The 115343-nt window shown below is 50.5% G+C and carries 110 protein-coding genes, 4 tRNA genes, 3 rRNA genes and 22 pseudogenes (1 of these 139 cut by a window edge); 57 read left to right on the plus strand and 82 right to left on the minus strand.

Annotation, left to right across the window (positions count from 1 at the left end):
• The first annotated feature begins 85 nt into the window (after positions 1 to 85).
• The 4 genes and pseudogenes from hflK to ACD630_RS19870 all read left to right on the plus strand — a co-directional run.
• A complete protein-coding gene (gene hflK / locus ACD630_RS19855) occupies positions 86 to 1336 on the plus strand; it encodes an FtsH protease activity modulator HflK (RefSeq protein ID WP_430360391.1) in 1251 nt (416 codons plus the stop codon).
• Positions 1337 to 1338: 2 nt separating this feature from the next.
• Entirely contained in the window at positions 1339 to 2328 is a 990-nt protein-coding gene (gene hflC / locus ACD630_RS19860; RefSeq protein ID WP_430360392.1) for a protease modulator HflC, read from the plus strand.
• A gap of 222 nt (positions 2329 to 2550) precedes the next feature.
• The gene (locus tag ACD630_RS19865) at positions 2551 to 3591 is read left to right on the plus strand and encodes an IS481 family transposase (protein ID WP_430360393.1); all 1041 of its coding nucleotides are present in this window, start codon (positions 2551 to 2553) and stop codon (positions 3589 to 3591) included.
• 62 nt (positions 3592 to 3653) lie between these two features.
• Positions 3654 to 4010: pseudogene (locus tag ACD630_RS19870) on the plus strand (IS110 family transposase); the annotation flags it as partial.
• 147 nt (positions 4011 to 4157) lie between these two features.
• On the opposite strand, the pseudogene ACD630_RS19875 reads toward ACD630_RS19870, so the two are convergent.
• From ACD630_RS19875 to ACD630_RS19945, 15 genes and pseudogenes are all read right to left on the minus strand, one after another.
• Positions 4158 to 4367 (minus strand): annotated as a pseudogene (locus tag ACD630_RS19875) (IS256 family transposase); the annotation flags it as partial.
• A 90-nt stretch (positions 4368 to 4457) separates the two neighbouring features.
• Positions 4458 to 4534 (minus strand) — tRNA-Asp (locus ACD630_RS19880).
• Positions 4535 to 4581: 47 nt separating this feature from the next.
• Positions 4582 to 4697: ribosomal RNA gene (gene rrf, locus ACD630_RS19885) — 5S ribosomal RNA — on the minus strand.
• Positions 4698 to 4811: 114 nt separating this feature from the next.
• Positions 4812 to 7718: ribosomal RNA gene (locus ACD630_RS19890) — 23S ribosomal RNA — on the minus strand.
• 172 nt (positions 7719 to 7890) lie between these two features.
• Positions 7891 to 7966: transfer RNA gene (locus ACD630_RS19895), tRNA-Ala, on the minus strand.
• Positions 7967 to 8071: 105 nt separating this feature from the next.
• Positions 8072 to 8148 (minus strand) — tRNA-Ile (locus ACD630_RS19900).
• A 75-nt stretch (positions 8149 to 8223) separates the two neighbouring features.
• Positions 8224 to 9765: ribosomal RNA gene (locus tag ACD630_RS19905) — 16S ribosomal RNA — on the minus strand.
• Together the 16S, 23S and 5S rRNA genes with 3 tRNA genes alongside form the textbook arrangement of a ribosomal RNA operon.
• A 470-nt stretch (positions 9766 to 10235) precedes the next feature.
• A complete protein-coding gene (rbsR, locus tag ACD630_RS19910) occupies positions 10236 to 11237 on the minus strand; it encodes a ribose operon transcriptional repressor RbsR (RefSeq protein ID WP_430360394.1) in 1002 nt (333 codons plus the stop codon).
• A gap of 10 nt (positions 11238 to 11247) precedes the next feature.
• Positions 11248 to 12168: pseudogene (gene rbsK / locus ACD630_RS19915) on the minus strand (ribokinase); the annotation flags it as partial.
• 67 nt (positions 12169 to 12235) lie between these two features.
• Positions 12236 to 13126 carry a ribose ABC transporter substrate-binding protein RbsB gene (gene rbsB, locus ACD630_RS19920; RefSeq protein WP_430360395.1) on the minus strand — a complete coding sequence of 297 codons (891 nt, stop codon included), beginning with the start codon at positions 13124 to 13126 and terminating at the stop codon, positions 12236 to 12238.
• A gap of 29 nt (positions 13127 to 13155) precedes the next feature.
• Positions 13156 to 14124 (minus strand): ribose ABC transporter permease, encoded by a 969-nt coding sequence (gene rbsC / locus ACD630_RS19925; RefSeq protein WP_430360396.1) that lies wholly within the window; start codon positions 14122 to 14124, stop codon positions 13156 to 13158.
• 98 nt (positions 14125 to 14222) lie between these two features.
• Positions 14223 to 15743 (minus strand): ribose ABC transporter ATP-binding protein RbsA, encoded by a 1521-nt coding sequence (rbsA, locus tag ACD630_RS19930; RefSeq protein WP_430360397.1) that lies wholly within the window; start codon positions 15741 to 15743, stop codon positions 14223 to 14225.
• Between the two features lie 7 nt (positions 15744 to 15750).
• Complete coding sequence (rbsD, locus tag ACD630_RS19935) at positions 15751 to 16170, minus strand: D-ribose pyranase (RefSeq protein ID WP_430360398.1); 420 nt, start codon at positions 16168 to 16170, stop codon at positions 15751 to 15753.
• 393 nt (positions 16171 to 16563) lie between these two features.
• Entirely contained in the window at positions 16564 to 16749 is a 186-nt protein-coding gene (locus ACD630_RS19940; protein WP_430361315.1) for a hypothetical protein, read from the minus strand.
• Positions 16661 to 17473 carry an IS630 family transposase gene (locus ACD630_RS19945; RefSeq protein WP_430360399.1) on the minus strand — a complete coding sequence of 271 codons (813 nt, stop codon included), beginning with the start codon at positions 17471 to 17473 and terminating at the stop codon, positions 16661 to 16663. Before ACD630_RS19945 ends, ACD630_RS19940 begins: the two co-directional genes overlap by 89 nt.
• 168 nt (positions 17474 to 17641) lie before the next feature.
• Here ACD630_RS19945 and ACD630_RS19950 point away from each other — a divergent pair, with 168 nt between their 5' ends.
• Positions 17642 to 18025, plus strand: coding sequence for an IS630 transposase-related protein (locus ACD630_RS19950; protein WP_430360400.1), 384 nt, complete (start codon positions 17642 to 17644; stop codon positions 18023 to 18025).
• A 21-nt stretch (positions 18026 to 18046) separates the two neighbouring features.
• On the opposite strand, the pseudogene ACD630_RS19955 reads toward ACD630_RS19950, so the two are convergent.
• Positions 18047 to 19294: pseudogene (locus ACD630_RS19955) on the minus strand (IS256 family transposase); the annotation flags it as partial.
• A gap of 316 nt (positions 19295 to 19610) precedes the next feature.
• On the opposite strand from ACD630_RS19955, the pseudogene ACD630_RS19960 reads away from it, so the two are divergent.
• The 5 genes and pseudogenes from ACD630_RS19960 (at position 19611) to ACD630_RS19980 (ending at position 26939) form a co-directional block, all read left to right on the plus strand.
• Positions 19611 to 20534: pseudogene (locus ACD630_RS19960) on the plus strand (IS5 family transposase).
• A gap of 640 nt (positions 20535 to 21174) precedes the next feature.
• Complete coding sequence (locus ACD630_RS19965; RefSeq protein ID WP_430360401.1) at positions 21175 to 23079, plus strand: collagenase; 1905 nt, start codon at positions 21175 to 21177, stop codon at positions 23077 to 23079.
• A 326-nt stretch (positions 23080 to 23405) separates the two neighbouring features.
• Positions 23406 to 24338: an IS5 family transposase gene (locus tag ACD630_RS19970; RefSeq protein WP_430360402.1), complete on the plus strand. Its 933-nt coding sequence runs from the start codon at positions 23406 to 23408 to the stop codon at positions 24336 to 24338.
• Positions 24339 to 24486: 148 nt separating this feature from the next.
• Entirely contained in the window at positions 24487 to 25554 is a 1068-nt protein-coding gene (locus ACD630_RS19975; RefSeq protein ID WP_430360403.1) for a hypothetical protein, read from the plus strand.
• 82 nt (positions 25555 to 25636) lie between these two features.
• Positions 25637 to 26939 (plus strand): annotated as a pseudogene (locus ACD630_RS19980) (IS256 family transposase).
• A gap of 22 nt (positions 26940 to 26961) precedes the next feature.
• Here the strand turns inward: ACD630_RS19980 and ACD630_RS19985 are convergent.
• The 5 genes from ACD630_RS19985 to dnaA form a co-directional block, all read right to left on the minus strand.
• Positions 26962 to 27489 (minus strand): IS630 transposase-related protein, encoded by a 528-nt coding sequence (locus ACD630_RS19985; RefSeq protein WP_430360404.1) that lies wholly within the window; start codon positions 27487 to 27489, stop codon positions 26962 to 26964.
• A 199-nt stretch (positions 27490 to 27688) separates the two neighbouring features.
• The gene (gene gyrB, locus ACD630_RS19990; protein ID WP_430361207.1) at positions 27689 to 30100 is read right to left on the minus strand and encodes a DNA topoisomerase (ATP-hydrolyzing) subunit B; all 2412 of its coding nucleotides are present in this window, start codon (positions 30098 to 30100) and stop codon (positions 27689 to 27691) included.
• An 18-nt stretch (positions 30101 to 30118) separates the two neighbouring features.
• Positions 30119 to 31204 carry a DNA replication/repair protein RecF gene (gene recF, locus ACD630_RS19995; protein ID WP_430361208.1) on the minus strand — a complete coding sequence of 362 codons (1086 nt, stop codon included), beginning with the start codon at positions 31202 to 31204 and terminating at the stop codon, positions 30119 to 30121.
• A gap of 93 nt (positions 31205 to 31297) precedes the next feature.
• Positions 31298 to 32398, minus strand: coding sequence for a DNA polymerase III subunit beta (dnaN, locus tag ACD630_RS20000; RefSeq protein WP_430360405.1), 1101 nt, complete (start codon positions 32396 to 32398; stop codon positions 31298 to 31300).
• Between the two features lie 4 nt (positions 32399 to 32402).
• Entirely contained in the window at positions 32403 to 33785 is a 1383-nt protein-coding gene (gene dnaA / locus ACD630_RS20005; protein WP_430360406.1) for a chromosomal replication initiator protein DnaA, read from the minus strand.
• A gap of 663 nt (positions 33786 to 34448) precedes the next feature.
• Here dnaA and rpmH point away from each other — a divergent pair.
• The 7 genes and pseudogenes from rpmH to ACD630_RS20040 form a co-directional block, all read left to right on the plus strand.
• Positions 34449 to 34589: a 50S ribosomal protein L34 gene (gene rpmH, locus ACD630_RS20010; RefSeq protein WP_004093983.1), complete on the plus strand. Its 141-nt coding sequence runs from the start codon at positions 34449 to 34451 to the stop codon at positions 34587 to 34589.
• An 18-nt stretch (positions 34590 to 34607) separates the two neighbouring features.
• Positions 34608 to 34967, plus strand: coding sequence for a ribonuclease P protein component (gene rnpA / locus ACD630_RS20015; protein ID WP_264624433.1), 360 nt, complete (start codon positions 34608 to 34610; stop codon positions 34965 to 34967).
• Positions 34931 to 35188, plus strand: a complete 258-nt coding sequence (yidD, locus tag ACD630_RS20020; RefSeq protein ID WP_430360407.1) for a membrane protein insertion efficiency factor YidD — start codon at positions 34931 to 34933, stop codon at positions 35186 to 35188. Before rnpA ends, yidD begins: the two co-directional genes overlap by 37 nt.
• A gap of 2 nt (positions 35189 to 35190) precedes the next feature.
• Positions 35191 to 36837, plus strand: a complete 1647-nt coding sequence (yidC, locus tag ACD630_RS20025; RefSeq protein WP_430360408.1) for a membrane protein insertase YidC — start codon at positions 35191 to 35193, stop codon at positions 36835 to 36837.
• A 77-nt stretch (positions 36838 to 36914) separates the two neighbouring features.
• Positions 36915 to 38279 (plus strand): tRNA uridine-5-carboxymethylaminomethyl(34) synthesis GTPase MnmE, encoded by a 1365-nt coding sequence (mnmE, locus tag ACD630_RS20030; protein ID WP_430361209.1) that lies wholly within the window; start codon positions 36915 to 36917, stop codon positions 38277 to 38279.
• 166 nt (positions 38280 to 38445) lie between these two features.
• Positions 38446 to 38799, plus strand: coding sequence for an IS630 transposase-related protein (locus ACD630_RS20035; RefSeq protein ID WP_430361210.1), 354 nt, complete (start codon positions 38446 to 38448; stop codon positions 38797 to 38799).
• A pseudogene (locus tag ACD630_RS20040) lies at positions 38723 to 39148 on the plus strand (transposase); the annotation flags it as partial. The gene ACD630_RS20035 and the pseudogene ACD630_RS20040, both read left to right, overlap by 77 nt.
• Before the next feature lie 303 nt (positions 39149 to 39451).
• Here the strand turns inward: ACD630_RS20040 and ACD630_RS20045 are convergent.
• The 26 genes from ACD630_RS20045 to ACD630_RS20170 form a co-directional block, all read right to left on the minus strand.
• Positions 39452 to 40525, minus strand: a complete 1074-nt coding sequence (locus ACD630_RS20045; protein ID WP_430360409.1) for an EscU/YscU/HrcU family type III secretion system export apparatus switch protein — start codon at positions 40523 to 40525, stop codon at positions 39452 to 39454.
• Positions 40518 to 41291 (minus strand): EscT/YscT/HrcT family type III secretion system export apparatus protein, encoded by a 774-nt coding sequence (locus tag ACD630_RS20050; protein WP_430360410.1) that lies wholly within the window; start codon positions 41289 to 41291, stop codon positions 40518 to 40520. Before ACD630_RS20050 ends, ACD630_RS20045 begins: the two co-directional genes overlap by 8 nt.
• The gene (locus ACD630_RS20055) at positions 41288 to 41554 is read right to left on the minus strand and encodes an EscS/YscS/HrcS family type III secretion system export apparatus protein (protein WP_222158458.1); all 267 of its coding nucleotides are present in this window, start codon (positions 41552 to 41554) and stop codon (positions 41288 to 41290) included. Before ACD630_RS20055 ends, ACD630_RS20050 begins: the two co-directional genes overlap by 4 nt.
• A complete protein-coding gene (gene sctR, locus ACD630_RS20060; protein WP_430360411.1) occupies positions 41551 to 42198 on the minus strand; it encodes a type III secretion system export apparatus subunit SctR in 648 nt (215 codons plus the stop codon). Before sctR ends, ACD630_RS20055 begins: the two co-directional genes overlap by 4 nt.
• A 94-nt stretch (positions 42199 to 42292) precedes the next feature.
• Complete coding sequence (locus ACD630_RS20065) at positions 42293 to 43294, minus strand: YscQ/HrcQ family type III secretion apparatus protein (RefSeq protein WP_430360412.1); 1002 nt, start codon at positions 43292 to 43294, stop codon at positions 42293 to 42295.
• On the minus strand, positions 43218 to 43649 hold the full coding sequence (locus ACD630_RS20070; RefSeq protein WP_430361316.1) for a hypothetical protein: 432 nt from the start codon (positions 43647 to 43649) through the stop codon (positions 43218 to 43220). Before ACD630_RS20070 ends, ACD630_RS20065 begins: the two co-directional genes overlap by 77 nt.
• A complete protein-coding gene (locus tag ACD630_RS20075) occupies positions 43630 to 44010 on the minus strand; it encodes a hypothetical protein (RefSeq protein ID WP_430360413.1) in 381 nt (126 codons plus the stop codon). Before ACD630_RS20075 ends, ACD630_RS20070 begins: the two co-directional genes overlap by 20 nt.
• Positions 44010 to 45332, minus strand: a complete 1323-nt coding sequence (locus ACD630_RS20080; protein ID WP_430361211.1) for a FliI/YscN family ATPase — start codon at positions 45330 to 45332, stop codon at positions 44010 to 44012. The genes ACD630_RS20075 and ACD630_RS20080 overlap by 1 nt, the downstream gene beginning before the upstream one ends.
• A complete protein-coding gene (locus ACD630_RS20085) occupies positions 45322 to 47382 on the minus strand; it encodes an EscV/YscV/HrcV family type III secretion system export apparatus protein (RefSeq protein WP_430360414.1) in 2061 nt (686 codons plus the stop codon). Before ACD630_RS20085 ends, ACD630_RS20080 begins: the two co-directional genes overlap by 11 nt.
• A complete protein-coding gene (locus ACD630_RS20090; protein ID WP_430360415.1) occupies positions 47367 to 47735 on the minus strand; it encodes a type III secretion system protein SsaM in 369 nt (122 codons plus the stop codon). Before ACD630_RS20090 ends, ACD630_RS20085 begins: the two co-directional genes overlap by 16 nt.
• 56 nt (positions 47736 to 47791) lie before the next feature.
• Entirely contained in the window at positions 47792 to 48808 is a 1017-nt protein-coding gene (locus tag ACD630_RS20095) for a SepL/TyeA/HrpJ family type III secretion system gatekeeper (RefSeq protein WP_430360416.1), read from the minus strand.
• Complete coding sequence (locus tag ACD630_RS20100) at positions 48792 to 49469, minus strand: type III secretion system stator protein SctL (protein ID WP_430360417.1); 678 nt, start codon at positions 49467 to 49469, stop codon at positions 48792 to 48794. Before ACD630_RS20100 ends, ACD630_RS20095 begins: the two co-directional genes overlap by 17 nt.
• Positions 49466 to 50032, minus strand: a complete 567-nt coding sequence (locus ACD630_RS20105) for a type III secretion system domain-containing protein (RefSeq protein WP_430360418.1) — start codon at positions 50030 to 50032, stop codon at positions 49466 to 49468. Before ACD630_RS20105 ends, ACD630_RS20100 begins: the two co-directional genes overlap by 4 nt.
• Positions 50033 to 50034: 2 nt before the next feature.
• Entirely contained in the window at positions 50035 to 50787 is a 753-nt protein-coding gene (gene ssaJ, locus ACD630_RS20110; RefSeq protein ID WP_430360419.1) for an EscJ/YscJ/HrcJ family type III secretion inner membrane ring protein SsaJ, read from the minus strand.
• The gene (sctI, locus tag ACD630_RS20115; protein ID WP_430360420.1) at positions 50784 to 51056 is read right to left on the minus strand and encodes a type III secretion system inner rod subunit SctI; all 273 of its coding nucleotides are present in this window, start codon (positions 51054 to 51056) and stop codon (positions 50784 to 50786) included. The genes ssaJ and sctI overlap by 4 nt, the downstream gene beginning before the upstream one ends.
• A gap of 28 nt (positions 51057 to 51084) precedes the next feature.
• A complete protein-coding gene (locus ACD630_RS20120; RefSeq protein WP_430360421.1) occupies positions 51085 to 51336 on the minus strand; it encodes an EscG/YscG/SsaH family type III secretion system needle protein co-chaperone in 252 nt (83 codons plus the stop codon).
• Positions 51333 to 51548: a type III secretion system needle filament subunit SctF gene (gene sctF / locus ACD630_RS20125; RefSeq protein ID WP_430360422.1), complete on the minus strand. Its 216-nt coding sequence runs from the start codon at positions 51546 to 51548 to the stop codon at positions 51333 to 51335. The genes ACD630_RS20120 and sctF overlap by 4 nt, the downstream gene beginning before the upstream one ends.
• Positions 51549 to 52096: 548 nt before the next feature.
• Complete coding sequence (locus ACD630_RS20130; protein ID WP_430360423.1) at positions 52097 to 52774, minus strand: type III secretion system effector protein; 678 nt, start codon at positions 52772 to 52774, stop codon at positions 52097 to 52099.
• A gap of 9 nt (positions 52775 to 52783) precedes the next feature.
• The gene (sctE, locus tag ACD630_RS20135; RefSeq protein ID WP_430360424.1) at positions 52784 to 54223 is read right to left on the minus strand and encodes a type III secretion system translocon subunit SctE; all 1440 of its coding nucleotides are present in this window, start codon (positions 54221 to 54223) and stop codon (positions 52784 to 52786) included.
• Positions 54216 to 54680 (minus strand): CesD/SycD/LcrH family type III secretion system chaperone SscA, encoded by a 465-nt coding sequence (sscA, locus tag ACD630_RS20140; RefSeq protein WP_430360425.1) that lies wholly within the window; start codon positions 54678 to 54680, stop codon positions 54216 to 54218. The genes sctE and sscA overlap by 8 nt, the downstream gene beginning before the upstream one ends.
• A complete protein-coding gene (locus ACD630_RS20145; protein WP_430360426.1) occupies positions 54677 to 55282 on the minus strand; it encodes a hypothetical protein in 606 nt (201 codons plus the stop codon). The genes sscA and ACD630_RS20145 overlap by 4 nt, the downstream gene beginning before the upstream one ends.
• A 36-nt stretch (positions 55283 to 55318) precedes the next feature.
• Positions 55319 to 55582: a hypothetical protein gene (locus ACD630_RS20150; RefSeq protein WP_430360427.1), complete on the minus strand. Its 264-nt coding sequence runs from the start codon at positions 55580 to 55582 to the stop codon at positions 55319 to 55321.
• A gap of 57 nt (positions 55583 to 55639) precedes the next feature.
• Positions 55640 to 55882: an EscE/YscE/SsaE family type III secretion system needle protein co-chaperone gene (locus ACD630_RS20155; RefSeq protein ID WP_430360428.1), complete on the minus strand. Its 243-nt coding sequence runs from the start codon at positions 55880 to 55882 to the stop codon at positions 55640 to 55642.
• An 11-nt stretch (positions 55883 to 55893) separates the two neighbouring features.
• The gene (sctD, locus tag ACD630_RS20160) at positions 55894 to 57081 is read right to left on the minus strand and encodes a type III secretion system inner membrane ring subunit SctD (RefSeq protein WP_430360429.1); all 1188 of its coding nucleotides are present in this window, start codon (positions 57079 to 57081) and stop codon (positions 55894 to 55896) included.
• A 7-nt stretch (positions 57082 to 57088) separates the two neighbouring features.
• Positions 57089 to 58564 carry an EscC/YscC/HrcC family type III secretion system outer membrane ring protein gene (locus ACD630_RS20165; RefSeq protein WP_430360430.1) on the minus strand — a complete coding sequence of 492 codons (1476 nt, stop codon included), beginning with the start codon at positions 58562 to 58564 and terminating at the stop codon, positions 57089 to 57091.
• Positions 58551 to 58946: a pathogenicity island protein gene (locus tag ACD630_RS20170; RefSeq protein ID WP_430360431.1), complete on the minus strand. Its 396-nt coding sequence runs from the start codon at positions 58944 to 58946 to the stop codon at positions 58551 to 58553. The genes ACD630_RS20165 and ACD630_RS20170 overlap by 14 nt, the downstream gene beginning before the upstream one ends.
• A 237-nt stretch (positions 58947 to 59183) precedes the next feature.
• On the opposite strand from ACD630_RS20170, the gene ACD630_RS20175 reads away from it, so the two are divergent.
• Positions 59184 to 61955 (plus strand): two component system sensor kinase, encoded by a 2772-nt coding sequence (locus ACD630_RS20175; protein WP_430360432.1) that lies wholly within the window; start codon positions 59184 to 59186, stop codon positions 61953 to 61955.
• Between the two features lie 30 nt (positions 61956 to 61985).
• Positions 61986 to 62621, plus strand: coding sequence for a two component system response regulator (locus ACD630_RS20180; protein ID WP_291969969.1), 636 nt, complete (start codon positions 61986 to 61988; stop codon positions 62619 to 62621).
• Between the two features lie 34 nt (positions 62622 to 62655).
• Here the strand turns inward: ACD630_RS20180 and ACD630_RS20185 are convergent.
• Together ACD630_RS20185 and ACD630_RS20190 are read right to left on the minus strand one after the other, a co-directional pair.
• Positions 62656 to 63064, minus strand: a pseudogene (locus tag ACD630_RS20185) (oxidoreductase); the annotation flags it as partial.
• An 81-nt stretch (positions 63065 to 63145) separates the two neighbouring features.
• On the minus strand, positions 63146 to 63355 hold the full coding sequence (locus ACD630_RS20190; protein WP_430360433.1) for a hypothetical protein: 210 nt from the start codon (positions 63353 to 63355) through the stop codon (positions 63146 to 63148).
• A gap of 213 nt (positions 63356 to 63568) precedes the next feature.
• Here ACD630_RS20190 and ACD630_RS20195 point away from each other — a divergent pair, with 213 nt between their 5' ends.
• From ACD630_RS20195 to ACD630_RS20265, 15 genes and pseudogenes are all read left to right on the plus strand, one after another.
• Positions 63569 to 63922: an IS630 transposase-related protein gene (locus ACD630_RS20195; protein ID WP_430360434.1), complete on the plus strand. Its 354-nt coding sequence runs from the start codon at positions 63569 to 63571 to the stop codon at positions 63920 to 63922.
• A gap of 143 nt (positions 63923 to 64065) precedes the next feature.
• Entirely contained in the window at positions 64066 to 65358 is a 1293-nt protein-coding gene (locus ACD630_RS20200) for an IS256 family transposase (RefSeq protein ID WP_430360435.1), read from the plus strand.
• 267 nt (positions 65359 to 65625) lie between these two features.
• Complete coding sequence (locus tag ACD630_RS20205) at positions 65626 to 66405, plus strand: hypothetical protein (protein ID WP_430360436.1); 780 nt, start codon at positions 65626 to 65628, stop codon at positions 66403 to 66405.
• 138 nt (positions 66406 to 66543) lie between these two features.
• Positions 66544 to 66834, plus strand: a complete 291-nt coding sequence (locus ACD630_RS20210) for a hypothetical protein (RefSeq protein WP_430360437.1) — start codon at positions 66544 to 66546, stop codon at positions 66832 to 66834.
• 313 nt (positions 66835 to 67147) lie between these two features.
• Positions 67148 to 67282, plus strand: a pseudogene (gene hofQ, locus ACD630_RS20215) (DNA uptake porin HofQ); the annotation flags it as partial.
• Positions 67283 to 67309: 27 nt separating this feature from the next.
• On the plus strand, positions 67310 to 68131 hold the full coding sequence (locus tag ACD630_RS20220; RefSeq protein ID WP_430360438.1) for an IS630 family transposase: 822 nt from the start codon (positions 67310 to 67312) through the stop codon (positions 68129 to 68131).
• Between the two features lie 26 nt (positions 68132 to 68157).
• Positions 68158 to 68433, plus strand: a pseudogene (locus tag ACD630_RS20225) (DNA uptake porin HofQ); the annotation flags it as partial.
• A 337-nt stretch (positions 68434 to 68770) separates the two neighbouring features.
• Positions 68771 to 69292 (plus strand): shikimate kinase AroK, encoded by a 522-nt coding sequence (gene aroK, locus ACD630_RS20230; protein WP_430360439.1) that lies wholly within the window; start codon positions 68771 to 68773, stop codon positions 69290 to 69292.
• Positions 69293 to 69340: 48 nt separating this feature from the next.
• A complete protein-coding gene (gene aroB / locus ACD630_RS20235; protein ID WP_430360440.1) occupies positions 69341 to 70423 on the plus strand; it encodes a 3-dehydroquinate synthase in 1083 nt (360 codons plus the stop codon).
• Positions 70424 to 70554: 131 nt separating this feature from the next.
• On the plus strand, positions 70555 to 71556 hold the full coding sequence (locus ACD630_RS20240) for an SPOR domain-containing protein (RefSeq protein ID WP_430360441.1): 1002 nt from the start codon (positions 70555 to 70557) through the stop codon (positions 71554 to 71556).
• Between the two features lie 80 nt (positions 71557 to 71636).
• Entirely contained in the window at positions 71637 to 72461 is an 825-nt protein-coding gene (gene dam, locus ACD630_RS20245; RefSeq protein WP_430360442.1) for an adenine-specific DNA-methyltransferase, read from the plus strand.
• 54 nt (positions 72462 to 72515) lie between these two features.
• Positions 72516 to 73193 carry a ribulose-phosphate 3-epimerase gene (gene rpe, locus ACD630_RS20250; protein ID WP_430361212.1) on the plus strand — a complete coding sequence of 226 codons (678 nt, stop codon included), beginning with the start codon at positions 72516 to 72518 and terminating at the stop codon, positions 73191 to 73193.
• Entirely contained in the window at positions 73186 to 73890 is a 705-nt protein-coding gene (locus ACD630_RS20255) for a phosphoglycolate phosphatase (protein WP_430360443.1), read from the plus strand. The genes rpe and ACD630_RS20255 overlap by 8 nt, the downstream gene beginning before the upstream one ends.
• Entirely contained in the window at positions 73887 to 74891 is a 1005-nt protein-coding gene (gene trpS, locus ACD630_RS20260) for a tryptophan--tRNA ligase (RefSeq protein ID WP_430360444.1), read from the plus strand. Before ACD630_RS20255 ends, trpS begins: the two co-directional genes overlap by 4 nt.
• An 83-nt stretch (positions 74892 to 74974) precedes the next feature.
• A pseudogene (locus ACD630_RS20265) lies at positions 74975 to 75331 on the plus strand (transposase); the annotation flags it as partial.
• Positions 75332 to 75385: 54 nt separating this feature from the next.
• Here the strand turns inward: ACD630_RS20265 and ACD630_RS20270 are convergent.
• Positions 75386 to 75859, minus strand: a pseudogene (locus tag ACD630_RS20270) (transposase); the annotation flags it as partial.
• A 90-nt stretch (positions 75860 to 75949) separates the two neighbouring features.
• On the opposite strand from ACD630_RS20270, the pseudogene ACD630_RS20275 reads away from it, so the two are divergent.
• Positions 75950 to 76345, plus strand: a pseudogene (locus ACD630_RS20275) (transposase); the annotation flags it as partial.
• A 22-nt stretch (positions 76346 to 76367) separates the two neighbouring features.
• Here the strand turns inward: ACD630_RS20275 and ACD630_RS20280 are convergent.
• The gene (locus ACD630_RS20280; RefSeq protein WP_430360445.1) at positions 76368 to 76895 is read right to left on the minus strand and encodes an IS630 transposase-related protein; all 528 of its coding nucleotides are present in this window, start codon (positions 76893 to 76895) and stop codon (positions 76368 to 76370) included.
• Positions 76896 to 77191: 296 nt separating this feature from the next.
• On the opposite strand from ACD630_RS20280, the pseudogene ACD630_RS20285 reads away from it, so the two are divergent.
• The 4 genes and pseudogenes from ACD630_RS20285 to ACD630_RS20300 form a co-directional block, all read left to right on the plus strand.
• A pseudogene (locus ACD630_RS20285) lies at positions 77192 to 77875 on the plus strand (IS110 family transposase); the annotation flags it as partial.
• A 210-nt stretch (positions 77876 to 78085) separates the two neighbouring features.
• Positions 78086 to 78402 (plus strand): annotated as a pseudogene (locus ACD630_RS20290) (transposase); the annotation flags it as partial.
• A 300-nt stretch (positions 78403 to 78702) separates the two neighbouring features.
• Positions 78703 to 78903, plus strand: a pseudogene (locus tag ACD630_RS20295) (DUF2065 domain-containing protein).
• A gap of 98 nt (positions 78904 to 79001) precedes the next feature.
• Positions 79002 to 80300 carry an adenylosuccinate synthase gene (locus ACD630_RS20300; protein WP_430361213.1) on the plus strand — a complete coding sequence of 433 codons (1299 nt, stop codon included), beginning with the start codon at positions 79002 to 79004 and terminating at the stop codon, positions 80298 to 80300.
• 102 nt (positions 80301 to 80402) lie between these two features.
• Here the strand turns inward: ACD630_RS20300 and ACD630_RS20305 are convergent, their stop codons facing one another.
• From ACD630_RS20305 to ACD630_RS20315, 3 genes are read right to left on the minus strand one after another with little or no spacing between them, the layout of a single operon-like run.
• A complete protein-coding gene (locus ACD630_RS20305; protein WP_430360446.1) occupies positions 80403 to 80888 on the minus strand; it encodes a hypothetical protein in 486 nt (161 codons plus the stop codon).
• Positions 80813 to 81283 carry an IS630 family transposase gene (locus tag ACD630_RS20310; RefSeq protein ID WP_430361214.1) on the minus strand — a complete coding sequence of 157 codons (471 nt, stop codon included), beginning with the start codon at positions 81281 to 81283 and terminating at the stop codon, positions 80813 to 80815. The genes ACD630_RS20305 and ACD630_RS20310 overlap by 76 nt, the downstream gene beginning before the upstream one ends.
• Complete coding sequence (locus tag ACD630_RS20315) at positions 81166 to 81636, minus strand: IS630 transposase-related protein (RefSeq protein WP_430360447.1); 471 nt, start codon at positions 81634 to 81636, stop codon at positions 81166 to 81168. Before ACD630_RS20315 ends, ACD630_RS20310 begins: the two co-directional genes overlap by 118 nt.
• Positions 81637 to 82049: 413 nt before the next feature.
• Between ACD630_RS20315 and ACD630_RS20320 the strand changes: the two genes are divergently transcribed.
• From ACD630_RS20320 to ACD630_RS20335, 4 genes are all read left to right on the plus strand, one after another.
• On the plus strand, positions 82050 to 82235 hold the full coding sequence (locus ACD630_RS20320) for a hypothetical protein (RefSeq protein WP_430360448.1): 186 nt from the start codon (positions 82050 to 82052) through the stop codon (positions 82233 to 82235).
• A gap of 48 nt (positions 82236 to 82283) precedes the next feature.
• Entirely contained in the window at positions 82284 to 82763 is a 480-nt protein-coding gene (locus tag ACD630_RS20325) for a CSS-motif domain-containing protein (RefSeq protein WP_430361215.1), read from the plus strand.
• A 198-nt stretch (positions 82764 to 82961) separates the two neighbouring features.
• Positions 82962 to 83411, plus strand: a complete 450-nt coding sequence (locus ACD630_RS20330; protein ID WP_430360449.1) for an EAL domain-containing protein — start codon at positions 82962 to 82964, stop codon at positions 83409 to 83411.
• A 59-nt stretch (positions 83412 to 83470) separates the two neighbouring features.
• A complete protein-coding gene (locus ACD630_RS20335) occupies positions 83471 to 83599 on the plus strand; it encodes a hypothetical protein (RefSeq protein WP_430360450.1) in 129 nt (42 codons plus the stop codon).
• A gap of 48 nt (positions 83600 to 83647) precedes the next feature.
• On the opposite strand, the gene ACD630_RS20340 is transcribed toward ACD630_RS20335, so the two are convergent.
• The 4 genes and pseudogenes from ACD630_RS20340 to ACD630_RS20355 form a co-directional block, all read right to left on the minus strand.
• Entirely contained in the window at positions 83648 to 84184 is a 537-nt protein-coding gene (locus ACD630_RS20340; protein WP_430360451.1) for an Ail/Lom family outer membrane beta-barrel protein, read from the minus strand.
• A 50-nt stretch (positions 84185 to 84234) separates the two neighbouring features.
• A tRNA-Pro gene (locus ACD630_RS20345) sits at positions 84235 to 84307 on the minus strand.
• 126 nt (positions 84308 to 84433) lie between these two features.
• Positions 84434 to 84683, minus strand: a pseudogene (locus tag ACD630_RS20350) (sulfatase-like hydrolase/transferase); the annotation flags it as partial.
• Between the two features lie 153 nt (positions 84684 to 84836).
• Positions 84837 to 84974, minus strand: coding sequence for a hypothetical protein (locus ACD630_RS20355; RefSeq protein WP_430361317.1), 138 nt, complete (start codon positions 84972 to 84974; stop codon positions 84837 to 84839).
• Positions 84975 to 85010: 36 nt separating this feature from the next.
• Here ACD630_RS20355 and ACD630_RS20360 point away from each other — a divergent pair, with 36 nt between their 5' ends.
• From ACD630_RS20360 to ACD630_RS20375, 4 genes and pseudogenes are all read left to right on the plus strand, one after another.
• On the plus strand, positions 85011 to 85376 hold the full coding sequence (locus ACD630_RS20360) for an IS630 transposase-related protein (RefSeq protein WP_430360452.1): 366 nt from the start codon (positions 85011 to 85013) through the stop codon (positions 85374 to 85376).
• 25 nt (positions 85377 to 85401) lie between these two features.
• Positions 85402 to 85728 carry a transposase gene (locus ACD630_RS20365; protein ID WP_430361216.1) on the plus strand — a complete coding sequence of 109 codons (327 nt, stop codon included), beginning with the start codon at positions 85402 to 85404 and terminating at the stop codon, positions 85726 to 85728.
• Entirely contained in the window at positions 85694 to 85885 is a 192-nt protein-coding gene (locus ACD630_RS20370) for a hypothetical protein (RefSeq protein ID WP_430360453.1), read from the plus strand. The genes ACD630_RS20365 and ACD630_RS20370 overlap by 35 nt, the downstream gene beginning before the upstream one ends.
• A 155-nt stretch (positions 85886 to 86040) precedes the next feature.
• Positions 86041 to 86454: pseudogene (locus ACD630_RS20375) on the plus strand (integrase core domain-containing protein); the annotation flags it as partial.
• A 59-nt stretch (positions 86455 to 86513) separates the two neighbouring features.
• Here the strand turns inward: ACD630_RS20375 and eptB are convergent.
• The 3 genes and pseudogenes from eptB to ACD630_RS20390 form a co-directional block, all read right to left on the minus strand.
• A pseudogene (gene eptB, locus ACD630_RS20380) lies at positions 86514 to 87393 on the minus strand (kdo(2)-lipid A phosphoethanolamine 7''-transferase); the annotation flags it as partial.
• A gap of 448 nt (positions 87394 to 87841) precedes the next feature.
• Entirely contained in the window at positions 87842 to 88000 is a 159-nt protein-coding gene (locus ACD630_RS20385; RefSeq protein ID WP_430360454.1) for a hypothetical protein, read from the minus strand.
• 115 nt (positions 88001 to 88115) lie between these two features.
• On the minus strand, positions 88116 to 88259 hold the full coding sequence (locus ACD630_RS20390) for a hypothetical protein (RefSeq protein ID WP_430360455.1): 144 nt from the start codon (positions 88257 to 88259) through the stop codon (positions 88116 to 88118).
• 216 nt (positions 88260 to 88475) lie between these two features.
• On the opposite strand from ACD630_RS20390, the gene gmk reads away from it, so the two are divergent.
• From gmk to recG, 5 genes are all read left to right on the plus strand, one after another.
• Entirely contained in the window at positions 88476 to 89099 is a 624-nt protein-coding gene (gene gmk / locus ACD630_RS20395) for a guanylate kinase (protein WP_430360456.1), read from the plus strand.
• A gap of 53 nt (positions 89100 to 89152) precedes the next feature.
• Positions 89153 to 89428, plus strand: coding sequence for a DNA-directed RNA polymerase subunit omega (rpoZ, locus tag ACD630_RS20400; protein ID WP_430360457.1), 276 nt, complete (start codon positions 89153 to 89155; stop codon positions 89426 to 89428).
• Positions 89429 to 89446: 18 nt separating this feature from the next.
• A complete protein-coding gene (gene spoT / locus ACD630_RS20405) occupies positions 89447 to 91549 on the plus strand; it encodes a bifunctional GTP diphosphokinase/guanosine-3',5'-bis pyrophosphate 3'-pyrophosphohydrolase (protein ID WP_430360458.1) in 2103 nt (700 codons plus the stop codon).
• A gap of 75 nt (positions 91550 to 91624) precedes the next feature.
• Positions 91625 to 92311, plus strand: coding sequence for a tRNA (guanosine(18)-2'-O)-methyltransferase TrmH (gene trmH / locus ACD630_RS20410; RefSeq protein WP_430360459.1), 687 nt, complete (start codon positions 91625 to 91627; stop codon positions 92309 to 92311).
• A gap of 11 nt (positions 92312 to 92322) precedes the next feature.
• Positions 92323 to 94407 carry an ATP-dependent DNA helicase RecG gene (gene recG, locus ACD630_RS20415; protein WP_430360460.1) on the plus strand — a complete coding sequence of 695 codons (2085 nt, stop codon included), beginning with the start codon at positions 92323 to 92325 and terminating at the stop codon, positions 94405 to 94407.
• A 25-nt stretch (positions 94408 to 94432) separates the two neighbouring features.
• Here recG and ACD630_RS20420 read toward each other — a convergent pair whose 3' ends face one another.
• Both ACD630_RS20420 and ACD630_RS20425 read right to left on the minus strand, forming a co-directional pair.
• Positions 94433 to 94663, minus strand: coding sequence for a hypothetical protein (locus ACD630_RS20420; RefSeq protein ID WP_430358522.1), 231 nt, complete (start codon positions 94661 to 94663; stop codon positions 94433 to 94435).
• An 8-nt stretch (positions 94664 to 94671) separates the two neighbouring features.
• Positions 94672 to 95217, minus strand: coding sequence for a transposase (locus tag ACD630_RS20425; RefSeq protein WP_430361217.1), 546 nt, complete (start codon positions 95215 to 95217; stop codon positions 94672 to 94674).
• A gap of 34 nt (positions 95218 to 95251) precedes the next feature.
• Here ACD630_RS20425 and ACD630_RS20430 point away from each other — a divergent pair, with 34 nt between their 5' ends.
• Positions 95252 to 96073 carry an IS630 family transposase gene (locus tag ACD630_RS20430; protein ID WP_430360461.1) on the plus strand — a complete coding sequence of 274 codons (822 nt, stop codon included), beginning with the start codon at positions 95252 to 95254 and terminating at the stop codon, positions 96071 to 96073.
• A 121-nt stretch (positions 96074 to 96194) separates the two neighbouring features.
• Here the strand turns inward: ACD630_RS20430 and ACD630_RS20435 are convergent, their stop codons facing one another.
• Positions 96195 to 96737 carry a hypothetical protein gene (locus ACD630_RS20435; RefSeq protein WP_430360462.1) on the minus strand — a complete coding sequence of 181 codons (543 nt, stop codon included), beginning with the start codon at positions 96735 to 96737 and terminating at the stop codon, positions 96195 to 96197.
• A 35-nt stretch (positions 96738 to 96772) separates the two neighbouring features.
• Complete coding sequence (gene mpl / locus ACD630_RS20440) at positions 96773 to 98152, minus strand: UDP-N-acetylmuramate:L-alanyl-gamma-D-glutamyl-meso-diaminopimelate ligase (protein ID WP_430360463.1); 1380 nt, start codon at positions 98150 to 98152, stop codon at positions 96773 to 96775.
• A gap of 166 nt (positions 98153 to 98318) precedes the next feature.
• Here mpl and fbp point away from each other — a divergent pair, with 166 nt between their 5' ends.
• Entirely contained in the window at positions 98319 to 99323 is a 1005-nt protein-coding gene (fbp, locus tag ACD630_RS20445; RefSeq protein ID WP_430360464.1) for a class 1 fructose-bisphosphatase, read from the plus strand.
• A 95-nt stretch (positions 99324 to 99418) separates the two neighbouring features.
• On the opposite strand, the gene ruvX is transcribed toward fbp, so the two are convergent.
• The 17 genes and pseudogenes from ruvX to ACD630_RS20530 all read right to left on the minus strand — a co-directional run bounded on the left by ruvX (position 99419) and on the right by ACD630_RS20530 (position 112558).
• Positions 99419 to 99847 carry a Holliday junction resolvase RuvX gene (gene ruvX / locus ACD630_RS20450; protein WP_430360465.1) on the minus strand — a complete coding sequence of 143 codons (429 nt, stop codon included), beginning with the start codon at positions 99845 to 99847 and terminating at the stop codon, positions 99419 to 99421.
• Positions 99847 to 100410: a YqgE/AlgH family protein gene (locus ACD630_RS20455; RefSeq protein WP_430360466.1), complete on the minus strand. Its 564-nt coding sequence runs from the start codon at positions 100408 to 100410 to the stop codon at positions 99847 to 99849. Before ACD630_RS20455 ends, ruvX begins: the two co-directional genes overlap by 1 nt.
• 9 nt (positions 100411 to 100419) lie before the next feature.
• On the minus strand, positions 100420 to 100542 hold the full coding sequence (locus tag ACD630_RS20460; protein WP_430360467.1) for a hypothetical protein: 123 nt from the start codon (positions 100540 to 100542) through the stop codon (positions 100420 to 100422).
• 109 nt (positions 100543 to 100651) lie between these two features.
• Positions 100652 to 101611 (minus strand): glutathione synthase, encoded by a 960-nt coding sequence (gene gshB / locus ACD630_RS20465; protein WP_430360468.1) that lies wholly within the window; start codon positions 101609 to 101611, stop codon positions 100652 to 100654.
• Positions 101612 to 101623: 12 nt separating this feature from the next.
• Positions 101624 to 102358: a 16S rRNA (uracil(1498)-N(3))-methyltransferase gene (rsmE, locus tag ACD630_RS20470; protein ID WP_430360469.1), complete on the minus strand. Its 735-nt coding sequence runs from the start codon at positions 102356 to 102358 to the stop codon at positions 101624 to 101626.
• Between the two features lie 121 nt (positions 102359 to 102479).
• Positions 102480 to 102599, minus strand: a pseudogene (locus tag ACD630_RS20475) (endonuclease); the annotation flags it as partial.
• 21 nt (positions 102600 to 102620) lie between these two features.
• Positions 102621 to 103049, minus strand: a complete 429-nt coding sequence (locus tag ACD630_RS20480; RefSeq protein ID WP_430360470.1) for a transposase — start codon at positions 103047 to 103049, stop codon at positions 102621 to 102623.
• Complete coding sequence (locus ACD630_RS20485) at positions 103033 to 104241, minus strand: IS256 family transposase (protein WP_430361218.1); 1209 nt, start codon at positions 104239 to 104241, stop codon at positions 103033 to 103035. The genes ACD630_RS20480 and ACD630_RS20485 overlap by 17 nt, the downstream gene beginning before the upstream one ends.
• Positions 104242 to 104336: 95 nt before the next feature.
• The gene (gene adk, locus ACD630_RS20490) at positions 104337 to 104981 is read right to left on the minus strand and encodes an adenylate kinase (protein ID WP_430360471.1); all 645 of its coding nucleotides are present in this window, start codon (positions 104979 to 104981) and stop codon (positions 104337 to 104339) included.
• 159 nt (positions 104982 to 105140) lie between these two features.
• Positions 105141 to 107036, minus strand: a complete 1896-nt coding sequence (htpG, locus tag ACD630_RS20495) for a molecular chaperone HtpG (RefSeq protein ID WP_430360472.1) — start codon at positions 107034 to 107036, stop codon at positions 105141 to 105143.
• A gap of 201 nt (positions 107037 to 107237) precedes the next feature.
• Entirely contained in the window at positions 107238 to 107843 is a 606-nt protein-coding gene (gene recR, locus ACD630_RS20500) for a recombination mediator RecR (RefSeq protein ID WP_430360473.1), read from the minus strand.
• Positions 107843 to 108172 (minus strand): YbaB/EbfC family nucleoid-associated protein, encoded by a 330-nt coding sequence (locus ACD630_RS20505; protein WP_430361219.1) that lies wholly within the window; start codon positions 108170 to 108172, stop codon positions 107843 to 107845. Before ACD630_RS20505 ends, recR begins: the two co-directional genes overlap by 1 nt.
• 39 nt (positions 108173 to 108211) lie before the next feature.
• Complete coding sequence (dnaX, locus tag ACD630_RS20510; protein WP_430360474.1) at positions 108212 to 110200, minus strand: DNA polymerase III subunit gamma/tau; 1989 nt, start codon at positions 110198 to 110200, stop codon at positions 108212 to 108214.
• 112 nt (positions 110201 to 110312) lie between these two features.
• Entirely contained in the window at positions 110313 to 110864 is a 552-nt protein-coding gene (gene apt / locus ACD630_RS20515) for an adenine phosphoribosyltransferase (RefSeq protein WP_430361220.1), read from the minus strand.
• Positions 110865 to 111021: 157 nt separating this feature from the next.
• A pseudogene (locus ACD630_RS20520) lies at positions 111022 to 111390 on the minus strand (DUF454 family protein).
• Positions 111391 to 111439: 49 nt separating this feature from the next.
• The gene (locus ACD630_RS20525) at positions 111440 to 111613 is read right to left on the minus strand and encodes a hypothetical protein (protein WP_430360475.1); all 174 of its coding nucleotides are present in this window, start codon (positions 111611 to 111613) and stop codon (positions 111440 to 111442) included.
• A 27-nt stretch (positions 111614 to 111640) separates the two neighbouring features.
• Positions 111641 to 112558 carry a hypothetical protein gene (locus ACD630_RS20530; RefSeq protein WP_430360476.1) on the minus strand — a complete coding sequence of 306 codons (918 nt, stop codon included), beginning with the start codon at positions 112556 to 112558 and terminating at the stop codon, positions 111641 to 111643.
• A 91-nt stretch (positions 112559 to 112649) separates the two neighbouring features.
• Here ACD630_RS20530 and ACD630_RS20535 point away from each other — a divergent pair.
• The 3 genes and pseudogenes from ACD630_RS20535 to pyrI all read left to right on the plus strand — a co-directional run.
• Positions 112650 to 113748 (plus strand): annotated as a pseudogene (locus ACD630_RS20535) (IS110 family transposase).
• Between the two features lie 362 nt (positions 113749 to 114110).
• Positions 114111 to 115046, plus strand: a complete 936-nt coding sequence (gene pyrB, locus ACD630_RS20540; RefSeq protein WP_430360477.1) for an aspartate carbamoyltransferase — start codon at positions 114111 to 114113, stop codon at positions 115044 to 115046.
• A gap of 14 nt (positions 115047 to 115060) precedes the next feature.
• Positions 115061 to 115343 carry the 5' portion of an aspartate carbamoyltransferase regulatory subunit gene (pyrI, locus tag ACD630_RS20545; RefSeq protein ID WP_195314358.1) on the plus strand. Its footprint extends 182 nt past the window's final position, so the window shows 283 of its 465 coding nt (coding positions 1–283); its start codon is at positions 115061 to 115063; its stop codon lies off the right edge, out of view.

Consider the following 115343-nt stretch of genomic DNA (forward strand, 5'->3'; position numbering starts at 1 on the left):
GATGTTGGTCGATCTCGGCATTGTTCTGCGGACTCTGGGATATTGAACCTGAAGAACACCAATCATAAAAGAATGGAGCTAAAACATGGCGTGGAATCAGCCCGGTAATAACGGACAGGACCGCGACCCGTGGGGGAGCAGCAATAATCAAGGCGGCAACTCTGGCGGAAACAATAATAATAGAGGCGGTCGGGATCAAGGTCCTCCCGATCTGGATGATATCTTCCGCAAGCTGAGCAAAAAGCTGGGCGAACTGTGCGGAAGCAGAAATTCAGGTAATGGCGGCGGCACCTCTGCCAGCGGTCTGGGTGGTCGGGTCGTGGGTATTGTCGCAGTAGCGGCCGTGGTGATTTGGGCCGCGAGCGGCTTTTACACCATCCGAGAAGCCGAGCGCGGCGTAGTAACACGCTTTGGCAAGTTCAGCCACCTGGTAGGTCCAGGTCTGAACTGGAAACCGACATTTATCGACTCGGTTCGTGCGGTAAACGTGGAATCTGTGCGTGAATTGGCCACCTCTGGCGTGATGTTGACGTCGGATGAAAACGTGGTGCGCGTGGAGATGAACGTTCAGTATCGTGTGACGGAGCCTGAGCGCTATCTGTTTAGCGTTACCAATGCCGACGACAGTTTGCGTCAGGCGACTGACAGCGCCCTGCGCGGCGTTATCGGTAAATACACCATGGACAAAATCCTCACTGAGGGGCGTTCCATCGTGCGTACTGACACGCAACGCGTATTGGAAGAAACCATTCGTCCGTACAACATGGGGTTAACTCTGTTGGACGTTAACTTCCAGGCGGCGCGTCCGCCAGAGGAAGTGAAAGCCGCGTTTGATGACGCTATCGCGGCACGCGAGAACGAACAGCAATACATTCGTGAAGCAGAAGCCTATGCGAACGAAGTGCAGCCGCGTGCGAACGGTCAGGCACAGCGTGTGCTGGAAGAGGCACGTGCTTATCGCGCTCGTATCACGCTTGAAGCGCAGGGTGAAGTGGCGCGTTTCGCCAAGATTCTGCCGGAATACAAAGCCGCGCCAGAAATTACCCGTGAACGTCTCTATATCGAAAGCATGGAGCGTGTACTGGGACATACCCGGAAAGTGTTGATTAATGACAAAGGCAATAGCCTGATGGTGCTGCCCTTGGATCAACTGATGCGCGGTCAGACAGGCAATGCCAGCGGTAACGCGACCAGTAGCACCATGGCTGCGCCGATGCGTCTGCCCTCTGCGCCGAACAACAACGGAGCAACCACCGGACAAACCCGTACCAGCACGGGTGGAACCGTCATGGACCAGCGCCGTGCAAACGCGCAGCGTGATTTTGGGAGAGAATAATAATGCGTAAGTCTATCGTTTTTATCCTCGTCCTGGTGCTGATGGCGCTGTATGCCTCAGTGTTTGTGGTGCAGGAAGGCCAGCGTGGCATTGTGATGCGCTTCGGCAAAGTATTGCGCAATGATGAGAACAAGCCTGTTATCTATGTGCCAGGTTTGCAGTTTAAAGTACCGTTTATTGATACCGTGAAGATGCTGGATGCGCGCATTCAGACCATGGAAAACCAAGCCGATCGCTTCATCACCTCGGAGCAGAAAGACCTGATCGTGGATTCTTATATCAAATGGCGTATCAGTGATTTCAGTCGCTACTACCTAGCGACGGGCGGTGGTGACATTTCTCAGGCAGAAGTGCTGCTCAAACGTAAGTTTAGCGACCGCTTGCGTTCTGAAATCGGTCGTTTGGACGTGCGCGGTATTGTTACCGATTCCCGTGGTCGACTGATGTTGGATGTGCGTGATGCGCTGAATACCGGTACCGGTGAAACCACCGAAGCGGATAGCGCCATTGCCTCTGCTGCCGCACGCGTGGAGCAAGAGACCAAGGGTGCGCAGCCGCATATCAACCCGAACAGTATGGCGGCTCTCGGTATTGAAGTGATCGATGTGCGTATCAAGCAGATCAACTTGCCGACGGAAGTGTCGGATGCGATCTTCGCCCGTATGCGTGCAGAACGTGAAGCGGTTGCCCGTCGTCACCGTTCTCAAGGTCAGGAACAGGCGGAGAAACTGAAAGCGGCGGCAGATTATTTGGTGACACGTACTCTGGCTGAAGCGGAACGTGAAGCACTGATCATGCGCGGTGAAGGGGATGCGGAAGCAACCCGGCTGTTTGCTAATGCGTTTAGCGAAGACCCGAACTTCTATGCCTTTATCCGCAGCATGCATGCCTATGAAGCCAGCTTCAACGACAATCAGGACGTGATGGTATTGAGCCCGGATAGCGACTTCTTCCGCTATATGCGTTCGCCAACGACGTCGCTTGCACGCTGATTAGCTTTACCGTTTTTCACCAAAAGCCCGTATGGTTATATGGGCTTAATGAGATGGTCACCCCCACCCTGTGAGCGGTACGCTAACAGGGTGTTTTTCTTTCTGAAGGGGATCATCATGTGTATTAGTCGCGACTAGATCTGACACTGGACCTTGAAAGGTTGAGAGTTACCGGTTTTGATATGGGTGTCTAATCCTTAAACAAAACGCGAGGTAACTCTCATGCTTCATACTAACAATCCCATTATCAAACACAAAGCCGGCCTGCTCAATCTCGCCGAAGAACTCGGTAACGTATCAAAAGCCTGCAAGAGCATGGGCGTGTCACGCGATACATTTTACCGTTATCAGGAACTGGCTGCTGAAGGCGCCATTGATGCGCTGGTTAACCAGAACCGCCGGGTTCCGAACCTGAAGAACCGCGCCGACGAAGCCACTGAACGCGCGCTTGTTGATTATGCTATTGAGTTCCCGCCCCATGGGCAGCACCGGACCAGTAATGAGCTGCGTAAAAAAGGCGTGTTTATCTCCGGCAGCGGCGTGCGCTCCATCTGGCAACGACACGACCTGGAGAACTTCCGTAAACGCCTGAAGGCGCTTGAGGAAAAGGTCGCCAGAGAAGGCATTGTCCTTACCGACGCTCAAATCGCAGCCCTGGAGAAGAAGGCGCACGATGATGAGGCCTGCGGTGAAATCGAGACGGCACATCCCGGGTATCTGGGCTCGCAGGACACCTTCTACGTGGGCAATCTGAAGGGGGTGGGCCGTATCTACCAGCAGATGTTCGTGGATACGTACTCGAAAGTGGCGCACTGCAAGCTGTATACGAATAAAACACCGCTCACCGCCGCCGACCTGCTCAATGATCGCGTACTCCCGTTCTACGAGGCTCAGGGACTGCCGGTGCTGAGAATACTGACCGACAGGGGTACGGAGTACTGTGGTAAAGTGGAGCAGCATGATTATCAGCTTTATCTGGCTATCAACGATATCGAGCATACGAAAACGAAGGCGATGTCTCCGCAGACGAACGGCATCTGCGAACGCTTCCATAAAACCATTTTGCAGGATTTTTATCAGGTTACGTTCGGCAAGAAGTTATATGGAGACCTGGAAAGCCTGCAGGTAGATCTGGACAACTGGTTGTGGCATTACAATAATGAGAGAACTCATCAGGGAAAAATGTGCTGCGGGCGTACGCCGATGGCCACTTTACTCGATGGAAAACGGATCTGGGCAGAAAAGAATCTGAACCAGATGTAATCTGACAGACACCTGTATAAATAATCGGTAACTGTCAGATCTGGTCTGAGCTAGTACACATCATGCAAAACGTTACGCTTATTGGTATCAATCTCGGTAAACATTCCTTCCACGTTCACTGTCAGAACGAAAAAGGTCATGCGCTGCTGCGTAAAAAGTTTTCCCGCACTCAGCTGATTCATTTTCTTGCATCCTGCAAGTCGGCGACCGTGGTGATGGAGTCCTGCGACGGTGCACACTTCATGGCTCGCCGAGTCGCTGATTTAGGCCATGAGGCAAAGTTGATTTCCCCACAGTTCGTTAGCCCTTTTGTTAAGAGTAACAAGAACGATTTTGTTGATGCAGAAGCTATCTGCGAAGCAGCTTCCCGGCCCTCCATGCGCTTTGTAAAACCCCGCACGGAAGACCAGCAGGCAATGGCGCCTGCGTGATTTAAGCGATACGCGCTACGTTTATTTCTGGGCCGATGGCATATATAGCCAAGCGACATTATTTTGATAACAATTAGCTGTATTTTTTTGCCACATATCAGGGCATTGGCTGTAATCATTTTTAAGTCGGTTGGCTATAACAGTCTTTGTGGAGTAGCCATTGCGCGTGTTAGTTCCAGATTTGGACTGGGGCTTCTCATGCCCGAGGTGATGGGTCATTTCAGCATTAAGGGCAGTCTCAACGCTGATCTTTTTCAGCAGGCGATCAAACTGGTTGAGAGCATCAGGGGTTTTGAGATTTTTGGCCAGCTCGTTAGCCAGAGCCTGTAACTGTTTTTCGTCCATAAAGTAACCTGCTTTTGATGTTGGATTGAACATATCAAAACCAAGCAATTACACAATCTCGTGTACAGGCTCAAAATCTTAAACAGGCCCTGGCGGAACGGACGGGACTCGAACCCGCGACCCCCTGCGTGACAGGCAGGTATTCTAACCGACTGAACTACCGCTCCACCGATACTTTTTCATTACCAGACACCGTCTGATAATCGATATAAAAACCTAGCAGTTCCCTACTCTCACATGGGGAAGCCCCACACTACCATCGGCGCTACGGCGTTTCACTTCTGAGTTCGGCATGGGGTCAGGTGGGACCACCGCGCTATCGCCGCCAGGCATATTCTGTTTTATCTTACCCGTCCTCACGGACCAGCAAGACCAATCTGTCTACAAGCTGAACTTCACGAGTTCTGATTCTCTACACCAACACCAAAACACCTTCGGCGTTGTAAGGTTAAGCCTCACAGGTCATTAGTACTGGTTAGCTCAATGCATCGCTGCACTTACACACCCAGCCTATCTACGTCGTCGTCTTCAACGGCCTTTCAGCGTCCTCTAGGGACAAGGGAGAACTCATCTCGGGGCAAGTTTCGTGCTTAGATGCTTTCAGCACTTATCTCTTCCGCACGTAGCTACCGGGCAATGCCATTGGCATGACAACCCGAACACCAGTGGTGCGTTCACTCCGGTCCTCTCGTACTAGGAGCAACCCCCCCCAATTCTCCAACGCCCACGGCAGATAGGGACCGAACTGTCTCACGACGTTCTAAACCCAGCTCGCGTACCACTTTAAATGGCGAACAGCCATACCCTTGGGACCTACTTCAGCCCCAGGATGTGATGAGCCGACATCGAGGTGCCAAACACCGCCGTCGATATGAACTCTTGGGCGGTATCAGCCTGTTATCCCCGGAGTACCTTTTATCCGTTGAGCGATGGCCCTTCCATTCAGAACCACCGGATCACTAAGACCTACTTTCGTACCTGCTCGAGCCGTCACTCTCGCAGTCAAGCTAGCTTATGCCTTTGCACTAACCTCCTGATGTCCGACCAGGATTAGCTAACCTTCGTGCTCCTCCGTTACTCTTTGGGAGGAGACCGCCCCAGTCAAACTACCCACCAGACACTGTCCCCAGTCCGGATTACGGACCCAGGTTAGAACATCAAACATTAAAGGGTGGTATTTCAAGGTTGGCTCCATGCAGACTGGCGTCCACACTTCAAAGCCTCCCACCTATCCTACACATCAAGGCTCAAGGTTCAGTGTCAAGCTATAGTAAAGGTTCACGGGGTCTTTCCGTCTTGCCGCGGGTACACTGCATCTTCACAGCGAGTTCAATTTCACTGAGTCTCGGGTGGAGACAGCCTGGCCATCATTACGCCATTCGTGCAGGTCGGAACTTACCCGACAAGGAATTTCGCTACCTTAGGACCGTTATAGTTACGGCCGCCGTTTACTGGGGCTTCGATCAAGAGCTTCTCCTTGCGGATAACCCCATCAATTAACCTTCCAGCACCGGGCAGGCGTCACACCGTATACGTCCACTTTCGTGTTTGCACAGTGCTGTGTTTTTATTAAACAGTTGCAGCCAGCTGGTATCTGCGACTGCGCAAAGCTTCAGGAGCAAGTCCCTACACCTCGCACAGCGTGCCTTCTCCCGAAGTTACGGCACCATTTTGCCTAGTTCCTTCACCCGAGTTCTCTCAAGCGCCTTGGTATTCTCTACCTGACCACCTGTGTCGGTTTGGGGTACGATCCAATGTTACCTGATGCTTAGAGGCTTTTCCTGGAAGCTGGGCATCTGTCACTTCAGTACCGTAGTACCTCGTCATCACGCCTCAGTGTTTAATAGCAACCCGGATTTACCAAAGTCACCCACCTACACGCTTAAACCGGGACAACCGTCGCCCGGATGACATAGCCTTCTCCGTCCCCCCTTCGCAGTAACACCAAGTACAGGAATATTAACCTGTTTCCCATCGACTACGCCTTTCGGCCTCGCCTTAGGGGTCGACTCACCCTGCCCCGATTAACGTTGGACAGGAACCCTTGGTCTTCCGGCGAGCGGGCTTTTCACCCGCTTTATCGTTACTTATGTCAGCATTCGCACTTCTGATACCTTCAGCAAACCTCACAGTTCACCTTCAACGGCTTACAGAACGCTCCCCTACCCAACAACACTAAGTGTCGCTGCCGCAGCTTCGGTGCATGGTTTAGCCCCGTTACATCTTCCGCGCAGGCCGACTCGACCAGTGAGCTATTACGCTTTCTTTAAATGATGGCTGCTTCTAAGCCAACATCCTGGCTGTCTATGCCTTCCCACATCGTTTCCCACTTAACCATGACTTTGGGACCTTAGCTGGCGGTCTGGGTTGTTTCCCTCTTCACGACGAACGTTAGCACCCGCCGTGTGTCTCCCGTGATAACATTCTTCGGTATTCGTAGTTTGCATCGGGTTGGTAAGTCGGGATGACCCCCTAGCCGAAACAGTGCTCTACCCCCGAAGATGAATTCACGAGGCGCTACCTAAATAGCTTTCGGGGAGAACCAGCTATCTCCCGGTTTGATTGGCCTTTCACCCCCAGCCACAAGTCATCCGCTAATTTTTCAACATTAGTCGGTTCGGTCCTCCAGTTAGTGTTACCCAACCTTCAACCTGCCCATGGCTAGATCACCGGGTTTCGGGTCTATACCCTGCAACTTAACGCCCAGTTAAGACTCGGTTTCCCTGCGGCTCCCCTATGCGGTTAACCTTGCTACAGAATATAAGTCGCTGACCCATTATACAAAAGGTACGCAGTCACACCCCGAAGGATGCTCCCACTGCTTGTACGTACACAGTTTCAGGTTCTGTTTCACTCCCCTCGCCGGGGTTCTTTTCGCCTTTCCCTCACGGTACTGGTTCACTATCGGTCAGTCAGGAGTATTTAGCCTTGGAGGATGGTCCCCCCATATTCAGACAGGATAACACGTGTCCCGCCCTACTCATCGAGCTCACAACCTGTGCGTCTTCGTGTACGGGACTATCACCCTTTACTGTGCGACTTTCCAGACGCTTCCACTGACACACAAGCTGATTCAGACTCTGGGCTCTTCCCCGTTCGCTCGCCGCTACTGGGGGAATCTCGGTTGATTTCTTTTCCTCGGGGTACTGAGATGTTTCAGTTCCCCCGGTTCGCCTCATGCCACTATGTATTCATGACATGATAGTGCAACGAATTGCACTGGGTTTCCCCATTCGGGTATCGTCGGTTATAACGCTTCATATCAGCTTGCCGACGCTTTTCGCAGATTAGCACGCCCTTCATCGCCTCTGACTGCCTAGGCATCCACCGTGTACGCTTATTCACTTAACCTCACAACCCGAAAATGTCTCGGGTGTGAAAGCTTGAGAGAATCACAATATTGGTAGTGAGCCAATATTGCTCGTTTCAATTTTCAGCTTGTTCCAGATTGTTAAAGAGCAAAATACTTCGCAGCATACTGTCAAACAGTACACTCTGAAGTATTGGGTATCAAGACGGTAAATGGTGGAGCTATGCGGGATCGAACCGCAGACCTCCTGCGTGCAAAGCAGGCGCTCTCCCAGCTGAGCTATAGCCCCATCGAATAGTAAACCTTTGCCAAATCGCTCTCAGGCAAGGCGCGAGTTCGCGAAGCATACATCAGTATGCGAGTGGGCGAGCATACGCAGCATTGAGAACGATTTTGGTAGGCCTGAGTGGACTTGAACCACCGACCTCACCCTTATCAGGGGTGCGCTCTAACCACCTGAGCTACAAGCCTATAAGGTCTTCTAACCGCTCGATTTCTTTCATCAGACAATCTGTGTGAACACTTCACAGAATCAGTACCATCAGGTAAGGAGGTGATCCAACCGCAGGTTCCCCTACGGTTACCTTGTTACGACTTCACCCCAGTCATGAATCACAAAGTGGTAAGCGCCCTCCCGAAGGTTAAGCTACCTACTTCTTTTGCAACCCACTCCCATGGTGTGACGGGCGGTGTGTACAAGGCCCGGGAACGTATTCACCGTAGCATTCTGATCTACGATTACTAGCGATTCCGACTTCATGGAGTCGAGTTGCAGACTCCAATCCGGACTACGACGTACTTTATGAGGTCCGCTTACTCTCGCGAGGTCGCTTCTCTTTGTATACGCCATTGTAGCACGTGTGTAGCCCTACTCGTAAGGGCCATGATGACTTGACGTCATCCCCACCTTCCTCCAGTTTATCACTGGCAGTCTCCTTTGAGTTCCCGACCGAATCGCTGGCAACAAAGGATAAGGGTTGCGCTCGTTGCGGGACTTAACCCAACATTTCACAACACGAGCTGACGACAGCCATGCAGCACCTGTCTCAGAGTTCCCGAAGGCACCTTCGTATCTCTACAAAGTTCTCTGGATGTCAAGAGTAGGTAAGGTTCTTCGCGTTGCATCGAATTAAACCACATGCTCCACCGCTTGTGCGGGCCCCCGTCAATTCATTTGAGTTTTAACCTTGCGGCCGTACTCCCCAGGCGGTCGATTTAACGCGTTAGCTCCGGAAGCCACGCCTCAAGGGCACAACCTCCAAATCGACATCGTTTACAGCGTGGACTACCAGGGTATCTAATCCTGTTTGCTCCCCACGCTTTCGCACCTGAGCGTCAGTCTTCGTCCAGGGGGCCGCCTTCGCCACCGGTATTCCTCCAGATCTCTACGCATTTCACCGCTACACCTGGAATTCTACCCCCCTCTACGAGACTCTAGCTTGCCAGTTTTGAATGCAGTTCCCAGGTTAAGCCCGGGGATTTCACATCCAACTTAACAAACCGCCTGCGTGCGCTTTACGCCCAGTCATTCCGATTAACGCTTGCACCCTCCGTATTACCGCGGCTGCTGGCACGGAGTTAGCCGGTGCTTCTTCTGCGAGTCACGTCAATCAGCAAGGTTATTAACCTTGCTGCCTTCCTCCTCGCTGAAAGTGCTTTACAACCCGAAGGCCTTCTTCACACACGCGGCATGGCTGCATCAGGCTTGCGCCCATTGTGCAATATTCCCCACTGCTGCCTCCCGTAGGAGTCTGGACCGTGTCTCAGTTCCAGTGTGGCTGGTCATCCTCTCAGACCAGCTAGGGATCGTCGCCTAGGTGAGCCATTACCTCACCTACTAGCTAATCCCATCTGGGCACATCTGATGGCGTGAGGCCCGAAAGTCCCCCACTTTGGTCTTGCGACGTTATGCGGTATTAGCTACCGTTTCCAGTAGTTATCCCCCTCCATCAGGCAGTTTCCCAGACATTACTCACCCGTCCGCCGCTCGTCACCCAGAGAGCAAGCTCTCTTGTGCTACCGCTCGACTTGCATGTGTTAGGCCTGCCGCCAGCGTTCAATCTGAGCCATGATCAAACTCTTCAATTTAAAGTTTGATTTGCTTCTACTCGAGAAGCGATGCTCAAAGAATTATTACTGTCAGTTCGTAATGAATTAACTGTTGTTCACTCTTCAAGACTTTTATTTTTTTAAGCCCGAAGGCTTTACGATAAAGTCCTGTGAGTGCCCACACAGATTGTCTGATCAATTGTTAAAGAGCGTTGCCACATCTACCGTGGCGCGGGAGGGGCATACTACGCTGCACCGCTGAAAAGTCAACGTTAATTTTTTTTCAATTTCGCGTTCGGCTTTTCTGTTTTACTTCTTACCGTTACCACAACCGCGTGTCGCTGTTGCCGTGTCAGTAGAGGCGCAGTATAGACACTTCTCGCGCCCTGACAAGGGCTAATTTCAATTTTATTTTCGAGTGGGTGTTTTTTCGGCGAATCGCATAGCAAACCAGCATAGATGACGCTATTTCATCCCAATCACCCCATTTACTGCGTCGTAAATCCCATTTACCGATGAGTCACCGACTCGCGCATTACCAACTCTGGCGTTAATACCAGTACCGTTGGCTCGGTTTCAGGATGTTCCAAACGGTATAACAACGTATCCACCGCCAGTTCCCCCAATTCATCTTTAGGTTGATGAATCGTCGTTAACGGTGGAGACATATAATGCGCCAGTTCGATATCGTCATAACCCACCAGTGCCATATCCCTTGGAATAGACAATCCCGCCTGATAGAGCGCGTGATAAACCCCAACCGCCATCGCATCGTTACTACAGAACACAGCATCCGGCCTTTGCGCCAGCGACAGCAGTTTACGCATCGCTTGGTATCCGGTTTCAAACTCGAAATCCCCTAACACCACGTAGTCATCAGGAACGGGCAAACCTGCACGCTGCATCGCCTGCCGATAGCCTAACAGTCGGTTATAGGCCGTTGTTTTATCTTGTGGGCCAGCGATACAGGCGATATTGCGGTAACCGCTGTCGATCAGATGGCGGGTTGCAATATCACCGCCAAGCAGAGAATTGTCCTTGATAACGTCACTCACGCCTTCAAACGGCGACCAGTCCATCATCACCAGTGGAATTGACGGGTAACGGCTAATGGTTTCCGATGAAGGGCGGTGGTTCTCGGTACACATCAGTAACAAGCCATCAACCCGCTTTTGCATCAAGGTTTCCAGGCTACGGTCCAGGCGGTTGTGGTCGCCTTCTGTATTACACAGGATCAGGCTATACCCACGCTCATAGCAGCTGCGCTCAACGCCACGCACCACTTCAGCATAAAACGGGTTACTACTGGCCGTTAGCAACATACCGATAGTTTGCGTCTGATTGATCTTCAAACTGCGCGCCAGCGCAGACGGTGCGTAGTTAAGAGAATCAACTGCCGCCAATACCCGCTCGCGCACCGTGTCACTAACAAAGCGATTATTATTGATTACATGTGAAACGGTTGACGTCGACACGCCCGCCAAGCGAGCAACATCCTTCATTGTGGCCACATATCACCCCCTGAGAGTGTAAAAATGCGTCTATCTCATTGCGCCACGGCACAGAGGACTGAGCACCAGCACGAGTTACCGCAATGGCAGCGGCAGCATGAGCAAATTTCACGGCGGTTTGCATTGGTTGATTTTCCAAAAGTGCAGTGACCAGCGCACCATTAAAGGTATCGCCCGCCGCAATCGTATCTACGGCCTGAACCCGGAAACCGCGAATACGCTGACCTTCCCCGTTTTCACTCAGCCATACACCGCGACCACCCAATGTAATCAGCACGGTAGTAATGCCTTTATTATGCAACAGTTTTGCAGCCTGTGCGGCATCTTGCTCGTTCTGCACGGTGACACCGGTCAGACGCTGCGCTTCCGTTTCATTCGGCGTAATCATATCCACCAGCGCCAGCAGTTCATCTGGCAAGTCACAGGCGGGAGCTGGGTTTAAAATTACACGCGTTTGGTGCTGATGCGCCAGCTGAGCAGCGGCAATAACGGTCTGCAACGGAGACTCGAGCTGCATTAATAAAGCAGAAGCATCAATGATTTTTTGACGGTGACGCGTCAGCACATCGGGAGTGATAGCCGCATTGGCACCCGTGTTAATGCCAATCATATTCTCAGCGTCTCCATTCACAAAAATCAGCGCAACGCCCGTGGTTTCATTGGCAACGGTTTCAACAGCAGAAACGTCTATCTGATCACGAGACAACTGCTCGCGAATACGAGCACCAATATCATCCTCACCCACGCCAGCGATAAATGCGATATCGGCACCACTGCGCCCGGCAGCGACCGCTTGATTGGCACCTTTACCACCAAAAGCGACCTGATATTGCTTACCGCTCACCGTTTCGCCCGGTTGAGGGAAGTGTGCCAGATTGAGGATATGGTCGGCATTAATACTGCCCAACACCACGAGTTTGCCCGTTTTCATAAAATCGCCCCAAAAGTGATTAAAAGCGCCGCCTTGTTCCGGCGGCGCTGCTTGTCGTTGTTATGCGTTATTCTTTAGCAACCAGTTTTAGATCAACCGGGATAATCGCCTGAACCTTTTCACCTTTGATGACCTTGTCAGCGGTTTGCACGCCAATTTCACCGATTTTTTCAGGACGTTGTGCAACAGTGGCAGCAAGTTTCCCGCCCTCTACGGCTTTTACGCCATCCTGCGTGCCATCAAAACCGACCACAATGACGTCTGTTTTACCCGCAGTTTGCAGAGCACGCAGCGCACCCAGCGCCATTTCATCGTTTTGTGCGAACACTGCTTTTACATCAGGGTGTGCGGTGAGCAGGTTCTGCATCACGTTCAGCCCTTTGGTACGATCAAAATCAGCGGGCTGGCTGGCCAGCATGACAAATTTGTTTTTCTCAGCGGATTCCATAAAACCGGCTCCGCGTTCACGGGCAGCAGAGGTTCCGGCGATACCTTCCAACTGAATCACCTTGGCACCTTCACCCAATTTTTTCGCGATGAAATCACCGGCTACTTTACCGCCAAAGGCGTTATCAGACGCCACGTGGCTCACGACCGTGCCGCTGCCCGCTACGCGATCTAGGGTAATCACCGGAATATTGGCTTGATTCGCCAGTTTCACCGCATTACCCACGGCATCAGAGTCTGTCGGGTTGATGAGCAGCAGTTTGGTACCGCGCACGGTCAGATCCTGAACATTGGAGAGCTCTTTTGCCGGGTTGTTTTGCGAATCCAACACCACCAGGTTGTAGCCCAATTTATCAGCTTCTTTTTGCGCGCCGTCTTTCAATGACACGAAGAACGGGTTATTCAGGGTAGAAACCACCAATGCTATCGACTCTTTCGCCAGCGCATTGGCGCTAACCGTGGCACTTAATGCAACAGCAGAAACCAGCGTAGCCAGTTTTTTCATATTCATAATCCAATTCCTATGCGTGAGAATGAAGGTTATTTACTGCTTTTGTTATCCACCAAAACCGCCAGCAAAATAACGGCTGCCTTAACGATCATTTGGTAGTAAGAAGAAACACCTAACAGGTTCAGTCCATTGTTGAGAAACCCAAGAATCAGCGCGCCGATGAGCGTGCCGACAATGCGCCCTTTACCACCCGCCAAACTGGTTCCGCCCAGCACCACTGCCGCAATCGCATCCAGTTCATACCCCGTGCCCGCCGTCGGTTGTGCCGATGACAAGCGCGCGACTTCGATAATCCCAGCCGATGCGGATAACAGCCCACATAAGGCGTAGACGATAATCTTGACGTTATCGACGCTGATGCCCGACAAGCGGGTCGCCGCTTCATTGCCGCCCAGCGCATAGATATAGCGTCCGAGCCGCGTGTGGTGCAGCATGTACCAGGCTGCGATAAAAACGATAACCATCAACCAGATCGGTGTAGGAATTCCCAGAGGGCGACCAATGCCAAACCAGCCGAAGGTATCCGCAACGTCAGAAAAACCGGTGTTTATTGGGCTGCCGTTGGTGTACACCATGGTGACGCCGCGCAGCAGTAACATCATCACCAGCGTGGCGATAAACGCCTGCACCTTTCCTTTCGCCACAATCACGCCAGTGCCCGCCCCGATTGCTGCACCGAACGCTAATGCACCAAACACCGCCAACAGCGCATTCACTTCCAGGCCAACAATCGATGCCGCCACTGCACCGGTCAGCGCCAGCAATGATCCGACTGACAAATCGATACCCGAGGTCAGAATAACCAGTGTCATCCCTACCGCCATGATGGCGTTCACCGATGTCTGTTGCAGGATATTGAACAGGTTATTGACCGTGAAAAAGTTAGGGCTCATGGACGAGACCACTGCGATCAGGATCAGCAGGGCAATCAGCGACTTTTGCTCCAACAGCCACTCTTTACTGAACCAGCGCTTTGCCGTGATAGATTCGGAACTCATGTTTGACTTACTCCTGCTTTACGCTATATAGCCAACCGACTTAAAAATGATTACAGCCAATGCCCTGATATGTGGCAAAAAAATACAGCTAATTGTTATCAAAATAATGTCGCTTGGCTATATTGCTTGCCAAATTGCTTGCCAACCGCTGCCGCCATCAGCACTTCCTGAGTGGCCTGCTCAATGGAGAATTCACCGCTCAAGCGGCCTTCATGCATCACCAAAATGCGATCACTCATACCGAGTACTTCCGGCATTTCCGATGACACCAAAATGATGCTGAGGCCTTCTTCCTTGAACTGGTTGATTAACTGATAGATCTCTTTCTTGGCTCCCACATCGACGCCGCGCGTAGGTTCATCGAGGATCAGCACTTTCGGCCGCGTCATCAGCCCGCGAGCAATCGCTACCTTCTGTTGATTTCCGCCGGACAACAGGCCAATTGGCTGTGCCATTGAGGGAGTTTTAATATTGAATAAACGGATAAAATCACTAACCGCGGTGCGTTCGTCTTCATGTTTGAGTGCACCAAAGCCACGGCTGAAATAACGCAATGCCGTCAGCGACATGTTCTCTTTGACAGACATCCCCAACACCAAGCCATCACGTTTGCGATCTTCAGATATATAAACGATGCCGTTTGCCAGCCCATCCTGCGGACTGCGCGTCACCACCTCACGGCCATCCAGCACCACGTCACCGCGCGTACGAGGAAGTGTGCCATACAGGATCTTCATCAGTTTGGTACGTCCTGCGCCCATCAGGCCAGAAACACCGAGAATTTCCCCCTGCCGCAGCGTAAAACTGACACCGTCAACACCCGGCCCCGTCAGGTCTTTAACACTCAAGCGAATATCGCCCGGCACGGTATTCATCCGAGGGTACTGCTCTTCCAGTTTGCGCCCCACCATCATTTCAATGAGTTGCTCTTCATGCAGCTGGTTGACCGGTCGCTCACCGATAAACTGACCGTCGCGCAGCACAGTCACGTCATCGCAAATCTCGAAAATTTCTTTCAGGCGGTGGGAGATATAGACGATACCGCAACCCTGTGCGGTCAGTTCCTTAATCACAGTAAATAAGGACGCGGTTTCGGTATCCGTCAGTGCATCCGTGGGTTCATCCATGATGATCACTTTGGATTCAAAGCTCAGCACCTTGGCAATCTCGACCACTTGCTGATCACCAATGGACAACTCGCCCACCAGTCGGCGGCTGTTGTAGCGCAGATTTAGCTTTTTCAGCAGCTTATCGGCTTCTGCGTACATCTTTTGCCAATCAATGCGCCCCAAGGCTCCGGTAAACTCGCGGCCAAGGAAAATATTTTCAGCAATCGTCAGCTGGGGAATCAGGTTAAGTTCCTGGTGAATAATACCGATACCCGCATGCTGTGATGATTTTGGCCCGTTAAAGGCAACGTCCTGCCCGAGAAAGCGAACATGACCGGCATCTTTGCGGTAAATACCGGTGAGCACCTTCATCAGGGTAGATTTCCCGGCGCCGTTTTCCCCCACCAGCGCCATCACCTTGCCGGGATAGACATTCAGGGCAGCACCGGACAGCGCTTTTACACTGGGAAAGGTTTTTACTATTCCCAGCAGCTGTAATAAAGGTTCCATCTCAGCCTCAGAAGGTTACGCCAGCACATAAAATAATATTGGCATAGGGCGAGCATTCACCGCTGCGAAAAACGGCCCTGCTCTGCCCGCTTTGCATCTTGAATGCCTCATGACTGACATAGTGCAACGCAATGGTATTTCCCTGGTATTGTTCAAGCTGTTGCAAATGCTCACGAATAACTTCATGGAGCTTTGGGTTCTTCTCGATAATCTCTTGCGCAACAATCGCCGCTTCTACCTGCATCTCCTGCGTAATCACGCTCAGCACCTGTATAAAAGTAGGCACATTGTGTGTTAACGCCAGATCAACACGGGCGGTAGTGGCAGGAATGGGTAACCCTGCATCACACACCACCACTTGGTCAGTGTGCCCAAGGCGTGCAATCACACTCGAGACTTCGGAATTGAGTAATACGCCTTTTTTCATTATGTCACTCGTTTTGATAACGACAGCGAAACGTTTCGTTTTCAGTAAAGTTTAAGAAAAAGTCCTGATAAAGCAAAAAAGAGTTTGCGGAATTGTGATCGCCATCGAAACGTTTCGCTATCACAAAAAAGAGATATAAGAAAAACATTAAGTTAGAAAATAGCCGTTAACCACCGCTGTCGGAAGATTGATCGCTATCACAAATGAAAAATAAACAATGAAACTAGATAATGAATTTATTAAAACAGTGTTTCTTTTTTGTATGATTTACCTCACTTTCTAAAGCTCATATCACCATACTCATAATTTAAACAATATAGCCAAGCGACATTATTTTGATAACAATTAGCTGTATTTTTTTGCCACATATCAGGGCATTGGCTGTAATCATTTTTAAGTCGGTTGGCTATAACGGCACTCTGACACCTGCCGAAAAAACTCTGGTTTGTTCACAAGGACTCTAACGATGAAAAACATATAGCAAAGCGACTTAATTTTGATTACACCATATGGACTGAGAACAAAATCTCTGTATCGCAACCACTCTCTCTTTTTTTGCTTGTGCCCATTTATGCTCAATGGGGTTAAGATCTGGCAAATACTCCACCATATACCCTGCATCGATGATGACTTGTTGAATATTATGTTTTTTGTGAAAAGTTGCATTGTCCATCACGATTACCCTGTTTTTAGGGAGTACTGGGATAAGGACTTGTGTGACCCAGGAATAGAAAACATCGCTGTTAATATTGATATCAAATAATCCGATAGCAAACAGCGTTGTGCCTAATAAAGCGCCGATAACATTTGTTCTTCCCTTGGCTCCCCCGTTCTTCAGGCCAAAACACCCTTGACCTTTTGGGGAATAGCCGTGAGTTCGTGGGTTATCGTGTGGAAAACCACTTTCATCAATAAAAACAATAGGCTTACCTTCTTTTTCATACTGTTGTATTTTTTGTTGAAATGCTTGCCGGGCGCTTTCGTCGGCTTTCGGATGACGTAGCGTTTTTTTATAGGTCAATCCCAGCTTTTTAAGAGCTTGCCAAATGGCCTTCTGACAAACGCCAAAACGCTCTGCACGTTCTTTTTGGTAAGCATCTGGATATGGTTCAACATCTTTTATCAACTCGGATTTATCGCTCTTTCGCTGACGCGTGGTCGATGCTTTTGACGCTATTTGATTAATCCAACGCGATACAGAGGCAGGGCCAATCCGAAATTGCTTCGCTGTTTCTCGGATACTCAACCCTTCTTCTTCCCGTGTAGATATCACTTTACCTCTAAAATCAATTGAATAGCTCATTTAAATAATGTAATCAAAATTAAGTCGTTTAGCTATATTGAAACGGTTATAAACGGTTTTCCATGGGCCGTAACGTTCAGGTATAGCTAAGCGACATTATTTTGATAACAATTAGCTGTATTTTTTTGCCACATATCAGGGCATTGGCTGTAATCATTTTTAAGTCGGTTGCCTATAGAGTCAAAAGTATCGACCACGCGTCAGCGAAAGAGCGATAAATCCGAGTTGATAAAAGATGTTGAACCATATCCAGATGCTTACCAAAAAGAACGTGCAGAGCGTTTTGGCGTTTGTCAGAAGGCCATTTGGCAAGCTCTTAAAAAGCTGGGATTGACCTATAAAAAAACGCTACGTCATCCGAAAGCCGACGAAAGCGCCCGGCAAGCATTTCAACAAAAAATACAACAGTATGAAAAAGAAGGTAAGCCTATTGTTTTTATTGATGAAAGTGGTTTTCCACACGATAACCCACGAACTCACGGCTATTCCCCAAAAGGTCAAGGGTGTTTTGGCCTGAAGAACGGGGGAGCCAAGGGAAGAACGAGTTATTAGCAAATCTGGTGTATGGCGATAGGCTACGTTCCGCTCTGATGCTTCGTGAATCTGTTCTCCATCCTTAAATTGGACGTTGCTTACAACCAGGGTCAGCAGGTCAAATCCTCTTAGTCGGTTCCAGCTTTTCTGAGCAGATTGGAGCAGCTTAAATACCATTGACAGGGTTGTTTCTCTCGAACCACCGTTCTTCGCGCCTCTGCTTCGTAGCCTCACAGTCGCAAAAGCCGATTCAATCGGATTTGTCGTTCTTATTGACGCCCAGTGCTCTGACGGGAAGTCGTAGAATGCCAACAGTTCTTCTCGAGCTTTCTCCAGCTTCTTCATCGCTGAAGGATATTTCGCTGAAAACCTTGCCAACAAAACATCAAAGGCTTCATTAGCGGCATCGCGGCTCTCTGCTAGCCAAACCTCCCGCAGCTCAGCCTTAACTTTCGGTTGCATGGCTTTGGGGAGTGAAGCCAACACATTAGCGGTTTTGTGCACCCAACAGCGTTGGTGCTGCGTGTCCGGGAATATCTTTGCCATTGCATTCCAAAAACCAAGGGCACCGTCTCCCGTAGCCAGCTTGGGAGATACGGTTAGGCCACGTGCTCGCAGGCCATTAAGAAGTTCGGCCCAGTTTGCTTCTGACTCTCGATAACCATCTTCAACCGCAACCAGCTCCTTACGTCCATGCTCAGTGACGCCGATAATGACCAGCAGGCAAAGGCAATCATCTTGCCTGACATGGCTGTATATGCCATCGGCCCAGAAATAAACGTAGCGCGTATCGCTTAAATCACGCAGGCACCATTGCCTGTGCTCTTCAAGCCACTGCTGTTTCAGTCTGCTGATGGTACTGGCAGAGAGGCCATTAGCTTTTTCACCGAGAAGCGCCCTCAGGGCTTCATGAAAATCACCGGTGGATATGCCTCGCAGGTACAGCCATGGTAGCAACTCTTCGACGCTTTTTGCACGTTTCAGATAAGGCGGCAACAACGCGCTGTTGAAGCATATTCCGTTGCCGCTGCGCTCCCTGACCTTAGGTACTTTAATTTCAACATCCCCAATACCCGTCTGTATGGTTCGCGGGGGCAAATAGCCGTTACGAACGACAGCATGACGCCCGTCGTCAAGGCGGCGTTCAGCATGTTGTTGCAGAATGGCTTCGAGCTCAACGTCAACGGCGGCAGCTATCAGCTGCCTGGCACCATTACGAATGAGTTCATGCAAGGGATCACCGGCAATATCTGGTTCTGCGGAGACCTGTAGGGTAGACTTTTTCATGGGGTATCATCTCTCTGTTGTTGAAATCATCCACAAAATCAATCAGCAGGATACGCTACCCTCCCCGAAACCCCGTACACCAGAAATGAGCATAACTCCTAGTACGTTGATATTCCACATTTATATGCTATTTGGCACAATATAGTCCTCAATGCTTTCCTGTCGGGGAGGTATCTCTTAACGTTCGATATTTAATCAGTATTTTTCTGTGAAAGGTGAGCCACTTTTTCTCAATATAGATGGCTTTGTTGAATAAATAGAACTTTTGGGTAATCATCGGAGCAGATCAACACAGTTGTTTCAAAATCAGCTCTCCATGGCAAAACAAAATCTTAAAATCACCAACTGGCCCTCTTATAACAAGGCCCTCAAGCAGCGCGCTTCTCTAACCGTATGGCTAGATGAATCAGCCATTGCTGCATGGACGGAAAAAAACACTACTGAACGGCGTGGACGACCGCTCCACTACTCAGATATGGCCATCACCACAGTCCTGATGATGAAACGCGTGTTTGGCCTTTCATTGAGGGCTTTACAGGGCTTTGGTGACTCGATTTTTAAACTGATTAAATTGTCGCTCCATTGTCCAGACTATTCGCTGCTCAGCAAGCGAGCAAAGACAGTGAACATCAGCATAAAAACGCCAACCCGTGGTGAAATCTCACATCTGGTCATTGATGGAACCGGCCTGAAGGTCTTTGGCGAAGGCGAATGGAAAGTCCGGCAGCATGGTGCCGACAGACGCAGGGTATGGCGTAAGCTGCACCTGGCAGTAGACAGTGTGACGCATGAGATTGTCTGTGCGGATTTGTCGCTCAGTGGTATGACTGATGCCCAAGCTCTACCGGCGCTGATAAACCAGACCCACCGGAAAATCAGAGAGGCATCGGCTAACGGCGCTTAGGATACAGTTTACTGCTATGATGCTCTGCTGAGGAAGAAAATAAGGCCGCTTATCCCGCCACGAAGGGGGGCGCAATATTGGCAAGATCGCTACCACGAGCGTAACCACGCTGTTGCAAATCAGCGCATTAGCGGTAGTAACGCTATCTGGAAAAAGAAAGTGGGCTATCACCGGCGCTCAGTGGCTGAAACGGCCATGTTCCGGTTCAAAAGGCTTCTGGGTGGTTATCTAAGTCTGAGAGACTACGATGGTCAGGTGGGTGAAGCCATGGCCATGGTCAAAGCGCTTAACCTGATCACGCTATTAGGAATGCCGAACAGCATTCGCATCACATAACAATCGACCCGTATGGGGCGCAGTCGTTACAAGTTCTGATTTATTCAACAAAGCCAATATAGGTTAGATAGAAGAAAAAGTTTTTCGTACAGAATAACATATGATAATAAGTATTATATCATTGTAATGACAATTTTCAGACAAACTATCTTATTTATACCATTTAGGGTAAGTAACTCGACGCCTGTGACCATTTTATACCGTTTGGTTTTTATCATGACTTGATTTTTAATTATTTAATAAAGTATCTACAACAACAAAAATAAGGTGTTTAGCTGATTTTATGAGGTTTATTTACATTAAATAATGGTCGAAAAATAAAGAACTGAATTATTGATTTCAAACAAGGGATGAGTATGGAACTGTTTAAATTTAGTGATTATTACAAATAGACTTGGTTGAATCTACTGGTAAATATCGAAATTCATCGATACGCCTTATGTTTTTCGTTGTTTTCTCACTATCAAATAGTGGGTGTTGTTGGTTTATATATAAATTAATGAACGTTAATAAGGAGTGTTTATTAAATATTGGTTATAAATTTAAATTATGACTTGCAAATAGATGTATATATAATTGCTATAGATGCTATATCGCTATGATTTATTAGTGTTTTGTAATTAAATGGAGATTATTATTTATGTCAGTAAATTTAAGTGGTGTCGGTTATAATCATCATTCAAATGTTTTCTTCGATGAGGTGAATAATGTAAAAAATAAACAAAATGAAGCTGTTTTAGAAAAAAAAAGACATTCACATGTCGAAAATGAAACTGAAAAAAATATCCCATCAACATATTTAAATCCTCTTCAAAGTAAAGTGAGGTTTACCGTACTAGAAAAAAAATTAATGGAAGATCTTCATGATAAAAAAGAGTTGTTCTTAAAGACAAGTTATCAACACTCTAAAAAAACATTAATAGCCTCAATTAAAATCATTAATAAGTTAATGCTCGAACCGGAGATAAAAAAACGCGATCTTGATTTGTTGTCAAAATATATTGAAAGTTTCTATCATAGAGTTGATACATCTGGTCCATATTGGAAAAGCGAAAATAATATTGTGTCTAGAACATTAAGCAAAATAGGAGACTATCTCGCTAAGACATATAATAATCTTCATGGTATATCAAATGAACCGGATAAAGAATTATCAGGTTTAACAAGTTCTTGGGTAGCAGCGATGATAAAGATGACCAATAATAATTCCCAAGGAGATAATTCCAATATAAATTATAAAAATTTCAACGCAATATTGGAGTATCATGTTTTAAACCAAGAAAAACTATTGAACAATTATGAATCCTCTGTTAATACAGGGAAATTACTAAATTTAATTTATTATATAAGGCCGGGGACACTCGATAGTCAGATATTATCTAAGAGTAAGGATGCGATAGAGAGAAATTTATTGAAACTTGTCAATCAATCCTTAAATATTGTCAATTCAAAAAAAAACAATTTTCCTCTTTATCATATTCGTTGTGCCTTGGATGTATTGTCATCCATCATCAATTCTGAGAAGAGAAACAATCCTAAAATTAGCTTTGAAACACAAAAAAACATTGATTTTAATTTAAATAATATATTAAAGAAATATAATTCCTTACCAGCCAAAAGTGAATTGCGTGAGGAAATTAATGTTGTTTTGACTAAATTTATAGAAGATACCGGGAGAAGTTTTGAAAAGAATGACTTGTCTATATTTTCTGGTTTTTTGAAACCTATTTTAGAAAAAGAATTCATTCCCCATAATTTCAAACTTAATAGCGAATATAGAATAAAATCTTCTTATCCTTTTAATAATGAAGAGAAAAATAAACTAAATGTTATAGCAACTAAAGTTCTAAAAAATTTTCATGAATCATTCGGGGAAAAAAGTGTAAGAGATGATTATTCAAAACCATTGGAAATTATAGTGATGAAGAATAAAGATCACTACCATCGATATGGTAACTATCCTTTCCGTATAGACACAAATAATGGAGGTATTTATATTGAAGGGAATTCTAACAATCCTAATAATCAACCACGTATTTTTGTTTATATGAAAGACAATAATATTCATAATTTTGGACATGAAATTGTTCATTATCTTGATGGTAAATATAATAAGTATGGTGATGCTAATATGTTTCCCTCAGAGGAAATTACATGGTGGACCGAAGGTCTGGCAGAGTATATATCGCATGGGAAAAAAAATGAATATGCAGAAAGTGTTTTAATGAATTGCCCGCCAGAAAATAGACCTAGCTTGAGGCAAATAATTGATATAGACGGGTTTTCTGCTAATGGGCATAGTGAGAGATTATACGCTTGGCCATATTTTGTGCAAAAATTTCTCGATAGTTCACCACAACTACGTTCTGTTCGTGGTGAATTAGTTCGCTCCCTAAGACAAGAAATTGGATCCAGCGGTGATAAACCTTCTTATTCTAGAGTTTTAAAAAACTTTGGACAAAAATACAATGAGGAGTTTTATTATTGGCTAAATCAACAGTCTAACCATTCAATAAGCATAAATAGATATTCTAATTGTGGATGATTTGATTCAATGATTAAATAGAATGTGAAATAAATGATATCTTAGGTTGTGTCTCTCTGTCGCGTAATTACGTGTTAAAAAGAGTGACGCAACCTAATTACGATACTTCAAAGTAATTTTTTTGAACAACAGCGCTCCCGCTATTTTTGGTTTCTAAAACTTCATTGCAAAATTCAGCAAATGTCTTTCTCATATAGGCCTTAGTTATTGATTTTCTGCTAAAAGTCAATCGGCATGTTATATCGTCGAGTGGCTTTGTTGAATAAATAGAACTTTTGGGTAATCATCGGAGCAGATCAACACAGTTGTTTCAAAATCAGCTCTCCATGGCAAAACAAAATTTTAAAATCACCAACTGGCCCTCTTATAACAAGGCCCTCAAGCAGTGCGGTTCTCTAACCGTATGGCTAGATGAATCAGCCATTGCTGCATGGACGGAAAAAAACACTACTGAACGGCGTGGACGACCGCTCCACTACTCAGATATGGCCATCACCACAGTCCTGATGATGAAACGCGTGTTTGGCCTTTCATTGAGGGCTTTACAGGGCTTTGGTGACTCGATTTTTAAACTGATTAAATTGTCGCTCCATTGTCCAGACTATTCGCTGCTCAGCAAGCGAGCAAAGACAGTGAACATCAGCATAAAAACGCCAACCCCTGGTGAAATCTCACATCTGGTCATTGATGGAACCGGCCTGAAGGTCTTTGGCGAAGGCGAATGGAAAGTCCGGCAGCATGGTGCCGACAGACGCAGGGTATGGCGTAAGCTGCACCTGGCAGTAGACAGTGTGACGCATGAGATTATCTGTGCGGATTTGTCGCTCAGTGGTACGACTGATGCCCAAGCTCTACCGGCGCTGATAAACCAGACCCACCGGAAAATCAGAGAGGCATCGGCTGACGGCGCTTACGATACAGTTTACTGCTATGATGCTCTGCTGAGGAAGAAAATAAGGCCGCTTATCCTGCCACGAAGGGGGGCGCAATATTGGCAAGATCGCTACCACGAGCGTAACCACGCTGTTGCAAATCAGCGCATTAGCGGTAGTAACGCTATCTGGAAAAAGAAAGTGGGCTATCACCGGCGCTCAGTGGCTGAAACGGCCATGTTCCGGTTCAAAAGGCTTCTGGGTGGTCATCTAAGTCTGAGAGACTACGATGCTCAGGTGGGTGAAGCCATGGCCATGGTCAAAGCGCTTAACCTGATCACGCTATTAGGAATGCCGAACAGTATTCGCATCACGTGGCTTTGTTGAATAAATAGATTTTATGCTGGCAGCCCAGCATAAAATCTATTTATTCAACAAAGCCCTTCTGAATATCTAAAACATTAGGGTCAATACCTTCTGTTATTTATTTTGATAAATATTATATTTTCTATTCATCTTTTTAGAAGGGGGTAAAATGATTAATCAGACTTCAACTTTATCATCTTATTGCAACAGCTTGAATACATATAAACAAGATGTCATTTGTGATCATGTAAGTGTCTTTAGAGATGTTGTGTATTCTTCAAAAAATAAAGTGCACATCAGTGATGATGCAAAAAAAATATTGAACGTGATAACGCTAGGGTTGAGTTATTATATAATTCAATTCATAGAAGGGCGTTTGAGTGAAACCGCATTAGCTGACTATATAGAAATTACGGAAACGTTGATAAATGCCTTTGACACTGAGACACAATGTATAAAAATTCCCCTAGGAAAAGGAAAGCACATTGAGTTTAATGAAACAACAAGCGAGGGGAAAAATTTCGAAACGATAGTAACTGCGATACGCCCTAAAATGTTCAGGACACTGAAATATAAAGATCAAGAATTAAAAATTAACAAGTCATTGTCACAGATAGCAGAAATGTTGGTAGTTGATGTAATGAATAACAAAGAGAGACTAGAGGGTAGATTTACTAATCTTATCACACGAGCTGAATGTATACATGAACGCTTGGTAAAAAAACAAGAAGAAAATACAGTGGCTCCGAATACGAACTTACGCCATGATATTACTCACCCGATGAAATATAAGAAAAAAACGGTAAGTGCTAAATTAAATGAAATTCACATTGATGGAAAATCCTCATTGACCTATTTAAGTAAGGAAAAGATGTTTTTTGGGGTGAGATTTGATGAGCATAAAGTGTTGGGTGTAACATCCCTGAGTGGAAAGAAATACATCTTTAGCCTTTCTCATGGAGAGCTAAAGAATATAGGTCATGAGGATGGTGTCTGTTATTTTAAATTAAATGTAGGGCGGAGGAAAGATCCCGAAGGAATACTAAGGGTTTATAATGAGTTGCTTGATGTAGCAAATAAATATGGGCTTACGGACCATAATATTAAAGTTTTTGCTAAAGAAAAGAATCCTGACTTGAATTTTCAGATAAATAATCCAAGGGGATATTCGAAGCCAGTTGACGATCATAACCCATTTTTGGATAATAAAATTTCTTCAAGTTATAAAAACCGTTAATGTAGTATCCGAGCCTGTACACGAGATTGTGTAATTGCCTGATTTTGATATGTTCAATCCAACATCAAAAGCAGGTTACTTTATGGACGAAAAACAGTTACAGGCTCTGGCTAACGAGCTGGCCAAAAATCTCAAAACCCCTGACGCTCTCAACCAGTTTGATCGCCTGCTGAAAAAGATCTGCGTTGAAGCTGCCCTTAATGCTGAAATGACCCATCACCTCGGGCATGAGAAGCACCAGTCCAAATCTGGAACTAACACGCGCAATGGCTACTCCACAAAGACTGTTACCACCGGCGATGATCCGCTGGAACTGCGTACACCACGTGATCGTGATGGTTCCTTTGAACCGCAACTGGTGAAGAAGAACCAGACCCGGCTCACCCGGATGGATAACCAGATTTTATCGTTGTATGCCAAAGGGATGACCACCCGCGAAATTGCCGCTGCGTTCAAAGAGCTGTATGACGCGGATGTCTCACCCGCCCTGGTATCGAAGGTCACCGATGCCGTTATGGAGCAGGTTGTTGAATGGCAAAATCGCCCCCTGGATGCGGTTTATCCCATTGTTTACCTTGACTGTATCGTTCTGAAAGTCCGGCAGGACAGCCGCGTTATCAATAAGTCTGTGTTCCTGGCGCTGGGTATCAATATCGAAGGCCAGAAAGAGCTACTGGGGATGTGGCTGGCCGAAAATGAAGGTGCAAAGTTCTGGCTGAACGTGCTGACAGAACTGAAAAACCGTGGCCTGACCGACATCCTCATTGCCTGTGTGGACGGCCTGAAAGGGTTCCCGGATGCCATCAACACGGTCTACCCGGAAGCCCGCATCTAGTTGTGCATCGTGCATATGGTGCGCAACAGTCTGCGCTTCGTTGCCTGGAAGGACTATAAGGCGGTAACACGCGACCTCAAAGCAGTGTATCAGGCTCCAACCGAAGAGGCCGCGCTTCAGGCGCTGGAGACGTTCGGTGGGATATGGGATCACCGCTATCCGCAGATATAGCCAAGCGACATTATTTTGATAACAATTAGCTGTATTTTTTTGCCACATATCATGGCATTGGCTGTAATCATTTTTAAGTCGGTTGGCTATAAGCCGGAGCTGGCAGTCAAACTGGGCCAACCTGTCGACATTCTTCTCCTACCCCCAGGAACTTCGCAAGGTAATCTACACGACGAACGCTATAGAATCACTGAACAGCGTGCTCCGGCATGCAATCAAGAAACGCAAGGTGTTCCCGACTGATGACTCGGTGAAGAAGGTCGTATGGCTGGCAATCCAGGCGGCATCACAGAAATGGACGATGCCCTTACAGGACTGGCGTATGGCAATGAGTCGCTTTATTATCGAGTTCGGTGACCGCCTTGACGGTCACTTCTGAGAAAAGGCATTTACACAACATCTTAAACAGGCTCTAATAAAGCGCCGATAACATTTGTTCTTCCCTTGGCTCCCCAGTTCTTCAGGCCAAAACACCGTTGACCTTTTGGGGAATAGCCGTGAGTCCGTGGGGTATCGTGTGGAAAACCACTTTCATCAATAAAAACAATAGGTTTACCTTCTTTTTCATACTGTTGTATTTTTTGTTGAAATGCTTGCCGGGCGCTTTCGTCGGCTTTCGGATGACGTAGCGTTTTTTTATAGGTCAATCCCAGCTTTTTAAGAGCTTGCCAAATGGCCTTCTGACAAACGCCAAAACGCTCTGCACGTTCTTTTTGGTAAGCATCTGGATATGGTTCAACATCTTTTATCAACTCGGATTTATCGCTCTTTCGCTGACGCGTGGTCGATGCTTTTGACGCTATTTGATTAATCCAACGCGATACAGAGGCAGGGCCAATCCGAAATTGCTTCGCTGTTTCTCGGATACTCAACCCTTCTTCTTCCCGTGTAGATATTACTTTACGTCTAAAATCAATTGAATAGCTCATTTAAATAATGTAATCAAAATTAAGTCTTTTAGCTATATTGGCTTATTCGAATGGCGGGCTGATGCGGGTTAACGATGGTTACGTTTAGGGACGGGACGCGTTAGCCAAAAATAATAAGGGGGCCATTAGCCCCCTTATTATTGAGTCTACTGCCTGTCAGCCAGTATTTCACATTGCATGAAAACCGGCAGCCAATCCATCAGATATCAATGTTGGCAGCTTTCAACGCGTTCTCTTCGATAAAGGCGCGGCGCGGCTCAACCGCATCGCCCATCAGCGTAGTGAACAGCTCATCCGCTGCCATGGCGTCTTTAACGGTCACGCGCAGCATGCGGCGGCTTTCCGGATCCATGGTGGTTTCCCACAGCTGTTCCGGGTTCATTTCGCCAAGACCTTTGTAACGCTGAATGTTCAAACCACGGCGTGACTCTTTCACCAGCCACTCCAGCGCTTGTTCGAAGCTGTTAATCGGCTGTTTACGCTCACCGCGCTCAATGTACGCCCCCTCTTCGAACAGGCCACGCAGCTTTTCACCCAGCAGTACGATTTTGCGGTATTCGCTGCCGCGTACGAAGTTGACATCCAGCACATAATCGGTATCTACCCCGTGAGTACGCACGCGCAGCACTGGTTCGGCAAGCACTGAGTTATCGCTCAACGCACCGCTGTAGCTGCTGCCGTGCACATCATCTTCATTGAGGGTTTTCACCAACGCCGCCAGCCAGCTTTCTACTTTGGCACGGTCTTGCAGATCGTTTTCTGTCAGCGTGTCTTGGTAAATCAAGGCATTCAACAACGCACGTGGATAACGACGTTCCATACGATCGATCAACCGCTGTACGCTGTGGTGATCTTTCACCAGCAGTTCCACTTGCTCGCTCTGCAACGCAGGTGCCTGAGCATTGATGTGCAGCGCCGATCCATCCAGTGCCAGAGCAATCTGGTACTGGTCCATCGCTTCATCATCTTTAATGTACTGTTCCTGCTTGCCTTTCTTCACTTTGTACAGCGGCGGCTGGGCAATAAAGACGTGACCACGTTCAATGATTTCCGGCATCTGACGATAGAAGAAGGTCAACAGCAGCGTACGAATGTGAGCACCATCGACGTCGGCATCGGTCATGATGATGATGTTGTGGTAACGCAGCTTGTCCGGATTGTATTCATCGCGGCCAATGCCACAGCCTAATGCAGTGATCAGCGTGCCCACTTCCTGAGAAGAGAGCATCTTGTCAAAGCGCGCTTTCTCCACGTTAAGGATTTTACCTTTAAGCGGCAGAACGGCCTGATTCTTACGGTTACGCCCCTGCTTGGCAGAGCCGCCCGCCGAGTCCCCTTCCACTAGGTAGAGTTCAGACAGCGCCGGATCGCGTTCCTGACAATCCGCCAGCTTGCCCGGCAAGCCAGCCAGATCGAGCGCCCCTTTACGACGCGTCATTTCACGTGCTTTGCGGGCCGCTTCGCGCGCGCGCGCTGCATCAATAATTTTGCCGACCACGATTTTGGCGTCACCCGGGTTTTCCATCAGGTAATCGACCAGACGTTCGTTCATCAGCGATTCCACCGCGGTTTTCACCTCGGAAGAGACCAGCTTGTCTTTGGTCTGTGAAGAGAATTTCGGGTCCGGCACTTTTACCGATACTACGGCAATCAAGCCCTCACGCGCATCGTCACCGGTGGCACTGACTTTGGCCTTTTTGCTGTAGCCTTCTTTTTCCATGTAGCTGTTCAGCGTGCGCGTCATCGCGCCACGGAAACCGGCCAGGTGCGTACCGCCATCACGCTGGGGAATGTTGTTGGTAAAGCAGTAGATATTTTCCTGGAACCCGTCGTTCCACTGCATGGCAATTTCGACGCCAATATCGTCTTTTTCCACGCTGAAATAGAACACCTGCGGATGAATCGGCGTCTTGTTGCGATTCAGGTAGTCAACAAACGCTTTAATGCCGCCTTCATAGTGGAAGTGATCGGCCTTACCCTGCTCACGCTCGTCGCTGAGACGGATGGAAACACCAGAGTTCAGGAACGACAGCTCACGCAGGCGCTTGGCCAGAATGTCGTATTCGAAATCGGTGACGTTGCTAAAGGTTTCCATGCTCGGCCAGAAACGCACGGTAGTACCGGTACGTTCGACATCCCCCACCACGGCCAGCGGTGCCTGCGGCTCGCCGTGACGATAAATTTGGTGGTGAGTTTTGCCATCACGGTAAATGGTCAATTCCAGCTTTTCAGACAAGGCGTTGACCACGGAAACCCCAACACCGTGCAGACCGCCGGACACTTTATAGGAGTTATCGTCAAACTTACCGCCGGCATGCAGCACGGTCATGATCACTTCGGCCGCAGAGACACCCTCTTCTTCATGAATACCGGTAGGAATGCCACGGCCATCATCCTGCACCGAAACCGAGTTATCTTTATGAATGGTAATAACAATGTCTTTGCAGAAGCCTGCGAGTGCTTCGTCGATAGCGTTGTCCACAACCTCGAATACCATGTGATGCAGGCCTGTGCCGTCATCCGTATCACCGATGTACATACCCGGGCGTTTACGTACCGCATCCAGCCCTTTCAATACTTTGATACTTGAGGAGTCATAAGAATTCGACATCAACGTTTCTCGCTCATTTTAGTCCTGTAATTGAACCGTTATTTTACTCTGTTCCACACGGAACATCTTGCCCTTTTCACCGATCATGTCATCTATCTGCTCAGCGCTGATGGCGCTAACAAATACCTGAGCCTCGGTCGCTTTTAACCGTTCAGCCAACAAACGGCGGCGGGTACTGTCCAGTTCGGAAGCAAAATCATCTATCAGATAAATACACTTGGCATCGCTATGGCGAGTGAGAAACTCTCCCTGCGCCAATCGCAACGCACACATCAATAACTTCAACTGTCCACGCGACAGCATGTCTTCCACCGCAACGCCGCCCGCCCGGATACGAAAATCCGCTTTGTGCGGCCCCAACGCGGTGTAACCCAACTGCCGGTCGCGCTCAAACTGCCGTTCCAGCAGTTCGGCATAATCGCTCTCTTTGTCCCAGCCGCGCTGGAAAGAGAAGCTCAGTGAAAACTCCGGCAAAAACTGCTCGCAGGTCGCGGTAATGTCCGCAGTGATCGCAGTGGTGTAATCCGCCCGCAAGGCGCTGATGCGCTCTGCCAGCGGAATAAGTTCCTGATCCCAGGCGCGCAGCTGACGATACAGCCCCACCTGACGCAGCGCGGCATTACGCTGGCGCAATAACCGTTTCAGGTTGCTCCATGCCGCGAAAAAACCGGGCTCATGGTGAAAACAGCCCCAATCGAGAAAAGCACGACGGTATTTTGGCCCACCGTTGAGCAACGTGAAGCCCTCCGGCGTGATAAGCTGAATCGGCAGCAACTGCGCCAGATCCGCCACCTTGTGACCATCGCTGCCATCAATACGCACGGTACTGTCGCCCAGCCGGTTTTTACTCAGACCTATCGAGCGTTCACGCTCCATGCCATCCAACCGACCGTGCAGAATAAACTCGGACTGTTCATGCCGAATCACGCGTGCTGCCTGGATGGATCGAAACGCACGACCGTGCCCCAACGTGTAGATGGCCTCCAGAACGCTGGTTTTTCCGCTGCCATTCTCCCCTACCAGAAAATTGAATCCAGGGATGAGCGCCAAATCGGCAGAGGCGATATTACGGAAATCTTTAATCAGAAGGCGGGTCAGAGCCATGGACAACCAGATCCTGTACGCGACAACCGGCACAAATGCCGACGGCAAGCGTCGGCATTTGTGCCAAAAAGGGGGCAGACCAAGCGCGTCCCGCTACAGACGCATCGGCATGACAACGTATGCCGCCACCTTGCTGGCACCGTCTTCAATCTGCACACTAGAGACAGAATCGGTTAGCAGCAAACGGACATCTTCACACTTCAGCGCATTCAACACATCCAGCACGTAGCTGACGTTAAAGCCAATTTCCATTTCCGTGCCGTTGTACTGCACGTCCAGAATCTCTTCCGCTTCTTCCTGTTCCGGGTTATTCGCGGTAATTTTCAGTTGATTCTCAATCAGGTGCAGACGCACACCGCGAAACTTCTCGTTAGACAGGATCGCCGCACGTGCAAATGCCTGTTTCAGCAAATCGCAGCTCGCTTCCAGCGCCTTGTCCGGGTTTTTCGGCAATACGCGGCGGTAGTCAGGAAAACGCCCGTCGACCAGCTTGGACGTAAAGATGAAATCTCCGACGTGGGCGCGAATGTTGTTGGTACCGATCTGTAGCTGCAATGGCGTATCGCCGCCGTCCAGCAGGCGCAGTAGCTCAATCACCCCTTTACGCGGCACGATCACCGAGTGGGGCGGCAGCGACTGACCAATCGGCATGGTGCATACCGCTAGACGGTGACCGTCGGTCGCCACAGTGCGCAACTCTTCTCCTTCGGTTTCAAACAACATACCGTTAAGGTAATAACGCACGTCCTGGTGTGCCATGGAGAACTGCGTGGCTTCAATCAGGCGTTTCAGCGTCGCCTGCGGCAACGAGAATGCCACTTCGCTCTGCCAGTCATCCAGGTTCGGAAAATCAGACGCCGGGAGCGTAGAAAGCGAGAAGCGGCTACGGCCGGAACGCACCAGCATCCTGTCGCCTTCCAGCGTGATGGTAATTTCCGCGCCGTCGGGCAAGCCGCGGCAAATATCAAACAGTTTACGCGCCGGCACCGTGGTCGCGCCGGATTCATGGGCCTGAGACAGAGGGATCTTCGCCACCATCTCCATTTCCAGATCGGTGCCGGTCAGCGACAGTGCGCCGTCCGTCACTTGTAACAGCAGATTGCCCAGAATAAGCAATGTGGGACGACCACCTAACGGGCCACTCACCTGTTGTAACGGTTTTAGCAGATGCTCGCGTTCAATAATGAATTTCATAATATTATGAAGATAATGTTCTGATTAAATTAGAGAAATCTTCCTTGATGTCGTGGCTTTCCTCACGCAGCTGCTCAATCTTGCGGCACGCATGCAGCACGGTGGTATGGTCACGACCGCCAAACGCATCACCAATTTCCGGTAAGCTGTGGTTTGTCAGCTCTTTCGCCAGCGCCATCGCCATCTGGCGCGGACGTGCCACCGATCGGGATCGCCGTTTGGACAGCAGATCGGCGACTTTGATTTTATAGTACTCTGCGACCGTCTTTTGAATATTGTCGATGGTCACCAACTTTTCCTGCAACGCCAATAGATCGCGCAGCGCTTCACGCACGAAATCAATGGTAATGGCGCGGCCGGTAAAATTGGCGTTAGCGATCACGCGGTTCAGTGCGCCTTCCAGCTCACGCACGTTAGAGCGCAATCGCTTGGCAATAAAAAAGGCCACTTCACCCGGCAGACGGATATCATTTTCATCTGCTTTTTTCATTAGGATCGCCACGCGCGTTTCCAGCTCCGGCGGTTCGATCGCGACCGTCAATCCCCAGCCAAAGCGCGATTTCAGACGATCTTCTACCCCATTGATCTCTTTCGGATAACGATCGGACGTCAGGATGATTTGCTGATTGCCTTCCAGCAGCGCATTGAAGGTGTGGAAAAACTCCTCCTGAGAGCGCTCTTTGTTGGCAAAAAACTGAATATCATCGATCAACAGGGCATCGACTGAACGGTAATAACGCTTAAATTCTTCAATCGCATTGTTCTGTAAGGCTTTGACCATATCCTGTACAAAGCGTTCAGAATGCATATAGGCCACTTTGGCATTTGGCTTGCGCGCAATAATGCCATTACCTACCGCGTGCAGCAGGTGGGTTTTCCCCAAACCGGTACCGCCGTAGAGAAACAGGGGGTTATAGGCTCCGCCGGGGTTGTCAGCGACCTGACGCGCCGCCGCGCGCGCCAATTGGTTAGACTTACCTTCAACGAAGTTGTCGAACGAATGCTTCGGATTGACGTTGGAACGGTAAGTGTGCTCCGTTTGCGTCGCCGGTGTGTCCCAACTGTGACGCACGGGTGCCTGCCTGACCGGCTGCACCGCCGCCTGAGGGCTGGCTGGCTGGCTGACAGCCACCGCGGCCAACGGCTTGCTGCCGACTTCAAAACGCAGCAAAGGCGCATCCATACCGCAGAAATCGTTCAGCAGGCCATTGATGTTATTGAGGTACTTGTCTCTTACCCAATCCAGCACAAAACGATTTGGCGCATAGAGCGCCAGCGTGTTGTCGTTCAGTTCCGCCTGTAACGGACGTATCCACATGCTGAATTCCGTGGCAGGTAACTCATCCTGCAAACGGGCAAGACACTGCTGCCAAAGCGAAAGTGACACGGCGGACTCCACTCGAACAAGATTAAAATAGAAAAGAATCAGATACGTTATTTAGTGTAATTCATGATTATGACCCGGAAGCTGCAATGGCAGTCTCCTAGGTGCACCGCGCATCTGATGATGTCCATGCGGTTGCCGAGACGATCTCGAAGAAGGATCGTTCACGGGACGGCGGATCATAACCTAATCCTCGGCAGAGATCTTCCCTTTCTGCACAGTTTCGATCCTTTTTATCCACAGGCTATTCTTATCACTCGTGGTCGCCACGTGCCGCACAACGATGACACAGGCTTGCATCATGCGGACGCTTAGCATAACTGACATAGGCATTCACGCTGGAGTGAATGCGATCATGATCCCGCATAAAGGATCGTGTCAGGATCCTTGCGATTTAATGCAGAGTACGTATAATTCTCAGCCCGACGCGTTGATGCTCTTCTGTGCTATTTTCAGGCAGAAAATTCCCCAAATTTATTGCGGAAAGGGCTCCATAGGCGTGTGATGCCAATTGACTCGGGACTGTACAATTATTACAATCCCGCCTCTTTATCTTTGATGTATGCGATTGAGGCGTCGGTCAGTGTTCACACCGGAGCGCCAAACGCGTTTACTGTGAAGTCAATTATCCAAGTTTCAATTATCCAAGTTTAGGTAGAAATCGCCATGAAACGCACTTTCCAACCGTCCGTATTGAAGCGTAACCGTAGCCACGGTTTCCGTGCTCGTATGGCCACTAAAAATGGTCGTCAGGTTCTGGCCCGCCGTCGTGCAAAAGGCCGTACTCGTCTGACTGTTTCTAAGTAATAAAAGCTAACCCTCCTGGTGGTTAAGCTCGCTTTTCCCAGGGAGTTACGTTTGTTAACTCCCAGCCATTTCACTTTCGTCTTCCAGCAGCCGCATCGGGCTGGCACGCCGCAAATCACCATCCTCGGCCGCCTGAATTCGCTGGGGCATCCTCGCATCGGTCTTACTGTCGCTAAAAAGCATGTGAAACGGGCGCATGAACGCAATCGGATTAAACGTCTGACGCGGGAAAGCTTTCGTTTACATCAACATACCCTACCTGCGATGGATTTTGTGGTGATCGCCAAAAAAGGGGTAGCCGACCTGGATAATCGCGCGTTGACGGAAGCATTGGAAAAATTATGGCAACGGCACTGTCGCTTGGCTCGCGCCTCCTGATCGGGCTGATACGCGGTTATCAGCTCGTTATAAGTCCGTTGTTAGGGCCACATTGCCGTTTTCGCCCAACCTGTTCACAATACGCCATTGAGGCCATACGCAGGTTCGGCATGATAAAAGGCAGTTTGTTGACGCTCAAACGCGTATTAAAATGCCACCCTTTGAACCTTGGTGGTGATGATCCCGTACCGCCAAAACCCGACAATAACAGAGAACATTAACGATGGATTCGCAACGCAATCTCCTTCTCATCGCTCTGCTATTCGTAAGCTTTCTGATCTGGCAGACGTGGGAGACGGACAAAAATCCGCCTGCCGCTTCAACGCAAGCCATCCATCAAGCGACGAACGCAGTCAACGGTGATACCGCCAGCCAGGGCGTGCCTAACAGCGGTCAGGGTAAACTGATCACGGTGAAAACCGACGTACTGTCGCTGACTATCAATACGCGCGGCGGCGATATCGAACAAGCCAATCTGCTGGCGTTCCCTGACAAACTGCACTCTGCTACACCATTCCTGTTGCTGGAAACCACGCCGGAATTTGTGTATCAGGCACAGAGTAGATTGACGGGTAAACACGGTCCGGATAATCCGGCAAATGGCGCACGTCCGCTGTTTACTGCCACCCAGGATCACTTTGAACTGGCTGACGGACAGGACGCACTGACCATTCCGTTGACCTACACCAACGCTGACGGCGTAACCTTCACCAAAACGTTCGTGCTTAAACGCGCTGACTACGCGCTGAACGTTAGCTACAACGTGAACAACACCAGCGCGCAGCCGTTGGAGTTAACGCTGTTTGGTCAGTTGAAACAGTCTATTGACCTGCCGAAGCACCGCGATACCGGCAGCAGCAACTTTGCACTCCACACTTATCGTGGCGCGGCGTTCTCCTCCAGCGACGATAAGTACAAGAAATACAGCTTTAGCGACATGAAAGAAAACCTGAACGTCACCACCGATGGTGGCTGGGTTGCCATGTTGCAGCAGTATTTTGCTACCGCGTGGATCCCGACTACCGCCGGTGCCAACACCTTCTATACCTCGCAGTTGGGGAACGGTTTGGCCGCCATTGGCTTTAAAGCTACACCGGTAACCGTTGACGCGGGCGCGCAGAAAGACATCAGCGCAGTACTGTGGGTTGGCCCGGAAATTCAGGACAAGATGGCGGCCGTTGCACCGCATCTGGACCTGTCAGTGGATTACGGTTGGTTGTGGTTTATCTCCCAACCGCTGTTCAAACTGCTGAAATTCCTGCACGGCTTCATCGGTAACTGGGGCTTCTCCATCATCGCCATCACCTTTATCGTGCGCGGTATCATGTACCCGCTGACCAAGGCGCAGTACACCTCGATGGCGAAAATGCGTATGCTGCAACCGAAAATGCAAGCCATGCGCGAGCGTATCGGTGATGACAAGCAGCGCATGAGCCAAGAGATGATGGCACTGTACAAGGCGGAGAAAGTGAACCCGCTGGGCGGCTGCTTCCCGCTGCTGATCCAGATGCCTATCTTCCTGGCGTTGTACTACATGCTGATGAGCTCGGTTGAACTGCGCCATGCGCCGTTCATCCTGTGGATCACTGACCTGTCTGCGCAAGACCCTTACTACATCCTGCCGATCCTGATGGGTATCACGATGTTCTTCATTCAGAAGATGTCGCCGACCACTGTGACCGACCCGATGCAGCAGAAGATCATGACCTACATGCCGGTTATCTTTACCGTGTTCTTCCTGTGGTTCCCATCAGGTCTGGTGCTGTACTATATCGTCAGCAACCTAGTCACCATTATCCAGCAGCAGTTGATTTACCGCTGGCTGGAGAAGAAAGGCCTGCACAGCCGCGACAAGAAAGAGAAGAAATAAACGGACTGCACAAGTCTGAGAATAAGGCGGCTATGGGCCTCCTTATTTTTTTGTTTAATCGCCACAGAGAAACCATCATGAGCCATACCGATACCATCGTAGCCCAAGCCACGCCCCCCGGACGCGGTGGCGTAGGTATTTTGCGCGTGTCCGGCCAGCAGGCTGCCGACGTGGCGCGTGCCGTGCTGGGTAAATTACCCAAACCGCGCCATGCGGATTATGTACCGTTTCGCGATGCCGACGGTAGCGCGCTGGATCAGGGTATTGCCATCTGGTTTCCTGGCCCCAACTCCTTTACTGGCGAGGACGTGCTGGAGCTGCAAGGGCATGGCGGCCCGGTTATTCTTGATTTGCTGATGCAGCGCATTCTGGCACTGCCCGGCCTGCGCATTGCCCGCCCCGGCGAGTTCTCCGAGCGCGCGTTTCTCAATGACAAGCTCGATCTGGCGCAGGCAGAAGCTATCGCAGACCTGATCGATGCCAGCTCTGAACAAGCGGCACGTTCTGCGCTGAACTCCTTGCAAGGCGCCTTCTCTACCCGCATTCACCGACTGGTGGAAGCGCTGATTCACCTGCGCATCTACGTCGAGGCCGCCATTGATTTTCCTGATGAAGAGATCGATTCCCTCTCTGACGGCAAGATCGAGGCGGAACTTAATGGCGTGACGGCCGATCTGGCGGATGTTCAGGCCGAGGCGCATCAAGGCAGCCTGCTGCGTGAAGGCATGAAGGTGGTGATTGCGGGTCGCCCCAATGCGGGCAAATCGAGCCTGCTTAACGCACTGGCCGGGCGTGAGGCGGCAATCGTGACCGCTATCGCGGGCACCACGCGCGACGTACTGCGCGAGCATATCCATATTGACGGCATGCCGCTGCATATCATCGACACTGCCGGGCTACGCGATGACAGCGACGAAGTGGAACGCATCGGCATTGAACGCGCCTGGCAAGAGATTGAACAGGCGGATCGCGTGCTGTTTATGGTCGATAGCACCACCACTGACGCCACCTCGCCTGCCGAAATCTGGCCAGAGTTTATGGCACGCCTGCCCGCCACACTGCCGATTACCGTGGTGCGCAATAAAGCCGACATTACTGGAGAACCACAAGGCATTGAAGAGGTAAACACTTACTCACTCATTCGCCTGTCCGCCAAAACCGGTGATGGCATCGATATCCTGCGTAACCATCTAAAACAGAGCATGGGCTTTACCAGCAACACCGAAGGTGGCTTCCTGGCACGACGCCGCCACCTGCAAGCGCTGGAAACCGCCGCACAGCATCTGGAACAAGGCAAAGAACAGTTAGTGAGCGCTTACGCTGGCGAACTGCTGGCAGAAGAGCTGCGGCTGGCACAACAGGCACTGAGTGAGATAAGCGGGGAATTTACATCCGATGACTTGTTGGGACGGATTTTCTCGAGTTTTTGTATCGGGAAGTGATGTAAAAAACCGGCGAATGCCGGTTTAGCTTATCGCCTTGGTTACTTCACTGCTCGACATCTTCGCAACAGGGATGTGTAAGCATCCCAACAACCCGAGCCAGTCCACTCAATAAGATATAGCTAAACGACTTAATTTTGATTACATTATTTAAATAAGCTATTCAATTGATTTTAGACGTAAAGTGATATCTACACGGGAAGAAGAAGGGTTGAGTATCCGAGAAACAGCGAAGCAATTTCGGATTGGCCCTGCCTCTGTATCGCGTTGGATTAATCAAATAGCGTCAAAAGCATCGACCACGCGTCAGCGAAAGAGCGATAAATCCGAGTTGATAAAAGATGTTGAACCATATCCAGATGCTTACCAAAAAGAACGTGCAGAGCGTTTTGGCGTTTGTCAGAAGGCCATTTGGCAAGCTCTTAAAAAGCTGGGATTGACCTATAAAAAAAACTCTACACCATCCGAAAGCCGACGAAAGCGCCCGGCAAGCATTTCAACAAAAAATACAACAGTATGAAAAAGAAGGTAAATCTATTGTTTTTATTGATGAAAGTGGTTTTCCACACGATACCCCACGAACTCACGGCTATTCCCCAAAAGGTCAACGGTGTTTTGGGCTGAAGAACGGGGGAGCCAAGGGAAGAACAAATGTTATCGGCGCTTTATTAGGCACAACGCTGTTTGCTATCGGATTATTTGATATCAATATTAACAGCGATGTTTTCTATTCCTGGGTCACACAAGTCCTTATCCCAGTACTCCCTAAAAACAGGGTAATCGTGATGGACAATGCAACTTTTCACAAAAAACATAATATTCAACAAGTCATCATCGATGCAGGGTATATGGTGGAGTATTTGCCTACATATTCGCCAGATCTTAACCCCATTGAGCATAAATGGGCACAAGCAAAAAGCAAAAAAAGAGAGAGTGGTTGCGATACAGAGATTTTGTTCTCAGTCCATATGGCGTAATCAAAATTAAGTCGCTTGGCTATAAGGCTGTATGAAAACCTCTTGACCAATTGTGCCCTACATCAGGGATTTAATACGCACGCTGACAATCAGTAAACGCGCGATACGTATCGATTTTGCAAAGAGCACAACTCCATTATGGTTCTCTTTGCGCTTTGACCGGCACCGTACCTTGGCCCGGTCTTTTTTTGCCTGTCAGTTGGCCTCCTCGCCACCGACCTCCTTGCGAGGCGCGTAATCGATCTGCAAGACAATGCGCAGCAGCGCGGCAACCGGTTCGAAAAGCGCATCAGGGATACGCTCGCCGCATTTCACATCATAAAACAGCGTTCGCGCCAGAGGGATGTTTTCTACCATCGGAATGCCCTCACGTTGCGCCAACTCGACAATGTGTTGCGCCATGGCATCCCTGCCTTTCTCCAACACGCGCGGCACTGGCATCGTCTCGGGATCGTATCCCAAGCAAACCACCAAATGCGTCGGATTGCGCACAATCACCGCCGATTGCCTGACGTTTTGTGCTAGGCTGCCGCTCTGCACTTCGCGCTGTAGGGCACGACGGCACTGTTTAATATGTGGATCGCCTTCCCGGTTCTTGTTTTCCTGTTTGATATCCTCCTTGCTCATGCGCTGCTGCTTCAACGTATGAAAACGTTGATAGCTATAATCCGCCACTGCCAGTACCAGATAAAATCCCAGCATGCCAAGCCACATAAAACGCATGATGGAGGAAAAAGTGGGTAACGCACAGTGGGGATCGCAGTAAGGCAACGCGCGAAACGTCGACGCGTAGGCATAGAACAACAAGAGAAAAATCACGCACAGCAGCACTACTTTCAAACAGGATTTGAGCAGTTCAACCACGCTGCGCCAAGAAACAATCTGTTTAAGGTTGTTCACCGGGTTAAGTTTGCTCCCCTTGAAACCTACGGCCTTACTGGCAACCACAAAACCGATTTGAATCAGCACGCTGAAAACGGTGGCAACGCTTACCATCGCTCCCAGATAAAGCAGCATCAGCCCGCACTCCTTCACCAGCGCGCGCACAATCGTACCCAGAGCATAGGAGAAAGGGGCATTAATAACGCGCAGAGATTCCTGGATGAGCAAGGTGATGTTTTGTACCAGTACATCGGAAAAAAAATGAAAAAAAAGAAATAAAGCGAGCAGTTGTGCACCAGAAGTCAGCTCAACGCTTTTGATCACCTGCCCCTCTTTTTCACCATCCTGCCGCCTTTTGCGGGTGGGTTGCTCCGTTTTCTCACTCATGTTGAGCCAACCACTCGCCAACATGCTGGTAGAGGCGTTCGCTCTCCACCAGATAGTGGTGCAACGCATAGGGCAGCGATACAATCAGCAGCAACAAAACCAACAGGCTTTTGATGGGCATAGCCAGAAAGAACACGTTCAACTGCTGCGCCGAACGATTCAACAACCCCAGCGCCATATCCGTCAACACCATCACTAACACGGCAGGCAAGGAGAAGCTTAAACACAGGTGATAGAGCGCCTGCCACTCCACCTTGATAAAATCCAACAGCGGCTGATTAAACGCCAGCGTCTTACCAGGCGGTAGGTAATGGTAAGAGTCATACAGCACGCTCAGGTGCAAATTAATACCGCCGCTAATAAAAAACAGCGCACACAGAAACTGGCTGAACAACAAACCAAAAAGTGACGACTGGACAGACATCGCAGGGTTGAATACCGCACTCATGGTTGCACCGCGCAGTGAATCGATAATAAATCCCGCCATATCCACGGCCCAAAAAGGAATTGCGCCGCAGAATCCCAATACCAGTCCGATAAGCAATTCACCGGGAATATAGCTCAACCATGTCCACCCCTCGCCAATATCTTGGGGCATTGGCACCACTGCCAACATAGGCAATGCAATCGCCATTAACACCGAGTTTCTCACTAACGGCGACCCCAAGTTCCCTGCCTGCAACAGCGGAAACAGCAGGGTCATCCCCAGCGGGCGCATCATAAGGAAAGCCAGATGCGCGATCTCTTCGTTAAGCACCAGATTCATGCATGCGCACTTATTTGCAATAGCACCTGGCGTGTATATCCCAGCAGGATGCCGCCAAGCCAGTGATAGGTCGCCATCAGCATCAGCGCCACGGCCAGCAGCTTGATCATAAATTGCAGGGTCTGATCCTGTATCTGCGTCAACGCTTGTAACAAGCTAACCAGTACGCCGACTACACATGCGACAACAATGATTGGCAATGAGGTCAGCAAGACGATCCACAACAGTTGGGTCATCAGGTGCGTCAGAGTGGCTTCATTCATACGAAACTCTGTACTAACTGAGCAAGGATCAGGTCCCAACCGCCGGCCAAGAGAAAAATCAACAGTTTGAACGGTAAGGCGATAGTCATGGGAGAGACCATCATCATCCCCATCGCCAACAGGATATTGGACACCAGCAGGTCAATGGCAAGAAACGGCAGGTATATCAATAAGCCGATACGAAACGCCTGGGTCAATTGGCTGACCGTGAACGCTGGCAGCAAAATGAGTAAGGAGTCGTCCTTCACCATGCGACGCGCCTCTTCCGGCCAGGTTTTCGCAACCAGATTCTGAAAATAATGCACCTGCTTATCTTCAGTGTTTTTTATCAGAAAGTGACGATAGGGCGTCAACGCCTGGCTGTCCCAACCGCTCATCCAGGCAGGTTCGCCCTCAACGGCGACCGGATGCCACCGCGCCTTTACCGCAAGCAGCGTTGGGGCCATGATAAACAGCGACAGCACCAGCGCAAGGCCATACAGCGCCATATTTGGCGGCACCTGCTGGATCCCCAAGGCATTGCGCAAGATGGAAAAGACCACCGCCAGTTTGAGAAACGAGGTGCCCATTACGATAATCAGCGGCAGCAGCGAAAGCACAAACAGCAGCGCAATTAACTGCCAAGGAGAGTCAGGTAGTGACATGTGAGTTCCACGCTATAGGGTTAACGTCCCCTTATACCTCGGCTAAACCAGAAGCACCTACCGGGCATTCACCCCATCTTTCCCCCACCGCCGCTCAATCTTGTGTAGTGAGATACCATTGCCGGATTTGCACCAAAAAGCGGTCGCCGCAGCCAATCAGCGCACCTTTGCCAATGGCACGGCCATTCAACTTCAATGTTACTTCTGGAGAGAACTCGGCGTTCACCGCCATCGTATCACCCACTTGTAGCGTTCGCAGCGATCCCAGTGTCAGCGTGACCTGCCCGACCTCAACCAACAATTTTTGCGGCAGCGCCGCAAGATCCACTGACATAGACTCGGCGCTAGCAGGTTCATCCGGTATTTCACTAGCGCTATTTTCAAGCTCAGCGCCTAACGCTCTACAGTGCATCGTGTTATCTCCGTTTATCTGGACATACGCCGCCTGCTTCAGCAATGGCGACAAGGCGAAATGCCCCGCACGTAAATCACCATACGGGTGTATTGCGATCCCTTCCCCCCGCGTCAGCCCCCGTAAAACAGACAGCGGGAGCTCACACTCTCCGGCATACAGCGCACACCGCAACGGTGGCAATGGACCAGTGGGGACACACTCGGGCACGATCAACGCATGCAGATGCTTAAACCCAGCGTCAGTATTGCCAAACAGCACGGCCTGAAAAACAACCTGTTCCACCTGCCAGGTAAAAACGACGCTCCATTGCTCGGACAGAGCGCTACAGGGGCACGGTGCCGCATTCTCCCGCACTATGCTGGCATGGCAATGTGCCAGCAATGGCGATAGCGCCCACGCTGCGATCTCCTCAAGCAATAACGCATTTACCGTTGCCACCTCAGACGTGCCAAGCATCTGCTCGCACAGTGCCCGCCACCCGGTGTCCTCCAGCCAAACGTGGCTCACCGATGTGCCTTCATCGAAGGAAAGTGTTATAACTACCCCGGATTGAGCGCGTGTCCACGCTTGTAAACCGATATGCAATTCGCCTGCGGTTACGCCCTCAGGAGGAAGATGCTGCGCCAGGTTCCACGCATCCTGGGTCGTCCTTAACATATTCAACCTCCAGAACAACGGCATGTCCTGCCTCGCGCAAACGCGCGCAGAGCCAAGATGAAATAAGGCTCAAGGTGTCGAACAGCTCGCGCTGAGACACTTGGATACAAAGGTGAAGTTCACCGTCCCGCTCGCAGACCTCACACAGAATCACTTCACCATTGCAACTCACCATGCGATAACGCTGTCGGCGATGCGCATAAGGAGAAAGCGGAGAAGAAGTGCAATGCGTTGCCTTTTGAGCTATCAGTTGCATAAATTTCTGAGCGTCCATCGCGGTTTCAGCGTCGGCCGCTTCCTGCTCCGGCAGCGTGTGCCACAGACTCCCTTCAACGCGTGTCCCGCTCATGAATAGCGGCTCATCGTCTACAGCCTGCATCGTTGAGCACACTGTGCAGTTTTTCCTTCTTTTTCATGACAACATTCAGCGCTTTCCTTACCGCGTCTTGCTGCAACAATACGGCGCGCTGCTCATCAGACAGCGCCATCTGGTTAACCAGCAATTGCAGATCCTCATCGCGCAACGTCATCAGTGTCTGTTTATGCGCCAGTAGTTCATCGCTGATTCGCGTACCGGACCAGGCTAGCCAAGCGTTTCGTTTTTCGGCCAGCAATGTGCGATGGGTCGCACAGGTGCACATGTCCTGTTCCAGTTGTTGGAGCTGAGAGCGTTGCAGTACCAACTGTCGGCGCAAGGCGATTTCCCGACGTTGCTTAATGGCCAATAATGCCAGCAACATCAATGTGTTACCAGCGCACTTAGCCGTTGCAATAACAGATCGCGATGACATGGTTCATTCTCCTGCTGTTGTAAAAATGCATTTATCGCTGCATACTTTTCTACCGCCAGATCGGCGATCGGATCCTCACCTTGTTGATACTCCCCCACTCGCACCAGTAGCTCTACATCGCGATAAACGCTGAGCAAACGGCGTACCTCATTGGCAAGCGTCATGTGCATCTGACTGGTAACGTTAGGCATGATGCGGCTTACGCTGGCGAGCACATCAATCGCCGGGAAATGCGCCGCCTCGGCCAGCTGTCGCGACAGCACGATGTGTCCATCGAGCAGCGAGCGCACCTCATCCGCCAACGGCTCATTCATATCGTCCCCCTCCACGAGCACGGTGTAGAACGCAGTAATGCTGCCACAGCGTCCTTTACCGGTCCGCTCCAGCAAGCGCGGCAGCGCGGCAAACACGCTGGGGGGATAGCTACCCGCAACCGCACGCTCACCCGCCTCTATGGCGATTTCCCGCGCGGCGCGGGCGTAGCGCGTCAGTGAATCAGCCATTAACAGTACGCGCTGGCCCCGATCGCGAAACGACTCTGCAATGGTAGTCGCCACATACAGCGCGCGCATGCGCTCGAGCGGCGGTCTGTCTGACGTGGCGACAACAACGACGCAGCGACGTCGTGTCTGAGCATTAAGCGAATGCTCTAAAAATTCCCGCACTTCGCGGCCACGCTCTCCGATGAGGGCCAGAACAATCACCTCGCAGTCCGCGCCGTGGCACAGCATGGAAAGCAATGTGCTTTTCCCCACGCCCGCGGCCGCAAAAATCCCAATACGCTGCCCTTCACCGCAGGTGAGTAAACTGTCTATCGCCCGCACCCCGGTTAACACCGGGCGATCGATCATCCCACGGGCCAGTGCCGCCGGAGGCGGTGCGTCAAAATTGCGCCACGGCCCCTGCCACACCTCATTGCCATCCAACATCTGCCCAAGGCCATCAACCACGCGGCCCAGCAACGCGTCGCCGACTGGAACCTGCTGGCATCGTTTTAGCGGCCGCACCTTTTGCCCGCAAAACAGACCTACAGTGCTGGCAAAGGGAGATAACAGCGCATCTTCGCCGTCCACCGCAACCACTTCAGCCAAGGTACCGCTAGGTAAAATCTGGCAAAGCTCGCCCATAAACACGCCAGGCAACCGCACTTTCAACAAAGAGGCGCTGATATGCAGCACCCGCCCCGTCATGTCGATACCATCAGGCGGTTCGCCGGACAATGTTAGCCGTCGGCCCACCGCCTCCACCAAAGAGGAAAAATCAATCTTCATCATCGGATGCGCACTCGGGGTTCAGGTCAATACTCTGCACCACCTGGATAAGGCAGTGCTCCCCGACTTCCTGCCACGACAACACCGCAATGTCGGCGTGTTGTTGCTCTATGACCTTACGCAAGAAACGACGTGTATCCACTGAGCTGACAATTACAAACTCGCCGTGTACCGCTTGTGCCTCAGCAATCAACTGCAATATCTGCGCACGTTGTTCGCTGCTTAATGCGGTGTAGGTGCCCATTGCGGTCTGACGAATGGATTCGCGAATCACATTCTCCATCTCCTCCCCGATGCGCAGCACGCGTAGCGGCGTCCCTTCTACCATAAGACGATGCAAAATATGGCGTCGCAAAGCGATGCGAACATACTCCGTCAGCATCTGGACATCTTTTTCCCGTGGAGCCCACTCAATCAGCGTGCCGAAAACCAGACGCAAATCGCGGATGGAGACCCGTTCTGAAACCAATCGTTGGAGTACCTCGGCAATTTTGTTGATGGGCATCTGTCGCTGAAGTTCTTTCACCAACTCTGCATAGCGTTTCTCCATGGCATCCATCAGGTAGCGCGCTTCTTGCACCCCGATAAACTCCGCCATGTGGTTGACCAACACCTTATGCAACAGCCCAATAAGGCACTGATCACCGGTAAACACCGTTTGCCCCGCCTGTTGTGCACGTTGCCCCTCAGCGGCAGACAGCCACGCGATCCGCCCCATTCCCTGCGGCAACACCTGCGTCTCTGTCGTGACATCTGCCGCCTCCGCGGTGGTGAAAAGCATGCAGGAGGCCGCCATGGGGAACGTCAAAGAGAACACCGACTCCTGATAGATAAGCACCACCATGCTGTTCTCTGTCATAGAGGCATCAACGATAATGGAGACATCCGGCAGAGGTACACCAAGGGTGTCGAACAGCGTTTTGCGCAGAGCATCGATCTCCAACGAAAGAGACTCTGAATGCAGGAGCGGTGCAAGCCGCAAAGTCAGAGGCTGCGCGCCCGGTACCATCTGATCGTCATCAACGCTGCCCTGCGGCACGGATACAGGCTGCGGATGTCGTGCGCGATACCACAGCAGTGCACAAGGTAATGCGGTAAGTACCGCCATGATAAAGAAGTAGATAAACGGAAAGCCGGGAATGACGGCAAACAGCAACATCACCAGCGCTGCGAGGATCAGCGCCTGAGGCTGTTTCCCCAATTGCGTGCTCAGCTCACGCCCCAGATTTTGCCGTTTCTCACCCGGCACGCGAGTGACGATAATACCGGCACTGAGCGAAATCAGCAGCGAGGGGATCTGGCCGCACAGGCCGTCACCGATAGAGAGCACGCTGTAAGTTTGCACCGCATCCCCGAGCGACATGCCGTATTGCACCACGGCAATGGTAATGCCGCCCAGGATATTCACCAGCACAACAATAATACCGGCGATAGCATCCCCTTTCACAAACTTCATGGCGCCGTCCATCGCGCCAAGAAAACGGCTTTCGTGCTGCACATGCAGACGCAGTTGCCGCGCCTGATCGGCATCGATCACCCCAGCACGCAGATCGCCATCGATACTCATCTGCTTGCCCGGCATGCCATCAAGAGAAAACCGAGCGCTCACCTCAGCTACACGCTCCGTCCCCTTAGTGATAACGATAAACTGCACGATGGTGATGATGGCGAAAATCACCAGTCCCACCGTCAGGTTTCCCCCCACCATAAAACGGCCAAACGCATCGATGATATCACCAGCATTGTGCTGCAACAGCACCAGACGCGAGGTGCTAATGGTCAGCGACAACCGATAAAGCGTGGTGATCAGTAACAGTGAGGGGAACACCGACAGATCCAGAGGATCGTTGATGTAAATGGCAAACAGTAGCAGGATGATGGAAAAGGCCAGATTAATGGCGATCAAAATATCCACCACAAACGTAGGCAACGGCAGGGTTATCATGACAATCGCCATGAGCATTACCACGGCGAGAATAATATCTTGCCTACCGGCACACATTTGCAACCAGCGCTGAACGTTATCTTTTTTCATCACGTTGGTTTGCATAATTTTTCCAGAAAGGTTCGCTGGCGATGGTGCAGCCATAGCCACTGTTCAGCCACGCTGTCTGCCATCGGGGCACAACTGATCACCATGCCTTGGCGTAACGTAAAGACACGCTGAGGAATGCCTGCAAACCAAGCGGGATGGGCGTGTTGCAATGCAACAAGCAGTAACGCATTGTCCCGCCAAGGGTCCAGCAGACATTGGCTGATATGCATGCGTCCCTGACGGAAGGTGAGGAAGGTTTGAAATTCCCGATCGACCCATTGCATTTCGGCAGAGGGGGCTTGCTCCGCCAGTTCAGCCAACTGTATAAAGCGCTGGATGTTTCTTTCGATGAACAGATCTAATGTCATGATCTCCTTCCTCTCATGTCCGGTAACAGAATCCCAGAGAAAACAAGGAGGAGAAATCAAGACAACACCTGATTACCCTTCATTTTTTGCAGCACGGTAAGAATACTTTCACGCTGATCTTCATCGCTAAAACACGCATCCGGCATCACTCTGAATTGCACATCCAGATAGCGTATGATGTACTTGAATACCATCGCGCTGGGCGTCAACGAAGAGATTCGCGCGATAAGCCAATCCTCAAACAGCCAGCTTTCCTGTGTAATATCAATCAACAAGGTCAAAAGTGAATCTGCAGGCAGAGAATAACGTTTTTCCTGCTCTTTACACTCCTGCTCCAGCCCCAAAAATAGCAAGAGGCGACGCAGGCGGACCAGTACGGTCGCCAACCTGGTCTGCTGAGCACCACCGACAGAGAGCGAGAGTTCAAACGCCGCCATGTGTAACACAACGCGGAGCCGACGCTGACGATCGGACCAGTCAACGATGCGTTTAAACCATTCCGATAACGATATGTCCTGTTCATCCATCGCGCGCTGGAATAAGCGGCCAATGGGTGCCAGTACCGCCTTGCTGACCGTACCGAGCTCCATCAGGCCAAAGAGAGTGGTTTCATACGCATTTTCTTCGAGAAGCTGGGCCAACTGCGCATTCAGCGCCTTTTTCCGTTTTTCATCCAACGCCGTTGATGCTAGGTGTTGAGCGATCGTAAAAATACGCCGCAGTCCTTCCAGCGCCTCACTATTCTCCTCAGACGACGCAGCGAGAAAAGTCGAAAAGCCACCGTCCTGGTCACGTAAGCGTTGTATCAGTGCAATTAACTCTTGCTGTCTGCGTACCTGCCTTTCTGACGATGCCAGTCGCTTTTCATCGCGCATTCGGCCAGAAAGTACCAGACTCATCTCTTCCAACGTTGAATCCAGCGATTCGCCTGCCGCTTCCTCCAGTTCCAGTAACGCCATGTCCATCGGCGGCATGCTGAATTCGACATTGCGCACCGGCAGCACCCGATGCGATTCATAGTGCGGTGATAGCACCGGACTGACGGGATTGTGATCCTCAGGTATCTTCATCATCAAGCCTTGCCTCCCGTTCCTGGATACCGAGATCATTCTCGGTATCAATCCACGCCAGCACCTGCTGAAAATGCCGACTGAGCGAAAAAGAGACGCTAAGCTGTGATGATGTCAGAACGGCTTCATCCATAGCCAACTGCGGATCACAGACGATGGCTAGCCGCTCCCCGAAGGCATCGCGCATTCTGGTTTCTCTCTCGGGATGAATCTGCAAGGTGGTCCCCCCCGTAGCAGCCAGTTGCTCCACTTGCTGCGACAAACGTGCGCACAGCAGGTCATCAACGGGCTGTTGGGAAAACCAAGCACTCAATACGTTCCCCATAGCAAGGCGGATACGTGACGTGACCGCCTGCACCACGCACTGTTCCACCGATGCAGCCTCACACAGTGACACCACGTGGCGCTCCAACCACCGCTTTTCACAGCGGGTGAGAATCTCCTGCTGACGGCGAGAGAACTCGGCATAAGCCTCGCTCTGTATCTGGCGCTGCGCTTTGCGCGCCTGACGTATCATTTGCTCTGCCTTACGGCTCGCCGCTTTCACAATAACAGCGGCCTCTTGATGCGCATCAAGCAGGGTGTGGGTATAAGCCAACTGAGTGTTTAGCCTTTCAGCGGGAATCACGGGGAAATCGGGAAGTTGCCCATCAAGTTCAATCAACGGGAGTCGGCACAGCGGCATAGCATACGTTCCAGTAAATTCATGGTGGCCCAAGGTATCACGGGATACAACGCTTGCTTCAGCGGCGGCAACTGTATCAAAAGCGCCTTAAGCACGGGTTCACGCGTTGCAGCACGATAAAGCACGGCGATACCGATGCGATTCGCCGCATCGATCACCTGTTCCGGTGAATAAAAGGCGGGATGTTTGTTGTCACACATACCAAACAGGTGCCAGATTAGGTCGTTATCCAGCCAATGGCGAAGCACGTGACGATAATCAGGCAGCAGAAAGTAATCACTGCACGCCAGCGTCAGCAGACCAAGCGCCAGCGCATATTTCGGGATATTCGGTCCCAGCACCGCCAAACGGCGCTGACGTTCATCAAGCCGCCCCGGCAGACAAATCGGGCCACGCTGTGCCCGTAATGCGCGGTTCAGCACGTTGTCTAAAACTAGGGATTCGCCATAACGCCACCGTTCGTACCGATGAAACCCTAACGATACAAGCCAGTCAGGGTGCGCATAACGGGCGGGCTGCCAGACCGCGCGGTGCAACAGCAAGGTCAACGCATCCGGTCTACTGGACTCGTTCGCTGAAACACTCGCCACACTGTCAGTATCAACAGGGCCGATGCCAGTAAAATCAGCGTTAACACCACATATTGTCGATAACGGGATAGCCATTTCAGAAGCGCTCTCTGTTCAACGGATTTCGGCGGCGGAGCCACCCGAGCTCGATAGCCGGCAGGCTGCATCAAAATGCTGATTTGATCGTACTGGACACCGTGTATCGCTTTTTCAATCAGACTCTTGATTTGTACGCGAAACGCTTCCAGGTTCACTCGTGGGGAAAATTTAAGGTACACCGCTACCGAGGTGCTATCACCGGAACGGGTGCCAACATCATCACTGGGGGGATGGGATGCTATCGCGACAGAAGCATGCACAACCCCATCCATTTGGCTGAGCATCTCTTCAATGTGCTGTTCGGTGAGATACAGAATCTTCTGCTGCTCTTCCCGTGGAGAAACCACCAGTTGGTTAGGCGGAAACATAGTTTCTACCGTGGTGTAGAGTTTGCGCGGAAAACCATCCATGCGCAGCACTTCAACGGCATCAATAAACCGAGACTGCTCGACGCGCAGCGTTACCCCGCCGTCCGGCGAAGGCTGCTTATCCGCATCAATGTTGTTGTTCATCAGAATCGCCAACATCTGGTTGGCATCACTCTGAGACAAACCGTTGTAGAGCTCAACACGACACCCCGCCAACATGAAAGCCAGTATTGCCATGCCAAGACAGCGGAAGGCGTTCATGTCATATTGGCCAGTTTGTTGACCGTTTGCGCCGCAGAACCGGCGATCTTTGCGCCAAGATCGACACCGACGCTCAACGTCAAGATCTTCACCTGCCGCTGCAACATCTGCTCCGGTGATAAGGTTTCTACCGCACCGGATGCCGTTCCGGCATACAACATGTTCTTAAAGGTCTGCGCCGCCTGACTGTCCGGTGCATCCATCGCATCGACGCTGTCATAACGGCCATCTGGCGATATCTTCTGAGAAATAGTCATGGGTGTGTCCATGGTGTCCCCCATAATCACGGTGAAAAACTCATAATGAAAAGCACTGCTTGACCACGTTAGCGTCCGGCGTATTCACGTGTTCCAAGGCGCGCTTGGCCTCTTCAGGCGCATCCAGCCCCATCAGCAGGACGGCCATACACACCGCGCAAGCGTCACTATCGCTGACCAAGCTCGGCACCACCGGCACAATCGCTCGCACCTGACGCAACAAGCCGTGATTCACCCCCGCAAAAGCAGTTTCAAGCAGCAGTTGCCGTTCAGCAGACGTCAGCACACTCATATCTTCGAGATAATCCCGCTCAGCAGATTTTTGATGGTGCTGATCATCGCGCTTTCGTAGTTGATAAAAGTGGAATACTGCTGCACGGCAAACTGCGCCTTGAGCATGGCGTCTGGATTCGTTAAATCTTCGCCATTCATTTTGTCTTTGACGGCTTGTCCGGCCTGGTTTGCCAAGCGGGACAGCGTATCAATGAGCTGTTGAACATCCATCGTTGATCTCCATAGTCTGCGGCCTTATTGCGTGGGACAGCGTGTTACCGGGCAATATGTTTGCTGACATCCACTATCGTTTTAAGCGGTCAGCCCGCCTATCCGGTATTTAACCTAACTGCGTGCTTTTCCACGAAATACCCGGTCTATGTCTATTTCTAACCAACGCTCACCGTCGAGCAGGCACGTTACCGCGCCTTGTTGACACAGCCGTCTTACCAGCTTTTGGCGCTGGAGCGTTAAACGTCGGGGCAATACATCGGTTATGACTAACATGCGGATATTCCTCAACGCAGAAACCGAAAGTAACGCCTCTTGCAACAGCCGCCATAGGCGCAGTAATGACGCGGGTTGTGAGGTGCAGTCCGGTAACCGGGTTAAGCTACAGATAAGCAACGCATTATTCTGAACACGAAAAACAAGGCGGTAGGGAGGCAGCGTGATGTGCTGCCCGAGACGCAATCCGCACCCCGACAAAAACTGGGGCTGCGGCGCTAACCCAACCATTTGCAACTGCCTGCAAAAAAGGGCCTCCAGTCGTTCCATCATTACTTCGCAAGGGAATGAAGGGTCTGACTAAATACCTCAACCATTTTGCGGCCCATTTCCATCATCTGTTGCATGACGTCGATAGCCTTTTGCACAATGTCGTCGAGATTTCGGATGTAGGATTGCGCGTTTTTACTTTGAAAATCCGCCAATGCCCGCTCGATTTCTGCTTCACGGTTTTCCGATGCCGCGGAAAAGGAACAGAGCCCATTGGCTATCGATCCCGAACCGTTGAACCCCATCGTGGTGAGTTCTCGGGCACCTGCGCCGCTGATTTCCCCCATTATTTCGCCGGTCAGCGCGCCCGTGCACTGCATAAGGCCGCTTAAACAGGTGCCTAATGCGTTATCCCTTGCCGCACTAAAGCTATGCTCAATCGCGTTTAAACTGGTGGAAAGCGCATTCATTTCAAGCCCCCACCCTAATATCTGCTTCTTTTCGTTATACATGCGCATCACGTCACGCAAACGCCGGGCAAGGTTTAATAGTGTTCCCCACAGTTGATCAAACATCGCGAAAAAGTCATTCAATTCTGCATCGCTAGCGGCCTTTTCCTTGGTTGCTACTGCGGCGTTCGTCTTTTGTGACAAGACAGAAGAGAGCTGGTCTGGAGTCACGTTGACGGGGAATAGGTCTATAGACAGCGTATTTTGATCCATAAGAATATTTTGGCTCATAACATATCCTCAGGCGCGGCTACAGGCAATTTTTGCCAATACCGCACCGTAATCTTCCATTATTAATGTCGCGTTGCTTACGGCGGTGCTACTTTGCTGCAAATAATCGCCAAGCTGTTTTTCCTGATTTTTTTTACGTTCCTGTGTCCAACTATCTTTGATGTCGTTAATACGTTGCATAACGATTAATTCTTCAATTTCCTTACGCAAATCTGCCGCTTTCCATTGAGCAATACCCGATGTTATTTTTTGTCCACCACTTATCGCCAAGCGCACCGTGGTTAACCAAGTAACAGTGACATCTTTAATGATGCTGGAGGCCAGCCCTTTGCCTAGCGAGATCATAAAACGTCTACGCAACGCTTTTTCTGAGGTGGCAACGCCTTTTTCCAAAACGTCTTTCGCCACATCTGTCAGGGCGCTTTCCAGCTTTTCAGCTACAAGTTGCTCGATTCCCTGAACGGTGGCGCTACGCCCCATCGTGCGTGCCAAATACTGGTTGACGTTCCCCTCAAGCGTGGCTTTGAGTTCACTGACGAAACGTTTAGCCGTATTTTCAGCAATCTGTTTAATCTGCTGCCCCGCCTCGCCGCTCTGTTGACTCACTGCCTCAACCAATGTTTTACCCGCACCGCTGCCCATTTCCTTTTCGGCCGCAGAGATCAAACCGCGAGCCACATAAATACCACGACCGATCTGCAAAATATCCAGCCCCATCGCGACATATTCACAGGTGTTCTGTACCAAGCCTGCCGCGTGAATAACTGCTTCACAGTCGGCTTTATTTGCCCCCAGTCCCAAAGCAAACTCAGCGCCGCCTTTTACGATTCCGGCAACCCCTGCAGAGCAGTAAGCAATGCCAGCGGCAAAGGCGAGTGGATCTGCCGTGGCGACGGCTTCAACCAGTTTAAATACGCCGATCCCTATCTCAATGGCACTGTTTATCCAATCAAATACGGCACTACACAGCGCAGATTTACGTACCTGATCCGCCTGTTCAATCGACTTGTTGATCTGCTCCTGATATTTTTCAACCTGCTTATTGCGCAGGAAAGTTTGCAGCTCAGTGGCTCGGTTCAATTGTTCACAGAGTGCCATTGCATTGCTGCTGGAAGCACGCATCACTTGCTGCGTCACCAGCATCGATAACAGCAGCGGGTCCATTTTCACGATGTCTTGCAGCGAAGCTGAGGCGGAACCGGTATACCCGGCTTCCAGCAGTCGTTGCCAGGCGGCCTCTGCTTGCTGCGCGTTCACCGACTGCGCTACGCCCCCTTGCTGGCGTTCCATTTCCACGTTTTTTGCTGCCTGGTGTTGCCGATAATGCAGACCAACAACAGAACGTATTGGGTGCGTTGTTTGCTTGGTTGGAGAAGAAACAGGCATCTCCTCTCCATCATCATATAGCTGCGGGCAATCCACTCCCGCTCTGGCTTGTACACTATCCATCAGACTCTCCTGTTCGAGATAGTCCTTGCTCCGCTTGGCGGCGTATCGCCTGTAATGACCGGTTTTCACCGCAAATCAGCAAGGCAGCCTTAAAGGCTTTGTGTGCCAATGCTTTCTCACCACAGGCCAGAAAACACTCCCCCGCAGCACAAGGGACCTGCGCGGCCGATACGTTAATTTTCGCTGCCCGACCATAGGCATAAAGCGCATCTGACCATGCGTGTGCCGCATGGCACGTCGCCCCAAGTTGATACCAGTAGTCAAAAGACCAATCATCGTAAGCGGTCAATATGCGTAACAGGTTGGCCGCCGCGCGATGATCCCCCGCGCTGGATAACTGTCTGGCGTAGCGAAAAAGGGTATCCAATTCACCGCTTACGTCTTTTTTCAGCAACATGCGCACAGCGCCACCGCGACGCAAAAATTGCAGCATGGTCAGACTCTCGTCTTGCGTCATGAATAGGTCTTTTGGGTGATCATTTGCAGAATTTCGCCCCATTTGCTGACTAGGTTAGTCGCCTGCGAAATGGCCGCATTAAGCATCTGTATTGCTTTTTGAATCGTCAGCTGCGCTCGAGAGGAGAGATCGCTGTCGCGATTCGCGCTATTATCCAGTGCGGCTTTAATGGCTTGGAGGCTGCCTTTGTCCAATTTACCGTCAGCTCCAGCGTGCTGTTTGATGTAGTCGTCTATCGATTTGCCATCTACCTGAATACCGTGCGTCCTCATATACTCAATAACATCAGCTGGCACCGCTTCTTTGGTATTGCCATCACCTTTTGACGCTTGCGCAATGACCTCATCCATCTGGTTTGCCTTTTCCTGAGTATCTCTGGCTCGATTGGATGCATTTTGAATATCATTGAATTGGGCATAGGCGCGCGATGACTGTACATCCTGCAAAAACAGCATTATTTCATAGGCATAAGCGAAGATATTATCGGCTGGCCCATAATAACGCGATTTTCCCTGGGGTGTATTTCCGAGACGTGTTTCCTTATCTTCAAATACACTATGATTAATGCTTGGAAATGAGTAAACGGGTATGCTTGCCATCATAAACCTCCTGAATGTAAAACAGTGTAGATATGCTCACTATTTATTAACGCTGTGCTTAATATGCGTTTCGATTTTTTTCAAGGAGATACTTAATGCTTTCAAATCTTTTTTGGCATTTTCCGCAATAATGTTCATGTGATGGATACTCAGCGGTTTTTCTGCTTTCACATCATTCTGCGAAACGGTTTTCCCCGCAGAGGTCAATTTGCCTTTTATTTTTTCAAATTCCGAAAAACACTTTAATAGACGTTCATACTCTACTTCGAACTTTTTAAATTGATTCGCAATATTACCTGACATGATACACCTCTCATCGTTCACTAGCATGTCAGCAGTTGGTATGAAGATGATTATTCTCTACTGACTCGACTCAGCCCCTAGCGCTATATTGTGATAACGAAAGTAAATGATCTTGATAATATCTTCGCTCTGTATTACCGCTTCCAGCAATAAGGCAAAGTGCTGATATTCCTCTGGCGTAATGGGTCTATCCATAGCACAGGCTAATCGATGACGGGCCGCACTCAGCACCATCAATGCCTTTTGGGCATCATCAGCCGAACTCTGTATGCGATCTTCCAATGCCGTCAGCGTCGTCATCGTATTTCCCCTTAAAAATTGAATGGAAGCGTGATCAGCGTGCGCCCTTGTCTGAACGTCACCGCGCTATCGCTGATGGCCACAACCTCGCTGCCCTCAGCCAGTCGACTGCCGATGGATAAGGTATCGCCATTACCCAACACCAGATACTTGCCACGCCGACTATGAACAATGCCAGTGACAGGGGCTGGCAGCTGTCTGGAAAACTCATTGGATAGGGGAACATCCTGATAGCTCAGCGCCACAGTTGGATAGCGCGATCGCATATCCTGCATCAGTTGCGTCAAGGTCTGCTTATCCTGCGCGTTCAACACGCCGCTCAAAATGAAACGCGGCCCCGTATCCGTCAGATTCACCTTGCCCGCTAATCCTTGCTGTAGCAGCGCGCTAATCAGCGCGTTACCGATTTCGTCGTAGGGGTTTTCTATCTGCCAATGCCGTAATCCCGGAATGTCGGCCAACAGCGGTTGAACCGCCGCCCACTGTTCTCCCATACGAATATCCGCATCGATCGCAACGTTGCCCTTCCCTCGGCTGACAACCTGAGCCTGGGTGTAGCCCGCCTGAATCAGCACATCTTTCACGTTTCGGACCAGTTGATCGGCGCAAATAACGTCATCCTGGTAGCGAATGTCGTGGGATTGCAGCGCAAGCCACAAGGGCGTCAACGTATCGCTCGATTCGCAATCCCCAGACACACGCAGTACGCCATCCTGCTGCCATTGCGCCACGAGCTGCGTCAACCCGGTTTGCTGCAACAACGCGCTCACGTCTACTGGTGCTTCCGTCGATGGCGACGGGCCCCATTCCATAGAGAAAAATATGAGAGCGAAGATCAGCATAAGCATGCCAGGCACCAACAACCAGCCGCTTGAAAACCGGCGAACAGGCAGGCAATAACCGGCAAGGTCTGCTTGCTGCGGCCCAAATGCCATCGCTAACCCTGCCGCCTCCAATACGCCTTGGGAGGGTAATGGGTGATGCTGTACATGGCGGCGACCATTTACCCGCACCGACACCTTTTCCGCATTGGCATAGAGTTGCCCGTCAACGACCGCCAGCTCAATGCGGCTTGCGGCCTGCAAAGGGATGCACAGATCGCATTCCCGTTCACCGATGGAGAGACGACCTTCCGATAGCCACACTTCCCGTCCATGCAATACGCCGCCTAACAGGCGAATCTTCCACGTGCTTTCCATACGCTTTTCACTGTTGTCTATTGGCAACGGATGCTTTGATCAGGAACAAGCGAATAACGCTATGCATTTGGTTGGTTTTGGTGCTGAAGAGGTGGCCAAGCACAGGGATGTTGCCTAACAAAGGGACTTTCTTTTCCGACTGTATCTGCTTATCCTGTTTGAACCCGCCCAATAACAGGCTCTGCCCCGCCTGCAACATGGCTTGCGAAGCAATTTCTGCATTTTTAACACCGGGCAAAGGCTCATCCTGACTGATGGGTTCGCTTTGTTGCCCATCCTGAATGTTCAGGTTCAACATGATATTTTGCTTGCCATTCTGCTCTAACAGTCGAGGCGTAACGCGCAGTAGCGATCCGGTTGTCACGGACTCCAGTTTGACCATTCTGTCGCCCTCAAGCTTGGTGTAGAACGTGACATTCTTGTCCAACACGGCTTGAATATTGTTGAGCGTCACCACCGAAGGTTGCGATAACACATAGGCACGTGAGTTCTTTTCCAGTGCGCTAAGGCGCACCATAAAGTTCGGCGTGTCTTTGATCACACTGGAGAATCCGCTGTCGAGGCTCCCCCCGTTATTATTGAAGCTGAGCATTCCGCCACCGATCGATGTCGCCGCACTCCAGTCAATGCCTAACTGGTTGATATCCCCGGCATCCACATCAATGATGGTCACAGATATTTCGATCATTTCAGGACGTTGATCCAACTGGGTGATCAGTTGGCGATACCCCGCCATGTTGACGCTGCGATCGCGCACGATGACCGCATTCTGACGCGGGTCCGCAGAAAACATCGGTAGTCCCTGAGTCGCAGGCGTATTACTGGCTGGCGTGGGCGCACCGCCGCGGGTCATGTCACGCAGCACGCTGACAATTCCGGGTACTACAACGGTCTGATCGCGGTATCGATACTGATCATCCAGCGCCGTGGCATATTTCAAGGGATATACCACAACGCTCACGGCATCATCCTGACGTTTGCTAATATCGGCATCAAGGGTGGTTGCCAGTTGTGTAACGCGTTCCAAGCACGCAGGTACACCGCTGATTTCCAGCGCATGCTCATTCAACACGGGATAAATGACACAACTTCTATCCTCAGGAACATTCAGTCTGCGTAAATTTGCTGCAAAACGCGTGGCGGATAGCACATTAAGTGTTACAAGATGGCGTGACAGACGCTGTGCGGGGTAAATAAACAACGTATTGCCATCGTAATAAGAAACCAGATTATATTGGCTCATCAGCTTACATAGAATATCCACCGGTGGTCCTGGTAAGATAACACCGCTGAAATTTTGTACAATCGCCGAATCAATATTCGTTGATGTATAATAGTTTTCCGCGAGATGCTTCAACAAAGAGGAAAGCGACATATTTTGTGCCCGCAATGAAAAATCATCTCCCTCCCACGGTAAGTTTTCAGCATAAGAAACTGAACAGAAAAAAAACAAAACCAAATGGGCGATTTTATATAGCTTCATATTCTTTTACCTGGCACGGGTGTTGTTTACTCAAAATGAGGTATCGAAAATAACGTGTTAGCGCCACATGAATCTCTATTTCTTTTGCCATCACTTCAGCAGAAATTTTCTTATCATAGACACAACACAGCCAACTTTTCTCATCGGAGATGTAGCAGGAAAAATCGTGAATGTCATGATGTCCCCCCAACAAACATGAAACATAACACAATGTTTCCAATGAAAAATCACAAGAGTCAACAAGATGTATTGCCAGAATCCAGTAGAGATTGCATGAATAGCCTTTCGCAGAGAGATCCGCTATTTTCATCGCGATTTCTCCTTTACTATTAGGCTTGGATATACCCTCAACCAAAGGGATACTTTTTAGTAAATCAAGCATGTAGAACAACCTCACATGGGATAATCTTATTCTCAAATGCAATGAGAATCTTAGACATCAACCTTATACCTGATTTTTACTTATGGAGAGGTTATATATATTTACAAATTAAAACAATTGCGGTGCTAAAGCCTATTATAGTTTTAGTGAAAATTACCGTGTTAGAGAAAACCGACAGACGTAAATTCATTCGCCCACAGGGGCAATTTCATTTAGACGCCATTCTCGGGTATGACAATGAAAAGAAAACGCTCATTGGTGAGTAAACCGACATTATTTATATCACTGTGCTTATTTATTATCTGGCTGGTTTCTGTTTTTGCTGCAACCTACGCCTCGCTTAACCAGAAAAAACATTATTTAATTGAAAATCTAACGCACTTTTCTATCCTGCGGGCAACGTTAACCAATCACCGTTTTGAAGGTGCAGAACGAGATGCGCAGATATTAGCACACCGCTACCACCTGTACCACAGCGAAGCCGCAGACAAGGCCGTGGTCGACAAAAGTGAAAGCTGTTACCTGCCCATTGATACCAGCGCATGTATCCCCGAAACGGTTAAAGAGAAGGATCGCAGCTTTATCCAGGTTTATGGCACCGCCGGGCAAACCTATTACCTCGACAGTTTTGTGCTGGATAGCCGCTATGGCATCTCGTTGCTGCCCCCTAGCGAGCACCCCGCCGACTATTTTTCACGTCGACGCAACGAGTTAACGGAATTGCTTGGCAGCTCCCTCAACCACAATATGCACTGGGGCGAACCCAAGTACACAGAGGGTGTAGGCTGGAACATCTCCGTTGCGGCCACCAGTTCACAAGGTATGCTCGCCGGGCTTTCGGTCAAATTAAGTGATGTGCTCTCTTACGGCCAGTTGTTCTCCGGCAGTGATATCAGCCTCTGGCTGGATAAGCAAAATCACATACTGCCTTTTTCCCTGCTCGACGAAAAGCAAAGTAAAGCACTACAGGCGCGGTTCAACGATGTCACGCTGCATGATGGCTGGCAGGAAATTCCCGGCTATCTGGTGCTGCGCACCCAGTTGAAAGGGCCCGGCTGGCAACAAGTTATCCTGTATCCAACGCGGGATATCATCCACCGAGCGCTCTCTATCGTCATCAGCCAACTGCCTTTCGCATTAGCGACGTTAGTCCTCATTGCACTGATGTTGTTGGGGCTGCTCCACCGTCATCTGGCCCGCCCGTTGCAGGACTTTGTCGATATCATCAATAAAACGAAACGGGCACCACTGTCGCTGCGTTTGCCAGAAAACCGTCATGATGAACTCGGCAGCATTGCTCAGGCTTACAACCGCCTGTTGAACGATCTGCGCGCGCAACATGACAACCATGACAACCTGGAAAATACCGTGGTTGAACGCACGCGCGAGTTGATTATCGCCAAGCAGCAGGCGGAACAGGCCAACAAACGTAAAAGCAGCCATCTGACCACCATCAGCCATGAACTGCGCACGCCGCTCAGCGGCTCACTGGGTGCGCTGGAATTGCTCCAACTCACCCCGCTATGCGCCAAGCAAAGTCATCTGGCGGAAACGGCCCGGCTTTGTACCCTCTCATTGCTGGATATCATCAACAACCTGCTGGATTTCTCGCGTATAGAGTCAGGGCAAATCTCGCTGCACGTCGAGCAGACAGCGCTGCTCCCGCTGCTAGATCGCGCGATGTACACCATTCAGGGACCTGGAAAAAGCAAAGGATTGATGCTGCGCACCATCGTCAGCGGCGATGTGCCCTTGCTTATCGATATGGATGCGACTCGCGTCCGGCAAATTCTGGTGAATCTGTTGGGGAATGCGGTCAAATTTACGGATAACGGAGGGATAACGCTCAGCGTCACGCGCAACGATAACACGCTGATATTTGCCGTCTGTGACAGCGGCAAAGGCATTGCCTCTGCCGACCGCGATGCGGTATTCACCCCTTTCTTTCAGAGCCAGGGAAACATTCAGGGGACTGGGCTTGGGCTGACGATTGCCTCGAATCTGGCTCGAATGATGGGGGGCTGGCTGGATCTCAACAGTTCGGTAGGGCTCGGCACCTGCATCTCTTTTATGATGCCACTTGGTAAACACGTCACGCCCACGCCATTAAGCGGCAATATCACCGCGCCATTGGCACTGCACCGGCAACTGAGCGAATGGGGACTGACATGCGATGCCACAACGCATGACAATGCCCTGTGTGCTGATGAACTTGGCTTTCTGCCGGGCAAACTCTATACGCTAGCCGCTCAGATAACGTCAGGCATCACCGACACCGATAAAGCGGTGATTCCGGTTCAACCCTGGCGACTACATATCCTGCTCGTTGATGATGCGACGATAAACCGCGACATCATTGGTGCCATGCTGACGCTGCTCGGGCAAAACGTCACTACCGCCTGTAACGGCCGGGAAGCGCTGGCGTGTGGGCGACAACAACGTTTTGATCTGGTGTTGATGGATGTCTGTATGCCGGAGATGGATGGACTGACCTGCACCCGACAGTGGCGTCAGGACAGCAATAATCAGGATCCTGAATGCGCCATTATGGCCTTGTCGGCCAACACAGCATCGGAAGAAATTGTCCGTTGCAAGCAAGCCGGTATGCACCATTACCTGACCAAGCCCGTCACGCTGGCGCATTTGGCCGATGGCATCAGCATCGCTGCCGAATATCAACTTCAGCGAGAAATCGATCTGCAAGAGCAAGATAACCTGACAGACAAGGCCATCATCGACATCACCCACCCCACGATGCGACGAAAAATCCGTCGTGCACTTCGTGAATTGCTGTCAAACATTGAACAAAATTCAAGCGATCAGAAAAAAACTATCACGCTGTTGCATACCCTAAAAGGATGCATCGGGCAGGCTGGTCTCGGTCCATTGCTGTGTGATGTGATCGATATGGAGAACCGTGTTAAACGTGGACTGCCATTATCCAACGCGGAAATTGCAGAACTGCGTCTTACGCTGGATGTCGCTTTACGTTTGAAATGTTCACCGTAAAGGACAACGTTTTGTTGAGAGGAATGGAATATGAACGATCATAAAATTTTGCTGGTGGACGATCATGAGTTGATCATAAACGGCATTATCAATTTGCTGGTGCCCTATCCGCGCTTCCGTATCATTGCGCACACTGAAAATGGCCTTGAGGTCTATAACGCCTGCCGCCTGCACGAACCAGATATTGTGATCCTCGATCTGGGATTGCCGGGTATCAATGGGCTGGATCTTATCCCACAGCTCTGCTCGCGCTGGCCTAAAATGGCAATCCTCGCTTACACCGCACATAACGAGGAGTTTATGGCAATACGCACTCTGTCAGCTGGCGCCATGGGGTACGTATTAAAAAACAGTAGCCAAAAGACATTATTGGCTGCAATACAGACCATGGCCGTCCGAAAAAGGTATATCGACCCGGCTCTCAACCGAGATGCCATCAACTCCGCCCTGAACACGGAAGGGGGCAGTCCGGAGTTGCTGACACCGCGTGAACGGCAAATACTGAGACTTATTGCCAACAGCTACACCAACCGCCTTATCAGTGAACAGCTGTGCATCAGCGTTAAAACGGTCGAAACCCATCGACTGAACATTATGAAAAAGCTCAATGTACATAAAGTGACAGAGTTGCTTAATTGCTCAAGGCGCTTAGGGCTAACTGATTGAGTTTTTTATACCAGGCCACACTTTATAGCGCCTGTTAACAGGCGCTGATAGTCAGACGTTCTACGCGATGAATAGCCTCGCGTAGCGTCTCGCGGGTAACGACATTGGGCATATTGCCCATATCCGGTGCCGTCACGGCCGCATTCAATATGGCCGCCTGTTTCTCAGAAGTCAGGGTTGGTGCAATCGCTGCCAGTGATGTTGGAATGGCACAATCCTTCGCCAACGCAATGGCTTCAAGCAATTCATCATCGCTACGCCCTTCCTGCGCCAGTAAACAGATATTACCAAACCCCACCAGCAGGCCATGCCCGTATGTGCGCGTCTTATCGCACACGGTAAAGCCCTCGTAGAGCGCATGGGCCGCCCGCCGCATGGGCACCATTGCTCATCAACGAGGTCAACCCGGCAAACAAGAAGATAGCATCAAGCACCTGATCCAACTCCGGTGTTATAGCCAACCGACTTAAAAATGATTACAGCCAATGCCCTGATATGTGGCAAAAAAATACATCTAATTGTTATCAAAATAATGTCGCTTGGCTATAGCCGTTACGAACGACAGCATGACGCCCGTCGTCAAGGCGGCGTTCAGCATGTTGTTGCAGCATGGCTTCGAGCTCAACCTCAACGGCGGCAGCTATCAATTTCCTGGCACCATTACGAATGAGTTCATGCAAGGGATCACCGGCAATATCTGGTTCTGCGGAGACCTGTAGGGTAGACTTTTTCATGGGGTATCATCTCTCTGTTGTTGAAATCATCCACGAAATCAATCAGCAGGATACGCCACCCTCCCCGAAACCCCGTACACCAGAAATGAGCATAACTCGCCTCTGTATCGCGTTGGATTAATCAAATATAGCCAACCGACTTGAAAATGATTACAACAGATACCCTGATATGCGGCAAAAAAGCATAACTGGCTGTTATCAAAATAATGTCGGTTGGCTATAGAGTCAAAAGCATCGACCACGCGTCAGCGAAAGATCGATAAATCCGAGTTGATAAAAGATGTTGAACAATATCCAGATGCTTACCAAAAAGAACGTGCAGAGCGTTTTGGCGTTTGTCAGAAGGCCATTTGGCAAGCTCTTAAAAAGCTGGGATTGACCTATAAAAAAACTCTACGTCATCCGAAAGCCGACGAAAGCGCCCGGCAAGCATTTCAACAAAAAATACAACAGTATGAAAAAGAAGGTAAACCTATTGTTTTTATTGATGAAAGTGGTTTTCCACACGATACCCCACGGACTCACGGCTATTCCCGAGCCTGTACACGAGATTGTGTAATTGCCTGATTTTGATATGTTCAATTCAACATCAAAAGCAGGTTACTTTATGGACGAAAAACAGTTATAGCCAACCGACTTAAAAATGATTACAGCCAATACCCTGATATGTGGCAAAAAAATACAGCTAATTGTTATCAAAATAATGTCGCTTGGCTATACAGGCTCTGGCTAACGAGCTGGCCAAAAATCTCAAAACCCCTGACGCTCTCAACCAGTTTGATCGCCTGCTGAAAAAGATCTGCGTTGAAGCTGCCCTTAATGCTGAAATGACCCATCACCTCGGGCATGAGAAGCACCAGTCCAAATCTGGAACTATAGCCAACCGACTTAAAAATGATTACAGCCAATGCCCTAATATGTGGCAAAAAATACAGATAATTGTTATCAAAATAATGTCGCTTGGCTATAACACGCGCAATGGCTACTCCACAAAGACTGTTACCACCGGCGATGATCCGCTGGAACTGCGTACACCACGTGATCGTGATGCTTCCTTTGAACCGCAACTGGTGAAGAAGAACCAGACCCGGCTCACCGGGATGGATAACCAGATTTTATCGTTGTATGCCAAAGGGATGACCACCCGCGAAATTGCCGCTGCGTTCAAAGAACTGTATGACGCGGATGTCTCACCCGCCCTGGTATCGAAGGTCACCGATGCCGTTATGGAGCAGGTTGTTGAATGGCAAAATCGCCCCCTGGATGCGGTTTATCCCATTGTTTACCTTGACTGTATCGTTCTGAAAGTCCGGCAGGACAGCCGCGTTATCAATAAGTCTGTGTTCCTGGCGCTGGGTATCAATATCGAAGGCCAGAAAGAGCTACTGGGGATGTGGCTGGCCGAAAATGAAGGCGCAAAGTTCTGGCTGAACGTGCTGACAGAACTGAAAAACCGTGGCCTGACCGACATCCTCATTGGCTGTGTGGACGGCCTGAAAGGGTTCCCGGATGGCATCAACACGGTCTACCCGGAAGCCCGCATCCAGTTGTGCATCGTGCACATGGCGCGCAACAGTCTGCGCTTCGTTGCCTGGAAGGACGATAAGGCGGTAACACGCGACCTCAAAGCAGTGTATCAGGCTCCAACCGAAGAGGCCGCGCTTCAGGCGCTGGAGACGTTCGGTGGGACATGGGATCACCGCTATCCGCAGATAAGCCGGAGCTGGCAGTCAAACTGGGCCAACCTGTCGACATTCTTCTCGTACCCGCAGGAACTTCGCAAGGTAATCTACACGACGAACGCTATAGAATCACTGAACAGCGTGCTCCGGCATGCAATCAAGAAACGCAAGGTGTTCCCGACTGATGACTCGGTGAAGAAGGTTGTATGGCTGGCAATCCAAGGGGCATCACAGAAATGGACGATGCCCTTACAGGACTGGCGTATGGCAATGAGTCGCTTTATTATCGAGTTCGGTGACCGCCTTGACGGTCACTTCTGAGGAAAGGCATTTACACAACATCTTAAACAGGCTCATTTAATGCCTAGAGGCATAGGTATAGCCAAGCGATATTATTTTGATAACAATTAGCTGTATTTTTTTGCCACATATCAGGGCATTGGCTGTAATCATTTTTAAGTCGGTTGGCTATATCAAAATCAGGCAATTACACAATCTCGTGTACAGGCTCTTCTCAGTCCATATGGTGTAATCAAAATTAAGTCGCTTGGCTATATCTACACATCTTTTGCAATATCTGCTATTACGTTGCTGCATGATCTCAACTTATCCATCGGTGGGATTGATGCCCGCCTTAACCGGCGTTATCAGCGTCTGGTTAAGCAACACATGACTCCCCCAGCACCATTGGCGTCAGCCGTTAAAGACCTTGCCTGCGCGCAGAAAACAACATTCGCCACTACTCAGGCCGTTTGGCGTTTTTTTAATAATGAACGTATTAGCTTCAGTCAGCTCAATGAACCGATTATTTCGCTGGCTCTCCGGCAAGTTGCACTTAGCCCGCATCCATACGCTCCCGTCGTTCACGACTGGTCTCATTTACAGTTTCGTACCCACAATGGGAAAGAAGAACGTTTGAAAATGACGCATGGTGGCGACGTCGGTTATGAACTACAAACCCGCCTACTGGTTGATGCTGCAAATGGTTTACCAATAGCGCCCCTGTCTCAAACTCTAACCGATAGGGCGGGTTGTCGTTCAACGCTAACCGAAGGCTTGTCTGAGAGTAGGACTCATATGGATGCTTTGAGGGCTGATATCGCCCGTGTTGAGTCTCTTGATACCGGGAAGAAGTTAGTTCATCTCATTGACCGTGAAGGTGACTCTATCGGGCATATACGCACATTAAGCTCCCAGGGAATATGTTGGCTTATCCGGGGAAAGGAAGGGCATCGGGCCGAGTGGGGCGGTGACACCCGTAAAATTGGTGAAATTGCAGACGATCTGCCATTTATCGCAAACGGACAGGTTGGCTGGAAAGGGAAAAAAGCCAATATGGAGATCGGGGAAACATCCGTGATCATATAGCCAAACGACTTAAAAATGATTACAGCCAATGCCCTGATATGTGGCAAAAAATACAGCTAATTGTTATCAAAATAATGTCGCTTGGCTATAACGTGAACAGCAAAAGCGAAGCGGAAAGACAAGAACACCGGACGGCGAGTGAAAGTTCAGCCAGACGTAGCTCTGACACTCAGATTAGTTGTGGTTCGCCTTACCGATACTCACGGTAAATTTATCGGACGCTGGACGCTGCTCACAAACGTTAGCAACGAGCTCACCAGCGCGGAAGTCGCTCGCTGGTATTACTGGCGCTGGGGTATTGAATCCTTTTTTAAGCTGCTGAAAGGTGCCGGTCATGATGTAGAAAAATGGCTTCAGCGCAGTGCTGGTGCCCTGCTACGCAGGTTATTGATAGCTAGCATGGCATGTGTGCTGGTATGGCGGCTGTAACGCGCTGAAGGAGAGGACAATGCGGCAGCCCGTCAATTAATTTGCCGATTATCCGGACGACAACAAAAACGAGGGCGTAAAGAAAGCGCCCCAGCGCTGCTTGCCGGACTATCCATCCTGCTAAATACCTTGACGTTATTAGCAGACTATACCCCGGAAGAACTTGCCCACTTATAGCCAACCGACTTAAAAATGATTACAACAGATACCCTGATATGCGGCAAAAAAAGCATAGCTGGCTGTTATCAAAATAATGTCGGTTGGCTATAGCTATGGTTGTTTTTAACCCTTTATGATGTGTAGATACCTATGCATCAAGCAGGGTACGGAAATTCCCTATCAGGTATCCAGCGGCACCAGCGGTGCGACCGCCATCCAGTTTAAAGAAGCGGTATTGGGTATGGAAGTAACGCCTACGGTGCTGCGTGAGGGCAAAATTATAGCTAAACGACTTAATTTTGATTACATTATTTAAATGAGCTATTCAATTGATTTTAGACGTAAAGTGATATCTACACGCGAAGAAGAAGGGTTGAGTATCCGAGAAACAGCGAAGCAATTTCGGATTGGCCCTGCCTCTGTATCGCGTTGGATTAATCAAATAGCGTCAAAAGCATCGACCACGCGTCAGCGAAAGAGCGATAAATCCGAGTTGATAAAAGATGTTGAACCATATCCAGATGCTTACCAAAAAGAACGTGCAGAGCGTTTTGGCGTTTGTCAGAAGGCCATTTGGCAAGCTCTTAAAAAGCTGGGATTGACCTATAAAAAAACGCTACGTCATCCGAAAGCCGACGAAAGCGCCCGGCAAGCATTTCAACAAAAAATACAACAGTATGAAAAAGAAGGCAAACCTATTGTTTTTATTGATGAAAGTGGTTTTCCACACGATACCCCACGGACTCACGGCTATTCCCCAAAAGGTCAACGGTGTTTTGGCCTGAAGAACGGGGGAGCCAAGGGAAGAACAAATGTTATCGGCGCTTTATTAGGCACAACGCTGTTTGCTATCGGATTATTTGATATCAATATTAACAGCGATGTTTTCTATTCCTGGGTCACACAAGTCCTTATCCCAGTACTCCCTAAAAACAGGGTAATCGTGATGGACAATGCAACTTTTCACAAAAAACATAATATTCAACAAGTCATCATCGATGCAGGGTATATGGAGGAGTATTTGCCTACATATTCGCCAGATTTTAACCCCATTGAGCATAAATGGGCACAAGCAAAAAGCAAAAAAAGAGAGAGTGGTTGCGATACAGAGATTTTGTTCTCAGTCCATACGGTGTAATCAAAATTAAGTCGCTTTGCTATATCCTTAACCTGAAAATCAGCCAAAACATGCCAGGGTTGGTGATTAAACAGAGCGACAATGGCGAAACACTCGCGATCGATAAACAAGAAATTCAAACCCAGGTTACGGTGTCTGATGGTGAGACGATTGTGTTGGGTTGGATTTTTCAACAACAAAAAAATCGAGGGGAACGAAAAGTACCGCTGCTGGGTTCACTGTTTCAACATCAAAGAACTGAGCGTAGGCGGCGTGAACTGGTGATTTTTATCACTCCGACATTGGTCGCCGCTTCGTCGTGATAGGTGTATAACGGTGTGCTCGGCGATCCACGTTTTACCCGTTTCCGCTTTCTCAGTTTGACGCTGCGCTGGATTTAGCATACAAGGTTAGCCCATTGAGCGCTGCGGTCTGTCGAAGCGGAATTATCTTACCGAACGATGCATAATTAATACGCTTTTTGCTGTTTGGCGCGGGGCAAGACATTTTATTCGGTTGCCAAATGCCCCTGAGTATTGAGATAATTCTCCGTCTGATTCTCGAACTATAGCTCATGAGGTTTCAGTTTAGGCCCCGCCGCTGGGTTGATTGGCGGGGCGGGTTATCATTAACAAATAGTCTTAGTAACACCAAAAAAACATGGCAGAGAAACGCAATATCTTTCTGGTTGGGCCTATGGGTGCCGGCAAAAGCACTATTGGCCGTCAGTTAGCTCAGCAACTCAATATGGAGTTTTTCGACTCCGATCAAGAAATTGAGCGACGCACCGGGGCTGATGTGGGCTGGGTTTTTGATCTCGAAGGCGAAGAAGGTTTTCGCGAACGCGAAGAAAAAGTCATCAACGAATTGACCGAAAAACAGGGTATCGTACTGGCTACCGGAGGTGGCTCAGTAAAATCACGCGAGACGCGCAATCGCCTGTCTGCGCGCGGCGTTGTGGTCTATTTGGAAACCACCATTGAAAAACAGTTGGCGCGCACGCAGCGTGACAAAACGCGTCCTTTGCTTCAGGTAGAGGATCCGCCGCGCGAAGTGCTGGAGGCGTTAGCAAGAGAGCGTAACCCGCTGTATGAAGAAATTGCTGATGTCACCATTCGCACGGATGAGCAGAGCGCCAAGGTGGTTTCCAATCAGATTATCAGTATGTTGGATGGCAACTGAGTAACAACATCGCCCTGAGCTCCGGGGCCAAGCGGGTGAACCACGCGCATGGAAAGAATTACCGTAACATTAGGGGAACGCAGCTATCCCATTACGATAGCCGCTGGGTTGTTTGCTGACCCGACTTCTATGCCGCTGACCGCGGGCGAAAAGGTGATGTTGGTGACCAACCAGACGCTGGCTCCGCTCTATCTTGAAGCCGTGAGCTGTGCGCTTGAACAGGCTGGCGTGAAAGTCGACCACGTCATATTGCCAGACGGCGAGCAGTATAAATCGCTAACGGTATTGAACGACGTCTTTACCGCATTGCTGCAAAAAACCCATGGTCGGGACACAACGATCGTTGCTCTGGGTGGTGGTATGATTGGCGATCTGGCGGGCTTTGCTGCCGCCAGCTATCAACGTGGCGTACGCTTTATTCAGGTACCTACAACGCTACTATCACAGGTTGACTCCTCTGTCGGCGGGAAGACGGCGGTCAATCATCCGCTCGGTAAAAACATGATTGGTGCGTTCTATCAGCCCGCTTCTGTGGTTATCGATTTGGATTGTCTTCGCACCTTACCGGCCCGGGAGTTTTCCTCCGGCCTAGCCGAGGTGATCAAATATGGGATTATTCTTGATGGCGAGTTCTTCGTTTGGTTGGAGAATAATCTTGACGCTGTCCGTGCGCTGGAGCCTGCGGCGCTCTCTTACTGCATTCGCCGTTGCTGTGAACTGAAAGCCGAGGTGGTGGCTGCGGATGAACGCGAAAGCGGGGGGCGTGCGCTGCTTAACTTGGGTCACACTTATGGTCATGCAATCGAAGCTGAAATGGGGTATGGCAACTGGTTACACGGTGAAGCGGTGGCGGCGGGCATGATGATGGCCGCGCACGCGGCGAGAAGGCTAGGCCAGTTCAGAGTGTCGGACATCGATCGTATTCTCGCATTGCTCGAGCGTGCAGGATTGCCGATTCAGGGCCCGGATGCGATGTCGCCAGAATCTTATCTTCCCCATATGATGCGTGATAAAAAGGTACAGGCGGGCGAGCTGCGCTTGGTTTTACCTACCGCAATTGGACGCTCGGAAGTGCGTGGTGGCGTATCACACGATATTGTGTTGGCGTCTATCGCTGATTGCAGGGCGTGAATGCGGTTTTTCGGGTATTTGCAGGCATATTCACGCTGATGGTTTATGGTTAATAGAAGATAATGTCTTATAATTCAACAATTCGCTTACCGCGCAGCGAGTATATGTTTTTTATAGTTGGAGGGGTTTAAATGGACGGATTTAAACCAGAAGATGCGTTAAAACCGGATACCAGCGATCGGCGGCCACAACGTCAGCAACGCAGCCCCCGTCTTTCTGCGCCGCAGTTATCGCTCTCTCGTCAACATTTGATGATTGGTATCGGGATCGTGGTGCTGGTGTTGTTGATCATTGGCGTAGGCTCAGCCTTGCAATCTCCGTCTAAACCGGCAGAAGGCGCGCCAACTGCAGCGTCGGGTAACGGTGATAAGAGTATCGATTTATCCTCTTCTTCTTCGATGGCGCAGGTAACGCCCGCCCAAGGGGACGCCGCATCAGGGAACGCTACCGCGCCAGGTCAGCCGCAAACCTTGAATGCGCCGCCGGTCGCAAGTTCACCGACACAAGCACAAGTCACGCCTCCGCCTGTCGGGCAGCTGCGTGTTGAGTTGCCGGGCAACATGGCGGATGCGCTTTCGACGCAGCAAGAGAAGGTTAACGCCTTCTCGCAAGGAGCGACCTCGGGCTCCTCGCCGGTAACTACTCTGCCGATTGCGCCTGCTACTGTGGTTCCTTCAGCGAAAAACCCGCCGCACGTCTCAGAGAAGACGGCGCAGGAGAAGGCTGCACATGCTAAAAACGTTCAGGATAAGGCCGCACAGAGCAAATCAGCCCTAACGCCAGCGCAAAAAGTGCCGATGACATCAGGCAAGCCGACATCCTCTGGGAACAAGGCGACGGTTTCAGGGCAGGGAGGATCGATTCAGAATGCACCCGCCAGCCATTTCACACTGCAATTGAGCAGTGCATCACGTTCAGATACGCTGAAAGCTTACGCCACACAGCACAACCTACCCAACGCCTGGGTTTATGAAACCAAGCGGGACGGTAAGCCTTGGTATGTATTGGTGAACGGTGTTTACGCTTCTTCTGCGGAAGCGAAACAGGCGGCGGCATCGCTTCCTGCGGCCGTGCAGGCACAAAAACCATGGGTTAAGCCGATCTGTCAGGTGAAGCAGGACTTGAATAAGTAACACCAATTTTAGCCCTGATGTGCTGTCTGACACAGAGTACAATCCGCGGCTCTGAAATGTAATGAGTAACTAACGACGGCATGAAGAAGAACCGCGCTTTTTTAAAATGGGCTGGTGGGAAGTATCCGCTGGTAGAAGAGATTCGCCGCTATCTACCTGAAGGAGACTGTTTAATTGAGCCGTTTGTCGGGGCCGGTTCGGTGTTTTTGAATACGGAATACGACCGTTACATCTTGGCGGACATTAACAGTGACCTCATCAATCTCTACGATATCGTTAAGACGCAAACCGACGATTTCATTCGTGACGCGCGCGAACTGTTCACCGATGAGTACAACGTGGCGGAAATATTTTATCTGTTGCGTGATGACTTCAATCTTTGTGCGGTGCCTTATCGTCGTGCGGTACTGTTTTTGTATCTGAATCGCCACTGTTATAACGGATTGTGCCGCTATAACATGCGGGGCGAATTCAACGTGCCCTTTGGCCGTTACAAAAAACCGTATTTTCCCGAAGAGGAGTTACGCTGGTTCGCCCTCAAAGCGCGCAATGCCACTTTTGTTTGTGAGCATTATCAGCAGACTTTGCTCAAAGCAACGCAAGGAGCGGTGGTCTATTGCGATCCTCCTTATGCTCCGCTTTCCGCAACGGCGAATTTTACGGCGTATCACACGAATAATTTCAAGAACATCGATCAACAGAGCCTGGCGACGCTGGCGTATCGGTTGTCGGTGGAGAGTGCCATTCCCGTACTGATATCCAACCATGATACCGAGCTGACTCGAGCGTGGTATCAGGATGCGGCGCTGTATGTGGTAAGGGCGAGACGCACCATCAGTCGCAATATCATGGGGCGGAGCAAGGTTAATGAGCTGTTGGCGCTCTATGGTGCGCCACTGCGTTAATACCCGATGCGCGCGCATAGCGCTGGTTATCCTACAAACTGTTTGGAGATACGAATGAAGCCTTTCTTGATCGCTCCGTCCATCTTATCGGCCGACTTTTCCCGGTTAGGGGAAGACACCGCCAGTGTGCTGGCTGCTGGAGCCGATGTGGTTCACTTCGATGTCATGGATAACCACTATGTTCCCAACCTGACTATCGGGCCGCTGGTGCTTAAAGCATTGCGCAACTATGGCATTACCGCTCCTATCGATGTTCATCTGATGGTGAAACCGGTAGACCGTATTATTCCCGATTTCGCCGAAGCCGGTGCCAGCTTTATCACCTTCCATCCGGAAGCCTCCGAGCATGTCGATCGCTCGCTGCAACTGATCAAGGATCACGGCTGCAAAGCCGGACTGGTGCTGAATCCGGCGACGCCGCTCAGTTGCCTTGATTATGTAATGGATAAGTTGGATATCATTCTGTTGATGTCGGTCAATCCTGGCTTTGGCGGGCAATCTTTTATTCCCGGCACGTTAGATAAGCTGCGTCAGGTGCGCCAACGCATCGATGAGAGCGGCTATGACATTCGACTGGAAGTGGATGGCGGTGTAAAAGTCGATAACATTGCCCAGATTGCGCAAGCCGGTGCGGATATGTTCGTGGCAGGCTCTGCTATTTTCGGTCACCCCGATTATCGCGCTGTCATTGATAACATGCGCAGTGAATTGAGTAAGGTATCTCATGGCTGACATCAGTATGGTTCGCGGGTTGGCTTTCGATCTGGATAGCACGCTGGTCGACAGCGCGCCGGGTTTGGCGGATGCCGTTGATATGGCGCTGCAAGCGCTGAATCTGCCTGCGGCGGGTAAAGCGCGCATTGCTACCTGGATCGGCAACGGTGCTGATGTGCTGGTGGAACGGGCGTTGTGCTGGGCGGGAATGACGCCTACGGCGCAAGATACCCGCACGGCGCGCGAACTGTTTGATCGCAACTATACGCAAACGGTGGACAGCGGCAGTACGCTGTTTCCCGACGTGCACGCCACGCTGACCCAACTGGCTGACTGGGGCTACCCGCTGGCGTTAGTCACCAATAAGCCGACGCCTTTTGTCGCGCCGCTGCTGGAGACGCTGGGTATTGCCGGGTTGTTTAGCCAGATTGTCGGCGGTGATGATGTCAAAATGAAAAAGCCGCACCCTGCGCCGCTCTACCTGGTATTGGCACTGCAGGGGGTACTGGCATCCGAATTGTTGTTTGTCGGCGATTCGCGCAACGATATTCAGGCGGCACAGGCCGCAGGTTGCCCGAACGTGGGCATGACTTATGGCTATAACTACGGAGAAGCCATTGCGCTGAGTCAACCTGACGTGGTGCTTGAGCGCTTCTCACAACTTTTGCCCCTGGTGGGGCCACTTACGTCAAAAAATCAGGAAGCGTCAGCATGAATAAGCCCATAGTTTTTAGCGGCGCACAGCCGTCCGGTGAACTTACCATTGGTAACTACATGGGTGCATTACGTCAGTGGGTGAACATGCAGGATGATTACGATTGCATATACTGCATCGTTGACCTGCATGCCATCACCGTGCATCAGGACCCCCAGCAGTTGCGCAAAGCAACGTTGGATACGCTGGCGCTCTATCTGGCCTGTGGTATTGATCCGCAGAAAAGCACCATCTTCGTTCAGTCTCATGTGCCAGAGCACACGCAACTGAGCTGGGTGCTAAATTGCTATTCCTACTTTGGTGAACTGAGCCGCATGACGCAGTTCAAAGACAAATCAGCGAGCTATTCCGACAACATCACTGCCGGTTTGTTTGACTATCCGGTGCTGATGGCGGCCGATATTCTGCTGTATCAAACCCATCAAGTGCCAGTGGGTGAAGATCAGAAACAGCATCTGGAATTGAGCCGCGATATTGCTCAGCGCTTCAATGCGCTCTACGGTGACGTTTTCAAAGTGCCAGAGCCGTTTATTCCCAAATCCGGCGCGCGTGTGATGTCGCTGCTGGACCCCACTAAAAAAATGTCCAAGTCGGATGACAACCGCAATAACGTGATTGGACTGCTGGAAGATCCGAAAGCCGTAGTGAAAAAAATCAAACGTGCGGTGACGGATTCCGATGAACCGCCAGTAGTGCGTTATGACATTGCCAACAAGGCAGGGGTATCCAACCTGCTGGATATTCTGTCCGGGGTTACGGGAAAACCGATTCCTGAACTGGAAAAAGCCTTTGAAGGCCAAATGTATGGTCAGCTGAAGGGCAAGGTCGCACAAGCCGTTTCCGGTATGCTGACCGAGTTGCAGGCGCGCTATCATCATTTCCGCAACGATGAAGCTTTCTTGCAACAGGTGATGCGTGACGGTGCTGAAAAAGCGCGTCTCAAAGCCACTGCGACGCTGAAAAAAGTGTACGACGCGGTAGGTTTCGTCGCTCATCCGTAATCTGTGGGCCGGAGCCTGTACACGAGATTGTGTAATTGCCTGATTTTGATATGTTCAATCCAACATCAAAAGCAGGTTACTTTATGGACGAAAAACAGTTACAGGCTCTGGCTAACGAGCTGGCCAAAAATCTCAAAACCCCTGACGCTCTCAACCAGTTTGATCGCCTGCTGAAAAAGATCTGCGTTGAAGCTGCCCTTAATGCTGAAATGACCCATCACCTCGGGCATGAGAAGCACCAGTCCAAATCAGGAACTAACACGCGCAATGGCTACTCCACAAAGACTGTTACCACCGGCGAGGGTCCGCTCGAACTGCGTACACCACGTGATCGTGATGGTTCCTTTGAACCGCAACTGGTGAAGAAGAACCAGACCCGGCTCTCCGGGATGGATAACCAGATTTTATCGTTGTATGCCAAAGGGATGAGCACCCGCGAAAGAGTTATTAGCAAATCAGGTGTATGGCGATCAGGCTACATTCCGCTCTGATGCTTAGTGAATCTGTTCTCCATCCTTAAATTGGACGTTGCTTACAACCAGGGTCAGCAGGTCAAATCCTCTTAGTCGGTTCCAGCTTTTCTGAGCTGACTGGAGCAGCTTAAATACCATTGACAGGGTTGTTTCTCTCGAACCATCGTTCTTCGCGCCTCTGCTTCGTAGCCTCACAGTCGCAAAAGCCGATTCAATCGGATTTGTCGTTCTTATTGACGCCCAGTGCTCTGACGGGAAGTCGTAGAATGCCAGCAGTTCTTCTTGAGCTTTCTCCAGCTTCTTCATCGCTGCAGGATACTTCGCTGAAAACCTTGCCAACAAAACATCAAAGGCTTCATTAGCGGCATCGCGGCTCTCTGCCAGCCAAACCTCCCGCAGCTCAGCCTTAACTTTCGGTTGCATGGCTTTGGGGTGTGAAGCCAACACATTAGCGGTTTTGTGCACCCAACAGCGTTGGTGCTGCGTGTCCGGGAATATAGCCAACCGACATTATTTTGATAACAGCCAGCTATGCTTTTTTGCCGCATATCAGGGTATCTGTTGTAATCATTTTTAAGTCGCTTGGCTATAACACGCGACCTCAAAGCAGTGTATCAGGCTCCAACCGAAGAGGCCGCGCTTCAGGCGCTGGAGGCGTTCGGCGGGACATGGGATCACCGCTATCCGCAGATAAGCCGGAGCTGGCAGTCAAACTGGGCCAACCTGTCGACATTCTTCTCGTACCCGCAGGAACTTCGCAAGGTAATCTACACGACGAACGCTATAGAATCACTGAACAGCGTGCTCCGGCATGCAATCAAGAAACGCAAGGTGTTCCCGACTGATGACTCGGTGAAGAAGGTCGTATGGCTGGCAATCCAGGCGGCATCACAGAAATGGACGATGCCCTTACAGGACTGGCGTATGGCAATGAGTCACTTTATTATCGAGTTCGGTGACCGCCTTGACGGTCACTTCTGAGAAAAGGCATTTACACAACATCTTAAACAGGCTCTAATAAAGCGCCGATAACATTTGTTCTTCCCTTGGCTCCCCAGTTCTTCAGACCAAAACACCGTTGACCTTTTGGGGAATAGCCGTGAGTCCGTGGGGTATCGTGTGGAAAACCACTTTCATCAATAAAAACAATAGGTTTACCTTCTTTTTCATACTGTTGTATTTTTTGTTGAAATGCTTGCCGGGCGCTTTCGTCGGCTTTCGGATGACGTAGAGTTTTTTTATAGGTCAATCCCAGCTTTTTAAGAGCTTGCCAAATGGCCTTCTGACAAACGCCAAAACGCTCTGCACGTTCTTTTTGGTAAGCATCTGGATATGGTTCAACATCTTTTATCAACTCGGATTTATCGCTCTTTCGCTGACGCGTGGTCGATGCTTTTGACGCTATTTGATTAATCCAACGCGATACAGAGGCAGGGCCAATCCGAAATTGCTTCGCTGTTTCTCGGATACTCAACCCTTCTTCTTCCCGTATAGATATCACTTTACGTCTAAAATCAATTGAATAGCTCATTTAAATAATGTAATCAAAATTAAGTCGCTTGGCTATACCTCATCGCATAGGTTTTCTTTCGCACAACGAACCTGCTTGTCTCTTCAGCACTACACGCTATTACTTTAAGCAAAGAACGGCCTGAGTGACAGGGATATTCGGCAAGACTTGCACTGCATAACAGATCTTTACAGAGCAAGGTAACTATGGCACAAAGTAAAAAGCCCTGAGCAGCTGCTCAGGGCTTAATGAGATGGTCACCCCCACCCTGTGAGCGGTACGCTAACAGGGTGTTTTTCTTTCTGAAGGGGATCATCATGCAAAACGTTACGCTTATTGGTATCGATCTCGGTAAACATTCCTTCCACGTTCACTGTCAGAACGAAAAAGGTCATGCACTGCTGCGTAAAAAGTTTTCCCGCACTCAGCTGATCCATTTTCTTACATCCTGCAAGTCGGCGACCGTGGTGATGGAGTCCTGCGGCGGTGCACACTTCATGGCTCGCCGAGTCGCTGATTTAGGCCATGAGGCAAAGTTGATTTCCCCACAGTTCGTTCGCCCTTTTGTTAAGAGTAACAAGAACGATTTTGTTGATGCAGAAGCTATCTGCGAAGCAGCTTCCCGGCCCTCCATGCGCTTTGTAAAACCCCGCACGGAAGACCAGCAGGCAATGGCTGCCCTACATCGGGTCCGTGGCTCGCTGATACGGCAACGCGTTAAAACCACCAACCAGATGCACGCTTTTTTACTGGAGTTCGGTGTCAGTCTGCCTCGCGGTATTGCCGTGATACGGCGTCTGGCCGCGGTGCTGGAAGAAAATGACTTCCCACCTTATCTGGCAAGGGTTCTGAGCAGACTTCACAGCCAGTATATTTACCTCAACGGGGAAATTGATGAAATCGATAAGGAACTGAAAACCCACCTTGCGGAGGATGAAACTGCCCAACGCCTGCTGACCATTCCCGGCGTCGGGCCGATAACAGCGAGCCTGTTAGCCACCCCCTAGGGCATAGGTATAGCCAACCGACTTAAAAATGATTACAGCCAATGCCCTGATATGTGGCAAAAAAATACAGCTAATTGTTATCAAAATAATGTCGCTTGGCTATAACGCCGGTTAAGGTGGGCATCAATCCCGCCGATGCATAAGTTGAGATCATGCAGCAACGTAATAGCAGATATTGCAAAAGATGTGTAGATACCTATGCCCCTAGGGGATGGTAAAAACCATGCCAGCAGCCGTGATTTTTCGGCTTCGACAGGGCTGGTTCCCCGCCAGTACAGCACGGGTGGGAAGACGACACTGATGGGCATCAGCAAGCGGGGTGACAAGAATCTGCGACGGCGGCTGGTGCAATGTGCGCGGGTGTTTATGCAGCGGCTGGAACACAACCTAGGGCGTCTGGCAGAGTGGGTACAAAGCAGCTTGTCAGCCATCACTCGAATGTGGTGGCGTGTGCGCTGGCGAACAAACTTGCGCGGATAGCCTGGGCGGTGACAGTCCATCAGGCAGCGTTCAGCAAATAAAAGAGCCACCGAAAAAAATCGCTGGCTCAGTGAGTTAACAGATTACTTTCTGGTTTTGCGACGACAGATAATTGATGACATGAACGGCATATCGGCCTGCTGATGAACCTGACATAAAAAATGGCTCTATGAAGCCGAGGGCTTCTTAAGGTTCTGCAGGTGCGGAACTCATCGTGGCGCGGGCATTAATGGCCACCAGACGCCGAATAGACTTACGCAAGCCCATCATAAATCAAAATCTGTGTTGCAAAAACGGGGGTGACCATAGATTTAATGGCAAAATTTTCCATTGGAGTCGGTATGAGTATCACCATTTGGCTGGCGCTAGGCCTGGTCTTGATTGTGGAAGGGCTGGGGCCGCTGCTGTTCCCACGGATTTAGCGTCGCATGATCCTGGCGATGGCGCAGCAGCCAGACACTATTTTGCGCCGTTTTAGCGCTGGATTACTGGTTGCCGGCATCGTGATCTACTACATGTTGCGTCATCGAGCGGGAAGCTGAATGGCATCAAAAAATGTGCGCAAACGTATGCTAAAAGTACTGAAAGCAACCAAGTGAGATGATAGAATCCATTTTTAAGCAACCTGGTGATTCTTGAAATGGGTAAGAACGTCGTCGTACTGGGCACCCAATGGGGTGACGAAGGTAAAGGCAAGGTCGTTGACCTGCTGACTGAACGGGCTAAGTATGTTGTGCGCTACCAGGGTGGTCACAATGCTGGTCACACTCTGGTTATTAACGGTGAGAAAACCGTCCTCCACTTAATCCCCTCTGGCATCCTGCGTGAAAACGTGGTTAGCATCATCGGTAACGGTGTTGTGCTGGCACCTGATGCGTTGATGAAAGAGATGACCGCATTGGAAGCACGCGGTGTTCCGGTACGCGAACGTCTGCTGCTTTCTGAAGCGTGTCCGCTGATTCTTCCTTATCACGTCGCGTTGGATAACGCCCGCGAAAAAGCGCGTGGTGAGAAAGCTATCGGCACCACGGGTCGTGGTATCGGCCCGGCGTATGAAGATAAAGTGGCACGTCGTGGTTTGCGTGTGGGCGATCTGTTCGACAAGCAAGCGTTTGCCGTCAAACTGAAAGAGATCGTTGAGTACCACAACTTCCAACTGGTGAATTATTACAAAGTGGAAGCTGTGGACTACCAGAAAGTGCTGGATGATGTGCTGGCGATTGCCGACATCCTCACTGCAATGGTGGTTGATGTTTCCGATCTGCTATTCAAAGCGCATCAGCGTGGCGATCTGGTGTTGTTCGAAGGCGCGCAAGGTACGCTGCTGGACATCGACCACGGTACCTATCCGTACGTGACCTCCTCTAACACCACGGCGGGCGGCGTTGCTACCGGTTCTGGTCTGGGGCCGCGTTACGTGGATTACGTGCTGGGTATCGTCAAAGCTTACTCTACCCGCGTTGGTGCAGGTCCATTCCCTACCGAGCTGTTTGATGATGTTGGCGAGCACCTGTCGCAGAAAGGCAACGAGTTTGGTGCAACCACAGGCCGTCGTCGTCGCACCGGTTGGCTGGATGCGGTTGCCGTACGCCGCGCCGTACAGATCAACTCCCTGTCCGGTTTCTGCATGACCAAACTGGACGTGCTGGATGGACTGAAAGAAGTGAAGATCTGCGTCGGCTATCGTATGCCGAACGGTGATGAAGTTGATGTGACGCCGCTGGCGGCTGAAGGTTGGGAAGGCATCGAGCCTACCTATGAAACCCTGCCGGGCTGGACGGAAAGCACCTTTGGTGTGCAAGATCACAGCAAACTGCCGCAGGCTGCGCTGAACTACATCAAGCGTGTGGAAGAGGTCACCGGCGTGCCGGTTGATATTATCTCCACCGGCCCTGACCGTAGCGAAACCATGATCCTGCGCGATCCGTTTGATGCGTAATGCGTAACCCGCATTACGTGCATAAACGAAAAAAGGACGGGAAACCGTCCTTTTGTGTTTTACAGCACGTCGCCTTGATCCTGAGCCATAGGTATCTACACATCATAAAGGGTTAAAAACAACCATAGCTAAGTGGGCAAGTTCTTCCGGGGTATAGTCTGCTAATAACATCAAGGTATTTAGCAGGATGGATAGTCCGGCAAGCAGCGCTGGGGCGCTTTCTTTACGCCCTCGTTTTTGTTGTCGTCCGGATAATCGGCAAATTAACTGACGGGCTGCCGCATTGTCGTCTCCTTCAGCGCGTTGCAGCCGCCATACCAGCACACATGCCATGCTAGCTATCAATAACCTGCGTAGCAGGGCACCAGCACTGCGCTGAAGCCATTTTTCTACATCATGACCGGCACCTTTCAGCAGCTTAAAAAAGGATTCAATACCCCAGCGCCAGTAATACCAGTGAGCGACTTCCGCGCTGGTGATCTCGTTGCTATAGCAAAGCGACTTAATTTTGATTACACCATATGGACTGAGAACAAAATCTCTGTATCGCAACCACTCTCTCTTTTTTTGCTTTTTGCTTGTGCCCATTTATGCTCAATGGGGTTAAGATCTGGCGAATATGTAGGCAAATACTCCACCATGTATCCTGCATCGATGATGACTTGTTGAATATTATGTTTTTTGTGAAAAGTTGCATTGTCCATCACGATTACCCTGTTTTTAGGGAGTACTGGGATAAGGACTTGTGTGACCCAGGAATAGAAAACATCGCTGTTAATATTGATATCAAATAATCCGATAGCAAACAGCGTTGTGCCTAATAAAGCGCCGATAACATTTGTTCTTCCCTTGGCTCCCCAGTTCTTCAGCCCAAAACACCGTTGACCTTTTGGGGAATAGCCGTGAGTCCGTGGGGTATCGTGTGGAAAACCACTTTCATCAATAAAAACAATAGGTTTACCTTCTTTTTCATACTGTTGTATTTTTTGTTGAAATGCTTGCCGGGCGCTTTCGTCGGCTTTCGGATGACATAGAGTTTTTTTTTATAGGTCAATCCCAGCTTTTTAAGAGCTTGCCAAATGGCCTTCTGACAAACGCCAAAACGCTCTGCACGTTCTTTTTGGTAAGCATCTGGATATGGTTCAACATCTTTTATCAACTCGGATTTATCGATCTTTCGCTGACGCGTGGTCGATGCTTTTGACGCTATTTGATTAATCCAACACGATACAGAGGCAGGGCCAATCCGAAATTGCTTCGCTGTTTCTCGGATACTCAACCCTTCTTTTTCCCGTGTAGATATCACTTTACGTTTAAAATCAATTGAATAGCTCATTTAAATAATGCAATCAAAATTAAGTCGTTTAGCTATTTTGCAAAAGATGTGTAGATATAGCCAATCGACATTATTTTGATAACAATTAGCTGTATTTTTTTGCCACATATCAGGGCATTGGCTGTAATCATTTTTAAGTCGGTTGGCTATACCTATGCCCTTTAGAGCGAGGCTCATTTATGAGTCTCGTAACGCGGCAAGGGAGCGACAAATCTGTCTGGAACAGATTTGAACAGCGCCTGCGCTGGCCCGCAGGGTGAATCTCAGGGATGAGATTCATTAATCCCGATGAGCTTACATGAAGTAAGTGATTCGGGTGAGCGAGTGCAACCAACGCACATGCAACTTGAAGTATGACGGGTATACACCGCGACAGGCAGAGTCATATCTACGTGGTAGCAAGGAGTAGTGACGTGAGTCCACAGCATAAACTCGCGCAACAACGGGGCCGCTGGCTGATTCTCTGCGCCGGGGTGTTCCCATTGCTATTGATATTACTTTTCACCTTTGTTGAATCACGACAAATCGCGCAACGGGATCTGCAATCCACGGCGACGCTGGCGCTGGATCAGGCGGAAAGCATTACCACCCGTGCCTAGTCACTGCTGGAAGCCCTGCAACCGCTGCAAGGAAAGCTGTGTGAGGATATCAGAGACGATCTCCAACGGCTCAGAGCGCAGTTCGCTTATTTTCGCTCCATCGGCCTGACCTATGACAAGAGCATTTACTGCTCCTCGCTGTTTGCCCATAACGCTCTGGAAATCAGCGATGTGATCATGATGCCGCTTCCGGCAAAATTACCTCCCGCTTGGAGCCTCTCTGTCGATCAGATCAAAGATGCCGACATCAGCCCAACGCTCATTTTTATTCGCACGCCGGACGATGGTTGGGGTGCTTTTGGCCTGGTTGATGCGCAATATCTGGTGACGCTAATGAATGCTGTCAACAAGCTGCGCGACTTTCAACTGAATATCAGAGTGGGGGATGGCGATTTGATTCATCCCAGTGCCACCACCGTACCGCATCAACCTGAATGGCTTTCTGGTGTCGAATATCACATCACATCGGAACGCTTTCCCATTGTTGTCTCCATTACCGCTCCCGCTGCAGAAATGGGTAATGCCTAGCAGTTTGCCTTTCTGACGCTGTTGCCGCTCACAGTGGTACTTTCCGCGCTGTTTATTTTGGCCGCGCTGTATTGGCAAAAACGCAAGCTCTCCTTTCAGGACGAATTACGCCGCGGCATCACCAACAATGAGTTTTCTGTCTACTATCAGCCGGCTTACGGTACCGAGGCATAACGCTGCACCGGCGCAGAAACGTTCTTGCGCTGGCGGCGCGCCGATGGACAGTGGATTCGCCCGGATGTGTTTATTGCCGCCGCTGAAGCGGAAAATATGATTATCCCACTAACACGCCATTTGTTGAAACTCGTGGAGGAAGAGGTTACCAGTTGGCATATCGAGCCGAATTTTCATCTGGGCTTGAATGTGTCGGCCCACCGCTTTTTGATAACGCTAGAGCTGACCGAGCGCAGTCTCATTAGCGAAGGACCGGAAGTGGCGCAGCGCTTGCAACAGCTACGTCAGGAAGGCATACATGTCGCGATTGATGATTTTGGCACTGGCCATTGCTCTCTGTCTTATCTGCAAAGCTTCCCGCTCGATTACGTGAAAGTCGATCAGGGATTTGTTCGCACTATTTCGTCACAGGAAGAAGAGACGCCGATTTTAGATACCATTATCAGATCAGTCTCGCTCACCGCCTTAATTTGAAGATCGTAGCTGAAGGGGTGGAAACCACGCGTTAGCTTCACTACCTGACACAACACGGCGTGGGCTACATTCAGGGATTTTTGTATGCCAAACCTATGGATAATGAAAATTTTACCGTGTGGCAGCATTACCACGCCAAACGTCAGTTCACGCACATCGACGAGCATGCCATGGCAGATTCTCTGTAGGGAAAGGAAACGCCGAAGTCCTCTTCGGCGTAATCACGCTATTCAGTATCAGAAGCGATAGCCAAGGCCGATATTAAATCCGCTGATTTTTATATTTTTGGCTGTCGATCCTTCATAACCCATATCGATACTCCAGTTTGCTGCTGGAGAGATCTGAACACCGACTCCATAAGCAAAACTTGATTCTTTATCCTTGAAAGAGATATTATCGCCATCAGCGTCAGTTCCAGAAATTTTTCCTTTAGTCTGCGCGACGCCTGCTAAGCCATAAAGGCTCACAAATTCATTAACGTGATAAGATGGACCCACTAACAGCGAATAATACTTTAGCTGTGCATTTGCTTTATCTCCATCGAGATCAAAGCCTTTAGATCCACCCATATAGGTTAGCGAGCCGGTAAAACCCAGTGAACCGTCAGGCTGATAGTGATATTTCGCTGTGACACCACGGAGATTTTTAAAATTATTCACTTTTCCCTGAGAATAACCCAGGCCGAGTGTATGTGTATCTGCCCTAGCGATAACACAGCCACTCATTGCGGACAATACCACAGATAATGCCAATAGCTTTTTATTGATATTCACTTTCACACGCTCCGTTTATGATATGTAACATCCCAAAAAACGGGGGGATTTGGTTGGCGAGAGAGGATTTTAACCTCCGACCCACACGTCCCGAACGTCCCGAACGTCTTGCGCTACTCGCCGAATGCGGGGCGTATCTTACTGCGCCCTCCAAAAAGCGTCAATCCCTTTTTGATAAAAGAGCACGCTCGGCGCGTGGTTGACGCGAAAACGCACAACCGCCTATCCCATCAACGCGCCGGTAATGCACACCAGCATCGGCGAACGGAACTGTTCCTGCGGTGCAACATCACGTGGTGTGCCGTGCAAATGGTAGTTATCGTCAATCGATTCACCGTGATCTTAGGCATAAAACACCAGTGCTTTCTTGTCACGCACCTGAATCCAACACATTTTTAATAAAGGTGTCGGTGTACAACACGCTGTTATCAAACGCGTTAATCAGTTGATCACGTTAGCAGGAGGCATCAACTCCCATACATTCAGGCTGGTAACGGCTTTGTTGAATAAACATATTTTATGCTGCACCCCCGGTGAAACGACAGATCCTCGCAACGCAAAATCATGCAGTTAGGCCTCATAAGAAAACTGTAAATCTGAGGTGACAAGCATTTTCTACCAAAACTGGCTGGCAAAACAGCATGACTCACTATTATTCAACAAAGCCGCTGATAACGCGCGAATAGCGCATCGAATAGAGATAATGGGAGCCTTTGGTGTGCAGCACGATCAAATGCTTACCCTTGGGATAACGTGCTAATGACCCCTTCACCTCATCGACCAATAGCATATAGCTAAACAACTTAATTTTGATTACATTATTTAGATGAGCTATTCAATTGATTTTAGACGTAAAGTGATATCTACACGGGAAGAAGAAGGGTTGAGTATCCGAGAAACAGCGAAGCAATTTCGGATTGGCCCTGCCTCTGTATCGCGTTGGATTAATCAAATAGCGTCAAAAGCATCGACCACGCGTCAGCGAAAGAGCGATAAATCCGAGTTGATAAAAGATGTTGAACCATATCCAGATGCTTACCAAAAAGAACGTGCAGAGCGTTTTGGCGTTTGTCAGAAGGCCATTTGGCAAGCTCTTAAAAAGCTGGGATTGACCTATAAAAAAAACTCTATGTCATCCGAAAGCCGACGAAAGCGCCCGGCAAACATTTCAACAAAAAATACAACAGTATGAAAAAGAAGGTAAGCCTATTGTTTTTATTGATGAAAGTGGTTTTCCACACGATACCCCCCGGACTCACGGCTATTCCCCAAAAGGTCAACGGTGTTTTGGCCTGAAGAACGGGGGAGCCAAGGGAAGAACAAATGTTATCGGCGCTTTATTAGGCACAACGCTGTTTGCTATCGGATTATTTGATATCAATATTAACAGCGATGTTTTCTATTCCTGGGTCACACAAGTCCTTATCCCAGTACTCCCTAAAAGCAGGGTAATCGTGATGGACAATGCAACTTTTCACAAAAAACATAATATTCAACAAGTCATCATCGATGCAGGGTATATGGTGGAGTATTTGCCTACATAAATGGGCACAAGCAAAAAGCAAAAAAAAGAGAGAGTGGTTGCGATACAGAGATTTTGTTCTCAGTCCATATGGTGTAATCAAAATTAAGTCGCTTAGCTATATCGTCAACAGATTTGCCTTCATTGCGCTCTTCGGAAGCGATCATTTCGCGGAATGAGTAGTTGTTGGCATTAATTGTATTAGTCGCGACTAGATCTGACACTGGACCTTGAAGGTTGAGAGTTACCGGTTTTGATATGGGTGTCTAATCCTTAAACAAAACGCGAGGTAACTCTCATGCTTCATACTAACAATCCCATTATCAAACACAAAGCCGGCCTGCTCAATGATCGCGTACTCCCGTTCTACGAGGCTCAGGGACTGCCGGTGCTGAGAATACTGACCGACAGGGGTACGGAGTACTGTGGTAAAGTGGAGCAGCATGATTATCAGCTTTATCTGGCTATCAACGATATCGAGCATACGAAAACGAAGGCGATGTCTCCGCAGACGAACGGCATCTGCGAGCGCTTCCATAAAACCATTTTGAAGGATTTTTATCAGGTTACGTTCCGCAAGAAGTTATATGGAGACTTGGAAAGCCTGCAGGTAGATCTGGACAACTGGTTGTGGCATTACAATACTGAGCGAACTCATCAGTGAAAAATGTGCTGCGGGCGTACGCCGATGGCCACTTTACTCGATGGAAAACGGAGCTGGGCAGAAAAGAATCTGAACCAGATGTAATCTGACAGACACCTGTATAAATAATCAGTAACTGTCAGATCAGGTCTGAGCTAGTACACATTAATGCTATTATAAAACCAGACCTCACTTTGCATCGTGAACAGTTCTGAGGTGAAGCCCCAATGAACGCAGCACATTGAAAATATTTTGTTCTTTCAACGTGTGTTGCTGATTGTTTTCAGCCCCGCCTTCACGCACGAACATGCAGCGCATGGAGAGTTTGGTTGAGGTATCACAAGACTGACCCCGGAACGCCACCAGATTACGCTCTTTTGACAGCTGCGGTGTGGTATCACGCTGATAACCGAGCAGCCCCATATGATCCCAGCGGGCCGTCTCCCCCAGAATAAAAACCACATAGGTATCCTCAATGCCAGCGGGGGCGATATAGGTAAATTTTTGGGCGGGGTCGAACAGTTCCGTCGCATCCTGACTTTCATCATATTGCGTGTAAGCGAACAATCCCAACGCCGAGATCCAGTTGGATGGCAAATACGAGTGCGCAATAACACCGCCATAGCTGGGCAAATCGATATTGGTTCGTTTTTCCACGCGCTTTTGCTCGCTCCCCATATATTCCATGGTGCCCCATACCAACGCGACAACAGCCAGCAGGATTGACACAGGTTTAATACGTTTCCCTAGCGTTTTTAATTGTTCGATAAGGGTATTGTGCAAATCGGCCTTCCAGATGATTGCCAAAGGTATGGCGCTGACACACAACGTCCAAACCATAAATCGCCAGCCAATCACCTCCTTTGACAAATCAACATCCGTGGTCATCACAGCGGCAATTATCCCGTAACCAATAACCACATTAAAAAACGTCATGTAGTAACTGGCGGCAACCGAAACCAACACTAATAGTGAGGAGATAAGTCGGTAGAAATAACGACCACCCAGTGAGATCAACCGCATCAGGAAAAAGGTAAATAGCACGCTGAGCGATAATTCAATCAGCGCGGGCAGAAGTTTGGTAAGAGCAGATCCAGCAGGAGAAGTATAGCCAACCGATTTAAAAATGATTACAGCCAATGCCCTGATATGTGGCAAAAAAATACAGCTAATTGTTATCAAAATAATGTCGCTTGGCTATAATTGATGAGTTCATGAATAATATATTTTTTTAACGCTCACCTTGGTTTTAACAAACGCAGCATTGTTAAACGTAAACACTACTAAAGTTTTTATTAGACGCGCAGATTAGCGCATAACCTTCTACGCTGGTGATAAGACAAGACCGGAGACAGCCTTTTACCGTTGCTAGGAAATTTTATGGATACAGCGAATGGTTTTCGCTCCTTGCTTAATCCAGCGCGTTATTATTTTCACCACTTGTAAAGAGTGCCGGTGAGGTATTGGTTTTTTTGTCGTATCTGGCGCGGAATCAAGCCTTCTTTCCAACCGCTGCCACCAAGAATAACGATCCCAGCATACTGAAAAACGCTTTTCCTGAGTCACCAGCGTCACGGCTCGCACGTGGGGATCGGATATTGATGTTCGCACCGGCTTTGTTGAATAATAGGTAATCATGCTGTTTTTCCATGCCAGTTTTGGTTGAAAATGCTTGTCATCTCAGGTGTACACTTTTCTCATGATGCCTAACTGCATGATTTTACGTTGCAAGGATCCGTCGTTTCGCTGGGCTGCCAGCATAAAATCTATTTATTCAACAAAGCCGTTCGCACCAGCATCGTCAATAATTGCAACAGCACCAGGAAAAACAACACCGTGCCGTATTGAAGAACAGATTGTCTCATAAGCGCATCCTTGTACGTTTCTACCGTTATGCTGGCACACACCAAAACGCCTCAGAAACCAAAAAACGCGCGAAAAATGCATATCACATGAAAATTTAAGCAAACTATCGAAAGCGATCACGAATCCAGTCATCACACGATGTGATATCCGGTGACTCAACGGTAAAGATTAAGTGCGCGTATCGTGTATAATGCGAAAATTAGCACAGGTAAGGCAGTCCAATCGACCCATCACATTCACCATACATTACGTTCATCATTATGGCTCAAGGCACGTTATACATTGTTTCTGCCCCCAGCGGCGCGGGAAAATCCAGTTTAATAAATGCGTTATTGAAAACGCAGCCGTTGTATGACACCCAGGTGTCGATTTCCCACACCACCCGAGCCAAACGCCCTGGGGAAAACCACGGAGAACACTATTTCTTCGTTTCTGTGGATGAATTTAAGCGTATGATTCAGGAAGATGCTTTCCTTGAGTACGCCGAAGTGTTTGGCAACTACTACGGCACGTCCAAAGCCGCCATTGAGCAGGTGCTGGCAACCGGCGTAGATATTTTTCTGGATATCGATTGGCAGGGCGCAGAGCAAATCCACCGCCGGATGCCGCAGGCGCGCAGTATCTTTATTCTGCCGCCGTCCAAAGAAGAGTTGGGGCGCCGTCTGCGCGGACGCGGCCAGGACAGCGATGAGGTGATTGCACGACGTATGGCGCAAGCGGTGGCTGAAATGACACACTACGCGGAATACGATTATCTGATCGTCAACGATGATTTCGATCTGGCGCTTTCCGATTTGAAAACCATCATCCGTGCTGAACGCCTATTGCTGAGCCGCCAAGCATTGCGGCATGATGCATTAATCACCAAACTATTGGCAGACTGACATCACTTTCAGTATGATGCGCAGTCATTTTATTTCCTGTGGGGTAGCACATTATGGCACGCGTAACTGTTCAAGACGCTGTTGAGAAAATTGGTAACCGTTTTGACCTGGTGTTGGTCGCTGCTCGCCGCGCCCGCCAGATGCAAGCAGGCGGAAAAGATCCGCTGGTCCCTGAAGAGAACGACAAATACACCGTGATTGCGCTGCGCGAAATCGAAGAAGGCCTGATCAACAAGCAGATTCTGGATGTGCGTGAGCGTCAGGAACAGCAAGAGCAAGAAGCCGCGGAGATCCAAGCGGTCACCGCGATTGCTGAAGGTCGTCGTTAATCTCGCTACGGGTCGCCCTTGTATATCTTCGAAAGCCTCAATCTGCTGATACAGCGCTATCTGCCGGAAGACCAGATCAAGCGCCTTCAGCAGGCTTATATTGTTGCACGTGATGCTCACGAGGGGCAGACTCGCTCCAGCGGTGAACCTTACATCACCCATCCCGTCGCTGTTGCCGGTATTTTGGCGGAGATGCGTCTTGACTATGAGACACTGATGGCCGCGCTGTTGCATGACACCATCGAAGATACCCCCACTACCTACCAAGATATTGAACAACAATTCGGCAAGAGCGTCGCCGAGCTGGTAGACGGCGCCTCGAAGCTGGACAAGCTGAAATTCCGCGACAAGAAAGAAGCCCAGGCCGAGAACTTCCGCAAGATGATTATGGCGATGGTGCAGGACATCCGCGTTATTCTCATCAAACTGGCTGACCGTACACATAACATGCGCACACTGGGCTCGCTGCGCCCTGACAAGCGTCGTCGTATTGCGCGTGAAACGCTGGAAATTTACAGCCCATTGGCGCACCGTTTGGGTATTCATCATCTGAAAACAGAGTTGGAAGAGCTGGGTTTTGAGGCGCTGTATCCAAACCGTTATCGTGTGATCAAGGAAGTGGTTAAAGCCGCGCGCGGCAACCGCAAGGAAATGATCCAGAAAATCCTTTCCGAAATCGAAGGGCGGTTGAACGAAGCAGGCATTCCCTGTCGCGTCAGCGGACGCGAAAAACATCTCTATTCCATCTACTGCAAGATGCACCTGAAAGAACAGCGTTTCCATTCCATCATGGATATCTACGCGTTTCGGGTGATCGTTAAAGAGCTGGATACCTGCTATCGCGTGCTCGGACAGGTGCACAGCCTGTACAAACCGCGTCCTGGCCGCGTCAAAGATTACATTGCTATTCCGAAGGCGAACGGCTACCAATCGCTGCATACCTCATTGATTGGGCCGCACGGCGTGCCGGTCGAGGTACAGATCCGTACCGAAGACATGGACCAGATGGCAGAAATGGGTGTGGCGGCACATTGGGCGTACAAAGAAGGTGAAAGCAGCACTACGGCACAGGTCCGTGCGCAGCGCTGGATGCAGAGCCTGCTGGAGCTGCAACAAAGTGCGGGCAGCTCGTTCGAGTTTATCGAGAGCGTCAAATCCGATCTCTTCCCCGATGAAATGTATGTGTTCACTCCGGAAGGGCGCATCATCGAGCTACCGGCAGGCGCGACACCGGTCGATTTTTCCTACGCGGTACATACGGATATCGGGCATGCCTGCGTCGGCGCACGTGTCGACAGACAGCCCTACCCGCTCTCTCAATCGCTGAGCAGTGGGCAAACGGTGGAGATTATTACCGCCCCCGGCGCACGCCCCAATGCGGCATGGTTAAACTTTGTCGTCAGTTCGCGCGCTCGCGCCAAGATTCGCCAAATGCTGAAGAATCTCAAGCGTAACGATTCCGTGAGCCTGGGACGTCGTTTATTGAATCATGCCTTGGGTAATGGCAGAAAGCTCAGCGATATTCCACAAACCAGCATCCAGCTTGAGCTGGATCGCATGAAACTCACCTCGCTGGATGACCTGCTGGCAGAGATTGGCCTCGGTAACGCCATGAGCATCGTCGTAGCGAAAAACCTATTGGATGATCGGCCGTTACAGCAAGAGCACACCGGTTTGCGCAAGCTGCTGATCAAAGGCGCAGATGGCGTATTGATTACGTTCGCCAAATGTTGCCGCCCGATCCCCGGTGACCCGATTGTGGCCCACGTCAGTCCCGGTAAAGGTTTGGTGATTCACCATGAGTCTTGTCGAAACATTCGCGGCTACCAGAAAGAGCCTGAAAAATTCATGGCGGTCGAGTGGGATAAGGTTACCGAACAAGAGTTTATCGCTGAGATTAAAGTCGACATGTTCAACCATCAGGGAGCATTGGCCAACCTGACCGCAGCGATTAATGCCACCAACTCCAATATTCAGAGCATCAATACGGAAGAGCGAGATGGACGAGTGTATAGCGCCTTTATCCGTTTGACCACGCGCAATCGGGTACATCTGGCTAACGTCATGCGTAAAATCCGCGTGATGCCGGATGTCATCAAAGTGACCCGTAATCGCAACTGATAGCCACCGTAACCAATGATAGCCCTGACGATCCCGCTCGCACATATGGTACCGGGATAACGCAAGAGACATCGTATGACACCAGAACGCTACGCCCGCATCCAAGAGATGCTGACAAGCCGTCAACCCGATTTGACGGTGTGTATGGAACAGGTGCACAAACCCCACAATATTTCCGCTGTAATTCGTACCGCCGATGCCGTCGGCGTCCACGAAGTCCACGCCGTTTGGCCTACCAGCCGCATGCGTACACTGCTATCATCAGCAGCAGGCAGCAACAGTTGGGTACAGGTCAAAACACATCGCACCATCGCCGATGCCGTCTCGCATTTAAAAACGCAAGGCATGCAGATTCTGGCGACCAACCTGTCAGCCAAAGCGGTCGATTTTCGTGAAGTCGATTACACGCGACCGACCTGCATCCTGCTCGGTCAGGAAAAAACCAGCATCACGCAGGAAGCGCTCGCGCTGGCCGACCAGGACATCATCATTCCGATGATCGGCATGGTGCAATCCCTGAACGTGTCAGTCGCTTCTGCGCTGATCCTTTACGAAGCCCAACGCCAAAACGCGGGTATGTACCAGCGTGAAGAGGGCATGCTTGATGACGATGAACAACAGCGCTTGCTGTTCGAAGGAGGCTATCCGGTGCTGGCGCGCGTAGCGACGCGGAAAAAACTCCCCCGCCCGCGCATCGACAATCAGGGCCAGATCATTGCCGACACAGCATGGTGGGCAGCCATGCAATCCGCCGCCGAATAGCGAGAGCGCCAATGAAAAGCCACCTACTGAATAACCAACCGTTGAACACCCTCACGGGGGTCGGTGCCAGTCAGGCGGCTAAACTCGCGCGCCTCGGGTTGGAAACCGTGCAGGACGTGTTGCTGCACCTGCCGCTGCGTTACGAAGATCGCACCCACCTCTACGCCATTGGCGACCTGCTGCCCGGTATCTATGCCACCGTGGAAGGTGACGTGTTGCGCAACGATATCCTCTTTGGACGCAAACGTATGCTGACCTGCCAAATCAGCGACGGCAGCGGCGTGCTGACGATGCGCTTCTTCAACTTCAATGCCGCAATGAAAAATAGCCTGGCTCTAGGCCAGCACGTTATCGCCTACGGTGAAATCAAACGAGGCAAGAATGGGGCAGAGATTATCCACCCAGAATACCGCGTACAAGGTGATGCACAGCAACCGGTGGAATTACAGGCCTCACTGACACCGGTTTACCCAACCACGGAAGGAGTGCGTCAGGCCACGCTGCGCAAATTGACCGATCAGGCGCTGGAGCGTCTGGATGCACAACCGATAGAAGAGTTGCTGCCGCGGGAGCTAAGCCGCGGCATGATTGGGCTGCCTGAAGCGTTACATACTCTGCACCGTCCCCCGGCAGGCACGCAACTGAATGAGCTTGAGCACGGCAAACACCCGGCGCAAGTGCGTTTAATCATGGAAGAGCTGCTGGCGCATCACTTAAGCATGCTGGCGGTACGCGCCGGTGCGCAACGCCATCACCCCCTTGCACTGCAAGCACAGGACGCATTAAAAACGCGACTGTTGGCCGCCCTCCCGTTCGCACTGACTCAGGCGCAAACCCGCGTCATCAATGACATTGAAGCCGACATGGAGAAACCTTTCCCCATGATGCGTCTGGTACAAGGGGATGTCGGCTCCGGAAAAACGCTGGTGGCGGCCATGGCGGCACTGCGCGCCATCGCTAACGGCAAACAGGTGGCGTTAATGGCACCCACCGAACTGCTCGCGGAACAACACGCCATCAACTTTCGTCATTGGTTTGAGCCCCTTGGCATTGAGGTCGGCTGGCTGGCCGGCAAGCAAAAGGGCAAAGCACGCGTTGCGCAACAAGAAGCCATTGCCAATGGTCAGGTCAGTATGATCGTGGGTACGCACGCTATTTTTCAGCAGCAGGTGCAATTTAGTGGGCTAGCGCTGGTGATCATCGATGAACAGCACCGCTTTGGTGTGCATCAACGGCTAGCCTTGTGGGAAAAAGGGGTGGAACAGGGCTTTCACCCTCACCAGCTGATCATGACAGCAACACCAATCCCACGCACGCTGGCGATGACTGCCTATGCCGACCTGGATACGTCGGTCATCGATGAACTGCCGCCGGACAGAACACCTGTGACAACGGTCGCCATCCCCGATTCTCGCCGTGAGGATATTATCACCCGCGTCGATCGTGCCTGTCGGGAAGAAGGGCGACAGGCCTATTGGGTCTGCACGCTGATTGAAGAGTCCGACCTGCTGGAAGCACAAGCCGCTGAAGCCACCTGCGAAGGGCTGAAGACCGCACTGCCAGGTCTGCGAATTGGATTGGTACACGGCCGGATGAAAGCGCAAGAGAAGCAGGCGGTGATGCAGGCATTTAAACAGGGCGAACTGCAACTGCTGGTGGCAACCACGGTCATCGAAGTGGGGGTGGATGTGCCCAACGCCAGCCTGATGATAGTCGAAAACCCAGAGCGGCTGGGTCTGGCACAATTGCACCAGCTGCGCGGTCGAGTCGGACGTGGTGCCATTGCCTCCCACTGCGTATTGCTCTATAAGACGCCGCTAAGTAAAACTGCACAGCAGCGCTTGCAGGTGATGCGCGACAGCAACGACGGTTTCGTTATTGCGCAACGGGATTTAGAGATTCGCGGTCCCGGCGAACTGCTGGGTACGCGGCAAACCGGCAGCGCCGAGTTTAAAGTAGCGGATTTACTGCGCGATCAGGCACTGATCCCCGAAGTACAACGCGTAGCTCGTCACCTTCATGCACACTATCCAGAACATGCCAAAGCGCTAATTGAACGTTGGTTACCGGAGCGAGTGCGCTATACCAATGCCTAGCGCCCTAGGCATTGGTATCTACACATCATAAAGGGTTAAAAACCACCATAGCGAAGTGGGCAAGTTCTTCCGGGGTATAGTCTGCTAATAACGTCAAGGTATTTAGCAGGATGGATAGTCCGGCAAGCAGCGCTGGGGCGCTTTCTTTACGCCCTCGTTTTTGTTGTCGTCCGGATAATCGGCAAATTAACTGACGGGCTGCCGCATTGTCGTCTCCTTCAGCGCGTTGCAGCCGCCATACCAGCACACATGCCATGCTAGATGCTAGATGCTAGCTATCAATAACCTGCGTAGCAGGGCACCAGCACTGCGCTGAAGCCATTTTTCTACATCATAACCGGCACCTTTCAGCAGCTTAAAAAAGGATTCAATACCCCAGCGCCAGTAATACCAGCGAGCAACTTCCGCGCTGGTGATCTCGTTGCTAACGTTTGTGAGCAGCGTCCAGCGTCCGATAAATTTACCGTGAGTATCGGTAAGGCGAACCACAACTAATCTGAGTGTCAGAGCTACGCCTGGCTGAACTTTCACTCGCCGTCCGGTGTTCTTGTCTTTCCGCTTCGCTTTTGCTGTTCGCGTTATGATCACGGATGTTTCCCCGATCTCCATATTGACTTTTTTCCCTTTCCAGCCAACCTGTCCGTTTGCGATAAATGGCAGATCGTCTGCAATTTCACCAATTTTACGGGTGTCACCGCCCCACTCGGCCCGATGCCCTTCCTTTCCCCGGATAAGCCAACATATTCCCTGGGAGCTTAATGTGCGCATATGCCCGATAGAGTCACCTTCACGGTCAATGAGATGAACTATAGCTAAACGACTTAATTTTGATTACATTATTTAAATGAGCTATTCAATTGATTTTAGACGTAAAGTGATATCTACACGGGAAGAAGAAGGGTTGAGTATCCGGGAAACAGCGAAGCAATTTCGGATTGGCCCTGCCTCTGTATCGCGTTGGATTAATCAAATAGCGTCAAAAGCATCGACCACGCGTCAGCGAAAGAGCGATAAATCCGAGTTGATAAAAGATGTTGAACCATATCCAGATGCTTACCAAAAAGAACGTGCAGAGCGTTTTGGCGTTTGTCAGAAGGCCATTTGGCAAGCTCTTAAAAAGCTGGGATTGACCTATAAAAAAACGCTACGTCATCCGAAAGCCGACGGAAGCGCCCGGCAAGCATTTCAACAAAAAATACAACAGTATGAAAAAGAAGGTAAACCTATTGTTTTTATTGATGAAAGTGGTTTTCCAGATGATACCCCACGGACTCACGGCTATTCCCCAAAAGGTCAACGGTGTTTTGGGCTGAAGAACGGGGGAGCCAAGGGAAGAACAAATGTTATCGGCGCTTTATTAGGCACAACGCTGTTTGCTATCGGATTATTTGATATCAATATTAACAGCGATGTTTTCTATTCCTGGGTCACACAAGTCCTTATCCCAGTACTCCCTAAAAACAGGGTAATCGTGATGGACAATGCAACTTTTCACAAAAAACATAATATTCAACAAGTCATCATCGATGCAGGGTATATGGTGGAGTATTTGCCTACATATTCGCCAGATCTTAACCCCATTGAGCATAAATGGGCACAAGCAAAAAGCAAAAAAAGAGAGAGTGGTTGCGATACAGAGATTTTGTTCTCAGTCCATATGGTGTAATCAAAATTAAGTCGCTTGGCTATAACTTCTTCCCGGTATCAAGAGACTCAACGCGGGCGATATAGCCAACCGACTTAAAAATGATTACAGCCAATGCCCTGATATGTGGTAAAAAATACAGCTAATTGTTATCAAAATAATGTCGCTTGGCGATATCAGCCGTCAAAGCATCCATATGAGTCAGACTCTCAGACAAGCCCTCGGTTAGCGTTGAACGACAACCCGCCCTATCGGTTAGAGTTTGAGACAGGGGCGCTATTGGTAAACCATTTGCAGCATCAACCAGTAGGCTGGTTTGTAGTTCATAACCGACGTCGCCACCATGCGTCATTTTCAAACGTTCTTCTTTCCCATTGTGGGTACGAAACTGTAAATGAGACCAGTCGTGAACGACGGGAGCGTATGGATGCGGGCTAAGTGCAACCTGCCGGAGAGCCAGCGAAATAATCGGTTCATTGAGCTGACTGAAGCTAATACGTTCATTATTAAAAAAACGCCAAACGGCCTGAGTAGTGGCGAATGTTGTTTTCTGCGCGCAGGCAAGGTCTTTAACGGCTGACGCCAATGGTGCTGGGGGAGTCATGTGTTGCTTAACCAGACGCTGATAACGCCGGTTAAGGCGGGCATCAATCCCGCCGATGGATAAGTTGAGATCATGCAGCAACGTGATAGCAGATATTGCAAAAGATGTGTAGATACCTATGGATCCTGAGCAGAGGCTGCTTTCTTCTCCAACGCCGCCAATAAGGTGTTGTGAATATTCCCGAATCCGCCGTTACTCATCACCAGAATATGATCGCCCGTTTGAGCGGTTTTGGCGATCATCTCGACCACCGTGTCGATATCCGCGCTCCAGTGTGCTGGCTGTACACAGGCGTCAGCCACTTCCACCACCTGCCACGGAATGTGCTGCGGCTGGAACAGGAACACCTCATCTGCGCGGCCTAGTGATGGAGCCAGTTCATTCTTGATAACACCCATTTTCATGGTGTTTGAGCGCGGTTCCAGCACGGCCAGAATGCGTGCCGTTCCACCTACTTTGCTGCGTAAGGCTGCCAGAGTAGCAAGAATTGCCGTCGGGTGGTGCGCAAAATCGTCGTAGACGCTGATATTGTTGACGGTCCCGCGCAGTTCGAGGCGGCGGCGGGCATTGATAAATCCACCCAGCGCACGGCAGGCTTCGGCTGCGGGCACGCCCACATGGCGTGCCGCCGCGATGGCCATCAGGGCGTTATGCATGTTGTGCTCGCCTACCAGTTTCCAGCGCACTTCGCCGACCAACTCATCGTTCAGATAAACCTGAAATTCGCTGGCATCGGTCGTGACTTTTTTCGCTTTCCAAACACCGTCGTCGCCAACCAGTTCCTGCTCACTCCAACAGCCCATGCCCATCACCTGTTTAAGGTGTAAGTCATTGCCTGGAAGAATGATTTTACCGGTTCCCGGCACCAGGCGAACCAGATGGTGGAACTGTTTCTGAATGGCTTTCAGATCATCAAAAATATCTGCATGATCGAATTCGAGGTTGTTCAAGATCAGCGTGCGCGGCGCGTAGTGCACGAATTTTGAACGTTTGTCGAAGAACGCACAGTCATATTCGTCGGCTTCCACTACCATAAAGGTGCCGCCGCCCAAGCGGGCAGAAACGGTGAAGTTGCCGGGAACACCGCCGATGACGAAGCCGGGCTGGTAGCCGCAGGCTTCCAGAATCCAGGTTACCATCCCAGCTGTGGTGGTTTTACCGTGTGTGCCCGCGACGGCAATCACCCAGCGTTCACGCAGCACGGCGTCATGCAGCCACTGCGGCCCGGAGACGTAGGGAATGTTTTTTTCCAGCACCGCCTCAACGCAAGGGTTGTCGCGACTCATGGCGTTGCCAATGATCACCAAATCTGGCGCAGGATCTAACTGTGCCGGGTCATATCCCTGGATGAGGCTGATGCCTTGTTCTTCCAGCAACGTGCTCATCGGCGGATAGACGTTGGCATCCGAACCGGTAACCTTATGTCCCAGTGAACGAGCGAGCAGTGCTAAACCGCCCATAAAGGTGCCGCAGATGCCCAAAATATGAATACGCATATATTTTCCATCAGTTCCTGAAAGTCTTCGCGTATTCTAGCGCCTGAATTACGCATAAGAAATGGATTTGACTAGGTGCGGCTTTCTGTTTGGGCTACACTGCATGCGCAAACATGAGCGGTGAAAACTGAAACCGCTTTTCATTCGTAGATTCTGGAATAGTGTTATGAAAACGTTAGGCGAATTTATCGTCGAAAAACAGCACGATTTCTATCACGCAACCGGTGAACTGACCGCGCTGTTGTCCGCACTCAAACTGGGCGCCAAAATTATTCACCGTGATATCAACAAAGCTGGGTTGGTTGATATCCTAGGAACCAGCGGCGTGTCGAACGTTCAGGGCGAAGTGCAGATGAAGCTGGATCTGTATGCCAATGAAAAACTGAAAGCGGCACTGAAAGCGCGTGGCGAAGTAGCGGGGATTGCCTCCGAAGAAGAAGATAAGATCGTCGTTTTTGAAGGCGACCGCGGTCTAAACGCCAAATATGTGGTGTTAATGGACCCGCTGGATGGGTCTTCCAACATTGATGTTAACGTATCTGTTGGCACCATCTTCTCCATTTACCGTCGTATTACCCCGTTGGGTACGCCGGTCACGGAAGCGGATTTCCTGCAATCGGGTAACAAACAGGTGGCAGCAGGGTATATCGTGTACGGTTCCTCGACCATGCTGGTGTACACCACCGGTCACGGTGTGCATGCTTTTACCTATGATCCTTCTCTGGGCGTTTTCTGTCTGTCACACGAGCGTGTGCATTTCCCTGAAAAAGGGAACATGTACTCGATTAACGAAGGGAACTACATCAAATTCCCGCAGGGCGTGAAGAAATACATCAAGTATTGCCAGGAACAGGATGAAGCAACGCAGCGTCCTTATACCTCGCGCTATATCGGCTCACTGGTGGCGGATTTTCACCGTAACCTGCTGAAAGGCGGCATCTACTTGTATCCGAGCACCGCAAGCTATCCGAAAGGAAAACTGCGCTTGCTGTACGAATGCAACCCGATGGCATTCCTAGCAGAACAGGCAGGCGGTAAAGCTAGCGATGGCGCACGCCGTATTCTTGATATTGAGCCGGAGAAATTACACCAGCGCTGCCCATTCTTTGTCGGCACCGAATCCATGGTGAACGACGTGGAACGTTTCATCGCTGAGTTTCCGGACGAATAGCGACAGTTTGCACAAACGCCGCTGAGAGGTATTGTCATACCCTAACGACTTCGCGTGGCCAACATCTGTGCTACGTGAAATAGGATGGTATCGCTTTACTGCCCCGACGTTTGACGACTGAACCAGCTTTCCAGAATAATGACGGCCGAGGTGACATCCACTTGGCCTTTATTCAATGCGCGAAACCCACCGCGTTCAAACAGGTCTGCCCGTGCTTCTACGGTGCTCAGACGTTCATCCTGTAATTCGACCGGTTTGCCAAAACGGCCATGTAAGCGGTTGGCGAATTTTCGCGCTCTTGCGGTCAGCTCCTGCTCGGTGCCATCCATGTTCAGCGGCAATCCCACCACCAGTAAATCAGGCTGCCACTCGTTGATTATTTTTTCTACCTGGTTCCAGTCAGGCACGCCGTCCTGCGCCTTGAACGCGGTAAGCGCTCGCGCGGTGCCAGTGACCTCTTGGCCGATGGCTACGCCGATGCTTTTGGTGCCAAAATCGAAGGCTAGCAGGGTTCGGTTGATCATCAGGCATGCCCCGCATCGGCCACGATATTGTGGATATCGATACCGATCCTTTTGGCCGCCATGCGCCAACGCTCTGCGATCGGGGTATGGAACAGAATATCGGCTTCTGCCGGGGCGGTGAGCCACACGTTTTCCAGCAGTTCCGTTTCCAATTGTCCCTGTTCCCAGCCGGAATACCCTAAGGCAACCATCGTTTCGCTGGGCTGTGTCGGTGTGCCCAGCGTCTCCAGCACATCTTTTGACGTGGTAACCATCACATCGCTGGAAATACCGATGCTGGAAGCAAAACCTGACTGCGGCGTGTGCAGAATAAAACCGCGATCGTCTGCCAGCGGACCACCGGAGAACACCGGTTTATTCAGACGAATATCGGGATCGCGCGGCGTCGGCTCGATATGCAGCTTGCTCAGTATGTCTTCTACCGAAAATTGGTCCATCGGTTTGTTGACGATAAGCCCCATTGCGCCGTCTTCATTGTGCTCAAATATATAGATCAGGGCGTGTTTGAAAACCGGGTCCTGAACGGCTGGCATGGCGATAAGAAAATGATGCTGTAAATTCATTGTGCGTGGTTATTCGCTCTTGTCAGAATTAGGGGAAGCCCGTGTTGCCACGGGCTGGTATCGGTGGGTATCCAGCATGCTGGGCACCGACTGCAAGATATAGCCAACCGACTTAAAAATGATTACAGCCAATGCCCTGATATGTGGCAAAAAAATACAGCTAATTGTTATCAAAATAATGTCGCTTGGCTATACCTTAACGCGGAGTGCCTTAACGTAGAGCACATTAACGCACGGGACGTTAACGTTGGCGATCTGCCAGGCGGCGCTCAATGGCATCCATCAGCATACCGGTGATGGAAACGTCAGGAAATGCCGCTTCGATTTCCCGCACGCAGGTAGGGCTGGTCACATTGATTTCCGTCAGCCGATCGCCGATGACGTCAAGACCGACAAAAATCAGCCCTTTCTGTTTCAACGTAGGTGCCACCGCGCGAGCGATTTGCCAATCGCTTTCCGTCAGCGGGCGAGCTTCACCGCGTCCGCCCGCGGCTAGGTTACCACGCGTTTCACCGCTTTTCGGGATACGCGCCAGGCAATAAGGCACGGATTCGCCATCCACTACCAGAATGCGTTTGTCACCGTCTTTGATGGCGGGCAGATAGTTTTGCGCCATGCAGTAGCGCTGGCCGTGTTCGGTCAGGGTTTCGATGATGACTGAAACGTTAGCGTCATCCTGTTTCAGTCGGAAAATCGATGCGCCGCCCATGCCATCCAGCGGTTTGAGGATCACATCACCATGCTGCTGGTGAAACTGACGCAGTTTGTCGGCGCGGCGTGTGACCAGCGTATCCGGCGTCAGGTGCGGGAACCAAGCGGTAAACAGCTTCTCGTTACAGTCACGTAGGCTTTGCGGCTTGTTGACGATCAGCGTGCCTTTTTCTTCTGCCCGCTCTAGGATATAGGTGGCATAGATGAATTCGGTATTGAACGGCGGATCCTTACGCATCAGGACCGTATCCAGTTCGTGCAGGGCGATATCCTGCTCGCCGTGAAAATCGTACCAGCCATCATAGTCGTACTGTACGCTGAGGCGACGCGTGGTGGCACGGGCTTCAACGGCATGAAGATAGAGGTCGTTCATCTCCATGTAATGCAGCTCATAACCGCGGCGTTGCGCTTCCAGCAGCATGGCAAAGCTGGTGTCTTTCTTGATGTTGATGGAATCGATGGGATCCATCACGATGCCAAGCTTGATCATGGTTTTTCTCCTTTACCCCACATCGCCGAAACGCACCTGTAAGGCGGTAATGGCGGTAAGTGCAGTCGTTTCAGTACGTAAAACGCGTGGCCCCAACAGAATGTCGGTGAAGTGGTGCTGGGCCGTCATCGCAATCTCATCGGCAGACAGGCCCCATTCGGGACCAATGAGTAACCGAACGCGTGAGAGCGTTGCAGGCAGCGTATTGATGCTGTGCTTCGCACGCGGGTGCAAATTCAATTTCAGCGCTTCATCGTGCTCGGAGCACCACACTTCGAGCGACATGGCGGGTCGGATTTCAGGTATCTGGTTTCGGCCACACTGCTCACAGGCGGCGATGGCGATTTTTTGCCACTGCACGATTTTTTTCTCTAGCCGCTCACCGTCCAGCTTCACGCCGCAACGTTCAGAAAACAGCGGTGTGATGACATTCACCCCGAGCTCAATGGATTTTTGCACGGTGAACTCCATCTTCTCGCCACGCGACATTACCTGGCCCAGATGCAGATGGAGCGGTGACTCTTTGTCCTGCCAAACGCCGGGTTGCGCGCGGACGATAACCTGCCTTTTACTGACCGACAGGATCTCGGCGGCAAAAACGTGGTTACTGCCGTCAAAAAGCTGCAACGCGTCGCCCGGATTCATGCGTAGCACACGGCCCACATGATTGGCGGCATCTTCGCTCAATTCGATGTCACCCCCCGTGAGCGGCACGGCCGCGGGGTGAAAAATACGCGGTATTCGCATAGGTCTATCTTGGCCTTCGGTGATTCACAAGCGCGTGTCTGGTGACGATGTTTTTTACGCTAGCCGCAGCACATCTCGTGGTCTGCGGCGTTGGTTGAACGCTCTATAGTAGGTAGTGGAACTAGCGCTGGCAAGCCTGCTGAACGTAAGGATTATGATTCCCCTGCCGCTCGGCAATGCGCTGGTCACGAGTGCATTCCCAGGATGTCACCGGGTAGCGCTTGTCCCATGCGGTAAATATAGCCAAGCGACTTAATTTTGATTACACCATATGGACTGAGAACAAAATCTCTGTATCACAACCACTCTCTCTTTTTTTGCTTTTTGCTTGTGCCCATTTATGCTCAATGGGGTTAAAATCTGGCGAATATGTAGGCAAATACTCCTCCATATACCCTGCATCGATGATGACTTGTTGAATATTATGTTTTTTGTGAAAAGTTGCATTCTCCATCACGATTACACTGTTTTTAGGGAGTACTGGGATAAGGACTTGTGTGACCCAGGAATAGAAAACATCGCTGTTAATATTGATATCAAATAATCCGATAGCAAACAGCGTTGTGCCTAATAAAGCGCCGATAACATTTGTTCTTCCCTTGGCTCCCCCGTTCTTCAGCTCAAAACACCGTTGACCTTTGAGCCTGTTTAAGATTTTGTGTAAATGCCTTTCCTCAGAAGTGACCGTCAAGGCGGTCACCGAACTCGATAATAAAGCGACTCATTGCCATACGCCAGTCCTGTAAGGGCATCGTCCATTTCTGTGATGCCGCCTGGATTGCCAGCCATACGACCTTCTTCACCGAGTCATCAGTCGGGAACACCTTGCGTTTCTTGATTGCATGCCGGAGCACGCTGTTCAGTGATTCTATAGCGTTCGTCGTGTAGATTACCTTGCGAAGTTCCTGCGGGTACGAGAAGAATGTCGACAGGTTGGCCCAGTTTGACTGCCAGCTCCGGCTTATCTGCGGATAGCGGTGATCCCATGTCCCACCGAACGCCTCCAGCGCCTGAAGCGCGGCCTCTTCGGTTGGAGCCTGATACACTGCTTTGAGGTCGCGTGTTACCGCCTTATCGTCCTTCCAGGCAACGAAGCGCAGACTGTTGAGCACCATGTGCACGATGCACAACTGGATGCGGGCTTCCGGGTAGACCGTGTTGATGGCATCCGGGAACCCTTTCAGGCCGTCCACACAGGCAATGAGGATGTCGGTCAGGCCACGGTTTTTCAGTTCTGTCAGCACGTTCAGCCAGAACTTTGCACCTTCATTTTCGGCCAGCCACATCCCCAGTAGCTCTTTCTGGCCTTCGATATTGATACCCAGCGCCAGGAACACAGACTTATTGATAACGCGGCTGTCCTGCCGGACTTTCAGAACGATACAGTCAAGGTAAACAATGGGATAAACCGCATCCAGGGGGCAATTTTGCCATTCAACAACCTGCTCCATAACGGCATCGGTGACCTTCGATACCAGGGCGGGTGAGACATCCGCGTCATACAGTTCTTTGAACGCAGCGGCAATTTCGCGGGTGGTCATCCCTTTGGCATACAACGATAAAATCTGGTTATCCATCCCGGTGAGCCGGGTCTGGTTCTTCTTCACCAGTTGCGGTTCAAAGGAACCATCACGATCACGTGGTGTACGCAGTTCCAGTGGACCATCGCCGGTGGTAACAGTCTTTGTGGAGTAGCTATTGTGCGTGTTAGTTCCAGATTTGGACTGGTGCTTCTCATGCCCGAGGTGATGGGTCATTTCAGCATTAAGGGCAGCTTCAACGCTGATCTTTTTCAGCAGGCGATCAAACTGGTTGAGAGCGTCAGGGGTTTTGAGATTTTTGGCCAGCTCGTTAGACAGAGCCTGTAACTGTTTTTCGTCCATAAAGTAACCTGCTTTTGATGTTGGATTGAACATATCAAAATCAGGCAATTACACAATCTCGTGTACAGGCTCTTTTCATACGACACTGCGATAGGTTAACCCAAGATGGATTCCAACTCAGTGCGCACTTGTACTACCTGACGGGTTCCGTCTACTTTGTGGTAGCGGGTACTGCCTGCCTTGGCTTCTTTCTGGTAGTAGTCCACCAGCGGCGCAGTTTGCTGATGGTATTCCACCAGACGTTTACGCACGGTATCTTCATGATCGTCTTTACGGATGGTCAGTTCTTCACCCGTGACATCGTCTTTACCTTCAACCTTTGGCGGGTTGTACTTCACGTGGTAAACACGACCTGATGCAGCATGCACGCGACGGCCAATAATGCGATCGACAATCAGTTCGTCAGGCACAGCGAACTCAATAACGTTATCAACCTGAATGCCAGCGTCTTTCATGACATCCGCTTGCGGAATGGTGCGAGGAAAACCATCCAGCAGGAAACCGTTACGGCAATCATCCTGGGTGATACGCTCTTTTACCAAGGCAATAACCAATTCATCTGTGACCAGTTTGCCTGCGTCCATGATTTCTTTGGCCTGTTTGCCCAGTTCTGTCCCGGCTTTCACCGCCGCACGCAACATATCACCCGTGGAAATTTGCGGAATGCCATACTTTTCCATAATGAATTGTGCTTGAGTGCCTTTGCCTGCGCCCGGAGCGCCCAGCAGAATAATACGCATTGCGTAAATCCCCTTGCTATGTAGATTTTTTAAAATAAATTTGAAAACGCTCAACCATACCATTCCAGAGGCTTATCCTCAAGGAACGGGCTCGCTTCAGCGTGTCACAGTGCGAAAAAAACCCGGCTAAAAACCGGGTTTTCGGAAAAGTGTGAGCGGTTATGCACTCAGCAGTTTGTTCATACGACGGATAAACTGGTTAGGATCTTCCAGCGTGCCGCGTTCAGCCAGCAGCGCCTGCTCCAGCAGCAGTTCAACCCACTCGCCAAACTGCACGTCATCGCCGGTGTTTGCAGCGCGTTTCACTAACGCATGCTCAGGGTTGAGTTCAAAGATATATTTCACTTCCGGCGCATTCTGCCCAGCGGCGGCAAACAGCTTCGCCATCTGCGTGCTCATGTCATTGGCATCGGTGGTGACGATGGCAGGCGTATCAGTCAGGCGATGCGTCAGGCGCACCTCTTTGACGCGTTCACCCAGCAGCGTTTTCACGCGCTCCACAAACGGTTCCAGGGATTTTTCCGCTTTTTTACGCTCGTCGTCGTCACTGGCATCATCCGCCAGCTTATCCAGCGCTTCATCCGCTTTGCTGACGGACTGTAAGGACTTACCGTCAAACTCGGTCAGGTAGCTCATCATCCACTCATCGACGCGGTCAGAAAGCAGCAGCACTTCGATGCCTTTCTTGCGGAACAGCTCCAGATGCGGGCTGCTCTTCGCAGCGGCATAACTGTCGGCAGTGATGTAGTAAATCTTCTCCTGCCCTTCGACCATACGGCTGACATACTCTTCCAGCGATACCGTCGGGGCTGAGCTGTCGCCGTGGGTGGAAGCGAAGCGCAGCAGTTTGGCAATGGCTTCACGATTGCCACCGTCCTCAGCAGGGCCTTCTTTCAGCACCAGACCAAACTGTAGCCAGAAGGTTTGGTATTTTTCAGCGTCGTCTTTTGCCAGTTTTTCCAGCATCTGCAACACGCGTTTGGTCAGTGCATTACGCAGATTCTGGGTAACTCGGCTGTCTTGCAGGATTTCACGAGAAACGTTGAGCGGCAGATCGTTGGAGTCGATCAAGCCACGCACGAAGCGCAAGTAGTTCGGCATGAACTGCTCGGCGTCATCTATGATGAACACGCGCTGAACATAGAGTTTCAGGCCATGTTTATGATCGCGGTTCCACATGTCCCACGGTGCCTGAGAAGGGATGTAGAGCAGGCTGGTGTACTCCTGCTTCCCTTCTACGCAGTTATGGCTCCAGCTCAGCGGATCGCTGAAATCGTGAGCAATGTGCTTGTAGAATTCTTTGTATTCATCTTCGGTCACATCCGCTTTATTGCGCGTCCACAGCGCCTGTGCCTTGTTAACCTTTTCCCAAGTGACCGTCGGCTCGCCGCCTTCTTCTTCGCTCGGTGTATGGGTTTCAATTTCCACCGGCAGCGCGATGTGATCGGAGTATTTACCGATAATGGAACGCACGCGCCACTCATCGAGGAACTCATCTTCCCCTTCGCGCAGGTGCAGGGTGATCTCGGTACCACGATCGGCCTTGACCACATCCGCCACGGTGTACTCACCTTCACCCACCGATTCCCAGAACACACCCTCTTCTGCCGCCGCGCCCGCTGCACGGGTACGCACCGTCACTTTATCCGCAACGATAAACGCAGAGTAGAAGCCCACACCGAATTGACCGATGAGCTGGCTGTCTTTGGCTTGATCGGAGCCGATAGATTCCAAAAACGCTTTGGTACCCGATTTGGCAATGGTGCCCAGATTATCGATAACTTCATCGCGGCCCATCCCGATGCCGTTGTCCGCGATGGTTAGGGTACGCTGCTCTTTATTGGTGGAAACGCGTACGTGCAGTTCTCCATCCCCTTCATAGAGCGCTGGCGAAGATAAGGCGCGAAAACGTAACTTGTCTGCCGCATCAGAGGCGTTGGAGATCAATTCACGCAGGAAAATTTCTTTATTGGAATAAAGTGAATGGATCATCAAGTGCAGCAATTGCTTCACTTCAGATTGAAAACCGCGCGTTTCTTGGCCCTTCATGCTCATTGTCACTTACCTCAATCCTAATAGTTAGTCAGGCTGATAATGTTCAATCCCTGTAGCGGGTGCGGGAATGGTGCCGATATTTCCGGCCAGTAGGCAAAAGGTGGGGATAAGGAGAAGGATTTTCAAGAGCAAAAAACAATTTATCCCCAGCGCGGCGTCAGGTGAAGAGAACACCACGCCAAGGAAAATGCAGCACAGCTGCTACAAACGGATGGGATGACGCCCCGCCAGCGAATGGGAGAGAGTGGTGCCATCGACCATTTCCAACTCACCGCCGACCGGCACGCCGTGCGCAATACGGCTCGCCACCACACCGTGCTGAGCACACAGTTCAGCAATGTAGTTGGCAGTCGCATCGCCTTCCACCGTCGGATTGGTGGCAAGAATCACTTCTGTCAGGTTTTCCTGCCCTAAGCGTTGTCCCAGCAGGTCGAGTCCGATATCGTCCGGCCCGATGCCGTCCAACGGTGACAGATGCCCCATCAACACAAAGTAACGGCCGGCAAACTGTCCGGTCTGCTCAATGGCATGGATATCTGCGGGGCTTTCCACCACGCAGATCTGTCCCGTTTGCTGACGACGCGGATTGGTGCAGATCGCGCAGCGTTCCTGCTCGGTAAAGGTGCAGCAATCCACACAGTGACCGATTTCAGACATGGCGCGCGTCAGCGCCTGCGCCAAACGCATACCACCACTGCGATCGCGTTGCAGCAATTGAAACGCCATGCGCTGTGCTGATTTCGGCCCCACGCCCGGCAAGCAGCGCAGCGCCTCCATCAATGACTCAAGGAGCGGACTGGTTTGCATCAGAACGGCATCTTGAAGCCAGGCGGCAACTGCATACCGCTGGAAACTGACGCCATTTTCTCTTTCTGAGTTTCGTCGATACGGCGCGCGGCATCGTTGAATGCGGCAGCGATCAGGTCTTCCAGCATCTCTTTATCATCTTCCAGCAGGCTGGGATCGATTTCGACACGACGGCAGTTGTGTGCACCGTTGATGGTGACTTTGACCAAGCCAGCGCCTGATTCACCGGTCACTTCCAGGTTGGCAATCTCTTCCTGCATTTTCTGCATGTTATCTTGCATCTGCTGGGCTTGCTTCATCAGATTGCCCAAACCACCTTTACCAAACATATGCTTCTCTCTATTGCATGGCTGCAAGAATTGCAGCGTTTAAACAGGGCGGATACTCTCTTCGTCCAGTTCCGCATCAAAGAAACGCAGCAGCGTTTGAATCGTTTTGTCGGTCATCAGAGACTCGCGCACCTGCGCCAGTTTCTCTTCATAAATCGTCTGACGCCACTCCAGCGGTGTTAACGTACTGGGATCGTCATCCTCTACCACCACCAAGGCGATAGGCTTTCCATAATGTGCTGCCAATGCATCCATCAGCGTTTTTTGTGCCGACGGTGAATTCAAGTGACGCTGCGATGAACGTAAATGCAGCGTCACGGTTTCGTTATCCGTGTCGACTTTAAACGCGTTAAGCGCCAGCTGCTGAACCAGTTTCGGTAGCGGTAAACGTTGAACCTCTGCCGCCCAAGCATCGCGCGCTTGCGCTTCTTCCGTCAATTTAGCCGCTAATTCCGGCGTTTTCTCGTACTCCAGTACCGTGCGCAACGCTTTAGGCGTGGCGGTGGTTTCTGCCACAGTGGTCTGCTGTTGCTGCGCGCACCAGCGGTACGCCTCAGGCTTTTTCTGCGCCTCACCGTTCTTGTCAGCCGTCTGACGCTGCTGACTGCGTTCCGTCACCGAGGCTAGGCGTTCCAGCGCCGATACCGCCGTGCCCGGCCGAGCGCCTTCCTGCGCTGCCGGCTCAGACTTTTTTGGTGGCGGCGTACCCTGTCGCTGCAATAACTGGCTGCGCGCCTGCAACAGCTGCGAAGTAGTGTCAGGCAGCGGCGCGGCCTGTGCAACAGGCTCCTCTGGCACCGCTATCGGCGATGACGGCGCGGCGACAGGAGATGACGGTGCACCAGGCGTCCTTGCCTGGCGCGCTGGCGCAATGTGCGCCTGGGGTGAGGAGGCTGGCGCACTTACCACCACTGGCACGGTTGCCACAGGGGCAATCACAGCCTGCGGGTGAAACGCCAACGCTCTGAGCAGCGTCATTTCAACGCCCATACGCCGGTCTGGCGCATAGGATAATTCTTTTCGTCCGACCAGCAACGTTTGATAGTAGAGCTGCACATCGGCAGGTGGTACGGTGCGGGCCAGATCGCGCAAGCGCGACGCAATGGGGGAATCTTCCGGCCCGAGCGCCGTGTGCAGCAGCTGCACCATCGCAATACGATGCAATAGCGTCAACATCTCAACTAACAGCGCTTCCCACTCAACGCCACGCGACGCCGCCTGTTGAAGCAACGCCATAGTCTGTTCGCCGTTGGCATTGACAATAGCTTCAATTAGCGCCAGCGGCTGTTCATCATCCAGCGTGCCCAGCATGCGCGCGACCGCATCGGTCAACACCGCGCCCTGCCCCATGGCAATCGCCTGATCGGTCAGGCTCAGCGCATCACGCAGGCTGCCCTCTGCCGCACGCGCCAGCAGTTGCAAGGCGCGCGGTTCGGTCGCAATCGCTTCAGCTTGCAGCACTTGCTCAAGGTGGTGACGAATTTGCTCCACATCCAGCGCTTTGAGATGAAATTGCAGGCAGCGAGAAAGGATAGTGGCCGGCAACTTCTGCGGATCGGTGGTCGCCAGCAGGAATTTAACGTGTTCGGGGGGCTCTTCCAGCGTTTTTAACAGCGCATTGAAGCTGTGGCGGGAAAGCATGTGCACTTCATCGATCAGGTAGACTTTGAATCGACCACGCGCAGGGGCATACTGCACGTTATCCAGCAGTTCGCGGGTGTCTTCTACCTTGGTGCGCGAGGCGGCATCAATCTCGATCAGGTCAACAAAACGCCCTTGCTCAATTTCCCGGCAATTCGCGCACTGTCCACAAGGCGTGGCGGTAATGCCACTCTCACAGTTCAGTCCTTTCGCCAACAGGCGAGCGATACTGGTTTTCCCCACGCCACGGGTGCCGGAAAACAGATAGGCGTGGTGAACCCGCCCCATAGAGAGACCATTGGCCAATGCGGTCAGAACATGTTCTTGACCAACGACATCAGCGAAAGATTGAGGACGCCACTTACGGGCCAGTACCTGATAGCTCATCAATACCGCAACGGTTGTGTGATTGAGGAGGCCATGCTAACACAGCCTCGCCGGACACGGCGAGGCTGTTTATCAGGATAGCCAACATATTTACGACGGAAAAAAGGCAGGATCAATGGCCCGGGAAATTCATCAGACTGTAGCAGTTGATACCGAGATTATTCAAACGCTGCTCGCCGCCTAGATCGAACAGATTAATGATAAATGCCGCATCGGCGACGTCTCCGCCCAAACGGCGAATCAGCTTAACCGTGGCCTCAATGGTACCGCCGGTAGCCAGCAGATCGTCGATGACTAACACCTTGTCGCCAGCGCTGATGGCATCGGTGTGAATTTCCAGGCTGTCAGTGCCGTACTCCAACTCATAGCTTTCTGAAATCGTCGGGCGCGGCAGTTTGCCTGGTTTACGCACTGGCACAAAACCCACCCCCAACGCCAGTGCCACCGGTGCACCGAACAAAAAACCGCGCGCTTCCGTGCCCACCACTTTTGTTACGCCAGTGTCATGAAAACGGTTTACCAGCATCTCGATACTGGTCGCATACGCAACGGGCGCTTCCAGCAGACTCGTGACATCACGGAACAAGATCCCCGGTTTGGGATAATCGGGAATGCTTTTAATGCTGTTTTTGATTAATTCTGACTGCTGCGCGGTTACGCTCATCATCTTTTGCCTGATAGTACGCTTTAAAAATCTTACCCATGACCGCTGCTGCCCCTTTCCGCTCATCGATACTGAGAGATAACCGGAGGCAAACGGCACACGAAAACGCCCAAATCTAGTCAAACTGACGATCAAATGCAACAGCCTGCGATGGGTTTTATTGTCGCGGATCAACAACTGGCAGGCGCAACATAAAGGTTAGCAAGACCGCCATTATCGTTAACAGCAGCACTCTGACCCATACCATGTCCACCAGCCACAGCGAAATGGCGAAGGTCAGCACGATCATCACCACCGCTTTGCCTTTTGCTCCCGGCGGCAATGCCCGATGATCCTGCCAGTGCCGCAAATAGAGGCCAAACCAGGAACGGTAGAGCAGCTAGGCATGAAAACGCGGTGAGGAACGGGCAAAGCACCATGCAGCCAGCAGCAGGAACGGGGTAGTCGGCAACAGCGGCAACACAACGCCTAGCGTCGCCAACACAACCGCTAACCATCCCAACACCACCAACCCAATACGATACATCACTGCTCATCCTCTTCACGTTACGCGCTAACACTCTAGGCTGTGTCCCTTAATTGCGTAACCGGCGGTAAAACAAGCGGATGCAGCCCAGTTTCACCATTGCTAAATATAGCCAAGCGACTTCCGCGCTGGTGATCTCGTTGCTAACGTTTGTGAGCAGCGTCCAGCGTCCGATAAATTTACCGTAAGTATAGCTAAACGACTTAAAAATGATTACAGCCAATGCCCTGATATGTGGCAAAAAATACAGCTAATTGTTATCAAAATAATGTCGCTTGGCTATATCGGTAAGGCGAACCACAACTAATCTGAGTGTCAGAGCTACGCCTAGCTGAACTTTCACTCGCCGTCCGGTGTTCTTGTCTTTCCGCTTCGCTTTTGCTGTTCGCGTTATGATCACGGATGTTTCCCCGATCTCCATATTGGCTTTTTTCCCTTTCCAGCCAACCTGTCTGTTTGCGATAAATGACAGATCGTCTGCAAGTTCACCAATTTTACGGGTGTCACCGCCCCACTCGGCCCGATGCCCTTCCTTTCCCCGGATAAGCCAACATATTCCCTGGGAGCTTAATGTGCGCATATGCCCGATAGAGTCACCTTCACGGTCAATGAGATGAACTAACTTCTTCCCGGTATCAAGAGACTCAACGCGGGCGATATCAGCCGTCAAAGCATCCATATGAGTCAGACTCTCAGACAAGCCCTCGGTTAGCGTTGAACGACAACCCGCCCTATCGGTTAGAGTTTGAGACAGGGGCGCTATTGGTAAACCATTTGCAGCATCAAGCAGTAGGCGGGTTTGTAGTTCATAACCGACGTCGCCACCATGCGTCATTTTCAAACGTTCTTCTTTCCCATTGTGGGTACGAAACTGTAAATGAGACCAGTCGTGAACGACGGGAGCGTATGGATGCGGGCTAAGTGCAACCTGCCGGAGAGCCAGCGAAATAATCGGTTCATTGAGCTGACTGAAGCTAATACGTTCATTATTAAAAAAACGCCAAACGGCTTGAGTAGTGGCGAATGTTGTTTTCTGCGCGCAGGCAAGGTCTTTAACGGCTGACGCCAATGGTGCTGGGGGAGTCATGTGTTGGTTAACCAGACGCTGATAACGCCGGTTAAGGCGGGCATCAATCCCGCCGATGGATAAGTTGAGATCATGCAGCAACGTAATAGCAGATATTGCAAAAGATGTGTAGATACCTATGCCCTGTGAGCGGTACGCTAACAGGGTGTTTTTCTTTCTGAAGGGGATCATCATGCAAAATGTTACGCTTATTGGTATCGATCTCGGTAAACATTCCTTCCACGTTCACTGTCAGAACGAAAAAGGTCATGCGCTGCTGCGTAAAAAGTTTTCCCGCACTCAGCTGATTCATTTTCTTGCATCCTGCAAGGCGGCGACCGTGGTGATGGAGTCCTGCGGCGGTGCACACTTCATGGCTCGCCGAGTCGCTGATTTAGGCCATGAGGCAAAGTTGATTTCCCCACAGTTCGTTCGCCCCTTTGTTAAGAGTAACAAGAACGATTTTGTTGATGCAGAAGCTATAGCCAAGCGACATTATTTTGATAACAATTAGCTGTATTTTTTTGCCACATATCAGGGCATTGGCTGTAATCATTTTTAAGTCGGTTGGCTATATCTGCGAAACAGCTTCCCGGCCCTCCATGCGCTTTGTAAAACCCCGCACGGAAGACCAGCAGGCAATGGCTGCCCTACATCGGGTCCATGGCTCACTGATACGGCAACGCGTTAAAACTACCAACCAGATGCACGCTTTTTTACTGGAGTTCGGTGTCAGTCTGCCTCGCGGTATTGCCGTGATACGGCGTCTGGCCGCGGTGCTGGAAGAAAATGACTTTCCACCTTATCTGGCAAGGGTTCTGAGCAGACTTCACAGCCAGTATATTTACCTCAACGGGGAAATTGATGAAATCGATAAGGAACTGAAAACCCACCTTGCGGAGGATGAAACTGCCCAACGCCTGCTGACCATTCCCGGCGTCGGGCCGATAACAGCGAGCCTGTTAGCCACACCCCTGGGGGATGGTAAAAATCATGCCAGCAGCCGTGATTTTGCGGCTTCGACAGGGCTGGTTCCCCGCCAGTACAGCACGGGTGGGAAGACGACACTGATGGGCATCAGCAAGCGGGGTGACAAGAATCTGCGACGGCGGCTGGTGCAATGTGCGCGGGTGTTTATGCAGCGGCTGGAACACAACCCAGGGCGTCTGGCAGAGTGGGTTACAAAGCAGCTTGTCAGCCATCACTCGAATGTGGTGGCGTGTGCGCTGGCGAACAAACTTGCGCGGATAGCCTGGGCGGTGACAGTCCATCAGGCGGCGTTCAGCAAATAAAAGAGCCACCGAAAAAAATCGCTGGCTCAGTGAGTTAACAGATTACTTTCTGGTTTTGCGACGACAGATAATTGATGACATGAACGGCATATCGGCCTGCTGATGAACCTGACATAAAAAATGGCTCTATGAAGCCGAGGGCTTCTTAAGGTTCTGCAGGTGCGGAACTCATCGTGGCGCGGGCATTAATGGCCACCAGACGCCGAATAGACTTACGCAAGCCCATCATAAATCAAAATCTGTGTTGCAAAAACGGGGGTGACCATAGATTTTTTTGCCTGTCATACCGGGCGAACCTCGCCTGCTGACTGGCCTAGCGAGAGAAAAATGTTTCAGAGCTAACCGTTGGGAGAAAAGCAAACATGGTCAATCCACTTTATCAAAAACACATCATCTCAATTAACGACCTAACCCGTGAAGATTTGGAGTTGGCCTTGCAGGTGGCCGCCAGCCTGAAGGCCAGACCGCAGCCAGAGTTGTTAAAACATAAAGTGATCGCCAGCTGTTTCTTTGAGGCCTCGACGCGCACCCGGCTCTCTTTTGAAACCGCGATGCACCGTCTGGGCGCTTCCGTGGTCGGTTTTGCTGACAGTAACAACACATCGCTCGGCAAGAAGGGCGAGACGCTGGCAGATACCATTTCGGTTATCGGCCACTATGTGGATGCCATCGTGATGCGCCACCCGCAGGAAGGCGCTGCGCGTCTTGCCACCGAGTTCTCCGGCGGCATTCCGGTACTCAACGCAGGAGACGGTGCTAACCAGCATCCGACGCAAACCCTGCTCGACCTGTTCACCATTCAGGAAACCCAGGGACGCTTGAATAACATCAATATCGCCATGGTTGGTGACCTGAAATATGGCCGTACCGTGCACTCTCTGACGCAGGCGCTTGCGAAATTCGACGGTAACCGCTTCTACTTTATCGCTCCCGACGCACTGGCGATGCCGGATTACATTCTGGCGATGCTGGAAGAGAAAAACATCACCTATAGCCTGCACACCAGCATTGAAGAGGTGGTGTCGGAGCTGGATATTCTGTACATGACGCGCGTACAGAAAGAGCGGTTGGCCCCATCCGAGTACATCAGTATCAAATCACTGTTTGTGCTGCGCGCGGCCGATCTGAACGCTGCCCGCGACAACCTGAAAGTGCTGCATCCGCTGCCGCGTGTGGATGAAATAACGACGGATGTCGACAGCACGCCTTACGCCTATTACTTCCAACAGGCAGGCAACGGCATCTTTGCACGTCAGGCACTGCTGGCGCTGGTATTAAATCGCGAACTGGTTCTGTGAGAGGGGAAAGCATCATGACTCAGGATAACAAATTACAGGTTGAAGCCATCAAACGCGGCACCGTTATCGACCATATCCCAGCGCAGGTTGGCTTCAAGCTGCTGACGCTGTTCAAACTGACCGCCACCGACCAGCGCATCACCATCGGGCTGAACCTGCCTTCCAATCATCTGGGACGCAAGGATCTGATCAAGATAGAGAACATCTTCCTGACAGAACAGCAGGCTAACCAGTTGGCGATTTACGCCCCGCAGGCCACCGTTAACCAGATTGATGACTACGCGGTGGTACGCAAGC

This window comes from Symbiopectobacterium sp. RP (assembly GCF_050472005.1).
Taxonomy (GTDB): domain Bacteria; phylum Pseudomonadota; class Gammaproteobacteria; order Enterobacterales; family Enterobacteriaceae; genus Symbiopectobacterium.

Bases quoted from the DNA above. Each gene is read 5' to 3' on its own strand.
- ACD630_RS20420 (WP_430358522.1), bottom strand. From the start codon at position 94,663: ATGGCATGTGTGCTGGTATGGCGGCTGCAACGCGCTGAAGGAGACGAC.
- ACD630_RS20065 (WP_430360412.1), bottom strand. From the start codon at position 43,294: ATGCCGTTGTTCTGGAGGTTGAATATGTTAAGGACGACCCAGGATGCG.
- htpG (WP_430360472.1), bottom strand. From the start codon at position 107,036: ATGAGCATGAAGGGCCAAGAAACGCGCGGTTTTCAATCTGAAGTGAAG.
- ACD630_RS20070 (WP_430361316.1), bottom strand. From the start codon at position 43,649: ATGCAGGCTGTAGACGATGAGCCGCTATTCATGAGCGGGACACGCGTT.
- ACD630_RS19865 (WP_430360393.1), top strand. From the start codon at position 2,551: ATGCTTCATACTAACAATCCCATTATCAAACACAAAGCCGGCCTGCTC.
- aroK (WP_430360439.1), top strand. From the start codon at position 68,771: ATGGCAGAGAAACGCAATATCTTTCTGGTTGGGCCTATGGGTGCCGGC.
- rpe (WP_430361212.1), top strand. From the start codon at position 72,516: ATGAAGCCTTTCTTGATCGCTCCGTCCATCTTATCGGCCGACTTTTCC.
- ACD630_RS20150 (WP_430360427.1), bottom strand. From the start codon at position 55,582: ATGTCAGGTAATATTGCGAATCAATTTAAAAAGTTCGAAGTAGAGTAT.
- aroB (WP_430360440.1), top strand. From the start codon at position 69,341: ATGGAAAGAATTACCGTAACATTAGGGGAACGCAGCTATCCCATTACG.
- ACD630_RS20170 (WP_430360431.1), bottom strand. From the start codon at position 58,946: ATGCTTGATTTACTAAAAAGTATCCCTTTGGTTGAGGGTATATCCAAG.
- ACD630_RS20300 (WP_430361213.1), top strand. From the start codon at position 79,002: ATGGGTAAGAACGTCGTCGTACTGGGCACCCAATGGGGTGACGAAGGT.
- ACD630_RS20280 (WP_430360445.1), bottom strand. From the start codon at position 76,895: ATGAGCTATTCAATTGATTTTAGACGTAAAGTGATATCTATACGGGAA.
- ruvX (WP_430360465.1), bottom strand. From the start codon at position 99,847: ATGATCAACCGAACCCTGCTAGCCTTCGATTTTGGCACCAAAAGCATC.
- dam (WP_430360442.1), top strand. From the start codon at position 71,637: ATGAAGAAGAACCGCGCTTTTTTAAAATGGGCTGGTGGGAAGTATCCG.
- ACD630_RS20045 (WP_430360409.1), bottom strand. From the start codon at position 40,525: ATGAGTGAGAAAACGGAGCAACCCACCCGCAAAAGGCGGCAGGATGGT.
- rsmE (WP_430360469.1), bottom strand. From the start codon at position 102,358: ATGCGAATACCGCGTATTTTTCACCCCGCGGCCGTGCCGCTCACGGGG.
- ACD630_RS20180 (WP_291969969.1), top strand. From the start codon at position 61,986: ATGAACGATCATAAAATTTTGCTGGTGGACGATCATGAGTTGATCATA.
- sctR (WP_430360411.1), bottom strand. From the start codon at position 42,198: ATGTCACTACCTGACTCTCCTTGGCAGTTAATTGCGCTGCTGTTTGTG.
- ACD630_RS20305 (WP_430360446.1), bottom strand. From the start codon at position 80,888: ATGGGCACAAGCAAAAAGCAAAAAAAGAGAGAGTGGTTGCGATACAGA.
- fbp (WP_430360464.1), top strand. From the start codon at position 98,319: ATGAAAACGTTAGGCGAATTTATCGTCGAAAAACAGCACGATTTCTAT.
- sctI (WP_430360420.1), bottom strand. From the start codon at position 51,056: ATGGACACACCCATGACTATTTCTCAGAAGATATCGCCAGATGGCCGT.
- ACD630_RS20165 (WP_430360430.1), bottom strand. From the start codon at position 58,564: ATGAAGCTATATAAAATCGCCCATTTGGTTTTGTTTTTTTTCTGTTCA.
- ACD630_RS20175 (WP_430360432.1), top strand. From the start codon at position 59,184: ATGAAAAGAAAACGCTCATTGGTGAGTAAACCGACATTATTTATATCA.
- ACD630_RS20085 (WP_430360414.1), bottom strand. From the start codon at position 47,382: ATGCAAACCAACGTGATGAAAAAAGATAACGTTCAGCGCTGGTTGCAA.
- ACD630_RS20075 (WP_430360413.1), bottom strand. From the start codon at position 44,010: ATGTTGCTGGCATTATTGGCCATTAAGCAACGTCGGGAAATCGCCTTG.
- ACD630_RS20485 (WP_430361218.1), bottom strand. From the start codon at position 104,241: ATGGACGAAAAACAGTTACAGGCTCTGTCTAACGAGCTGGCCAAAAAT.
- rbsD (WP_430360398.1), bottom strand. From the start codon at position 16,170: ATGAAAAAAGGCGTATTACTCAATTCCGAAGTCTCGAGTGTGATTGCA.
- trpS (WP_430360444.1), top strand. From the start codon at position 73,887: ATGAATAAGCCCATAGTTTTTAGCGGCGCACAGCCGTCCGGTGAACTT.
- ACD630_RS20220 (WP_430360438.1), top strand. From the start codon at position 67,310: ATGAGCTATTCAATTGATTTTAGACGTAAAGTGATATCTACACGCGAA.
- sctE (WP_430360424.1), bottom strand. From the start codon at position 54,223: ATGGATAGTGTACAAGCCAGAGCGGGAGTGGATTGCCCGCAGCTATAT.
- ACD630_RS20120 (WP_430360421.1), bottom strand. From the start codon at position 51,336: ATGAGTGTGCTGACGTCTGCTGAACGGCAACTGCTGCTTGAAACTGCT.
- recR (WP_430360473.1), bottom strand. From the start codon at position 107,843: ATGCAAACCAGTCCGCTCCTTGAGTCATTGATGGAGGCGCTGCGCTGC.
- gyrB (WP_430361207.1), bottom strand. From the start codon at position 30,100: ATGTCGAATTCTTATGACTCCTCAAGTATCAAAGTATTGAAAGGGCTG.
- dnaX (WP_430360474.1), bottom strand. From the start codon at position 110,200: ATGAGCTATCAGGTACTGGCCCGTAAGTGGCGTCCTCAATCTTTCGCT.
- recG (WP_430360460.1), top strand. From the start codon at position 92,323: ATGAAAAGCCACCTACTGAATAACCAACCGTTGAACACCCTCACGGGG.
- ACD630_RS20130 (WP_430360423.1), bottom strand. From the start codon at position 52,774: ATGAGCCAAAATATTCTTATGGATCAAAATACGCTGTCTATAGACCTA.
- ACD630_RS19965 (WP_430360401.1), top strand. From the start codon at position 21,175: ATGTCAGTAAATTTAAGTGGTGTCGGTTATAATCATCATTCAAATGTT.
- ACD630_RS20155 (WP_430360428.1), bottom strand. From the start codon at position 55,882: ATGACGACGCTGACGGCATTGGAAGATCGCATACAGAGTTCGGCTGAT.
- ACD630_RS20355 (WP_430361317.1), bottom strand. From the start codon at position 84,974: ATGCTATTGGTCGATGAGGTGAAGGGGTCATTAGCACGTTATCCCAAG.
- ACD630_RS20090 (WP_430360415.1), bottom strand. From the start codon at position 47,735: ATGACATTAGATCTGTTCATCGAAAGAAACATCCAGCGCTTTATACAG.
- ACD630_RS20385 (WP_430360454.1), bottom strand. From the start codon at position 88,000: ATGGAAAAACAGCATGATTACCTATTATTCAACAAAGCCGGTGCGAAC.
- ACD630_RS20455 (WP_430360466.1), bottom strand. From the start codon at position 100,410: ATGAATTTACAGCATCATTTTCTTATCGCCATGCCAGCCGTTCAGGAC.
- adk (WP_430360471.1), bottom strand. From the start codon at position 104,981: ATGCGTATTATTCTGCTGGGCGCTCCGGGCGCAGGCAAAGGCACTCAA.
- apt (WP_430361220.1), bottom strand. From the start codon at position 110,864: ATGAGCGTAACCGCGCAGCAGTCAGAATTAATCAAAAACAGCATTAAA.
- hflC (WP_430360392.1), top strand. From the start codon at position 1,339: ATGCGTAAGTCTATCGTTTTTATCCTCGTCCTGGTGCTGATGGCGCTG.
- ACD630_RS20505 (WP_430361219.1), bottom strand. From the start codon at position 108,172: ATGTTTGGTAAAGGTGGTTTGGGCAATCTGATGAAGCAAGCCCAGCAG.
- rbsC (WP_430360396.1), bottom strand. From the start codon at position 14,124: ATGAGTTCCGAATCTATCACGGCAAAGCGCTGGTTCAGTAAAGAGTGG.
- sctF (WP_430360422.1), bottom strand. From the start codon at position 51,548: ATGGATGTTCAACAGCTCATTGATACGCTGTCCCGCTTGGCAAACCAG.
- rpmH (WP_004093983.1), top strand. From the start codon at position 34,449: ATGAAACGCACTTTCCAACCGTCCGTATTGAAGCGTAACCGTAGCCAC.
- ACD630_RS19975 (WP_430360403.1), top strand. From the start codon at position 24,487: ATGATTAATCAGACTTCAACTTTATCATCTTATTGCAACAGCTTGAAT.
- yidC (WP_430360408.1), top strand. From the start codon at position 35,191: ATGGATTCGCAACGCAATCTCCTTCTCATCGCTCTGCTATTCGTAAGC.
- ssaJ (WP_430360419.1), bottom strand. From the start codon at position 50,787: ATGAACGCCTTCCGCTGTCTTGGCATGGCAATACTGGCTTTCATGTTG.
- dnaN (WP_430360405.1), bottom strand. From the start codon at position 32,398: ATGAAATTCATTATTGAACGCGAGCATCTGCTAAAACCGTTACAACAG.
- ACD630_RS20145 (WP_430360426.1), bottom strand. From the start codon at position 55,282: ATGATGGCAAGCATACCCGTTTACTCATTTCCAAGCATTAATCATAGT.
- sctD (WP_430360429.1), bottom strand. From the start codon at position 57,081: ATGGAAAGCACGTGGAAGATTCGCCTGTTAGGCGGCGTATTGCATGGA.
- ACD630_RS20190 (WP_430360433.1), bottom strand. From the start codon at position 63,355: ATGAAAAAGTCTACCCTACAGGTCTCCGCAGAACCAGATATTGCCGGT.
- rpoZ (WP_430360457.1), top strand. From the start codon at position 89,153: ATGGCACGCGTAACTGTTCAAGACGCTGTTGAGAAAATTGGTAACCGT.
- ACD630_RS20315 (WP_430360447.1), bottom strand. From the start codon at position 81,636: ATGAGCTATTCAATTGATTTTAAACGTAAAGTGATATCTACACGGGAA.
- ACD630_RS20430 (WP_430360461.1), top strand. From the start codon at position 95,252: ATGAGCTATTCAATTGATTTTAGACGTAAAGTGATATCTACACGGGAA.
- ACD630_RS20095 (WP_430360416.1), bottom strand. From the start codon at position 48,808: ATGATGAAGATACCTGAGGATCACAATCCCGTCAGTCCGGTGCTATCA.
- rbsB (WP_430360395.1), bottom strand. From the start codon at position 13,126: ATGAATATGAAAAAACTGGCTACGCTGGTTTCTGCTGTTGCATTAAGT.
- ACD630_RS20055 (WP_222158458.1), bottom strand. From the start codon at position 41,554: ATGAATGAAGCCACTCTGACGCACCTGATGACCCAACTGTTGTGGATC.
- gmk (WP_430360456.1), top strand. From the start codon at position 88,476: ATGGCTCAAGGCACGTTATACATTGTTTCTGCCCCCAGCGGCGCGGGA.
- trmH (WP_430360459.1), top strand. From the start codon at position 91,625: ATGACACCAGAACGCTACGCCCGCATCCAAGAGATGCTGACAAGCCGT.
- gshB (WP_430360468.1), bottom strand. From the start codon at position 101,611: ATGATCAAGCTTGGCATCGTGATGGATCCCATCGATTCCATCAACATC.
- ACD630_RS20360 (WP_430360452.1), top strand. From the start codon at position 85,011: ATGAGCTATTCAATTGATTTTAGACGTAAAGTGATATCTACACGGGAA.
- yidD (WP_430360407.1), top strand. From the start codon at position 34,931: ATGGCAACGGCACTGTCGCTTGGCTCGCGCCTCCTGATCGGGCTGATA.
- ACD630_RS20370 (WP_430360453.1), top strand. From the start codon at position 85,694: ATGCAGGGTATATGGTGGAGTATTTGCCTACATAAATGGGCACAAGCA.
- pyrB (WP_430360477.1), top strand. From the start codon at position 114,111: ATGGTCAATCCACTTTATCAAAAACACATCATCTCAATTAACGACCTA.
- ACD630_RS19945 (WP_430360399.1), bottom strand. From the start codon at position 17,473: ATGAGCTATTCAATTGATTTTAGAGGTAAAGTGATATCTACACGGGAA.
- recF (WP_430361208.1), bottom strand. From the start codon at position 31,204: ATGGCTCTGACCCGCCTTCTGATTAAAGATTTCCGTAATATCGCCTCT.
- sscA (WP_430360425.1), bottom strand. From the start codon at position 54,680: ATGACGCAAGACGAGAGTCTGACCATGCTGCAATTTTTGCGTCGCGGT.
- rbsA (WP_430360397.1), bottom strand. From the start codon at position 15,743: ATGGAACCTTTATTACAGCTGCTGGGAATAGTAAAAACCTTTCCCAGT.
- ACD630_RS19985 (WP_430360404.1), bottom strand. From the start codon at position 27,489: ATGAGCTATTCAATTGATTTTAGACGTAAAGTAATATCTACACGGGAA.
- hflK (WP_430360391.1), top strand. From the start codon at position 86: ATGGCGTGGAATCAGCCCGGTAATAACGGACAGGACCGCGACCCGTGG.
- mnmE (WP_430361209.1), top strand. From the start codon at position 36,915: ATGAGCCATACCGATACCATCGTAGCCCAAGCCACGCCCCCCGGACGC.
- ACD630_RS20080 (WP_430361211.1), bottom strand. From the start codon at position 45,332: ATGAAGATTGATTTTTCCTCTTTGGTGGAGGCGGTGGGCCGACGGCTA.
- ACD630_RS19970 (WP_430360402.1), top strand. From the start codon at position 23,406: ATGGCAAAACAAAATTTTAAAATCACCAACTGGCCCTCTTATAACAAG.
- ACD630_RS20255 (WP_430360443.1), top strand. From the start codon at position 73,186: ATGGCTGACATCAGTATGGTTCGCGGGTTGGCTTTCGATCTGGATAGC.
- ACD630_RS20050 (WP_430360410.1), bottom strand. From the start codon at position 41,291: ATGAATCTGGTGCTTAACGAAGAGATCGCGCATCTGGCTTTCCTTATG.
- mpl (WP_430360463.1), bottom strand. From the start codon at position 98,152: ATGCGTATTCATATTTTGGGCATCTGCGGCACCTTTATGGGCGGTTTA.
- ACD630_RS20240 (WP_430360441.1), top strand. From the start codon at position 70,555: ATGGACGGATTTAAACCAGAAGATGCGTTAAAACCGGATACCAGCGAT.